Annotated in this window: 122 protein-coding genes and 1 tRNA gene (2 of these 123 cut by a window edge); 55 read left to right on the top strand and 68 right to left on the bottom strand. The window is 49.7% G+C overall.

Translation table 11 applies throughout. The features are described 5' to 3' along the window. Positions 1-678, top strand: the 3' portion of a protein-coding gene (hisF, locus tag AACQ84_RS08340) for an imidazole glycerol phosphate synthase subunit HisF (RefSeq protein WP_012307249.1). It extends 105 nt beyond the left edge of the window; only the last 678 of its 783 coding nucleotides appear in the window; its start codon lies beyond the left edge, outside the window; it ends in the stop codon at positions 676-678. On the opposite strand, the gene AACQ84_RS08335 is transcribed toward hisF, so the two are convergent. Continuing rightward, positions 668-1,840, bottom strand: a complete 1,173-nt coding sequence (locus tag AACQ84_RS08335) for an S-layer homology domain-containing protein (RefSeq protein ID WP_012307247.1) — start codon at positions 1,838-1,840, stop codon at positions 668-670. The genes hisF and AACQ84_RS08335 overlap by 11 nt on opposite strands. 228 nt (positions 1,841-2,068) lie before the next feature. On the opposite strand from AACQ84_RS08335, the gene AACQ84_RS08330 reads away from it, so the two are divergent. Continuing rightward, complete coding sequence (locus AACQ84_RS08330; RefSeq protein WP_012307245.1) at positions 2,069-2,986, top strand: LysR family transcriptional regulator; 918 nt, start codon at positions 2,069-2,071, stop codon at positions 2,984-2,986. Positions 2,987-3,093: 107 nt separating this feature from the next. Here the strand turns inward: AACQ84_RS08330 and apcB are convergent, their stop codons facing one another. Continuing rightward, positions 3,094-3,603, bottom strand: coding sequence for an allophycocyanin subunit beta (apcB, locus tag AACQ84_RS08325; RefSeq protein ID WP_012307244.1), 510 nt, complete (start codon positions 3,601-3,603; stop codon positions 3,094-3,096). A 572-nt stretch (positions 3,604-4,175) separates the two neighbouring features. On the opposite strand from apcB, the gene glnA reads away from it, so the two are divergent. Next, positions 4,176-5,597 carry a type I glutamate--ammonia ligase gene (gene glnA / locus AACQ84_RS08320; RefSeq protein ID WP_012307243.1) on the top strand — a complete coding sequence of 474 codons (1,422 nt, stop codon included), beginning with the start codon at positions 4,176-4,178 and terminating at the stop codon, positions 5,595-5,597. A gap of 119 nt (positions 5,598-5,716) precedes the next feature. Here glnA and AACQ84_RS08315 read toward each other — a convergent pair whose 3' ends face one another. Further along, positions 5,717-6,004 (bottom strand): RNA recognition motif domain-containing protein, encoded by a 288-nt coding sequence (locus AACQ84_RS08315; RefSeq protein ID WP_012307242.1) that lies wholly within the window; start codon positions 6,002-6,004, stop codon positions 5,717-5,719. 265 nt (positions 6,005-6,269) lie between these two features. Here AACQ84_RS08315 and AACQ84_RS08310 point away from each other — a divergent pair, with 265 nt between their 5' ends. Continuing rightward, the gene (locus tag AACQ84_RS08310) at positions 6,270-7,172 is read left to right on the top strand and encodes a histone deacetylase family protein (protein WP_012307241.1); all 903 of its coding nucleotides are present in this window, start codon (positions 6,270-6,272) and stop codon (positions 7,170-7,172) included. Here the strand turns inward: AACQ84_RS08310 and urtE are convergent. Beyond that, on the bottom strand, positions 7,169-7,894 hold the full coding sequence (urtE, locus tag AACQ84_RS08305) for an urea ABC transporter ATP-binding subunit UrtE (RefSeq protein ID WP_012307240.1): 726 nt from the start codon (positions 7,892-7,894) through the stop codon (positions 7,169-7,171). The genes AACQ84_RS08310 and urtE overlap by 4 nt on opposite strands. A 116-nt stretch (positions 7,895-8,010) precedes the next feature. Then, entirely contained in the window at positions 8,011-8,628 is a 618-nt protein-coding gene (locus AACQ84_RS08300) for a peptidylprolyl isomerase (RefSeq protein WP_083764449.1), read from the bottom strand. Between the two features lie 105 nt (positions 8,629-8,733). On the opposite strand from AACQ84_RS08300, the gene AACQ84_RS08295 reads away from it, so the two are divergent. Then, entirely contained in the window at positions 8,734-8,973 is a 240-nt protein-coding gene (locus AACQ84_RS08295) for a hypothetical protein (protein ID WP_012307238.1), read from the top strand. Beyond that, the gene (locus AACQ84_RS08290; protein WP_012307237.1) at positions 8,966-9,511 is read left to right on the top strand and encodes a hypothetical protein; all 546 of its coding nucleotides are present in this window, start codon (positions 8,966-8,968) and stop codon (positions 9,509-9,511) included. The genes AACQ84_RS08295 and AACQ84_RS08290 overlap by 8 nt, the downstream gene beginning before the upstream one ends. On the opposite strand, the gene crtD is transcribed toward AACQ84_RS08290, so the two are convergent. Continuing rightward, positions 9,508-11,007, bottom strand: a complete 1,500-nt coding sequence (gene crtD, locus AACQ84_RS08285; RefSeq protein ID WP_012307236.1) for a C-3',4' desaturase CrtD — start codon at positions 11,005-11,007, stop codon at positions 9,508-9,510. The genes AACQ84_RS08290 and crtD overlap by 4 nt on opposite strands. Before the next feature lie 169 nt (positions 11,008-11,176). Here crtD and ffh point away from each other — a divergent pair, with 169 nt between their 5' ends. The 7 genes from ffh to ilvA all read left to right on the top strand — a co-directional run bounded on the left by ffh (position 11,177) and on the right by ilvA (position 18,601). Then, positions 11,177-12,613, top strand: a complete 1,437-nt coding sequence (ffh, locus tag AACQ84_RS08280; protein WP_012307235.1) for a signal recognition particle protein — start codon at positions 11,177-11,179, stop codon at positions 12,611-12,613. A gap of 52 nt (positions 12,614-12,665) precedes the next feature. Next, positions 12,666-13,040, top strand: a complete 375-nt coding sequence (locus AACQ84_RS08275) for a group I truncated hemoglobin (protein WP_012307234.1) — start codon at positions 12,666-12,668, stop codon at positions 13,038-13,040. Positions 13,041-13,119: 79 nt separating this feature from the next. Further along, on the top strand, positions 13,120-13,938 hold the full coding sequence (locus AACQ84_RS08270) for a DNA adenine methylase (protein WP_012307233.1): 819 nt from the start codon (positions 13,120-13,122) through the stop codon (positions 13,936-13,938). A 122-nt stretch (positions 13,939-14,060) separates the two neighbouring features. Beyond that, positions 14,061-15,242, top strand: coding sequence for a HEAT repeat domain-containing protein (locus tag AACQ84_RS08265; protein WP_012307232.1), 1,182 nt, complete (start codon positions 14,061-14,063; stop codon positions 15,240-15,242). Between the two features lie 75 nt (positions 15,243-15,317). Then, the gene (locus AACQ84_RS08260) at positions 15,318-16,382 is read left to right on the top strand and encodes an anthranilate phosphoribosyltransferase family protein (protein ID WP_012307231.1); all 1,065 of its coding nucleotides are present in this window, start codon (positions 15,318-15,320) and stop codon (positions 16,380-16,382) included. 302 nt (positions 16,383-16,684) lie between these two features. After that, positions 16,685-17,008: a hypothetical protein gene (locus AACQ84_RS08255; RefSeq protein ID WP_012307230.1), complete on the top strand. Its 324-nt coding sequence runs from the start codon at positions 16,685-16,687 to the stop codon at positions 17,006-17,008. 81 nt (positions 17,009-17,089) lie between these two features. After that, positions 17,090-18,601, top strand: a complete 1,512-nt coding sequence (gene ilvA / locus AACQ84_RS08250) for a threonine ammonia-lyase, biosynthetic (RefSeq protein WP_012307229.1) — start codon at positions 17,090-17,092, stop codon at positions 18,599-18,601. A 9-nt stretch (positions 18,602-18,610) separates the two neighbouring features. On the opposite strand, the gene AACQ84_RS08245 is transcribed toward ilvA, so the two are convergent. Beyond that, the gene (locus AACQ84_RS08245) at positions 18,611-19,801 is read right to left on the bottom strand and encodes a glycosyltransferase family 4 protein (RefSeq protein ID WP_012307228.1); all 1,191 of its coding nucleotides are present in this window, start codon (positions 19,799-19,801) and stop codon (positions 18,611-18,613) included. A gap of 497 nt (positions 19,802-20,298) precedes the next feature. Here AACQ84_RS08245 and trxA point away from each other — a divergent pair, with 497 nt between their 5' ends. Further along, entirely contained in the window at positions 20,299-20,622 is a 324-nt protein-coding gene (trxA, locus tag AACQ84_RS08240) for a thioredoxin (RefSeq protein WP_012307227.1), read from the top strand. Positions 20,623-20,709: 87 nt separating this feature from the next. Here the strand turns inward: trxA and AACQ84_RS08235 are convergent, their stop codons facing one another. From AACQ84_RS08235 to AACQ84_RS08225, 3 genes are all read right to left on the bottom strand, one after another. Next, complete coding sequence (locus AACQ84_RS08235) at positions 20,710-21,168, bottom strand: hypothetical protein (RefSeq protein ID WP_012307226.1); 459 nt, start codon at positions 21,166-21,168, stop codon at positions 20,710-20,712. Positions 21,169-21,252: 84 nt separating this feature from the next. Next, on the bottom strand, positions 21,253-21,726 hold the full coding sequence (locus tag AACQ84_RS08230; protein WP_030006998.1) for a hypothetical protein: 474 nt from the start codon (positions 21,724-21,726) through the stop codon (positions 21,253-21,255). Between the two features lie 64 nt (positions 21,727-21,790). Continuing rightward, positions 21,791-22,396 carry a GNAT family N-acetyltransferase gene (locus tag AACQ84_RS08225; RefSeq protein WP_041443511.1) on the bottom strand — a complete coding sequence of 202 codons (606 nt, stop codon included), beginning with the start codon at positions 22,394-22,396 and terminating at the stop codon, positions 21,791-21,793. A gap of 269 nt (positions 22,397-22,665) precedes the next feature. Here AACQ84_RS08225 and AACQ84_RS08220 point away from each other — a divergent pair, with 269 nt between their 5' ends. Beyond that, positions 22,666-22,842, top strand: coding sequence for a hypothetical protein (locus AACQ84_RS08220; protein WP_156785471.1), 177 nt, complete (start codon positions 22,666-22,668; stop codon positions 22,840-22,842). Positions 22,843-22,903: 61 nt separating this feature from the next. Here the strand turns inward: AACQ84_RS08220 and hemC are convergent, their stop codons facing one another. From hemC to mraY, 4 genes are all read right to left on the bottom strand, one after another. Continuing rightward, positions 22,904-23,869 (bottom strand): hydroxymethylbilane synthase, encoded by a 966-nt coding sequence (gene hemC / locus AACQ84_RS08215; protein WP_012307223.1) that lies wholly within the window; start codon positions 23,867-23,869, stop codon positions 22,904-22,906. A gap of 146 nt (positions 23,870-24,015) precedes the next feature. Continuing rightward, on the bottom strand, positions 24,016-25,197 hold the full coding sequence (tyrS, locus tag AACQ84_RS08210) for a tyrosine--tRNA ligase (protein ID WP_315862050.1): 1,182 nt from the start codon (positions 25,195-25,197) through the stop codon (positions 24,016-24,018). A gap of 93 nt (positions 25,198-25,290) precedes the next feature. Beyond that, on the bottom strand, positions 25,291-27,096 hold the full coding sequence (gene mrdA / locus AACQ84_RS08205; RefSeq protein WP_012307221.1) for a penicillin-binding protein 2: 1,806 nt from the start codon (positions 27,094-27,096) through the stop codon (positions 25,291-25,293). 56 nt (positions 27,097-27,152) lie between these two features. Continuing rightward, complete coding sequence (gene mraY, locus AACQ84_RS08200) at positions 27,153-28,250, bottom strand: phospho-N-acetylmuramoyl-pentapeptide-transferase (protein WP_012307220.1); 1,098 nt, start codon at positions 28,248-28,250, stop codon at positions 27,153-27,155. Between the two features lie 124 nt (positions 28,251-28,374). Between mraY and AACQ84_RS08195 the strand changes: the two genes are divergently transcribed. Next, positions 28,375-29,226: an alpha/beta fold hydrolase gene (locus tag AACQ84_RS08195; protein ID WP_071819468.1), complete on the top strand. Its 852-nt coding sequence runs from the start codon at positions 28,375-28,377 to the stop codon at positions 29,224-29,226. A gap of 123 nt (positions 29,227-29,349) precedes the next feature. Then, positions 29,350-29,808 (top strand): photosystem II protein PsbQ, encoded by a 459-nt coding sequence (gene psbQ / locus AACQ84_RS08190; protein ID WP_012307218.1) that lies wholly within the window; start codon positions 29,350-29,352, stop codon positions 29,806-29,808. An 87-nt stretch (positions 29,809-29,895) separates the two neighbouring features. Here psbQ and AACQ84_RS08185 read toward each other — a convergent pair whose 3' ends face one another. The 9 genes from AACQ84_RS08185 to AACQ84_RS08145 all read right to left on the bottom strand — a co-directional run bounded on the left by AACQ84_RS08185 (position 29,896) and on the right by AACQ84_RS08145 (position 38,808). Next, entirely contained in the window at positions 29,896-30,420 is a 525-nt protein-coding gene (locus AACQ84_RS08185) for a pilus assembly FimT family protein (protein ID WP_012307217.1), read from the bottom strand. Positions 30,421-30,607: 187 nt separating this feature from the next. Beyond that, positions 30,608-33,076 carry a prepilin-type N-terminal cleavage/methylation domain-containing protein gene (locus tag AACQ84_RS08180; RefSeq protein ID WP_012307216.1) on the bottom strand — a complete coding sequence of 823 codons (2,469 nt, stop codon included), beginning with the start codon at positions 33,074-33,076 and terminating at the stop codon, positions 30,608-30,610. Positions 33,077-33,186: 110 nt separating this feature from the next. After that, on the bottom strand, positions 33,187-33,729 hold the full coding sequence (locus AACQ84_RS08175; protein WP_012307215.1) for a pilus assembly FimT family protein: 543 nt from the start codon (positions 33,727-33,729) through the stop codon (positions 33,187-33,189). A gap of 18 nt (positions 33,730-33,747) precedes the next feature. Then, positions 33,748-34,257, bottom strand: a complete 510-nt coding sequence (locus AACQ84_RS08170; protein WP_012307214.1) for a type IV pilus modification PilV family protein — start codon at positions 34,255-34,257, stop codon at positions 33,748-33,750. After that, the gene (locus AACQ84_RS08165; protein ID WP_012307213.1) at positions 34,250-35,872 is read right to left on the bottom strand and encodes a hypothetical protein; all 1,623 of its coding nucleotides are present in this window, start codon (positions 35,870-35,872) and stop codon (positions 34,250-34,252) included. Before AACQ84_RS08165 ends, AACQ84_RS08170 begins: the two co-directional genes overlap by 8 nt. 154 nt (positions 35,873-36,026) lie before the next feature. Next, positions 36,027-36,902: a peptide chain release factor N(5)-glutamine methyltransferase gene (prmC, locus tag AACQ84_RS08160; protein ID WP_012307212.1), complete on the bottom strand. Its 876-nt coding sequence runs from the start codon at positions 36,900-36,902 to the stop codon at positions 36,027-36,029. A gap of 21 nt (positions 36,903-36,923) precedes the next feature. Then, a complete protein-coding gene (locus AACQ84_RS08155) occupies positions 36,924-37,766 on the bottom strand; it encodes a Tic22 family protein (protein WP_099238604.1) in 843 nt (280 codons plus the stop codon). A 408-nt stretch (positions 37,767-38,174) separates the two neighbouring features. Next, a tRNA-Pro gene (locus AACQ84_RS08150) sits at positions 38,175-38,248 on the bottom strand. Positions 38,249-38,301: 53 nt separating this feature from the next. Then, positions 38,302-38,808, bottom strand: a complete 507-nt coding sequence (locus AACQ84_RS08145) for a GNAT family N-acetyltransferase (RefSeq protein WP_030007011.1) — start codon at positions 38,806-38,808, stop codon at positions 38,302-38,304. Positions 38,809-39,043: 235 nt separating this feature from the next. On the opposite strand from AACQ84_RS08145, the gene AACQ84_RS08140 reads away from it, so the two are divergent. From AACQ84_RS08140 to AACQ84_RS08130, 3 genes are all read left to right on the top strand, one after another. After that, complete coding sequence (locus tag AACQ84_RS08140) at positions 39,044-39,766, top strand: hypothetical protein (protein WP_012307209.1); 723 nt, start codon at positions 39,044-39,046, stop codon at positions 39,764-39,766. 86 nt (positions 39,767-39,852) lie between these two features. Continuing rightward, positions 39,853-40,740 carry an alpha/beta fold hydrolase gene (locus AACQ84_RS08135; RefSeq protein WP_041443509.1) on the top strand — a complete coding sequence of 296 codons (888 nt, stop codon included), beginning with the start codon at positions 39,853-39,855 and terminating at the stop codon, positions 40,738-40,740. 84 nt (positions 40,741-40,824) lie between these two features. After that, entirely contained in the window at positions 40,825-41,139 is a 315-nt protein-coding gene (locus AACQ84_RS08130; RefSeq protein WP_012307207.1) for a DUF6679 family protein, read from the top strand. Here AACQ84_RS08130 and AACQ84_RS08125 read toward each other — a convergent pair. The 3 genes from AACQ84_RS08125 to AACQ84_RS08115 form a co-directional block, all read right to left on the bottom strand. Continuing rightward, complete coding sequence (locus tag AACQ84_RS08125) at positions 41,136-42,788, bottom strand: MBL fold metallo-hydrolase (protein WP_041443507.1); 1,653 nt, start codon at positions 42,786-42,788, stop codon at positions 41,136-41,138. The genes AACQ84_RS08130 and AACQ84_RS08125 overlap by 4 nt on opposite strands. 130 nt (positions 42,789-42,918) lie before the next feature. Then, positions 42,919-43,041: a membrane protein gene (locus AACQ84_RS08120; RefSeq protein WP_041443506.1), complete on the bottom strand. Its 123-nt coding sequence runs from the start codon at positions 43,039-43,041 to the stop codon at positions 42,919-42,921. Positions 43,042-43,195: 154 nt separating this feature from the next. Then, the gene (locus AACQ84_RS08115) at positions 43,196-43,774 is read right to left on the bottom strand and encodes a DUF1997 domain-containing protein (RefSeq protein WP_012307204.1); all 579 of its coding nucleotides are present in this window, start codon (positions 43,772-43,774) and stop codon (positions 43,196-43,198) included. A gap of 254 nt (positions 43,775-44,028) precedes the next feature. On the opposite strand from AACQ84_RS08115, the gene psaC reads away from it, so the two are divergent. Next, positions 44,029-44,274 carry a photosystem I iron-sulfur center protein PsaC gene (gene psaC, locus AACQ84_RS08110; protein ID WP_012307203.1) on the top strand — a complete coding sequence of 82 codons (246 nt, stop codon included), beginning with the start codon at positions 44,029-44,031 and terminating at the stop codon, positions 44,272-44,274. 236 nt (positions 44,275-44,510) lie between these two features. On the opposite strand, the gene AACQ84_RS08105 is transcribed toward psaC, so the two are convergent. Further along, positions 44,511-45,065 carry a hypothetical protein gene (locus tag AACQ84_RS08105; RefSeq protein ID WP_012307202.1) on the bottom strand — a complete coding sequence of 185 codons (555 nt, stop codon included), beginning with the start codon at positions 45,063-45,065 and terminating at the stop codon, positions 44,511-44,513. 472 nt (positions 45,066-45,537) lie between these two features. Continuing rightward, complete coding sequence (locus tag AACQ84_RS08100; RefSeq protein WP_012307201.1) at positions 45,538-45,942, bottom strand: universal stress protein; 405 nt, start codon at positions 45,940-45,942, stop codon at positions 45,538-45,540. A 158-nt stretch (positions 45,943-46,100) separates the two neighbouring features. On the opposite strand from AACQ84_RS08100, the gene AACQ84_RS08095 reads away from it, so the two are divergent. After that, positions 46,101-47,297 carry a phosphoglycerate kinase gene (locus tag AACQ84_RS08095; protein WP_012307199.1) on the top strand — a complete coding sequence of 399 codons (1,197 nt, stop codon included), beginning with the start codon at positions 46,101-46,103 and terminating at the stop codon, positions 47,295-47,297. 83 nt (positions 47,298-47,380) lie between these two features. On the opposite strand, the gene AACQ84_RS08090 is transcribed toward AACQ84_RS08095, so the two are convergent. From AACQ84_RS08090 to AACQ84_RS08070, 5 genes are all read right to left on the bottom strand, one after another. Next, positions 47,381-48,442 (bottom strand): D-alanine--D-alanine ligase family protein, encoded by a 1,062-nt coding sequence (locus AACQ84_RS08090; RefSeq protein WP_012307198.1) that lies wholly within the window; start codon positions 48,440-48,442, stop codon positions 47,381-47,383. Positions 48,443-48,471: 29 nt separating this feature from the next. Then, the gene (locus AACQ84_RS08085; protein ID WP_012307197.1) at positions 48,472-49,797 is read right to left on the bottom strand and encodes a (Fe-S)-binding protein; all 1,326 of its coding nucleotides are present in this window, start codon (positions 49,795-49,797) and stop codon (positions 48,472-48,474) included. 136 nt (positions 49,798-49,933) lie between these two features. Then, the gene (locus AACQ84_RS08080; RefSeq protein WP_012307196.1) at positions 49,934-50,398 is read right to left on the bottom strand and encodes a hypothetical protein; all 465 of its coding nucleotides are present in this window, start codon (positions 50,396-50,398) and stop codon (positions 49,934-49,936) included. A gap of 143 nt (positions 50,399-50,541) precedes the next feature. Then, positions 50,542-50,838, bottom strand: coding sequence for a hypothetical protein (locus AACQ84_RS08075; RefSeq protein ID WP_234991406.1), 297 nt, complete (start codon positions 50,836-50,838; stop codon positions 50,542-50,544). 104 nt (positions 50,839-50,942) lie between these two features. After that, positions 50,943-51,686, bottom strand: a complete 744-nt coding sequence (locus AACQ84_RS08070) for a hypothetical protein (RefSeq protein ID WP_012307194.1) — start codon at positions 51,684-51,686, stop codon at positions 50,943-50,945. Between the two features lie 188 nt (positions 51,687-51,874). Here AACQ84_RS08070 and nfi point away from each other — a divergent pair, with 188 nt between their 5' ends. Continuing rightward, positions 51,875-52,555 (top strand): deoxyribonuclease V, encoded by a 681-nt coding sequence (gene nfi, locus AACQ84_RS08065; protein ID WP_012307193.1) that lies wholly within the window; start codon positions 51,875-51,877, stop codon positions 52,553-52,555. A 50-nt stretch (positions 52,556-52,605) separates the two neighbouring features. Here nfi and AACQ84_RS08060 read toward each other — a convergent pair whose 3' ends face one another. Together AACQ84_RS08060 and lipA are read right to left on the bottom strand one after the other, a co-directional pair. Beyond that, complete coding sequence (locus tag AACQ84_RS08060) at positions 52,606-53,118, bottom strand: hypothetical protein (RefSeq protein ID WP_012307192.1); 513 nt, start codon at positions 53,116-53,118, stop codon at positions 52,606-52,608. A gap of 130 nt (positions 53,119-53,248) precedes the next feature. Then, positions 53,249-54,151 (bottom strand): lipoyl synthase, encoded by a 903-nt coding sequence (gene lipA / locus AACQ84_RS08055; protein WP_012307191.1) that lies wholly within the window; start codon positions 54,149-54,151, stop codon positions 53,249-53,251. Between the two features lie 318 nt (positions 54,152-54,469). Between lipA and AACQ84_RS08050 the strand changes: the two genes are divergently transcribed. The 4 genes from AACQ84_RS08050 (at position 54,470) to AACQ84_RS08035 (ending at position 57,847) form a co-directional block, all read left to right on the top strand. Then, a complete protein-coding gene (locus AACQ84_RS08050; protein WP_049761728.1) occupies positions 54,470-54,979 on the top strand; it encodes a response regulator in 510 nt (169 codons plus the stop codon). Between the two features lie 69 nt (positions 54,980-55,048). Continuing rightward, positions 55,049-55,249 carry a hypothetical protein gene (locus AACQ84_RS08045; RefSeq protein WP_041443504.1) on the top strand — a complete coding sequence of 67 codons (201 nt, stop codon included), beginning with the start codon at positions 55,049-55,051 and terminating at the stop codon, positions 55,247-55,249. A gap of 60 nt (positions 55,250-55,309) precedes the next feature. Continuing rightward, the gene (locus AACQ84_RS08040; RefSeq protein ID WP_234991407.1) at positions 55,310-56,527 is read left to right on the top strand and encodes an AI-2E family transporter; all 1,218 of its coding nucleotides are present in this window, start codon (positions 55,310-55,312) and stop codon (positions 56,525-56,527) included. 57 nt (positions 56,528-56,584) lie between these two features. Then, the gene (locus tag AACQ84_RS08035) at positions 56,585-57,847 is read left to right on the top strand and encodes an efflux RND transporter periplasmic adaptor subunit (protein WP_012307188.1); all 1,263 of its coding nucleotides are present in this window, start codon (positions 56,585-56,587) and stop codon (positions 57,845-57,847) included. 11 nt (positions 57,848-57,858) lie between these two features. On the opposite strand, the gene AACQ84_RS08030 is transcribed toward AACQ84_RS08035, so the two are convergent. Beyond that, complete coding sequence (locus AACQ84_RS08030; protein WP_012307187.1) at positions 57,859-58,359, bottom strand: HNH endonuclease; 501 nt, start codon at positions 58,357-58,359, stop codon at positions 57,859-57,861. Between the two features lie 147 nt (positions 58,360-58,506). Between AACQ84_RS08030 and thyD the strand changes: the two genes are divergently transcribed. The 4 genes from thyD to AACQ84_RS08010 all read left to right on the top strand — a co-directional run bounded on the left by thyD (position 58,507) and on the right by AACQ84_RS08010 (position 61,317). Next, positions 58,507-59,430 (top strand): thylakoid membrane protein ThyD, encoded by a 924-nt coding sequence (gene thyD / locus AACQ84_RS08025; RefSeq protein WP_012307186.1) that lies wholly within the window; start codon positions 58,507-58,509, stop codon positions 59,428-59,430. Positions 59,431-59,518: 88 nt separating this feature from the next. After that, positions 59,519-59,803 (top strand): DUF2470 domain-containing protein, encoded by a 285-nt coding sequence (locus AACQ84_RS08020; RefSeq protein WP_012307185.1) that lies wholly within the window; start codon positions 59,519-59,521, stop codon positions 59,801-59,803. 274 nt (positions 59,804-60,077) lie between these two features. Next, a complete protein-coding gene (locus AACQ84_RS08015; protein ID WP_223209913.1) occupies positions 60,078-60,311 on the top strand; it encodes a hypothetical protein in 234 nt (77 codons plus the stop codon). Between the two features lie 136 nt (positions 60,312-60,447). Then, positions 60,448-61,317, top strand: a complete 870-nt coding sequence (locus AACQ84_RS08010; RefSeq protein ID WP_012307183.1) for a M48 family metallopeptidase — start codon at positions 60,448-60,450, stop codon at positions 61,315-61,317. Between the two features lie 135 nt (positions 61,318-61,452). Here AACQ84_RS08010 and AACQ84_RS08005 read toward each other — a convergent pair whose 3' ends face one another. Next, the gene (locus tag AACQ84_RS08005) at positions 61,453-61,935 is read right to left on the bottom strand and encodes a DUF4168 domain-containing protein (RefSeq protein ID WP_012307182.1); all 483 of its coding nucleotides are present in this window, start codon (positions 61,933-61,935) and stop codon (positions 61,453-61,455) included. 120 nt (positions 61,936-62,055) lie between these two features. Then, complete coding sequence (holA, locus tag AACQ84_RS08000; RefSeq protein ID WP_012307181.1) at positions 62,056-63,036, bottom strand: DNA polymerase III subunit delta; 981 nt, start codon at positions 63,034-63,036, stop codon at positions 62,056-62,058. Positions 63,037-63,104: 68 nt separating this feature from the next. On the opposite strand from holA, the gene AACQ84_RS07995 reads away from it, so the two are divergent. Both AACQ84_RS07995 and gatC read left to right on the top strand, forming a co-directional pair. Further along, a complete protein-coding gene (locus AACQ84_RS07995) occupies positions 63,105-63,626 on the top strand; it encodes a photosystem I assembly protein Ycf3 (protein ID WP_012307180.1) in 522 nt (173 codons plus the stop codon). A 52-nt stretch (positions 63,627-63,678) separates the two neighbouring features. Continuing rightward, positions 63,679-63,972, top strand: a complete 294-nt coding sequence (gene gatC / locus AACQ84_RS07990; RefSeq protein WP_012307179.1) for an Asp-tRNA(Asn)/Glu-tRNA(Gln) amidotransferase subunit GatC — start codon at positions 63,679-63,681, stop codon at positions 63,970-63,972. 50 nt (positions 63,973-64,022) lie between these two features. Here the strand turns inward: gatC and AACQ84_RS07985 are convergent, their stop codons facing one another. Next, complete coding sequence (locus AACQ84_RS07985) at positions 64,023-64,370, bottom strand: type II toxin-antitoxin system HicB family antitoxin (protein ID WP_012307178.1); 348 nt, start codon at positions 64,368-64,370, stop codon at positions 64,023-64,025. Beyond that, a complete protein-coding gene (locus tag AACQ84_RS07980) occupies positions 64,367-64,621 on the bottom strand; it encodes a type II toxin-antitoxin system HicA family toxin (protein ID WP_030007036.1) in 255 nt (84 codons plus the stop codon). The genes AACQ84_RS07985 and AACQ84_RS07980 overlap by 4 nt, the downstream gene beginning before the upstream one ends. A gap of 232 nt (positions 64,622-64,853) precedes the next feature. On the opposite strand from AACQ84_RS07980, the gene queF reads away from it, so the two are divergent. The 5 genes from queF to psbC all read left to right on the top strand — a co-directional run bounded on the left by queF (position 64,854) and on the right by psbC (position 69,460). Beyond that, positions 64,854-65,255 (top strand): preQ(1) synthase, encoded by a 402-nt coding sequence (gene queF / locus AACQ84_RS07975; protein WP_012307177.1) that lies wholly within the window; start codon positions 64,854-64,856, stop codon positions 65,253-65,255. Next, complete coding sequence (lgt, locus tag AACQ84_RS07970; protein WP_041443863.1) at positions 65,255-66,127, top strand: prolipoprotein diacylglyceryl transferase; 873 nt, start codon at positions 65,255-65,257, stop codon at positions 66,125-66,127. Before queF ends, lgt begins: the two co-directional genes overlap by 1 nt. Positions 66,128-66,163: 36 nt before the next feature. Then, positions 66,164-66,721 (top strand): bifunctional adenosylcobinamide kinase/adenosylcobinamide-phosphate guanylyltransferase, encoded by a 558-nt coding sequence (gene cobU / locus AACQ84_RS07965; protein WP_012307175.1) that lies wholly within the window; start codon positions 66,164-66,166, stop codon positions 66,719-66,721. Positions 66,722-67,035: 314 nt separating this feature from the next. Then, entirely contained in the window at positions 67,036-68,094 is a 1,059-nt protein-coding gene (gene psbD, locus AACQ84_RS07960; RefSeq protein ID WP_012307174.1) for a photosystem II D2 protein (photosystem q(a) protein), read from the top strand. After that, positions 68,078-69,460 (top strand): photosystem II reaction center protein CP43, encoded by a 1,383-nt coding sequence (psbC, locus tag AACQ84_RS07955; protein WP_030008145.1) that lies wholly within the window; start codon positions 68,078-68,080, stop codon positions 69,458-69,460. Before psbD ends, psbC begins: the two co-directional genes overlap by 17 nt. 100 nt (positions 69,461-69,560) lie before the next feature. Here the strand turns inward: psbC and AACQ84_RS07950 are convergent, their stop codons facing one another. The 7 genes from AACQ84_RS07950 to AACQ84_RS07920 are packed head-to-tail and all read right to left on the bottom strand — an operon-like array spanning position 69,561 to position 75,311. Further along, positions 69,561-70,424 carry an NAD(P)-dependent oxidoreductase gene (locus AACQ84_RS07950; RefSeq protein WP_012307172.1) on the bottom strand — a complete coding sequence of 288 codons (864 nt, stop codon included), beginning with the start codon at positions 70,422-70,424 and terminating at the stop codon, positions 69,561-69,563. A gap of 37 nt (positions 70,425-70,461) precedes the next feature. Next, complete coding sequence (locus tag AACQ84_RS07945) at positions 70,462-71,898, bottom strand: hypothetical protein (RefSeq protein ID WP_200807218.1); 1,437 nt, start codon at positions 71,896-71,898, stop codon at positions 70,462-70,464. Positions 71,899-71,955: 57 nt separating this feature from the next. Further along, positions 71,956-72,660: a class I SAM-dependent methyltransferase gene (locus AACQ84_RS07940; RefSeq protein ID WP_012307170.1), complete on the bottom strand. Its 705-nt coding sequence runs from the start codon at positions 72,658-72,660 to the stop codon at positions 71,956-71,958. A 53-nt stretch (positions 72,661-72,713) separates the two neighbouring features. Then, positions 72,714-73,424 (bottom strand): lipoate--protein ligase family protein, encoded by a 711-nt coding sequence (locus AACQ84_RS07935; protein WP_041443503.1) that lies wholly within the window; start codon positions 73,422-73,424, stop codon positions 72,714-72,716. Next, positions 73,424-74,452: a mannose-1-phosphate guanylyltransferase gene (locus AACQ84_RS07930; protein WP_012307168.1), complete on the bottom strand. Its 1,029-nt coding sequence runs from the start codon at positions 74,450-74,452 to the stop codon at positions 73,424-73,426. Before AACQ84_RS07930 ends, AACQ84_RS07935 begins: the two co-directional genes overlap by 1 nt. A gap of 13 nt (positions 74,453-74,465) precedes the next feature. After that, the gene (locus tag AACQ84_RS07925) at positions 74,466-74,672 is read right to left on the bottom strand and encodes a hypothetical protein (protein WP_012307167.1); all 207 of its coding nucleotides are present in this window, start codon (positions 74,670-74,672) and stop codon (positions 74,466-74,468) included. Between the two features lie 39 nt (positions 74,673-74,711). Continuing rightward, complete coding sequence (locus AACQ84_RS07920) at positions 74,712-75,311, bottom strand: tRNA-(ms[2]io[6]A)-hydroxylase (protein ID WP_012307166.1); 600 nt, start codon at positions 75,309-75,311, stop codon at positions 74,712-74,714. A gap of 151 nt (positions 75,312-75,462) precedes the next feature. Here AACQ84_RS07920 and AACQ84_RS07915 point away from each other — a divergent pair, with 151 nt between their 5' ends. Then, positions 75,463-75,708 carry a hypothetical protein gene (locus tag AACQ84_RS07915; RefSeq protein ID WP_012307165.1) on the top strand — a complete coding sequence of 82 codons (246 nt, stop codon included), beginning with the start codon at positions 75,463-75,465 and terminating at the stop codon, positions 75,706-75,708. Between the two features lie 11 nt (positions 75,709-75,719). Then, positions 75,720-76,568, top strand: a complete 849-nt coding sequence (locus AACQ84_RS07910) for an alpha/beta fold hydrolase (RefSeq protein WP_012307164.1) — start codon at positions 75,720-75,722, stop codon at positions 76,566-76,568. 145 nt (positions 76,569-76,713) lie between these two features. Here AACQ84_RS07910 and gcvP read toward each other — a convergent pair whose 3' ends face one another. Beyond that, positions 76,714-79,608: an aminomethyl-transferring glycine dehydrogenase gene (gene gcvP, locus AACQ84_RS07905; protein WP_041443860.1), complete on the bottom strand. Its 2,895-nt coding sequence runs from the start codon at positions 79,606-79,608 to the stop codon at positions 76,714-76,716. A 227-nt stretch (positions 79,609-79,835) separates the two neighbouring features. Between gcvP and AACQ84_RS07900 the strand changes: the two genes are divergently transcribed. The 4 genes from AACQ84_RS07900 (at position 79,836) to purQ (ending at position 83,114) form a co-directional block, all read left to right on the top strand. Beyond that, positions 79,836-80,975 carry a hybrid sensor histidine kinase/response regulator gene (locus AACQ84_RS07900; RefSeq protein WP_012307162.1) on the top strand — a complete coding sequence of 380 codons (1,140 nt, stop codon included), beginning with the start codon at positions 79,836-79,838 and terminating at the stop codon, positions 80,973-80,975. 22 nt (positions 80,976-80,997) lie between these two features. Next, positions 80,998-82,017: a permease gene (locus AACQ84_RS07895; RefSeq protein WP_012307161.1), complete on the top strand. Its 1,020-nt coding sequence runs from the start codon at positions 80,998-81,000 to the stop codon at positions 82,015-82,017. 92 nt (positions 82,018-82,109) lie between these two features. After that, positions 82,110-82,364, top strand: a complete 255-nt coding sequence (gene purS, locus AACQ84_RS07890; RefSeq protein WP_012307160.1) for a phosphoribosylformylglycinamidine synthase subunit PurS — start codon at positions 82,110-82,112, stop codon at positions 82,362-82,364. 57 nt (positions 82,365-82,421) lie between these two features. Then, positions 82,422-83,114, top strand: a complete 693-nt coding sequence (gene purQ, locus AACQ84_RS07885; protein ID WP_012307159.1) for a phosphoribosylformylglycinamidine synthase subunit PurQ — start codon at positions 82,422-82,424, stop codon at positions 83,112-83,114. Positions 83,115-83,183: 69 nt separating this feature from the next. On the opposite strand, the gene AACQ84_RS07880 is transcribed toward purQ, so the two are convergent. Beyond that, positions 83,184-83,840, bottom strand: coding sequence for a hypothetical protein (locus AACQ84_RS07880; RefSeq protein ID WP_012307158.1), 657 nt, complete (start codon positions 83,838-83,840; stop codon positions 83,184-83,186). Between the two features lie 697 nt (positions 83,841-84,537). Here AACQ84_RS07880 and AACQ84_RS07875 point away from each other — a divergent pair. Continuing rightward, a complete protein-coding gene (locus AACQ84_RS07875) occupies positions 84,538-86,811 on the top strand; it encodes a ribonuclease R family protein (RefSeq protein WP_012307157.1) in 2,274 nt (757 codons plus the stop codon). An 85-nt stretch (positions 86,812-86,896) separates the two neighbouring features. Here the strand turns inward: AACQ84_RS07875 and AACQ84_RS07870 are convergent, their stop codons facing one another. The 4 genes from AACQ84_RS07870 to AACQ84_RS07855 are packed head-to-tail and all read right to left on the bottom strand — an operon-like array spanning position 86,897 to position 89,236. Beyond that, a complete protein-coding gene (locus AACQ84_RS07870; protein ID WP_143589344.1) occupies positions 86,897-87,586 on the bottom strand; it encodes a hypothetical protein in 690 nt (229 codons plus the stop codon). A 43-nt stretch (positions 87,587-87,629) separates the two neighbouring features. Continuing rightward, positions 87,630-88,043, bottom strand: coding sequence for a DUF1824 family protein (locus AACQ84_RS07865; RefSeq protein WP_012307155.1), 414 nt, complete (start codon positions 88,041-88,043; stop codon positions 87,630-87,632). Positions 88,044-88,092: 49 nt separating this feature from the next. After that, the gene (locus AACQ84_RS07860) at positions 88,093-88,761 is read right to left on the bottom strand and encodes a hypothetical protein (RefSeq protein ID WP_012307154.1); all 669 of its coding nucleotides are present in this window, start codon (positions 88,759-88,761) and stop codon (positions 88,093-88,095) included. Between the two features lie 22 nt (positions 88,762-88,783). Beyond that, positions 88,784-89,236: a tetratricopeptide repeat protein gene (locus AACQ84_RS07855; RefSeq protein ID WP_012307153.1), complete on the bottom strand. Its 453-nt coding sequence runs from the start codon at positions 89,234-89,236 to the stop codon at positions 88,784-88,786. A gap of 118 nt (positions 89,237-89,354) precedes the next feature. Here AACQ84_RS07855 and AACQ84_RS07850 point away from each other — a divergent pair, with 118 nt between their 5' ends. Then, positions 89,355-91,868, top strand: a complete 2,514-nt coding sequence (locus AACQ84_RS07850) for an O-antigen ligase family protein (RefSeq protein WP_041443858.1) — start codon at positions 89,355-89,357, stop codon at positions 91,866-91,868. Here the strand turns inward: AACQ84_RS07850 and AACQ84_RS07845 are convergent. Beyond that, positions 91,865-93,379 (bottom strand): site-2 protease family protein, encoded by a 1,515-nt coding sequence (locus tag AACQ84_RS07845; RefSeq protein WP_041443501.1) that lies wholly within the window; start codon positions 93,377-93,379, stop codon positions 91,865-91,867. The genes AACQ84_RS07850 and AACQ84_RS07845 overlap by 4 nt on opposite strands. A gap of 161 nt (positions 93,380-93,540) precedes the next feature. On the opposite strand from AACQ84_RS07845, the gene AACQ84_RS07840 reads away from it, so the two are divergent. The 6 genes from AACQ84_RS07840 (at position 93,541) to glgA (ending at position 98,782) form a co-directional block, all read left to right on the top strand. Then, entirely contained in the window at positions 93,541-94,206 is a 666-nt protein-coding gene (locus AACQ84_RS07840; protein ID WP_012307150.1) for a hypothetical protein, read from the top strand. Next, on the top strand, positions 94,193-94,378 hold the full coding sequence (locus AACQ84_RS07835) for a hypothetical protein (protein WP_143589346.1): 186 nt from the start codon (positions 94,193-94,195) through the stop codon (positions 94,376-94,378). Before AACQ84_RS07840 ends, AACQ84_RS07835 begins: the two co-directional genes overlap by 14 nt. 12 nt (positions 94,379-94,390) lie before the next feature. Beyond that, entirely contained in the window at positions 94,391-95,047 is a 657-nt protein-coding gene (gene clpP / locus AACQ84_RS07830; RefSeq protein ID WP_030008130.1) for an ATP-dependent Clp endopeptidase proteolytic subunit ClpP, read from the top strand. 41 nt (positions 95,048-95,088) lie between these two features. After that, positions 95,089-96,420 (top strand): ATP-dependent protease ATP-binding subunit ClpX, encoded by a 1,332-nt coding sequence (clpX, locus tag AACQ84_RS07825; protein WP_012307148.1) that lies wholly within the window; start codon positions 95,089-95,091, stop codon positions 96,418-96,420. A 5-nt stretch (positions 96,421-96,425) separates the two neighbouring features. Further along, positions 96,426-97,274, top strand: coding sequence for an alpha/beta fold hydrolase (locus tag AACQ84_RS07820; protein ID WP_012307147.1), 849 nt, complete (start codon positions 96,426-96,428; stop codon positions 97,272-97,274). Between the two features lie 71 nt (positions 97,275-97,345). Next, entirely contained in the window at positions 97,346-98,782 is a 1,437-nt protein-coding gene (gene glgA, locus AACQ84_RS07815; protein WP_012307146.1) for a glycogen synthase GlgA, read from the top strand. Here glgA and menD read toward each other — a convergent pair. Beyond that, a complete protein-coding gene (gene menD, locus AACQ84_RS07810; RefSeq protein WP_012307145.1) occupies positions 98,779-100,518 on the bottom strand; it encodes a 2-succinyl-5-enolpyruvyl-6-hydroxy-3-cyclohexene-1-carboxylic-acid synthase in 1,740 nt (579 codons plus the stop codon). The two genes, glgA and menD, sit on opposite strands and share 4 nt — an antisense overlap. A 71-nt stretch (positions 100,519-100,589) precedes the next feature. Here menD and AACQ84_RS07805 point away from each other — a divergent pair, with 71 nt between their 5' ends. Beyond that, the gene (locus AACQ84_RS07805; protein WP_012307144.1) at positions 100,590-101,153 is read left to right on the top strand and encodes a Uma2 family endonuclease; all 564 of its coding nucleotides are present in this window, start codon (positions 100,590-100,592) and stop codon (positions 101,151-101,153) included. On the opposite strand, the gene AACQ84_RS07800 is transcribed toward AACQ84_RS07805, so the two are convergent. Beyond that, positions 101,150-101,557 (bottom strand): hypothetical protein, encoded by a 408-nt coding sequence (locus AACQ84_RS07800; RefSeq protein WP_012307143.1) that lies wholly within the window; start codon positions 101,555-101,557, stop codon positions 101,150-101,152. The genes AACQ84_RS07805 and AACQ84_RS07800 overlap by 4 nt on opposite strands. A gap of 306 nt (positions 101,558-101,863) precedes the next feature. Between AACQ84_RS07800 and AACQ84_RS07795 the strand changes: the two genes are divergently transcribed. Next, a complete protein-coding gene (locus tag AACQ84_RS07795) occupies positions 101,864-102,694 on the top strand; it encodes an HAD family hydrolase (protein WP_099237296.1) in 831 nt (276 codons plus the stop codon). Here AACQ84_RS07795 and mreD read toward each other — a convergent pair. From mreD to AACQ84_RS07765, 6 genes are all read right to left on the bottom strand, one after another. Next, positions 102,667-103,209 (bottom strand): rod shape-determining protein MreD, encoded by a 543-nt coding sequence (mreD, locus tag AACQ84_RS07790; RefSeq protein WP_071819467.1) that lies wholly within the window; start codon positions 103,207-103,209, stop codon positions 102,667-102,669. The two genes, AACQ84_RS07795 and mreD, sit on opposite strands and share 28 nt — an antisense overlap. Continuing rightward, positions 103,190-103,990 carry a rod shape-determining protein MreC gene (mreC, locus tag AACQ84_RS07785; protein WP_012307140.1) on the bottom strand — a complete coding sequence of 267 codons (801 nt, stop codon included), beginning with the start codon at positions 103,988-103,990 and terminating at the stop codon, positions 103,190-103,192. Before mreC ends, mreD begins: the two co-directional genes overlap by 20 nt. 32 nt (positions 103,991-104,022) lie before the next feature. Further along, positions 104,023-105,072: a rod shape-determining protein gene (locus AACQ84_RS07780; RefSeq protein WP_012307139.1), complete on the bottom strand. Its 1,050-nt coding sequence runs from the start codon at positions 105,070-105,072 to the stop codon at positions 104,023-104,025. A 236-nt stretch (positions 105,073-105,308) separates the two neighbouring features. Beyond that, the gene (locus AACQ84_RS07775; protein WP_012307138.1) at positions 105,309-105,578 is read right to left on the bottom strand and encodes a TIGR02450 family Trp-rich protein; all 270 of its coding nucleotides are present in this window, start codon (positions 105,576-105,578) and stop codon (positions 105,309-105,311) included. Between the two features lie 51 nt (positions 105,579-105,629). Continuing rightward, entirely contained in the window at positions 105,630-106,505 is an 876-nt protein-coding gene (locus tag AACQ84_RS07770; RefSeq protein WP_012307137.1) for an ABC transporter permease, read from the bottom strand. Further along, positions 106,495-106,953, bottom strand: coding sequence for a hypothetical protein (locus AACQ84_RS07765; RefSeq protein ID WP_012307136.1), 459 nt, complete (start codon positions 106,951-106,953; stop codon positions 106,495-106,497). Before AACQ84_RS07765 ends, AACQ84_RS07770 begins: the two co-directional genes overlap by 11 nt. Before the next feature lie 153 nt (positions 106,954-107,106). On the opposite strand from AACQ84_RS07765, the gene obgE reads away from it, so the two are divergent. Beyond that, complete coding sequence (obgE, locus tag AACQ84_RS07760) at positions 107,107-108,171, top strand: GTPase ObgE (protein ID WP_012307135.1); 1,065 nt, start codon at positions 107,107-107,109, stop codon at positions 108,169-108,171. Here obgE and AACQ84_RS07755 read toward each other — a convergent pair. The 6 genes from AACQ84_RS07755 to AACQ84_RS07730 form a co-directional block, all read right to left on the bottom strand. Next, positions 108,134-108,712 (bottom strand): putative colanic acid biosynthesis acetyltransferase, encoded by a 579-nt coding sequence (locus AACQ84_RS07755; RefSeq protein WP_012307134.1) that lies wholly within the window; start codon positions 108,710-108,712, stop codon positions 108,134-108,136. The genes obgE and AACQ84_RS07755 overlap by 38 nt on opposite strands. Positions 108,713-108,810: 98 nt before the next feature. Beyond that, positions 108,811-109,221, bottom strand: coding sequence for a hypothetical protein (locus AACQ84_RS07750; protein ID WP_012307133.1), 411 nt, complete (start codon positions 109,219-109,221; stop codon positions 108,811-108,813). 4 nt (positions 109,222-109,225) lie between these two features. Continuing rightward, a complete protein-coding gene (locus tag AACQ84_RS07745) occupies positions 109,226-109,717 on the bottom strand; it encodes a YdcF family protein (RefSeq protein WP_083764445.1) in 492 nt (163 codons plus the stop codon). Between the two features lie 12 nt (positions 109,718-109,729). Beyond that, positions 109,730-109,855, bottom strand: a complete 126-nt coding sequence (locus tag AACQ84_RS07740) for a hypothetical protein (RefSeq protein ID WP_254903503.1) — start codon at positions 109,853-109,855, stop codon at positions 109,730-109,732. Positions 109,856-109,971: 116 nt separating this feature from the next. After that, a complete protein-coding gene (locus AACQ84_RS07735; RefSeq protein WP_012307131.1) occupies positions 109,972-111,153 on the bottom strand; it encodes a glycosyltransferase in 1,182 nt (393 codons plus the stop codon). After that, on the bottom strand, positions 111,150-111,298 hold the final stretch of the coding sequence (locus tag AACQ84_RS07730) for a glycosyltransferase family 4 protein (RefSeq protein WP_012307130.1). Its footprint extends 1,060 nt past the window's final position; 149 of the gene's 1,209 nt are visible here — the last part of the coding sequence; its start codon lies beyond the right edge, outside the window — the gene reads right to left on this strand; it ends in the stop codon at positions 111,150-111,152. Before AACQ84_RS07730 ends, AACQ84_RS07735 begins: the two co-directional genes overlap by 4 nt.

The raw sequence follows: 111,298 nt of genomic DNA, 5'->3' as shown, positions 1-111,298 counted from the left end.
GCGAAGGTTTATAACGATGCGGGGGCTGACGAATTGGTTTTCCTCGACATTACCGCCACCCACGAAGACCGCGACACCATTATCGATGTGGTCTACCAAACCGCAGAACAGGTCTTTATTCCCCTCACCGTCGGCGGTGGCATCAGTACCACGGCCCAGATTAGAAACCTCCTGCGGGCCGGGGCCGATAAAGTCAGTATCAATTCTTCGGCGGTGCGGAACCCGGATTTTATCAATGAAGCAGCCGAACGGTTTGGCAATCAGTGCATTGTGGTGGCGATTGACGCCCGACGTCGGCCAGATCCGGCAAATCCGGGTTGGGATGTTTATGTGCGGGGAGGCCGCGAAAATACCGGCATTGATGCCCTGGGCTGGGCGAAGGAAATGGCCCAACGGGGCGCTGGGGAACTGCTCGTCACGAGTATGGATGCTGATGGTACCCAAGCGGGTTACGACCTCGAACTGACCAAGGCGATCGCCAATGCCGTCGAAATTCCGGTCATTGCCTCCGGGGGAGCGGGCAACACCCAGCATATTTACGAAGCCCTGACGACGGGGAAAGCAGAGGCCGCCCTTTTAGCCTCGTTGCTCCACTATGGTCAACTGACCGTCGCCGAAATCAAGACCTACCTCCAACAGCATCAAGTGCCCGTGCGCCCAACCCAAATTACTCAGTAAGGGGCAGTAATCGTTGGCCGTAAACCAAGGCTTGGTGGCAATAAACGAGTCCTTCGGCTCGGCTGGCGATCGCCTGAGGTTTGAGCATTAATTTTTCCTGGGGGAGCACACCAATTTTCGCTTGGAGAGCTGTCGCCACCGCTGCCTGGGCATAGGGGGGAATTTCTTCCTGATCTGCGTAGTGTTCTGTTAGGGCGATGTCCCCTGGTGGTAAACGCAGGCCCTGGGCGATCGCCACGAGGAGATGGACGCGCCGTAAGGGTTGCTGGGGTTGGAAAGTATGGTCAGGAAAACCAGAGAAAAAACAGCCTTGATATCCCTGTTGAATGGCCTCGGCGGCAGGCAAATGGGACGGCACATCGAAAAATTGTTTCCGGGGCCGTCGGGGACTAGGGTGAAATATGGCCTGGATCCACAGGGCAAACTGGGCGCGATTGAGGGGCTGATCGGGGAAAAATTGGCCCTGGGCTGAACCGTGAATGTAACCAAGATTGGCGATCGCCTGGATAAAGGGCTTGGCCCAGTGGTTTTGCACATCGGTAAAAGTCGGCAGATAGGGCAGCGGATCGACCAACCCAGGCGCAGCCAAAACGGGTAATTCCCTCTGTAAAACCAAGGCTTGGTGCAAAAAAGCAGCCATTTCTCCCCAGGTGATTCGCTGGAGGGGTCGCAGATCAACTTGGGGCTGGGTCACGACCAAATGGTGTTGGGTTGCAGCGGCGATCGCCCCCATCACCGTCGAAGGAATCTGGACATAGTCTCGAAAAGCCCGTAATACCGCTGGATTCCCTGGACTCAACCCTAAACCCCGTACCAACGCTTCTAGCACTTCAAACCGTTTCAGCACAGCTTGGGGGCGAAAGGTGTTATCGGGATAACCCGTCAAAAATCCCATGGAGACCGCTTGGGCGATCGCCGCTTGGTCTTGGCGCGCAACATCTGGGAATTCCGGCACAAAAGTGCCCCAAGGTCGTGGCAGATCAAAGCATTGGGCTAGCACCCTGGCAAACTCAGTCCGGGTCAGTGGTCGAGCCGGATCAAACCCAGACCCAAACCAAGCTCCTAAACCTTTAATGGTGGCAAGCTGATTACTAAACGGCATGGCCCAATGGTCAAGGGAGGGAACCAGGGGATCAGGATTTGAGTGATTCATATTGGGCATAGCTAGGGATGCAACCGAGGCAAATCACTCGGCCACGGATTGAACACAGGCGCAAATTGTCCCCATGATAGATTCTTCCGCAGGACTTGCCAGATTTTTGTCAGATTATTGAGTTCTGGCCCTTTTCCTTTCTTGAGGTTTGTAACATCCGGAACAAAAAGCCCCAAAATCAATGCAGTAAACTCATTGGGCACATGACAGGAAAACATTTAACCAAGGGGATGACCCATGCGCCTGGAGCAATTGCAAGCATTTTTGGCGATCGCCGCCACCGGAAATTTTGGTCAAGCAGCCCAGCAATGTGGCGTCACCCAATCCACCGTCAGTCGCCAAATTCAAAGCCTTGAGGCCGCCGTCGGGATGCCCCTTTTTCACCGCAGTGCCCAGGTTAAACTCACCCTGGCGGGGGAACGGTTTCTGCCCTACGCCCGCAAAATTTGTAGCAGTTGGGACAATGCCCGTGCCGAAATCAACGATCTCCTCGCGGGTAATCAATCGGAACTCTGCGTCGCTGCCATTCACTCCGTCTGTGCCTACCATCTGCCGCCCGTACTCCAACAATTTTGTCGGATGTACCCCCAAACCCAACTGCGAGTCACTGCCCTCGGTAGCGATCGCGCCCTAAAAGTGCTGCGGGATAGCCTTGTGGATGTGGCCATTGTCATGAATAATCGCTTTCTCACCGCCAGCCCCGATATGGTCGTGATGCCCCTCTACAAGGAAAGCGTTGAAGTCCTCCTCAGCAGACATCATCCCCTCGCCCAAAAGGAGAAATTAAGCTGGATCGATATCGCGAGCTACCCCCAAGTGGTCTTTAAGGACGGCTACGGTATGCAACGCTACGTGCAAGATCAGCTCGCCAACCACGGCCTCGCCCCCACGGCCACCGTTGAACTCAATAGCCTCGATGCCTTCCGTGGCCTGGTACGCCAGGGTGATATGATTGCCCTCTTGCCCCAATCTGCTCTCGTCGAAGCCCGTACTGATTCTGCCCTCGTGGTCAAACCTCTGCCCGATGCCATGGATATGCGGGAAGTTGTCCTCGTCACGACTAGCGATCGCCTAGAGATTCCCCCAATTCAATATTTTTGTAGTCTCATTACCCAACTTCTTTCCCAACCGCGCCTCGATACCCTCAGTGCCTAGGTCTCGGTTTAGAAAAAGACCCATAAAAAAATTGCCCCGACCAGGGTCAGAGCAAGGAACTGAGGTGACAGCCCACCATTGGTGTAAGTTAGTTGCCGTCAACTAATTTAGAGATCCACTTCGCTCAGTTCACGGGTCATGTGGTCAAACGGTTCATCAATAAAAGCCGTATTCGCAATGCCAGCCGCCGCCGCCATTTCCTTAATCGCATCCTTGAGGAATTGAATTCCCCGAACCGTCGGTGCAATGGGCACCCCTAGGGAATTATAGGTTTCTCTCAAACCCTGTAGGACCCGCTCGTTGAGAACGTCCATATCCCCAGCAATTAAGGCATAGGTGCCATAGCGGAGGTAGTAGTCCATATCCCGCAAGCAAGCAGAAAAGCGACGGGTCGTATAGGCATTGCCCCCAGCTAAGAGCAGTTCAGGGACCGCTTCAAAGAGACTATTGGCCGCGGCCTTGACGATCTCCGCAGATTGACTATTGATCATCGCCGCAACGGTGATTCGGTCATTCCCCGAAGCAAAGTAGTCTTTGAGGCTCTCGATGGCATCACGGTCAAAGTAACGCCCGGTGGTATCGTAATTTCTGATCAGACTTGTAACAGCGTCCCGCATTAAATTTTCTCCGAACAGCAGTTTTATTAAGCGCGTTTAGAAAAGGATCATCCCAGGGGGATGAGAAGCTTCGTTTTATATTGACATACTCCCATGACTGAAGTACATGGTTTTTCCTTCGGGTAAAGACCCCAGGACGAGCCTGTTTTACGTCGCCCAAAGGAGTGGAGGATGTCTTCTCTCGTAATTTTATACGGCATTTATAATCCCAGGTTTCGGGCCGTATTGATTACATTTCTTTAAAAAAAATAATAAAACTGCTCTAAATCTGAGATCTAAAAGACGATTTTTGTTTTTCCCAAGCTGTACCGAGGCTGTGGCCATCCATGCCAGATGGGGCGACTTTCTGTAAATATTTTGGTGAAATTTTGGCGATCGCCTGACCCAGAGCTTTAAATCTAACCTACCCTGACAGTAAACAGTTCCTGGGCCGCAACCAGTGGAGATGTGACCCAGACTACAACGAACTGCCATAACTCTTTCTAGGATCAAGCGAACTGTGTCGGCGTGAATCCCATCGCTTGCCGGATCCTAGCAGTGAAGATTAAGAATTGTTTGTGAGGCACCCCACCATGACCCAGACAGCAACCGATGTTTTACGGCTGATCCAAGAGGAAAATATTCAAATTATTGACCTCAAGTTTGTTGATCTGCCAGGCATTTGGCAACATTGCTCGTTTTACCAAGATCAACTGGACGAAGCTTCCTTTGTTGATGGGGTGCCCTTTGACGGTTCAAGCATTCGAGGCTGGAAAGCGATTAACGAATCTGATATGGCGATGGTGCCTGATCCCACAACCGCTTGGATCGATCCATTTTGTAAAGAAAAAACCCTCAGCCTCATTTGTTCCATCAAAGAACCCCGCACAGGGGAGTGGTACAGCCGTGATCCCCGCAGCATTGCCCAAAAAGCCGTGGATTACCTCGCTGCCTCCGGCATTGGCGATACCGCCTATTTTGGCCCCGAAGCAGAATTTTTCGTGTTTGATGATGTGCGCTTTGACCAGACGGAGAATAAAGGGTTTTATTACGTTGACAGCGTCGAGGGTCGCTGGAATTCAGGCCGCAAAGAACCGGGGGGCAATCTCGCCCACAAACCGGGCTACAAACAAGGGTATTTCCCCGTACCACCAACGGATACCCTCCAGGATATGCGCACAGAAATGCTACTGACCATGGCGAAATGCGGCGTTCCCATCGAAAAGCACCACCACGAAGTTGCCACCGGGGGCCAAAATGAATTGGGGTTTCGCTTTGCAACGCTCCTCAAGGCCGCAGATTATTTGATGACCTATAAATATGTGATCAAAAATGTCGCCCGTAAGTATGGCCGCACCGTGACATTTATGCCGAAACCACTGTTTAACGACAACGGCTCCGGGATGCACACCCACCAATCTCTCTGGAAAGAAGGTCAACCACTATTTTGGGGCGATCGCTACGCCAATCTCAGTCAACTGGCACTCCATTACATTGGTGGCATCCTCAAACACGCCCCAGCCCTGCTCGCTTTTTCTAATCCCAGTACCAACTCATACAAACGTCTTGTTCCCGGCTTCGAGGCCCCGGTGAATTTAGCCTATTCCCAAGGAAATCGTTCGGCGTCGGTGCGCATTCCCCTGTCTGGGCCAAACCCCAAAGCCAAACGCCTTGAATTCCGTTGCCCTGATGCCACGGCCAACCCCTATCTAGCCTTTGCGGCGATGCTCTGTGCGGGTATTGATGGCATTAAAAACGCCATTGATCCAGGTGATCCCCTAGATGTCGATATCTACGATTTGACCCCAGAGGAACTGAGCAAAATTCCTTCAACCCCCGCTTCCCTAGAAGCTGCCCTCGAAGCCCTCCAACAGGATCACGACTTTTTAACAGCAGGCGGTGTCTTTACGACAGATTTCATTGAGAATTGGATTGAGTACAAATTAGACGCCGAAGTGAATCCCCTCCGGTTACGGCCCCATCCCTACGAATTTGCCCTTTATTACGATTGCTAAACGGCAACCTAGCTCCATAAAAAATCCCACTGCCGATGGTAGTGGGAAACAAATTAATTTATTTGTGACGACAGCTAGACTAAATGGCTGTGTCGAGTAGTAATGCTACGAAAAATGCTTTAGTAGCGGCTACGGCCACCCCCACGGGAAGCCGGACGACGGTCTTCACGGGGTTTTGCTTTGTTAACCTTGAGGTCACGACCCATCCATTCAGCACCATCTAGGGCTTCAATGGCCGCATTTTCTTCGTCTTCGCTAGACATTTCCACAAAGGCGAATCCTCTCGGTCTGCCAGTTTCCCGGTCAGTGGGAACTTGGACACGGTTTACCTTGCCATATTCGGCGAAGGTTTCTTTTAGGTCCTCATCAGTAACCTGATAGGACAAATTTCCAATGTAAATCGACATAATTAACGAATATTCTTCCGAATCGGAGAATCGTAGAGGGCAGAGATTCGGAAAGCTACGCAGTCAGGAAAACTTTAGACAATCTTACTTAACTGGATCAAATCCTTATCTTGTTACGTCTGATTATAGCTGCTCGATTTGATTTTTAATCAGATGTTTCAATTTTTGAGGGTCTTGGGCAGGGAAAAGTTAATCCTACGACTCTTACTGCAAAAATTCTTTACAATCCTGGGAGGATAAGTTGCTGATTTGGGGGGGGCATTGTATGGGGTTTCCGGTTGTTTATCATCCTGATTATGTGACGCCGATTCCGGAGGAGCATCGTTTCCCGATGCCGAAGTTCCGATTATTGCATGGGTTGCTGTTGGAGGATGGGGTGATTCAACCGGAGCAAGTTTACCAACCGCAATTGCCAGATCGAGCCTGGCTAGAACTTGTCCATGAGCCGGACTATGTGACGGCCTATTGCCAGGGAACCTTGACCCCAAAGGCCCAACGGCGCATTGGTTTGCCCTGGAGTGCGGGGGTCGTCCAACGGACTTTGACGGCGGTGGGAGGAACGATTTTGACGGCACAGTTGGCCCTAGAGCATGGGTTGGCCTGTAATACGGCGGGGGGAACACACCATGCTTTTCCGGGCTATGGGTCAGGATTTTGTATTTTGAATGATTTGGCGATCGCCACCCGGACAATTCAGCAACGGGGCTTGGCGCAGCGGATTTTAATCGTTGATCTCGATGTGCATCAGGGGGACGGCACGGCGTTTATTTTCCAAGATGACCCGACGGTATTTACCTTTTCGATGCACTGCGAGGTGAATTTTCCCAGCCAAAAGCAGCGCAGTGATTTAGACCTCGGCCTACCGGAAGGATTGGACGACGATGGCTACCTGCAAATTTTGGCGCACCATCTAGAAGATCTTTTGAGTCAGGTGAAGCCGGATTTGGTGTTTTACGATGCGGGGGTGGACACCCATGTGGGCGATCGCCTCGGCAAATTAGCGATGACGAACACGGGTCTGTATCGACGGGAGCGGCTGGTGCTGAGTACCTGCTTGGCGGCGGGTTATCCCGTGGCCTGTGTGATTGGTGGGGGCTATGCAAAAAATATCCATGACCTTGTATATCGCCATTCCCTGCTCCATCGGGCAGCGCGGGATGTTTATTAAACGGCCAAAAATTCCTGGATTACAGCCTGGCTGAGTTCATGGGTACTCCCAGAAGCAACAATGCCCCCTTTCTGCATTGCGTAGTAACGGTCAGCTTGGCGCACAAAGTGTAAATGTTGTTCCACTAACAGCACAGAAATTCCTGTTTCCGCAATAATTTGTTTCACAGCCGCTTCGATTTCTAAAATGATCGACGGCTGAATTCCTTCGGTGGGTTCATCTAGGATTAGTAACTTTGGTCGGCCCATTAAAGCGCGGGCGATCGCCAACTGCTGCTGCTGACCCCCACTCAAATCGCCCCCCATCCGGTGCAGCATCTCCTTGAGCATTGGGAATAAATTCAAAATTTCTGAGGGAATATTGCTCTTATTGCGACGGCCCTTGGGTAAAGCTTCTAGGCCGAGGAGGAGATTTTCCCTAACCGTAACCCGGGGAATAATTTCTCGTCCTTGGGGAACATAGCCAATCCCAGACCGGGCACGGCGATCCGTCGCGAGGGAATTAATTTCCTGGCCCATAAAACGCAGTTTTCCGGTGCGGGGCGGCAACAATCCCATAATTGTTTTCAGAAGCGTTGTTTTGCCGACGCCATTGCGACCAATTAGACAAACCATCTCCCCTTGGGGCACATTCAAATCCACATTCCGCAAAATGTGACTTTCACCGTAATAGACATTGAGATCAGAAACATTCAGAACTGGGGCATCGTTAGCTTGGGTCATGGTTTCAGGAAAACAAAAAGGGGGAATATTGGTTCCCTAATCATAGACAGGAATTCTCCCCCCATTTCGTAACAAAAACAGCAGTATTTTTTTAAATGCGTCCCGTGCTGCCAGATTTAGAGCTCACCACAATCGGCGATCGCAATTTCCTGTTTCGGGGCACCACTACCAGAACCTTGGGCTTCCATAGCTTTGACTACATCCATCCCTTCGATAACCTTACCGAAGACCACGTGCTTACCGTTGAGCCAAGGGGTTAAGGTCGTGGTGATGAAGAATTGGGAGCCATTGGTATTGGGGCCACGGTTCGCCATACTCAGCAAACCTGGGACATTGTGGCGCAGTTCAAAGCTTTCGTCTTCAAAAGTATCTCCATAAATGGATTCACCGCCGGTGCCGTTACCGTTGGTAAAGTCTCCCCCTTGGCACATGAATTCAGGGATCACCCGGTGGAATTTAGAGCCTTTGAAATGGAGGGGTTTGCCCCGTTTGCCGATGCCTTTTTCACCAGTGCAGAGGGCGCGGAAATTTTCAGCGGTTTTGGGGGCAACGTCGGCCCGTAGTTCAAAAACAATGCGTCCGGCACTTTCGCCGCCGATGGTGATGTCAAAAAAAACTTTGGGGTTGGGCTGTTCGCTCACGATTACTTGTCCTAAAAAATGTCGTCTCTTTAACCAAATGGTACTGCAAGGGTGGTCAGGGGCGATCGCCCGTAAAGAAATCAAGAAGTACATTCTTCATCCACAACGTTATTGGCAGTTGACATATGGCAACAGCAGAGCTAGATTGAGTATTACTATTCCAATCAAAATACAGATGACCAGTAACATGGGACGTCAATGGGCAAGCTACACCACAACAAAGAAATCGCGGCCGCCATACAAGAAGCATTAGAGCAAGGTTGGACATTCAAAAAATCTAGTGGTTCTGCCCATGCTTTTGGGGTTTTGCTTTGTCCAGAACATAATCGTTTGGGTTGTAAAAAATCAGTTCTGTCTACACCCCGCAATCCTGAAAATCATGCTAAGCAAATCAGAAAAGCCATTAAACAATGTTCCCATTCAGAAAACAATGAATAATTATGAATTTTCGTTGGTTTTAGCAAATGTTCGCGACTTTGATGAACAGCTTGTTGATCGCATTTTTGAAGCAGGCTGCGACGATGCCTCATTATTAACTCGTAATGGTGTGGTTTATTTGGATTTTGATCGTGAAGCAACTTCTTTTACTGAAGCCGTTTGGTCGGCGATTCGTCAAGTTGAAAGTATTGCTCAACCTAAGATTCGTGTCGATAGTATTCAGCCAGATGATTTAGTGACAGTGTCTGAAATAGCGCGTCGTATCCAAAAAAGTCGTGAATATGTACGTTTGCTCATTAATGGTGAAAGAGGTACAGGCAATTTTCCGTTACCTATTTCTGGAATGAGTCAAAAATCAATGATCTGGAGTTGGTCAAGGGTTTCTCAATGGCTATTTAAACAAGGTTTAGTTTCAGAAGAACAAGTGGCGATCGCCCAAGAAATTGCAGATATTAATCAATATCTCTTTCATCGAGATCATTGGCGAGAATTTAATCAACGAATGAAAAAAATTGAAGCTCATCTATTGGCTGTTTAGCTGACCTGTTCAATTTGGCGTACAGCGGTCAGGGCAGAATAACTTACCCCAGCTGTACCTTCTCCCGGATGGACAGAATCTCCCACGAGCCAAACATTTTTAAACGGTGTTCTGGTGGCGAATCCAAAGGGCGCAAAGGTAGAAATTCGCTGTCCCACGCCACCAACAAAGCCTTTGTGTCGAGCCGTATAGAAAGCAAAGGTGCGCGGCGTTCCGGCTTCTTGAACAATGATATTTTCTGGGGAAAGGTCAAAATAGCGATTTAATTTGGCGATCGCCTCCTGGGTGTAACGCTCTTTCAGTTCGGCGTAATCTTTCCCAAACCAAGGATCAGGATCGACAAAAGAGGAGGCGATAATCGTCCGGTGACCCTCTGGGGCGCGACCATCATTCGGCTTACTCACCGAAACAAAGAGGGAATTATTTTCGCCAATTGCTTGGTCATAATCATAGAGAAATTGCAGGTGAGGTGGACAATTCTTGGGAATTGCCGCTTCCTTAACCCCTAAGTAAACAACAAAGGCTCCCGATGGATCTGGCAAATTTTCAATGCGTTTTTGATAGATTTTTTTAAAAATTGATTTGGGCGGATGCTCTGAAATTTTAATTAAATCTTGAACCGTGGTGTTCGCGACTACATGATCAAAAGCTTGTGTAACAATTTCATTTTGACGCTGATCAAAGACTGTTAATTGAGGCTTGCTTTGACCCAAGTTAATTTCCTTAATGCGGTGGCGAGTGAGTAATTTCCCCCCATGTTTTTCGAGGGCTTCGATCAGGCGATCGCTCAAGGCTTGCATACTACCCTGGAGATGAAATAAACCTTGGGGCGTTTGGGAAACGGCGAGGGCCGTCGCACCGTAGAGTAGTGCAGTTTCGGAACTATCAACTTGGGAGTACAGCTTTAACTGCAAATCCAAAAAAGTTTTTAATCTTTGATCTGCGGCAACATTACATAATTTCAACGCGTCTAAAACCGTCATCAAAGCAAAGGGAACTGTGATCAACGTATTTAAACGAAATGCCTTGATTAACTGCAAAATATCCCAAGGATTACGGGGTGGCACCACCGGATCGCGGCCTTGAAATTGCCAACTCGCCGCAAATAAAATTTTTAATAAATGCCAAAAATTTTTGCTCGTGGGAAACTGTTTGAGTCGTTCAGCTTCCCACTTTTCCGCATCACGCCAAACGTTGATGGGTTCTGTTTCGCCCGGTAAAAACACCGCACAAGCCGGATCACAAACCGTTGCTTCGGGTAAAGCGACGCCCAATTCTTGAAAAATACGCTGGTGAATCCCTCCTACTTCTAAGCCCGCCACCTGGGTCGCCCCTACATCGAAGGTAAAACCCCGACGCTTAAAAGTGGACGCACAGCCCCCGGCGATCGCCGCCTGTTCATAAACCGTGACATCGTAGCCCCGTTTCGCCAACAAAGCCCCCGCCGTTAAACCGCCAATGCCCGCCCCAATGACCGCAATCTTGCTCTTACTCATCCCGAAACATCCGTTACAATTCTTTACCTTTCCCTATTGTCCAAAATTTTGCCTTTCTTGACAAAAAGGTGATCGCCCCTGATAAAGAGAGATTGCCGAACCTGCTACAGTCCGCAACTTGGTAAAGTATTTAGACAGTCACTAAACAGCCCACCCAGAGAAAAGACCTATGTTTGACGCCCTAGCCGAACGCCTAGAAGATGCCTGGAAATCCCTCCGGGGCCAGGACAAAATCAGCGAATCTAACATCAAAGAAGCCTTAAAGGAAGTTCGTCGCGCCCTCCTCGAAGCCGACGTTAACCTCCAGGTGGTCAAGGGCTTTATTTCTGATGTGGAAAAAGCGGCAGTCGGTGCAGAAGTTATTTCTGGCGTTAATCCAGGGCAACAGTTCATCAAAATTGTCTACGACGAACTCGTCAAAATCATGGGGGAAAGCAACGTTCCCCTCGCCGAAGCAGAAAATAAGCCCTCCGTAATTCTCATGGCCGGGTTGCAGGGGACGGGGAAAACCACTGCCACCGCCAAACTTTCCCTCTATCTCCGCAAGCAAAATAAAACCGCCCTGATGGTCGCAACCGACGTTTACCGTCCAGCGGCGATCGATCAGCTGAAAACCCTCGGTGAACAAATTGACGTGCCCGTGTTCGACCTGGGCAGTGACGCTAATCCCGTTGACATTGCCAAACAAGGGGTTGAAAAAGCCAAAGAACTCGGTGTTGATGTCGTCCTCGTGGATACGGCGGGTCGCTTGCAGATCGATGCCGACATGATGGCCGAACTCAAGCAAATTAAAGAAAGCATCAATCCCGACGATACATTGCTAGTCGTTGACTCGATGACGGGCCAAGAGGCTGCTAGTTTAACCCGCACTTTCCACGAAGAAATTGGCGTTACCGGGGCCATTCTCACCAAGATGGATGGGGATACCAGAGGTGGTGCGGCCCTATCTGTGCGAATGATCTCTGGCCAACCGATCAAATTTATTGGGGTTGGTGAAAAAGTAGAAGCCCTAGAACCATTCTATCCAGACCGTTTAGCGTCCCGTATCCTTAACATGGGCGATGTGCTGACCCTCGTCGAAAAGGCCCAGGAAGCCGTTGATCTGTCCGACGTCGAGGAAATGCAGGCCAAGTTACTCGAAGCCCGCTTTGACTTTGATGACTTTCTCAAGCAGATGCGCCTGTTAAAAAATATGGGCTCCCTGGGCGGCATGCTGAAGCTCATCCCTGGCATGGGCAACAAGATTGATAAAAATATGCTCGAACAGGGGGAAGTGCAACTGAAGCGCGTGGAGACCATGATCAACTCCATGACCAAAGAGGAGCGCAAAAATCCGGATGTATTAGCCCAAACGCCCAAGCGTCGTACCCGTATTGCCAAGGGCTCTGGGTTATCAGAAAAAGATGTCTCAAAACTCATTGCTGACTTTACCCGGATGCGGAAAATGATGCAGCAGATGGGTCAAGGGGGAGGTTTACCCGGCATGGGAGGACTCGGTGATCTGTTCGGTGGGGGGATGCCTGGGATGGGGGGACGTCCCGGTCGTGGTGGCGCACCGAAGAAAAAGAAAAAGGTGAAAAAGAAAAAAGGTTTTGCTGACCTCTAGGTTTTCGTTGCTACGATGAATGAAATGGTGCCAAATAAACGGAGATTCGTCCATGGCTAGTTTGTATGAAAAGTTAGGCGGCGCAGCGGCAGTTGATCTGGCGGTGGAGAAATTCTACGGTAAGGTTCTGGCCGATGAACGAGTTAATCGTTTTTTTGTCAATACTGACATGGCCAAACAGAAGCAACACCAAAAGGATTTTATGACCTATGCTTTTGGGGGCACGGATCGATTTCCGGGTCGTTCGATGCGGGCTGCCCATCAGGACTTAGTTGAAAATGCGGGTCTAACGGATGTCCATTTCGATGCGATCGCCGAAAATCTAGTATTGACCCTCCAGGAATTAAATGTGTCCCAAGATTTAATCGATGAAGTCGTCACCATTGTGGGTTCAGTGCAGCACCGCAATGATGTTTTAAACCGTTAGTCGTTAGTATCGATCGACCATTGCACAGTGAAATCAGACGATGGATGGGGAACAATGACCAAAAAGCCCCATCTTTTTTATGGCTATGATTAATTCAGAGCAGTTAAAACCGCCCCTAAAGTGGGCTGGGGGTAAGCGTTGGTTAGTCCCTAAATTACGGTTAATTTGGCAAGACTACCAAGACTATCAATTAATTGAGCCGTTCTGTGGTGGCTTGGCGATCGCCTTGGGTTTGGTTCCGCAAAAAGCAATTTTAAATGACGTTAATTTCCATTTGATTAATTTTTATCAGCAACTCAAAAAAGGTTTAAAAAGTAGTATTTTAATGGCAAATGATGCTGACTTATATTATCAATGCCGAGACCGTTTTAATGAATTAATTGAAAATAATCAGAGCGAGACCCAAGAAGCCGCTATTTTATTTTATTATTTAAACCGGACTGGGTTTAATGGCTTGTGTCGATTCAATTCCCAGGGAAAATTTAATGTCCCTTTCGGGCGATATCGTTCGATTAACTATAGGGATGATTTTTTTGCCTACAAAAAGTTATTTCAAGCTTGGCAGTTTCAATGGGGAGATTTTGAGAAAATTCCAGTTGCTGACCATAGTTTTATTTATGCTGATCCGCCCTATGATGTTGAGTTTCGTCAGTATGCCGCCGGGGGGTTTAGTTGGGCCGATCAAGAGCGATTAGCCACCTGGCTAGCAGCACAAACCGCGCCAACAATTGCCTCTAATCAAGCCACGCCCAGAATTTTAGATCTGTATCAAAGTTTGGGCTTCACCGTGACGACCTTAAGCGCCCCACGACGCATTGCCTGCAACGGCGATCGCACTCCGGCTAAAGAGATGCTCGCCTTCCGTAATTTGGCAGCAGAAGATTTGTTGAATACATAGGGTTTATGTAATTTATGCAACCATTTCAGGCACCCTGTAAATTGTGATACCAGTTTTCCGGCGAGAGGAACTTACCTTGAAGGTCTGTCAACTTTTTATGTCTTGGTAAGGGGAGTGAATTCATGGGGCGAAGAAATACAGCACTGTCTGATGTTGCCCAACAGCCAACACTCCAGGAATTTTTGCAGTTATGTACAACGGCGGATCTTCGCCAGGAACCCACCGCCCAAGCCTGGGCCTTTCAGTTACTCCGGGAAGGGACATTTCAAGAACGCTGGCGACTGGTTAAGGTTTTTGCAAAATTAGGCTCAACGGCGATCGCCCCTCTCCTGAGCATCGCTGAAGATCACACCGCCGAAACAGAATTACGTTGGTTTGCGATTCGCATCTTAGGACAGTACCAAGATCCTGAGGCGATCGCCCGTCTGATCTTGCTCATTGACCATTGTTCAGAAGAATTCCTCCTCGAAGAAATCATGAGAACGTTGGTGCAGCTAGAAGGAAAGGCCGTGGATTATTTAGTGCCGCTGTTGGCCAAGCCAGAAAGTCGTAGCCTCGCCGTAAACGCCCTTTGTAAATTACGCTATCCGCAAATTATTGATCCCCTGCTGACGGTCATTGATGATCCAGATCCGCAAATCCGTTCCTTAGCCATTGAAACTCTTAGTCAATTTCGCCAACCAGAAATTTTTACCGCCCTGTTGTCTGCCCTCACAGATACGGCGGCCCCAGTGCGTCGGGAAGCAGTTAAGGGTTTGGGCTTTTGGGGCCAGTCCGTTGATCCGGTTTTGTTGTGCGAAAAAGTCCAGCCGTTGCTCTACGATTTCAACCTGGAGGTTTGTGCCCAAGCCGGGTTTACCCTCAGTCGTTTCCCGATTCCCCAAGCTGCCGAGGCGATCGCCACCGTGCTGCAGTCTCCCCATACGCCCGAACCATTGCAATGTAACTTGATCCAAGCCCTCGGCTGGTTAGCCATCCCAGAAAGTTTAACCCGACTCGAACCCTTGCTTTACCATGGGGCTGACACAGTAGTTTTAGAAATCCTCAAGGCATTTGGCCGAATCACCGAACCTAACCTGCGGGGGCAGGGAACAACAATTTTGCTGCAGTTTTGGCAAAAGGTTTCCCAGCCCCAACCTTTGGCAGTTCAACAAGCATTCATTTATGCCCTCGGCCAGCTCCAGGATCCCCGCGCCCAGGCTTTACTAACTGCCTTTAGCCAAAGCCTCGAAAAACCGATCCAACTCCATGCGATCGCCGCCCTGAAAAAAATTGGCATCGCCGCAAGTTCCGAAGTTAGCTGATTTTTAGAAGCTAATCAGTTAAGCTAATTATTTCTTAATCTGAGAACATCCATTCCCCACCCACAGCAAGGCCCCATGAGTACCGAATTTCGTGAGCTACTGAAGAAAGTTGGCAGCGGTAAACACACCAGCAAAAGTTTGACCCGTGCCGAAGCGGCGATCGCCCTAGACATGATGCTCGATGGTACCGCGACTCCCGCCCAAATCGGGGCCTTCCTCATTTCCCAACGGATTAAACGACCCACCGGGGTAGAACTGGCAGGGATGCTCGATGCCTATGACCGCCGCAGCCAAAAATTAGACCCCCTCCCCAACGGAGAAAAAGTATTTATCCTAGGGATTCCCTACGATGGCCGCACAAAAACAGCCCCCATTGCACCAATCACGGCTTTGATCCTTAAAACCGCTGGGGTGCCCGTGCTCATGCACGGTGGCGATCGCCTGCCGACGAAATATGGCCTCCCCCTCGGAGAAATTTGGCAAGCCCTGGGCCTCGATTTCCAAGCCCTCAGTTTTGTGCAACTACAAAGCTACTTCCAGCGCACCCACTTTGCCTGCTGCTATACGCCGACGCTCCTGCCCGCTAGCCAAACCCTGATTTCCTACCGTGAAGAATTAGGCAAACGCCCGTCCCTGGCAACCCTCGAATTGGTCTGGTCGCCCTCTGGCGATCGCCAAGCCCACACCATCGCGGGTTATGTACACCCCCCCACCGAAGCGATTATTCGCGATACTTTTACCGAGCGGGGCAATCCTCCCTACACCCTGATCAAGGGCTTAGAGGGTAGTGGCGATCTACGGATTTCCCAGACCACCATTGTGGTCACCAATCAAACCGAATCCGCCGATGGATTTGTCTATCTCAAACCCAATCCCTATGACTATGGTTTAGGGGGTGAAGACATTCACTTAGAAAGCCCGGAGCAATACTATCAAGATCTCGCCGCGCTTCTCCAGGGACAGCCTTCACCGCTAACCGATTCTGCTGTGTGGAATGGGGGCTTTTATTTGTGGCATTGTGGGCAAGTCAAAGATCTCCAAAGTGGTTTAGATTTAGCCCAAACCTGGGTCAAAACCGGAAAATTACAAGCAACCCTCACGGCCCTCAAGGCTGATTTAGGGGCAAGAATCGCCTCCTAAAATTTCAACAATCACACCGATGAATGCCATCTAATATTTTTATTGTTCACAATCTTAAAAATTTGTAAAAACAACATTTTCCGTCTAGACTAAAGGGGAGATACCGGAATAATACTTTTTCGTTAATAAAAGAACTGGGCTTGTTTTTTGTGGCGGCCCATCGTTACATATGTGAATGTGAGAAATTTCGCCTGGCGTTTTTCTCAACCATTGATACCAAAAGCCAGTCTTGTTTTTTGGTGCATTTAGTAAAGGGTAATGTGATCTTGTAATATTCGTTGACATTAGGGAGGCAGAGTCAGATGATGACAAACCATGCTGTACAACGGTTGGTGGAATTGGCCGAAGGCATTTACATCGAAACTGCGATCCCTAGGGAAAGTCATCCTGCGCTGCGGTCTGGCTTTGCGGGTTATCCCAGTAATCCCCGTTGGAATGTCCGCAAATATCAGGCTTGGAAACAAGGCAAACAATGGCGACAAGCTTTAGATAATGGGCAACTGGTGGTTGAAGAGCAGCACCTAGTCCCCGTGGTACAACCGGAATGCCAAGCCCCACCTCTCCCCAAGAAAACAACGCGAGATTGGCGATCGCCCCTCAAGAAATTAACCTTTTCGTTGAACTAGGCTTTCGTGGATTGACGGGATGGGGTTACAGTAAAATCCTCACACTTTATCTGTCCTAAAATTCCCGTTGGCGATCGCCCTATGCATTGCGATTATTTGATCCAAATTTTAAATGCCCGCGTTTACGACGTAGCCCAAGAAACTCCCCTCGAAGTGGCCCCCAATCTTTCGCGCCGCCTGCACAACCATGTGCTATTGAAGCGGGAGGATATGCAGTCGGTCTTTTCTTTTAAGCTGCGGGGCGCGTACAACAAGATGGCGCACCTAACCCCAGAGCGATTGCAATGTGGCGTGATCGCTGCCTCCGCCGGAAACCATGCCCAGGGGGTGGCCCTTGCCGCGACAAAGTTGGGCACGAGGGCAGTGATTGTAATGCCTGTGGTGACGCCCCAGGTCAAGATCAATGCCGTTAAAGCCAGGGGTGGCGAGGTGATCCTGCATGGAAATGCCTATGATGATGCCTACGCCCACGCCCGCAAACTCTCGGAGGAACAGGGCTTAACGCTCATTCATCCCTTTGATGATCCCTATGTCATCGCTGGCCAGGGCACCATCGGCATGGAGATTTTACGCCAGTGCCAACAGCCCATCCACGCGATTTTTGTGGCGATTGGCGGCGGCGGATTAATTGCAGGCATTGCGGCCTATGTGAAGCGGGTGCGGCCGGAGATCAAAATTATTGGCGTCGAACCTGTGGATGCCGATGCTATGAAACAATCCCTTGCAACAGGGGAACGGGTGCAGTTATCCCAAGTGGGGTTGTTTGCCGATGGGGTGGCGGTGCGCTATGTCGGGGAAGAAACATTTCGCCTGTGCCAGGAATATGTCGATGAAATTATTCTGGTATCCACCGATGATACCTGTGCAGCCATTAAAGATGTATTTGAGGACACCCGCTCTATTTTGGAGCCGGCTGGGGCATTGGCGATCGCCGGGATGAAAGCCTATGTGGAGCGGGAAGGCATTCAGGACGAAACCTTAGTAGCCGTTGCCTGTGGGGCCAATATGAACTTTGATCGCCTGCGGTTTGTGGCCGAGCGAGCCGAATTAGGGGAAGGGCGAGAAGCAATTTTTGCCGTGACGATCCCGGAGCAACCGGGCAGTTTACGAAAGTTTTGCCGTTGCATGGGCGATCGCAATTTAACGGAATTCAACTATCGCATTGCCGATGAACAGGAAGCCCATATTTTTGTGGGGGTACAAATTGCTGACCGCAGTGAAATTAAGACCCTCGCCGAAACCTTCGAAGCGAATGGCTTTAAAACCCTCAATCTCACCGATGACGAACTGACGAAATTACACCTGCGTCACATGGTCGGTGGCCGCAGTCCCAAGGCAACCCATGAGTTGTTCTATCGCTTTGAGTTTCCTGAATATCCAGGGGCGTTGATGAAATTTGTCGATACCATGAGCCCCCATTGGAATATCAGTGGGTTCCACTATCGCAATAATGGTGCTGATTATGGACGGATTGCGATCGCCGTCCAGGTGCCCCCGGCAGAAATGGACGATTGGCAAACGTTCCTCGACCAACTCGGTTATCGTTACTGGGACGAAAATCAAAATCCCGCCTACAAGCTCTTTTTGGGCTAAGGTTTTGTCCTACTCCCAAAGCACGGCGGCCCGCTCTTGAACCACACGTTGGTAAACCTGCTCCGTGGCGATCGCCAATTTTGCCCAATTAAAACGCCGGGGCAGATCCGCGTAGGCATTTTCTACGAGGATTTTGGCATATTCTGGGTGTTGTAAGACCTCCAAAATTCCCCAGGCGAGGGAACTGGCCACATTCGCGTAGGTGACAATGCCCGTTTCGCCGTGGGTGACCACCTCCGGTAAGCCTCCCGTATTGGATACCACCACGGGAACTTTCGCCGCAAAACTTTCGAGGACAACAATCCCAAACGGCTCATACAAACTAGGGAACACGGCACAATCGGCGATGGTTTGGAACTTATCCAAATCCTCGTCGGACATAAATCCCGTGAAATTACACTGTTCCCAGATGCCTAAATTCCAAGCCTGTTCCTTCAGGCGATCGCCATTGCCGCCCCCAATAATCACAAACCGGACTTTCCCCCGCATCACCTCCAAAATCCGAGGCGCCGCACTCAGGAGCACATTAATTCCTTTTTCGTAGGTTAAACGTCCCACATAATAGACAATCCGATGGTCATCGGGGGCAAACTGACGGCGAAAAGACTGACGGTCAAAACTAACCGCATGTTGTTTTTTTTCTGGCCGAATCCCATTAAAAATCACATCCATTTTCGGCCAGGGAGTTTGCAAGGCCCGCTCCAGCTCGTGGCGCATATATTGACTACAAACGATCACCCGCCAGGCCTCGTGGGACAGCATTTTTTCCTTGCGGGCGATGTAGCGGTGGGTATCGGTGTGAATACCATTGTGGCGACCATATTCCGTGGCGTGAATGGTGGCCAATAGGGGAATTTTAAACTGGTGTTTGAGGGCGATCGCCGCATCAGCGACTAACCAATCATGGCTATGGATCAATGCACAGGAGCCTGTTTTTTCTAAAAAAGCAGCACCATAGGCCAGCATTTCCCGGTTCATTGCCCCCACCCACTGGAAAAAATCAGGGTGATCCGGCACAACAACCCGATGCACATGGATGCCCTCGACAATTTCATAGACTGGCGCTAACCCTGTGGCCAAGGTCAACATATGCACTTCATGGCCCAGGCGGACAATTTCTGGATACAGTTCCCCCACATGGCGAGCAATTCCACCCACAACCCGGGGGGGAAACTCCCAACTGAGTACTAAGATGCGCATTATTCCATCTCCCTCACCGCTTGCAAAAATACCCTTTCTTTCCCCATTCATTTAATCCCTTAAAGAAATTTCACAGCTCGCCGAGTGGGTCTGAACAAACGCTCTTTTTTCCTTTACAATAGAGGTGGGCAAAAACTTTTGCGATAAAGAATGAAAGTTTTTGTTCACTCCTCACACCATACTTCGTCCGAATCGCCATAGTATTCGGGCGTTTTTTTTGTCAGTAATTTAACCAGATTGTTGCGCTCAAAGTTGCCGACTCTCCCTGGGATCAATCACATTTCTTGGTAGGGTTTGCTGCTGTCATATTCCCCTAAGCGATGGAGCATAGAAAAAGCTCGCTATATCCTAGCATTGGTTTTCCTTCAGTTTTCAAGAAAGCATCAAACGCAAAATTTTCTATCATTTTGCCTAAAGTTCCAGATGGGTCGGAGCCTTTATGCTAGAATCCCTAGGTATCCTTAGAAAAATCTTGTATAAATTAGGAATTTAGAGGCATGTCAAAAACTGCCGCAGTCACAGACGCAACCTTTCAAGAAGAAGTCCTCGAAAGTGACGTCCCTGTACTCGTCGACTTCTGGGCTCCTTGGTGTGGTCCCTGTCGTATGGTTGCTCCCGTCGTGGAGGAGATCGCCGAACAATACCAAGATCAAATCAAGGTGTTTAAGCTCAATACTGACGAAAACCCTGGTGTCGCCAGCGAATATGGTATTCGGAGCATCCCGACCTTGATGATTTTCAAAGGGGGCAAAAAGGTCAGCATGGTAGTCGGTGCTGTGCCCAAAACAACCCTCGCTGCTGCGATTGATAAAGAACTTTAAAAAAATTCTCTTAATAACTTCAACGCACTACGAGCCACCAACGGCATCATTTAACATCCGGCTTTTGCACTCAGCCCTAGCGTATTCCTAGGGTTTTTTAGTGTCTGGCTGAGTGGCGATCGCCTTGAGTTTTTGATAAGCATCGGAATTTGCTAACTCCGGTGGTGGCGAAAAGGTGGCAATGCCGAAACTTGGGGACGGTAGTGCTGAAGCGATAGAGGCTTCGGGGCGAGATTGTGCAGGCGGAGTGGGGGCGACTTTGGTCGGCAGTTCGGCACAAATCAGGCTTTCAAATTCTCGATTGAACTGGACTTGGGGCTTTTCCCAGCGTTGCCAAACCCGGAGGATTGCCGTGACCGAAATTTTTTTATAGCGCCCCCGATATAGGGCTTCGAGGACAGCTAGACGAACCCAGGCGACGGGACTATGGGCACACCATTGCTCAATGGTGGCTGCAGCGGTCTGACCATTGAGTTCAAAGCCATAATATTCTAAGAGGGCAATCGTTTCGGCGATCGCCTGCTGTTCTGGGATGCTCTCCCCCATAGCAACTGTTCTCCTCTTGGTGACTGGTTTCTATCATCCCCTAAAGGTGAGGTTTACAACAATCTAAAGGTGAACATTTTGCCGTCAAATTTCTGAGCGGTTAACACGGTTACGCACTTTAGCAATAGTTTGGGGCAGTACCCCGACCAACTCAGCAAAGACATCATCGGACAGTTGGGCGGCCGTGTCGAGGTCAAACCAATTTTCAAACTGATTTAAAATAATTTGGGCCCGCTGTTCTGGCACGGGTTTGTCGGTGATTTGCTTCAGGAGTCGGACCCACTGCCGCCGAATGAGGTAGGCTTTTTCCCGCTCAGTACCGGGCGCTGGCACCAACAGGGACAGGGCACCCACGGGGATTACCGATTCTACATCTTGATCAAAAACGCCACCAATGATCGCCCCTGGGCCAGCAAAATCGCCGTGGTAGGCTTTGCGCAAAATCAGTCCATTTTTACGGCGGGGGTTTACCATCAAAAGTTCTCCCTGCTTCAATTGGGCCAAAATTTCAAGATGGTCTATGGGAGAATTTGTCGTTGAGGGGGGAGTAGAGCCCATGGCAAAGGATAAAGAACGGTGGCGATCGCCACATCAGCGGCGGTGAACTAAGAAACAAAAAGACTTAGGGAGATAAACTCTTTTGAACAAAGAGACGGCGCGGCCGACGCAGGAGCCAAGCACTTAGGGGACGTTCTGCATATTTAATATCATACCCACAACTGAGATAGAGTTGTTTGGCAGCTTCATTATTTTCCAAGACATGGAGGGCCACACTGCCGTAGTGCCAGTAACGCACTTGGGTTTCACAACGGGCCAAAAGTTTTCGGGCAATGCCCAAGCGACGGTATTGGGGATTTACTGCCAAATTAGAAATATAGGGGGCTTTGGCGGGGGCGATCGCCAGCGCATTTAAATAACGTACAGAGATCTCCACTGTGCCGACAATTTCCTGGGCTGTCGCCGTTTGCATTGCTGCCACAAAACAAGCGTGGTGCTCTTTGGTCTGTTTGAGACGATGGTGTAAATCTTCATAGACCCCCAGGCGCAGGAGAGGCGTCAGCCAGCCCCAAGTGCCTTGATAGTGATGGAAACTATGGGTCAAGACCGTTGCCAGGGCGCGGGCATCCTCCAGAGTAGCAGGCCGAATACTCAGGGTACTCTGGCTGAGGGCCACATCGACTGAGGATAGTTGCGGGATATTCCAAACAGAAGAAAGACGAGGATTCACCAAGCCTCCGGAAACAAGGGTAAAATTTTTCTAGAAAAACTTGAAACCACAAACCATTGTGCCAATTTTATGAATGGCTTGTCGAGGGATAGATTTTGCCAATCATCTGCAAGGCTCTAAATTTGTGGGCCACCATTCTGATCATGATGCCCACCGACAATCGGTAAACAAGTCTTGAATGAAGGGCGTTTGAGTAACTGAAAGCAAGCCGATGTCATCTTCAATGAACGTTTGAAAGCGGCACTGCATATTGTGAGGGAATCTTTACCATGGGACGAAAATCTAAACTAAAAAAACAGCGTAAAGCGATCGCCCAAAATCCATCCGCTGCCAAGTCTCCATCACCCAAGGGGGATATCGAGACCCTGAATCAGCTTGGCTACGGCGAACACAATCGACTGCGATCGCCAGAAATTCCCGCCGATCGACCAGAACCCCAGTTATAAAGCTGTAATAAAAATCCCCCCTCGCCTGGAGGAGGGGGCAATTGATCACTCAACTACGGAATTAGGCGCGGTTCGCCTCATTAATTTCAGCCAAAATCTTGTCTGCTCCCTGGGCGATCGCCTTTTGGGCTAATTCAATGCCCAATTTCTCGGCATCGGCACGGCTACCACTGACCTCATCGCGGATTAAGGTTTGGCCATCAAGGCTCGCAACCATCCCCACTAAGGTTAGGCGATCACCTTCAATGGTTGTGTTGACCCCAATCGGTACTTGGCAGCCCCCCTCTAACTGACGCAGGAAAGAGCGTTCTGCATAACAGCGATCGCGGCTCTCGGCGTGTTCGAGTACAGGCCGTAACAGACCCAAAATCTCTTCATCCCCATCCCGGCATTCGATACCCAAGGCCCCTTGGCCCACGGCATGGAGGGAAATATCGCTGGAAATAATCTGGTGGATGCGATCGCCAAAATCAAGCCGTTGCAGACCCGCCGCCGCCAAAATAATCGCATCATACTCACCCCGGTCTAACTTCGCTAGGCGCGTATTCACATTGCCGCGAATATCTTTAAATTCCAAATGGGGGAAGTGGTGCCGCAGTTGAGCCAGACGCCGTAGCGAAGAAGTGCCAATCACCGAACCGCTTGGGAGGGTTTCTAGCTTTTTATCCCGATGCTTTTCGTTAACCACCAGGGCATCCGCCGGGTCAACCCGTTCCGTGACACAGCCGAGCATCAACCCCTCAGGCAAATTCGTGGGCAAATCCTTCAGGGAATGCACCGCAAAATCTGTCTCTCCCTTGAGCATGCCGTCTTCGAGTTCTTGGGTAAATAGCCCCTTATCGCCAATTTTCGAGAGGGCCACATCCAGCACCTTATCCCCTTGGGTTTCCATGGTTTGGACTTCAAAGGTGATCTCTGGGTAAGCCTTTTGGAGCTCATCCCGTACCCAATAGGTTTGGACTAAAGCAAGTTGGCTTTTGCGGGAGCCAATCCGCACAGTGCGTTTCGAAGGGGTCTCAGCGGTCATATCAATTCGGATTTATAAAAATGATCTTAAAATTTTGACTCAAACTAGGGTATCGCGTTGTCCGTCCCTAATCGCAGAATTTTTTCTGAGAACAACCGGAAATGTTACAACTGTTCACGAAATCCCCAAAAATCAGAGTCCCAATCCTAGGGCACGAGGCGGACAAATTTCTTTTTCCCCACCCGGAGCACCTTATCTACTAATTGCTCCGGCTTCTCAAAGGCGAGATTCATGTCCGTGATCCGCTCATCATCGAGGCGAACTGCACCTCCTTTAATTTGGCGACGACCATCCCCACCGCTGGAACACAGGCCAGAAGCCCCCAAAATATAAAACAGAGGCGAGGGGAATTCCACTGCGCCCAGGGAAAATTCGGGAATATTGGCGGCGGCGACATCCTGTACAGCTTTCTCCGCATCTACCGCCGCTTCAGCCCCATGGAACTGAGTAACAATGTCCCGGGCCAGGAGTTTCTGCTGGTCACGGGGGTTTGTCGGCAAGGTTTGCAGGTCTTGTTTAGTGAGCAGTTCAAAATAGTCCTTCAGCAAGCTATCGGGGGTATTCTGTAACTTTTGGTACATGGTGTGGTGATTGTCCTTGAGGCCCACATAGTTATTGAGACTTTTGGACATTTTTTCTTTGCCATCGGTACCGATCAAGATAGGCAGCAATAGGCCGAATTGGGGCTTTTTCCCAAAGTGTCTTTGCAGATCCCGCCCCACGGCAATATTAAATTTTTGGTCAGTGCCCCCAAGTTCTACATCTGCATCCACGGCCACCGAGTCATAGCCCTGCATTAGGGGATAAAGAAATTCATGGATATAAATCGGGTTTTCGCTTTGGTAACGTTTGGCAAAGCCTTCTTTAGCCAGCATTTGCTGCACCGTCATTGTCGCCAGCAGTGCTTGGATCTTGGCTAAATCTAAATCCTTGAGCCATTCGGAGTTATAGCGAATTTCGAGGCGGCCTGGGGTCTCAAAATCGAGGATTGGTCGCAGTTGCTCTAGGTAAGTTTCGGCATTTTGTTGCACGTCGGCGGCACTGAGCTGTTTGCGCACTTCTGATTTGCCGGTGGGGTCGCCAATCTGGGCGGTAAAGTCACCAATAATCACCACTGCGGTGTGGCCAGCGTCTTGGAATGCACGCAGTTTACGGAACGGAATACTATGGCCGAGGTGGAGATCTGAACCCGTCGGATCAACGCCTAATTTGACCCTCAAGGGGCGATCGCCTGTCTGGAGAACCTGGGCTAAATTTTCTTCAGGATTATCCGGAAAAATTTCGCTGGTGCCACGGGTTAGCCACTCAAGATTCGCAGACATATTCACAGGGGATTTTGTTAACTCAATTGTGGAAATTTAAACCTGCCTATTGTGCCATATTCTGCTGAGATTATTGAATGCAGCCAAGCGATAAGCTGCCTATTCTGGGGTTGCGGTTGTGGCTTCAGGATTTTCGGCCTTTTCCTTCAATTCAAAATAAGCCGCCATCACATCGCGCACCATCGGCCCAGCCACAGAGCCACCACCACCACCAGAATGTTCTGCAAAGGCGACGACAACGATCTCTGCCTCGTCATAGGGAGCAAAGGCACCGAACCAAGCATGGTTTTCCCGGGGGGGAGCTTCAGCCGTGCCACTTTTTCCCGCTGCCGTTGGAATCCCAGGAATATTGAGCACTGTACCAGTACCGTTAGTGACCACGGCCCGCAAGCCTTGACGAATAGTTTCTAGGGTACTGGGGGCCATTTTGAGGGACGTTTTCACCGGAGTATCGGTTTGGACGAGGTGGGGTTGCACTAAATAGCCGCCATTCGCTGTTACCGCAAACATCTGGGCCACCTGTAGGGGGGTCGCCAACGTTAAGCCTTGACCGATGGACATATTTACAGTGTCTCCCACATTCCAGGGGCGCTCGAGGCGCTCTTGGGTCCAATCATCATCCGGAATTAGACCGCTGGTTTCTTCGTTGAGTTCAATGCCAGTGGGTGAACCAAAGCCAAAGCGGCGCGACCAATCAATCAGGGTTTCACCGCCAACACCCCGCCCCACCTGGCCAAAAAAGGTGTTACTACTCCAGGCCATCGCTTTCACGTAGCCAGCGGCCCCAAAACCAGCCCGGTTCCACTCATAGAAACGAACCCCAGCAGCGGCGAGGTAAGGACTGGTGCTCAACACTGTGTTGGCTGGATATTTGCCGGATTCCATCCCGGCGGCGGCGGTCACAACTTTAAAAGTCGATGCTGGCGGAAACCCACGAATGGCACGGTTAATAAAGGGATCGCCCTGGGCAGTGACGGCGGCCCATTTTTCGGGGGAAATGCGATCAGAAAAAATATTCGGATCAAAGTTAGGGTAACTCGCCATCGCCAAGACATCACCATTGCGCGGATCGAGGGCGACGATCGCCCCTTTGCGTCGTCCCAAAACCCTCTGGGCAACCTTTTGAAGTTCAGCGTCTAGGGTAAGACGGAGGTCTTCCCCGGCCTGGGCTGGTTTTTCTCCCAGGATTTTCACAAACCGGCCATCGCGGTCCACTTGAATTTCTTGGCCGCCCCATTCCCCACGCAGACGGGATTCTAGGGACGCTTCTAGACCTAATTTACCGATGTAATCCTGGAGGCGATAGCCTTCTGCTTGGCGGGTCTCAAATTCTTCGGGGGTTAATTCTCTCGTGTAACCGAGGACATGGGAGGCCGTATCTCCTTCGGGATAGTAACGCACCGGTTCGATGATCACCTCTACCCCGGCGAGGGTCTGGTGATGTTCTTCGATGGCGGTGACTTGGGCAAGGGTCAAATTGCGGGCGATCGCCAAGGGTTCAGTGGCGTAGATATCTTGGGATTCTAGGCGCTTTTCAATTTCGGCGGGGGCGATGCCTACCAACTGGGAGAGCAATTGTTTCGTTTTTGGCCAATCGGGTCTCGTGCGGGCTACGGGCCACACATAGACGGCATGGGCAAGTTTTGTGGTGGCCAGCACCTTGCCATGGCGGTCAAACATATTACCCCGGATCGGTGGTTTGGGGGCAATGCGGACGCTATTATTCCGGGCCGTTTGTCGCAGTTCATCTCCCTTAACGAGTTGCAAAAAAGCCAAGCGGGAACCAATGCCGCCCAGGAGTGCCAAGCTAACGGCAAACATAATTCCCCAGGGACGAACACCCCGGCCAACGGTGCGACCCGATTCTTTGCGTGAGGCTTTTGCAAGGGGAGAGATGAGGGTCATGGGTGCCTAGGAAAAAAGGAAAATTGATTCTAATTTTAGCGTGCGCATTAGGCTTTTTAGGTCAAGATAAAACTGAGTAGGACTAAGCCCAGGTTGATCAGATAAAAAGCGCCAACAATCTGGGTTTCAGGCCAGCCACTGAGTTCTAGGTGATGGTGAATGGGGGCCATTTTGAGGAGTCGTTTCCCTTGACCGGTTTCGTCTTTGGTGGCTTTGTAATAAGTGACTTGGGCAATGACAGAGACGGCTTCAATACAAAAAATGCCACTGATAATCAGCAGCCCCCAAATGTTGCCGCTCAGGATTCCCGCTGCGGCCAAACCTCCCCCCAGGGCGAGGGAACCGGTATCCCCCATGAAAACTTTTGCGGGATTGCGGTTGTGGTAAATAAAACCGAGACAAGCCCCACTCAAGCAAGCACAAAGTAAGCTCAGGCCAGGATGTGCGGGCAAAGCGAGGGCACCCACGCCCAGGAAGGCGATCGCCCCTGTGCCCCCGGCCAGCCCATCGACACCATCGGTGAGGTTCGTGGCATTACTTTCGGCGACCATGGCGAAACCAGCCAAAGCCCAAAAGAAAACACCGAGGGGTAAACTCAGTCCCGCAAAAAAGGTAATTGTCGTCAGTTCCGGAGCAGTGAGGGCAAGCCAAATACAAAACACCACGGCGATCGCAATTTGCAGGATCAGTTTCATCCGGGGGGAAATGCCTTTATTGGACTTGAGACGCAGCACTTGCCAATCGTCCACCCAACCAATCACCCCGTAGGCGAGGGTCACGAGGGCCACGGCGATCGCCTCTGGATCGAACCCTGCAAAGATCACCCCAGCCGCCAGACCAACGGGCAGGAAAATAAGACCGCCCATGGTAGGGGTACCCGCTTTTTTGAGGTGGGCCTGGGGGCCTTCTTCGCGAATAATTTGGCCGGTTTTAAGCCGCCGCAACAGGGGCACGATCCACATCCCAAAAATTCCCGCCACGATCGCCGAGACCAAGACCGGAACCCACAGGGGCAAAATGTTGCTAGGGTTCAGTTGGGGCTGATGGCTAATCAACACAGCGAGGCCCACGAGCAGGACGCTCAAGAGACCCAGCAGTTGGGTGCCGGAAGGTTTTTGGAAAAATAAAGGCAGTGAAGAAGATTTGCTTTCCACGGGGTTATTTGGCGTTGATCAAACTCCCCAAAAAGATAGCATCTCCCTGGCTCTATCTCGCCTCATCTAGGGGACTTTGTTTTAGTCGAGGAGTATGCCACAGTGAAATTTTTACTTCACTGTTATGGGGGCCAATCAAACCATGGCGATCGCCACAGAAAAAATTACCGTCGGCAACCTCACTTGGTTCTACCGCGAGACCGAAAAACAAGACAATGGCCGCCTGCCGATCCTCTTTCTCCATGGACTGCCTGCCCACAGTTACGGTTGGCGCGGTGTGCTGGAACGTTTAGGGGCCGCAAATTTTCACTGTATTGCCCCGGATTGGCCTGGATCTGGTTTTTCGAGCTACCCCAGCAGTCGGGAGTTTTCCTACCGAGCCGAGGTGTTCCAAGGGGCATTAAAGGATTTTCTCGCCGCTTTAAAAATTGAGCGTTGTCACATTGTCACCCAGGGATTTCTCGGCCATGTGGGGGTTTTATTTGCCCTCAATGAACCGGAATTGTGCGATCGCCTGGTAATTCTCAATAGCCCAATCCTGCCGGGGAGTAAACTGCCCTGGGTGATGCAGCAGTGGGGGCTACCTCTCGCTGGGGAGATGCTCACTCAGGATCCGCTGTTGGTAGACCGCACCCTCGAAAAAGGCAGTGGCTTCGTGATTGGTGATAGCGACCTCGCCACCTACCGCAAACCCTACAAAACCAGTTCTGCCGTGGGTCGTGCCCTGATGACGACGGTGCGTCGCTTTGAGTTAGCCAAAGTTTTGCCAGACTTGGGCGATCGCCTCAAAAATCGGCCTGCGCCGACCTTGTTTCTTTGGGGGACTCAAGATCCTTGGTTAGACAATGACCAGATCGAAAACTGGGTCAAAACAGAAACCGCCCACCGTTGGGAAGCCCTGCCTGAAGCGAAACATTATCCCCAGGAGCATTTTCCGGAGGCGATCGCCCCTGTACTAAGTGAATTTCTCGGCTAGGGAACCAGGGGAGCCATAAAAAAATATGAATGGCGCTAGTCGAAAACCTGATCTCAGTCCCATTTGTGAGATGATGTTGGCAATTGAAAACCTGATAACGTCATTAAGCTTTAATACATAACCATGATGCTACGTTTGCGGTCAGTTTTGTCCTTGCTGTTAGTGGTCATCACCACTTTTCTCGTTAGCTGCTCTGGCCCCGCGGCCAAAGTACCTGATACCTACACCCCTGATCGGCTTGCCCAAATTCAACTTTATGCCACCCCAGTCGATCAGGCGCGCCAAGGGATGGAAACTCTTGGTCAATTTGTCCAGGAAAATAACTGGATTGATACCCGCACCTATATCCACGGGCCTCTGGGGTTCCTACGTCGTGACCTCACCTACTTAGCAAATACCTTGCTGCCGAGTGATCAAAAAGCGGCGAAGAACTTCATTGATGAAATCTTTGCCCACCTAGAACGCCTTGATGTCGCGGCCCAAAACAAAAATGAGGCAGCCACATCGACGGAATATAACAATGCCATTGCTGATTTTGATGCTTTCTTGGATTTGATCCCAAGTGATTCTGAAGCAAGCTAATTGCAGTTTCTAGATTTTAAAAATTCCTTTGTGAAAGTAATGAGGCGGTCAGGCGATCGCCTTTTTTATTGGCAGTTTTCACGTATCTCAACCTACATTTGTTTTCTGGCAATAGTCGGCACTGACTGTATTGAGATCTTGATCTGTATAAATCCCGGTTCTCGTCATACCGATAAAACTTGAAACGACTAAACAACGTTTATAATTTGTATTTTCACTATAAAGTACAATTGTTCGCTTTCGGTTAAATCGTCCCTGATAGTCAATCGAAATTTGATCTGTTTGATTATACTGAATTACAACGTTCTTTAAACGACGAGGGCCATCAATTGAACAAGTCGAAGAAATGGTCGGGTTTTTGGTTTGCTTGGCTGGCAATTGGATTGTACAGTCTGTACTTTTTTTAATTGCTTCTCTCTGGGAACTTTGAATCACCCCACGTAAGATATTTGCCGCTTCATTGACCCTGCCCCTTTCTACAAACGCCAAAAAGCTAGGGACAGAAATTCCGGCAAGAATTCCAACAATCACTAACCCTGCTAATAATTCAAATAAGGTGAAGCCATAATTTAGATTTATATTTTTTCTGCTGATAAAGTTTGCTATCTTCATTGGCAGATGAACTCCCTAGACTTGACTTAAGTCAATCATACAATCAAATTTTGTTAGTCGTTCGTATAGGGTATGGGAATCTAATTCAGCCTCTCAAAAAAATAATCATTTTATTTTCATTTTGAGCAAGTGGCATCTATAGGCTTTAATGGATACATCATTTTAAAGCCAAATATATATCAACTACCTAGTAGACAATGCAAGACTTTGGCGTTGTTGTGACTATACTTTGAGGCGTTAGAGAATCCCCACTAATATTTCTAGCAACGACTGTATAACATCTTTGTTTATTCGTAGAAGAAGTGGTGAAGATATGAGTTGCTTGTTTATCTGTAAAGATGGGATTACCATTAAAGCGCACAATTGAGGTTGAGTTTTCGATGTCACTACGGTTTACTGTAGGATTACAAGTCTGATTTTTGTTGTTGCTTTCACAAGTAAAGACATAATAACGACCTGCCGAGAGTGAGAAATCCCAGGTAATGTTAACGGTGTACTCGGTTACATTATTACTAGCATTAGCTGATGTAAGACTTGCAGTTACATTGGTAGGGGCATTGTTAGAGACAGTGCCTGTCGCAGTACAAGCTCTCAGGTCTCCTCGTGTTGGTGTCTGGCCAAAGGTTGTAAAAGTATTCCAACTGGTACTAGACAAGTTATTAGAAACATTGAGAGTGCTACCATTATGCCAACCAGTAAGAGAAGAGCCAAGGGTTGTGGTAAACCCAGCACCTGTCCAAATGCTTTGTACTGTCGAAGCAGTTTTGCCCACTAAATCTGGAACCACACAACCAGTCCCAGTAATTGTGACAGATGAGCTACAGATTAAATCAGTCCCAGCCGCAATACTTTGAGCATTTACTACATCAGTAGTACTTAAGAATTTCTCTTCGATTAGGTTTCCTGCAGGAAAACCAGCACCTGTCCATCTGGTTCTGGCTGTACTCAAACTGATTTTTGCTGGATCGGCGACTCCTGTACGCTCCATAATCGGTACAGTACAGACTTGATCATCCACTTTGATGAGAGTGCCGCAGTCTATTTCGTATTCACCATCAGCATTTAGGGTTTCGGTCATAACATCTCCCGAAATAGGATCTCTAAATTCAAAACCCGCAATATTGGCTCCACTGGCAACCTCAGTAGAATCAAAAGTATCAGCATAAAAACCTGCACTGCTCCAGTTACTTTGAGCTGTGCTCACATTTTGACCGACTAAGAGGTCAGGATCAATTGTGCAGGTTGCAGCAGGCTTAACTTCGATATCAGCATCACAAAATTCAATTGTCCCAGGAGCAATACTCTGCCAAGTTAGGTTCGTATTAGCTGGGCCAGTGTAGGTTAGGGTTCCAGTAAATTGGGCGCTACTCCAAAGGGTTGCACGATTATCAGAGTTTGTTCCCCGGAACTCAGGAACAGTACATTTCGGTTCACCAATGGTGACTGGAGCAGAACAGAATATTGTTTCTCCTGCGGTGGGAGACTGGTAATCAACAGTAAAGTTTATGATGCCCGCACGGACTTCCTTATCGATATTTGTAAAACCTGCAGCTGTTAGTTCAGCAATTGCCAGAAGTTCAAGCTTACCAGTGACATCCGGAACAGTACAGGTTTCTTCCGTCACCTTAATAGAGGCTGTACAGATAACTTCTGTGCCATTATTTTGGAAGGGTTGAGGAGAAAGAGCTTGGCTTTCGATGGTTCGGTTTATAGTGCTTAGATCGGTGCTTGAATCGATTTCAAAGCCGTTAGCCGTAAAACTCCCAGTAAAATCACTACTATTCCAGTTGCTGTAAGCTGAACTAATCGTTGTAGAGCCATTATCATAGTTCGGCACTGTGCAAATGTCATCGTCATCACCTGCGTCCATCGTTGTGTTGCTACAGTCCTGAACGCTATTGGCAGGAAGCCCTTGGATCGCAATCTCATCATCAGTTCCAATGAGATTCAAATTATTTATAAAACCAGCAGTATCCCATAGATCTTGGGCTTCAGTTTTTGTTTTCCCAACTAAATCGGGAATAATGCATCTTTGGGGAGGCGGTGCATTTCGGGTCACAAATTTTGTCGCAACAATTAGAAAGTCTTCTTCAGAAAGACTGGCTTTATCCTCAACATTAAGGCGACCATAAAGGGCAAGATCCGCAGTCCGGAAAGCACTGTTGATACAAACCACAAATCCTGTATTTGGAATCGCGATAAGATTATCATCACCTGAACAGCCAGTACCAGAAAGACTACTAATGTCGCTAGCAATACCGTCTACCAGTACTTCGGCTGGACTGTCGCCTTCTTTCCTACGAATAACTCCGGGCCCTGACCAAACATCACTAGAAGCAACTGGATCGTAGTAATATTCAACAACACTATTATCTGCTTTGATAATTTGTAATCGAGTATCAGCGGGACTATCCTCATTTCCTCTCACACTACTTGCTTCACGAACATCATCGGCGATAAAGTCTAGGGCGCGGTTTAGTTCAATCCGACGTACTGACTGTAGTTCAGAGACTTGATTTTTCTTACTGACAAAAACGATGGCATAGCCTGCTGCACTCACCACAATGGAACTCATGGCGATCGCCAAAAGAATTTCCACAAGCGTAAAGCCGCGATGTTTTAAAGATTTGTAGCGTGCAAACTTACCGACTTTCATGGTTTAGGAGACTCAAAAGGAAAGAAAATGATGATTGCAAAATAGTTTTTATGGGTAAAATCTAAAACTAATCGGAATAGCTTTATTTAGATTGTAATAGAGTTTTCATTTTATACTTGACCTGTAATACATTTAGTTGCGTCAGTGGATGTGTCACTTGTTCCAGATGTATTATAGGTGCCGACACGAATTAATCCCAAAGCCCGCGAGATAACCAAACAGCGTTCATAGTTTCCATTTCCACGAAAGACAAATACTTCTTGACCATCATTAAAGTTATCCTCTACTGGCACACCCTTAAAATCTAATTCGATGACATTAGCAGGGTCGTTATTAGCAAGGGTATGACGATAGGTTACTCGAGACATTACTCTGGGGCCAGTAACTAAGCATCCTCCGGTAATATTGACAGTCTGACCGGATGGGCTAAAAGTAAGATTACAAGTATTGCTTTTTTTAATAACTTCTCGCTGTGCCTCTTGAAGAGCGCCTCGAGTACGATTAAGCGCTTCATTCACTCGACCACGATTGACGAGTCCCAAGAAACTAGGGGCTGAAATTGAAGCTAGAATCCCCACAATCAACATCCCTGTAAGGAGTTCAATTAGCGTAAAGCCTTTTTCAGCGGGAACAATGCATGGTTGATTAATCATTAAGTTATTCGTTTTTCCTCATCTAATCCAAGGACATTCAGTAGATGCTTCCGGAGTGATTTCTGCCTGTAGCTCCGCAATGACAACACCGTTGGGATTATCTGTATCTCTGACAGAGTAACTTAAGCGAAGGACATTCCATTCGGGATAGCTTTCTTCTCGGCGTAACTCATAGCTTTTATTGAGAAGAGTAACGGGAGAATCTACTGGAGGCAAAGTGCTAGCAAAAGAATTAATAAAGGCAGTGGAGAAGCTTTGACGACAGAGTTGAATTAACTGGCTATTAATATTTTCAGGATTTGCAGAAGTGGATAAAAATCGCAATTCTTCGAGATCGGCGCGGATAACATTAGTGGCTTCACTAATTCTGCGTGCTCGAACTTTAAACACTGTACCGATCACGATCGCCTGAGTTGCAATTAGAGTAAAGATCAGTGCGATTAAAATTCCTGCAAGGACTTCAATGAAAGTAAATCCTCGGTCTTGTCGCCGATTTAGATACAACAGTAGCGACCAGAAATTAGCCATTGGGTAAACGTCTCCAATTGATAAAAGGTCGGAGAATAGGCGGATTGGGATTGCTGCCTTCTGGTATTGGCGCTTCCCCAAGAATGGCTTCCACTTCTACAAGGTCATCAGCAGTCAATTCTTGCTTAACAATAATTTGGTTAGAACTTGACCCACAAGGGAGAGTGGCACCATCAAGTAGGGTAAGTTCACTGTTAGAAACTTGCTTTACCCAAACTGTGCCATAAATGGTTGCTTCCGCTCCACCACCACCATTTACACCATAGGTGTAGTCAGGCCCCAAAACAAAGTAGCTCGACTCTGGAGTCCCGTTCATACAAAGGTAATAGTCGGGAGTTGCAAATGACCCAGCGGGTGTTCCCGTATTTCCTTTGCCATAGAGCTGGAAAAAGGATTTGTTCTGGGCTGCATTGACAGTATTCATTTCTAAGTGGCGGATGGAAGCACTCCCGCCAATATTGACACTCCCATTTGCATGAAAAATAACCATTTGCTGACGGGTTTGTCCTGAAACTGTTTTTGTTCCCGTCCGCACCGTAATGCGTCCGTTGCCCCCTAGATTAATACTCACAGGACTTTTTGAGCCATCAGGGGCAGTACCGATATTGTAGTGATAAACTTCAGTCGGAACGCCATTGATAGTTCGCAGAATATGTTTATCTCCTGAGCGAGGGAACGTCAAATCAAGGCCATTACCATTGATAGCGGCAAGCTCATTACGATCTGCTAGAGCCGGAAGAGGAGGCACACTTGGAAAGGGAAGACCTGGGGCAGGAATCACTTCTCCCGGACCAACGATGGCATCTTCTAAGTCTTCGATGACTCCATCGGCAAAAATGTCACAGCCTGAGCCAGTAATGCCGCTAATCATAATATCTCCTTCTACTTTTTGATTTCCGGCTAGATAAGGAGAAAAAGTCCAGAGTCCAGGAACACCTTGAATAGAAGGCTGGTTTTTGAGAATTGGAATTTCTACATAAACAGAACTGACTGCAGTGCCTAGTTCATTATCACCAGTATCATCTTCACTGTCGGTATTTACTCGTCCCTTCACTTGGAGAAGACCGCGCCCAATAAGAATGCCTGCATCAATATCTGATTCTTCATCTTTGGAGACACCAACATATTCATAACTAACTACTTGAAATTGCCCTTCTTCTGGTCGATTTTCATCGACATTTACCCATACATCGTCAATATATCGTTCTAGTTCATCAATAGACTCATCAATAGCAGTTTCTGTTAGACACTGATCAACAATCACTGGATTGGTACTGGCATTAAGAACTAATGTTTCCCAAGTTTGACCATTCTGCCAACTGTAGGAAGTGAGGCTATCATCTGATGGATATTGGGAAAAAACACGGTTTGCAGTGAGAAAATTATAGACCCGGTTAATCCCCGTTTCTGCTGCCGCTAAACCAGAAGATGTTTCACGCTGGGCGATCGCCGTAGTTTGATCATCCTGACTTCGGAAAATCATTGTTGCCCCAACAATAAGCATGAATAGTCCGATCCCAAACACTAATGGCAAAACAAAGCCATCCTCATTAATCTGAGAGTTAAGTCTCCGTCGCCGTATTCTTAACCATGCTTGGAAGAGAAAAAACTTCATAGCGCGCACCTAATCCTGATGCAACCCATAGTACCGACTATTATTATCTTATCTAAAATGAGTATTCCCGTCCTAGAGTAAATATCTAGCCCAAATTAAAATTAAGTTTTCCTAAAGCAAGCTATCGTGACTCTGATCACGATGAAACTAATATTTACTTGCGCTGAGCAGATACGTAGCGATCGCCCCCAGCAAAGTCATGAATGATCTGAATTTGAGTGTAATGACCATTGTCTGCGAGTAATTGCGCCACCGTTTCCCCCTGGCCACGCATCAGTTCAACGAGCCAAATGCCACCAGAAATAAGATAGTCCGGCGCTTCATTTACCAAAATTCGTAGGTCCGCTAACCCATCCATGCCCCCATCAAGGGCGCTATGGGGTTCATGGCGATAAACCTCTGGTTGTAAATCCGGCAGCAGGGCAGCGGGAATATAGGGGGGATTCGAGACCATACCCGTCACCTGTCCCCGTAGGTGTTGCAGCGGTTCCCACCAATTGCCATGGTAAAACTGAATTCGATCTTGTGATCCGTAGGCGATCGCATTTTTTCGGGCGACCTCAAGGGCGGCGGCACTCTGATCAACGGCATGAATCTTTCCGTTGGGAAAACTGTCGGCCAAACCCAAGGCGATCGCCCCACTGCCCGTTCCTAGATCGATCCAATGACCTGCGTGTAAATCACGATGACTCGCCTGGGCCAGATCAATTAAATATTCCGTTTCGGGTCGAGGGATCAAGACCGCAGGAGAAACAACTAGCTCAAAATTGCGCCAGGGCGTTTTCCCGACGAGATATTGCACCGGGATTTTCTCTTGGCAGCGCCGTTCCCAGAGTCGTGAAAGTTCAACCAAAGACACCTGACTCTGCACAGCTTCCCGAATCCCCAGCCACAAACTCAACCGATCCACAGTGGTCAGCCCCTGGAGAAACCAATCCACTTCCTCAACAGAAATATCGGTGGCGATCGCCTGGGTTTTGGCCCACTGTCGCCACCGTACTAAATCCTGAGCCGCAATAATCTCACTCAAGAATCAACCGTTCCCAATACCCTATTGTTGTTGCCGTTGCTGCTCAATGACAGCTTGGATCAACTGGGCCGATTCCGTCGAGGGAATTAGGGTCATCGACTCCAAAAATTCCTGCTCCTCTGCGGGTAGATCCTCATCGAGCAGTTTTGCGATAAATACCTCAAGGGGCATTACATTAATACTCAGCTCTTCATCTTCCGGGAAAGCATCTAATTGCTCAAGAATCGGCTGCACTTCAAAGAAAACAGGGATCTCACCGTTGCCATTGTTGTCATCCCCTGCCAGAGTTGGGAAAGAAACAATATCTTGTCCGTTGGCATCCTTTTCCTGAATCGAGAGGAAAAATAAAGGCACACCGGGGAAGTTTTCCTGTTGCGTCACTTGGGCCGCCGCATTTAACTGCGCCATGGTCGGCAAAAACTTAAAGGTCAAATCTTCTGCTTCATCGCTTTGGGCAAACTGGTAGATCTTATCTAAACCGATGGGAAGAACATTAGCCTCTTGCCACAGGGCCGCTTGAGCTTCTAGTTCAGCGACAATTTGGGGATCGGCATTGGGTTTTGCCCGTTCCGCATCGAGGAGTCTTTTCGATTCTGTTTGGCGGGCCGCCACGAGGTTTTCAGCATCCGAAAGACTCACAAAAACGCCCGTAACCCCCGACTCGCCACCATTCTGGTCGGTGACTGTCGCAAAAATGGGCTGCCCTTCGTCGTTGATCAGCATATACATCGGAATTGGCCGGAGCTTTTCGACGACGGCTGCCTCAGGGAGCGCCAACACACTGCCATTAACACCTAAGATTGTTCCGGCGATTACCGTGCCCATCAGTAGGGCTTTTTGACCCAAACGAACCAGACTTTTCATAAATAAAACCTCAAACAAAATAACTGCAAGATTAGAAAAATTAATCCTAAAAAAATAAGCCGTCAAAATACTTTGGTTTACGTCTTAGAAATCCCCATTAAAAAAGCGGCAGTCTACGCCATGATCTAGATGAACTGGGGTCTCCCATGGATGACGGATGTTGCAGTTTATCAATGTATTCTAGAGACGTGACTCCGTAAATTGGAGTTCCATTTCGTAAATGTTTATACTCAAGTTCCATTGCAGATAGAAAAGTATCGGCATAGGCTGGCCAACGACTTCGACTCTAACACAAAAAATTCAATTATTCTGGGGCGATCTAGGCTTTTGATTGAAGTGTCTTGGCTGACCTGGGATGGTCAAATTAATGGCGGCGATCGCCACCAGAAAGTTTTAAAACTTAAAAAATCGGGATGACAGGATTTGAACCTGCGGCATCCTGCTCCCAAAGCAGGCGCGCTACCAAGCTGCGCTACATCCCGGTGAAATACCTTAGCTAGTATAACTTAGCTGCAGGCGGTTTGCGAAATCATTTTTAGCTTGGATACCAAAACATCCCTTTAATCCCTTCTGGATCAAGGATAAAACCCAACCGCCGATAAAACTCCACCACCTGGGGATCAGCAAAAAGCGTAATATTGCTAATATCTGACTCTCGCAGTTTTTTGATAATGAACTGCATCAGGCCTTTACCTAAACCCTGGCTCTGGAACTGGGGATGAATCACCACATCCCACACCGTCGCATTGAAGGCACAGTCAGAGGTGGCCCGGGCAAACCCAATGAGACGCCGCCGTTTACTATTGCGCACTTCCCAGACGGTGACCACCAGAAAGCTATGTTGGATCGCTTTGCGGACTTTACGAATCGGGCGTCTGGCCCAACCGACTTGATCACAGAGTTCTTCTAGTTCGTAGAGATCTAGGTCGCGATCTAGGCTAAAGAAAATACGCGGTTGGCCAGCAGACTCAAGTTGTGAATCACTGATCTGGACATTTGGAACATCAACGGTGGGATTAAATAGTCGTTTTAGGAAACCCATGCTCATTTTATGGGGGCGATCGCCTCGGATGAAGTCGCAGGACATGACAAATAAATATTCTTGATAATCTTACAAGATCTTTTGCGAAGGCTGACTGTGGGCTGCCGGGGCACTAGGGAGCAGAAAGAGCAAAATTCCTGGAGTACACTGTAGAAAATAAGGGTTATTCGGAGATCACAAACGCATCATCGTCTTTATCGTTGAGTATCTTTAGCCCCACTGCCCCCCATTAACTATGGCCGCCACCCTCAAATCTTCTAATTTAGATCTACTGAAACGTTTCAACCGTTCATTTCCCGAATTTTACGAACAATTCGTCAGTAGCGAAGCGCAATTTCAAAATCTCCAGTTAGCCTACCAGCTCTACCGGGCCAAGAAGCCGATTGTTGAGATTAATCCCGAAGGCAACCGGAGCATCTTCCAGTTTGCCTACCGAAACCAATCTTTTCTTTTAAGTGATATTTTCGGCATTCTCTTAGCCTACGGTTTGAAGATCCATAGCCTCAGTTTGTATGGGCAGATCCAAGCGCCGATGCTCGTTTTTATTAAAATTAGTCTTGATCGCAATAATCAGCCCCTCGCCCCAAATACCGCCGGAAACGTCTGTCGAGCGGTGCGGGAAGCCCTGGCTGGGCGCTTTGAAGTAGAGGAAATGTTGGCCGTCGAGTTTGATTTTGCAGAGGGGCTCGCCGAGGTGCATACGGAATTTTACATTGACCCTGTTTTCCATCTGCCGACTTTAATCATCGAAGCTAAGGGGCAGGAAGGTTTGTTATACCGGGCCATGTATGCGATTTGGCAGGAAGATTTGTTAGTGATTAATGCGAATTTGGTGTCTTGGCGCGGCAATGCAAGGCTGATTTTGTATCTTTTTGGCCCCAATGAAAGTGCGATTCCTGAGTATTTAGGTCAACGGATTGCGAGTAATGTGCGCGATCGCCTGTTGCACCTTTCATGATGTCCCTAGACAGGGCAACCTGGGAGAACGCTCTTGGGTAAAATATAAAAATGATCGAAATGTGAGCCCATTGGTAACAAGACTTTATGGCAACAACGGTAATTCGCAATGTGCTCCATGCCTATGACTTTACCCCCAGCGATCGCCCCGCAGATCCTGCCGGAGAAGAGACCGAATATCCCACTCTTGTTTTTATCCATGGTTGGCTCCTGAGTCGCGCCTATTGGCAGCCCCTCATTGATCTTTTAAAACAAGATTATGCCTGTCTCGCCTACGACCTCCGAGGTTTTGGGGAATCTGCCGCGAAGACCCAAGGCGATCGCTACCCAGACCAAGGCTACACTCTCCAAGATTACGGCACCGATCTCCAACATTTACTCGACACCCTCAACCTCAAAAACGTTTGGCTTGTGGGTCATTCCCTAGGGGGGAGTATTGCTCTGTGGGGGGCCGCCATTTGTCCCGAACGGGTGCGGGGAATTATCTGTATCAATGCTGGGGGGGGCATTTATCTCAAAGAAGACTTTGAAAAGTTTCGCAATGCTGGCCAGAACCTCGTCAAAAACCGTTGGCCCTTCCTGAAACATTTACCGTTATTGGACTTATTTTTTGCCCGGTTAATGGTGCATCGTCCCCTCTCAAGACAATGGGGAAAACAGAGAATTCATGACTTTCTCCAGGCCGATGCCACTGCCGCCCTCGGCGCTCTCCTCGAAACAACCACCGAACAAGAAGTGCATTACCTACCGCAGTTGGTGGCGCAATTAGGCCAACCGGTTTACTTTTTGGCAGGACAGCAAGATCCCGTCATGGAACTGAAGTATGTGCGCCATTTAGCCAGCTTTCATCCTAGTTTTGGTTGTATGGGCAATAATGTCCGAGAAATTGATCACTGCGGTCATTTAGCGATGGTTGAACAAGTCGTCTCGGTAGAAGAAAATATCCGCAAAATTTTAAATCAATATCACCCCTAAAAAGACTGTAAAAGTGCAGGGAGATTGTCTACAATGCTTAGTAGAGAAATGTTACTGTGCTCTGCCCAAACCTTGGAGAAGCTTATGCTACACCGCAAGATTAACCAAATCTGCAACGACGAAAAAGAAGTTTGTATATTCTTGCGGGATCAACAGCGCTGGATTGAAAATGCAACCATTACAGCGTTTGAGGGAGAAATTCTCACAATCCGTTATGAAACGGAAGAAGATGATGAAATTTCCTCCTGGGAAGAATTAGTGCGCCTAGAAAGCGTCGGTGCCATTACCCAAAAACTCGCCTCGGTGCCGAAGATGGACGTGGAACTGGCGATCGCCGAAGATTGCCCAGAAGCGGAGCAAATTTTCCCCCATTTCCCCGATTCCAAAAACCAAGACTAAATTTCTTCCGACAGATCTGGAGCCTGGGTGATCGCCTGAAACTCTGGACAATACCCCTCTGGTGTCACCTTAAAGCGATACAGGGGGGATTTTGGTTGTTGGCAGCGCAATCCTTTTTGGAAACGGCAGTTGAGGCAACAATCTAAGTTGTTAAATCGTTGGGCATCGACATTATGGTGCAGCAGTTCCCGTTCGTTAATGCCCCGCAGTACGAGTTCTTCCCCTTGCCAGCGCGCTTCCACCAGGCCTGTATCCGCAAAGGTTTGCCAACGGGGATCATCGTTGAGGTTATTGGGCAAACTGATAGTGATCCAAGCCCCCACTTCATTGATTTCCCCTTCGTATTCCGTGCTGTGGGGGCCTGCTGGTTGGATAAAAGTGGCCCCAATGGGAAGCTCAACTAACTTGCCAGCGGCGGGACAATGGAGTTGGTAGCGGCTTTGGAGTTCTTCGAGGGCGGTGAGATCTTCTAGGTCTTGGGAAGATCCATGGAAAAAGACAACGTGTTGGGGCCGCAAGTTATGGATTAACTGGGTGGTATTGCGACCATCGCTGTGTTCGGCGAGGAGATAGGTTTCGATTTGGACGTGTTTTTTAGGGGCGATCGCCGCGAGGGGAGGCGCTTCAATGTCTAACCAAACCCCTGGATGTTCCGGTAACAGGAGTAAACAAGAACATTCCTCTGCCTCACAATATTTGGCGAAATCATTGGTGTAATCGGTGATGATCACATGGTTGCCCTGGTGTAGATCTGGATATTCACCAGGGGCGAGGCGGTGCATCCGGGGGTAAACCCGGTCGTCCCAAAAGAGGGCCTGGTGACGGGCGAAATTTTGCACTGGATTTGGCAGTTCGGGCAAAATCTCTAGATACAAATCACAACCACGGGCCACTTGGCCTTCCACCCAAATATCGACTTTTTTGCCCGTAAATTGGTGATGCGATCGCAGTAATTTGAGGATTTCTTGGCCGAGGCCGAGGCGCGGTACTGGCAAAATTACCGATTGACCAGCGTCTAGGGCGTCGAGAATCCGTTGGGTCAGGTACTTTTCCTGTTGACGGCGATGGGGGTGACGCATGGTGCCATAGCTACCCTCGATGATCAACACATCGGGCTGGAGACCCCGCAGGGCCTCGATAGACAAACCATTCACCAACTGAAAATGGGAAACGGAAAAATCCCCCGTATAAAATACCGTGTAATCTCGCTCTGGGGTATGGAGCGTAAACAAGGCCGCCGCCGCCCCTGGTAAATGTCCAGCAGGGAAAAGTTGCAGGGTTAAATTTTTCGCAATTTCTACGGGCGATCGCCAGGGCAGCACTTGACCCAACTCAGCGGGAACTTTTGTCCCAGGCCAATTGAGGGGCAACAATGCTTGGGTCGCGGCACTGAGGTAAATGGGGACTGCTGGAAAATGGCGATGTAGAGCGAGAATTCCCTCAGCGTGATCCCGGTGGGCATGGCTGCAAAAAACAGCATCGGGCATTTTGTCCCGGGCCAGAAAATGCTCAAAATCCTTGACACCACAGTCGAGGAGCAGTTGATAAGGCCCCAATGTCAGAAGCAGACAAACACCTTCTGCTTGTTGGCCAGTGGCGTAGGGCAGGCAGGATAATTGAGGCAAATCAGGCGCGACGACAGGGGGCATTGGGCACAAAAAATTCTAGAATCCCAAGGAGGCGATCGCCGCAGGAGATCCTAGAGTATCTCAACGAACAATAAAAGACATGGTTAAGGGAACTTGTGGCGAAACTCCCAAAAAAATGTGGATAGGGGCATTAGTGGGCAGAACCATTGCCATGGTAATCATCGGAATCATAAAAACCATTTTGGGTACCGAAAAAGAGACAAGCCACGGTAAAGACACCAGTCAAAGCCAATAAAAGTAATTTGATATCCATAGGATTAGGGTAACTGTACATTCAATTTCATCATAGCGATTTTTCCAGAGAGCGGAAATTAACTTTTGTGGCGGCAAAATCTGCTATTTTATAGGAAATTTTTGGATTTTACGGAATTTTGACCCATGGCACCAGGCTGTATCCTTCGGGAAATTTACGGGTGAGTTTCGAGGCGATCGCCACAGGCAGAATTTTCGCGGGTACCGTTGGCCCAAACTTGGTAGTCACGCACTAACTGGTCAAGGAGTTGCCCCTTGATGCGTTGGAGAATTTCCCGCAAAAGGCGATCGCCCGTTTTTTTCACCAGTGCTTTGGGGGTAAACCAGAGGGGCGGCGGCAATTCGAGTTTAACCTGGAGATCCGCTTCACCTTCGAGTAACCATTGCTCCTGTTCATCGGCGATGGGTTGTAACCGACCAGTCACATCGAGTTTAAAGCCCTTCATAAAGGGTTCTAGACCCCGCAACTGGTAGTCCAAACTTTTGATATGGACTTGGTAGTGGCGATCGCACCAAATTTTCAAGGTCACAATGGGCTGAAATTTGTACAGATCTAAAAAGCCAATGGGCCGCATTTTGAGTTGGTATTGATCCGGGGCAATTTTTTCGGTGCGTTCTGGATCGGCGATCGCCCCCACCAGACAATCAATGTCTTGGAGATACTCTTGAATCGGACGGGGTGCCTCTGGTACGGAGAGGGCAACAACTTCGAGAGCTTGGAAGCGGATGGCCATAGTAAAGTTTTGTTCCTAAAATTTTGTAGTCAACATCGAATCAATAGAAACCCTGGTTTTGCCCCCAAAAAGCACCCCAGAAAATTTCAAAAAACGCTCAAAATTGCCTAGAGACGCCGGTTTTTTAGGGATATGTAACGCAACGTAAACTTATATCACCTTTTCGCCAAGGGACTTCTAGCCCTGCGGTAAACTAACCCATAATCCAGAATGCTGACATAATCAAACCACATTCTTGTAGGAGTTAACACTCAATGTCTCATAGCGTTAAAATTTACGACACTTGCATTGGCTGCACCCAGTGCGTCCGTGCCTGTCCCCTTGATGTCCTAGAGATGGTTCCTTGGGATGGCTGCAAAGCGGGTCAGATCGCATCTTCTCCTAGAACAGAAGATTGCGTTGGTTGTAAGCGGTGTGAAACTGCTTGCCCCACCGACTTTCTCAGTATCCGGGTTTACCTCGGTGCCGAGACAACTCGTAGTATGGGTCTGGCCTACTAAATTCGCCCATTTAACACAAGCCTTTTTGTATTGGGTTATATTAAAACACTATCCCATTAACGTTTTCAACCATTCTGGTCATTTCCGGAGAGGCATTTTAGTCCTCTCTTTTTTTTATTGTCCGCTACATTATATTTGTTTCGCCATTAGAATGCGGCGATCCGCGTGGGTGGCGATCGCCATGGGTCAGACTTGTTCAGGATTAAGTCCTATTTTTCAAAACAATCAAGAGTAAATTAACCAATCCAGTTAATTTCTGTGGGATCAGTCTCCTTGGCCGTGTTTAGGGTCTCTTTAGAGAGTGGGGGTTGAGTCGCTTTCGCGTTGGGCTGCTGGGCGAGAGATGTTTTGGGATGATGGGTGGTCTGCCAAAATCGGCGATCGCCAACATGTTGATTTAGGATACGACGCAGGAAAAAATTCAAGGTTTTCTGGGGAATATAACCTTTCAACACCGCTAAACTGCCGAATAACATATGGTTTAGCCGTTGCTCATCAAGAATTAGAGCGAGCTGCTCAGTGGTCAGTAAATCCGCTTCAAGTAAATAATCACCAAGCCGTTTGCTATCAATTAAGATCAACTCTTGTTTAGCATACTTTGCAAAAAAATCAGCCGTGGGTTGACGAATCCAGCCCCGCAAAGTCAAAATTTCACCAAATTTTAAATCACTATAAATTTGCTGATCAAAAAGAGCCGTTTGTAATTGGGCTTCAGAAATTAAGCCTGCATCTTCAAGGACTTCGCCGATCAACTGAATTTTCGGACCATTGTTGGTAGATGCTGCATTCATAAGCGCTATTTCAACCTACTGTGACGATGCAAGAACAATACTTTACAGACCCAGTGATACTCATTGCCGTTAAAGGATTGCTCTTTTATTTTTTATTTTCCCCATAGAAATATAACTAGACATCTATTGTTTTAATTGGGACGCTACAGTACCTATTTTGTTCAATCTTAATGCAATCATAAGTGATGAATGTTAATTTCGACTCCTACTTTCGCCATAGACAAGATGATCAATTTTTTATCTGCGAAAATTGTCGCAATTTTGATCTGTATTTAATCATTCTCTGCTCAGAGACAGAAGCACTGGAATAAATATAAATACTTAATGATTTTTTGAGTCTTGCTTCATTAAAAATCAAAATTCTGACATTGCCATGGGCGAAAAGGCTGAACAGCAAAAGGTGATCGCCTCCGCCCTGTAGAAAAAAAGAGCAGTGATCTCAAGCTGGATATTTAACTGGCAGAGCAAATCCCTAGGGGATAATCAAGACCGGACAAGGAGAAAGATTCGTAACTTTGCTCGTGACACTTTCGGCGACTCCTTCTTGGGTTAAGCCCATACCCCGACAGCCCATCACAATTAGATCAGCTTCAATTTCATCGGCCACATCACAAATAGTAAAAGATGGCATCCCTTCCCGTTCAATAATCTCCGCTTCGATCCCCGCTTGGGCAAAGAGATCATGGGCTCCCTGGAGGAGCTTGGCCACCGCTTCTTCGGAATTCATCACCCCCTGGCGTTCCTCTGGCTCTGTCGGTTCGACCACGGAGAGCAGGACTAAACGACTTTGGAAAGATTTCACAAGCTGAATCACTGTCTCCGCCGCTTCACGGGCTTCACGACTTTTATCAACGGGAAAAAGAATAGTTTTAAACATGGTAGCTCTACCTCCTAGACACAGGCTCCGGTAAAATCTGCATGGAGATATTTTTCTGGATTTGGAACTTCTAGTTCAATTTTCTCGGAAAAATGGTCTTCTTCTGATGACAAGATGACAGAACTTTATAAAAAGCAAGCATTTGGAGGATCCTAATTGTGGCTAAGAAATCAGTTGCAAATTTAACAGAGGCAGATTTAAGCGGTAAGCGCGTGTTTGTCCGGGTTGATTTTAATGTACCCCTCAATGAGAGTGGTGTAATCACTGACGATACCCGGATTCGGGCAGCACTCCCCACCATCAAATATTTGACTGAGAAAGGTGCCAAGGTAATTCTTGGGAGCCACATGGGTCGTCCGAAGGGTCAGGTGGTTGATTCGATGCGCTTAACGCCTGTGGCCGCTCGTTTGTCTGAATTGTTGGGCCAATCTGTCACCAAGTGTGATGATTGCGTTGGAGATGCTGTGAACCAGGCGATCGCCAACCTCGGCAATGGTCAAGTGGCGTTACTAGAAAACCTCCGCTTTAACCCCGGCGAGGAAAAGAATGATCCCGAATTTGCCAAGCAACTCGCGGCCAATGCAGACATCTATGTCAACGATGCGTTCGGGACGGCTCACCGTGCCCATGGTTCCACCGAAGGCGTAACCCACCACGTTGATACTTCCGTTGCGGGTCTTTTGATCGAAAAAGAACTCCAGTTCCTCAAGGGCGCCATCGAAGCCCCCAAACGTCCCCTCGTGGCGATTGTTGGCGGTTCTAAAGTATCCAGCAAAATTGGCGTCATCGAAACCCTCCTCGAAAAGTGCGACAAGCTCTTGATCGGCGGCGGGATGATCTTTACGTTCTATAAAGCTCAAGGGAAATCCGTCGGTGGTTCCCTCGTCGAAGACGACAAAATTGATTTGGCAAAGAGCTTAATGGAAAAGGCCCAGGGGAAAATTTTGCTGCCCACTGACGTGATTGTCGCAGACAAGTTTGCCCCCGATGCTGAAGCTAAAACTGTCAGCGTTGACGCAATTCCCGACGGCTGGATGGGTCTCGACATTGGTGCTGATTCTGTGAAGGTCTTCCAAGAAGCTCTTGATGGCTGTGGTACAGCGATCTGGAATGGCCCAATGGGGGTATTCGAGTTCGATAAATTTGCCGTGGGTACCGAGGCGATCGCCAAGACCCTTGCTGGTGCGACTGAAACTGGTACGGTCACGATTATTGGGGGTGGAGACTCCGTTGCGGCCGTCGAAAAAGTTGGTGTTGCAGACAAAATGAGTCACATTTCCACAGGTGGTGGTGCCAGCCTCGAACTGCTCGAAGGAAAAGAGCTTCCCGGTATTGTTGCCCTCGATGATGCCTAAACTTTTAACCGTTCTTTTGCTCTAACAAATACCCCCCTAGCTCAATTTAGGGGGGCTTTTTTACAAAGAATTTTCCGAGAATGTTAAGCCTGTGGGACATCCTCCAGGGCAAATTGCACCAGGCGATCCACCAATTGAGGGAAGGGAACGCCGCTCTGTTGCCACAATTGCGGGTACATACTCAGGGCTGTAAACCCAGGCAGGGTATTAATTTCGTTAATTAACACCGTCTGGGTCGCTTCCACATAGAAAAAATCCACCCGGGCAATGCCACGGCAGTCGAGGGCTTGGAACGCTTTAATGGCGAGTTCTTGAATTTGTTGGGCGATCGCCCCTGGGATCTCAGCAGGAATGTGCATACTAGATTTCCCGTCGGTGTACTTCGTTTCGTAGTCGTAGAAATCACTGTCAAAGCGAATTTCCCCCACCACCGAAGCTTTGGGCTGATCATTTCCTAGGACGGCACATTCTACTTCCCGGGCTGTTACCCCAGCTTCAACAATAAGCCGACGGTCATATTCCGCCGCGAGATCCAGCGCTTTTTCCAGTTCGTCACGGGTGCGCACTTTACTAATCCCCACGGAAGACCCCAGATTTGCGGGTTTGACGAACATCGGGTAATCAAGCTGGGCTTCAATTTTGTCGCAGACCTTTGGGAAAACACAGGGGCCAGACCACACTTCAGAACGCAACACGCCCACATAATCCACCTGGGCCAAACCCGCCTGGGCAAAAACCATTTTCATCGCCAGCTTATCCATGCCTGCCGCCGAACCGAGCACTTTACTCCCCACAAAGGGCTTTTCCATGAGGGTCAGCAGGCCTTGGAGGGTGCCATCTTCACCGTTGGGCCCGTGGACAATGGGAAACCACGCATCAATGCTGGGGGCCGCTGGGGGAAATTGCCAACGACTGGCCGGATCAACGGTTTCTACGGGGAGGGCTTTTCCGGCAGTGAGTACCTGTTGGGAAATCTCTGGGTCGTGCCAAATACCATTACGGTCAATGTAAAACGGGAGGAGTTCGTATTTGTCTGGGTTATCTTCCTGGGCAAAGGCTTTGGCGATCGCCGCCGCTGAAACGATGGAAACATCATGCTCCCCAGATTTCCCGCCAAACAATAAACCAACCCGTTGCCGTGCCATCACGTTCTCCACCATAGATATCGGGATCATTATAGGGGCAAGGGGACGCCGCGAATGGCAAAATCGAGCAGTTCCATCGGATGCCACAGGGGAATGGTTTGTCCTTGCTGCTGGAGCTGGTTTTGGATTTGTAGACTACAGCCTGGATTCGCCGAGGCGATCGCCTTCGCCCCAGTATTTAGTAAATTTCTGGCTTTCCGTTCCCCCAGTTCGGCGGCAATTTTCGGTTGAAGGAGGTTAAATACCCCAGCACTGCCGCAACAAAGATTATGTTCAGCGGGTTCCCGGAGCTGCATATTGGGAATTTGTCGGAGTAGATCGCGCGGTTGGGCGGCAATTTTTTGGCCATGGAGCAGGTGGCAAGCATCCTGATAAACCAGAGGAAAAGCTTCGGATGTTAAAGGATTTAAAGGGGTCGTTAAACCCACCGTTGCGAGAAATTCCTGAGCATCACGCACTTTAGCCGCAAAATCCTGGGCTTTTTGGGCATATCCTGGGTCATCTTGCAAAATTTGCCCATATTCCTTAAGGGTGTGGCCACAACCGGCGGCATTGATAATGATGTAATCGAGGTCTTGATCGGCAAAACTATCAATCATTTGACGGGCGAGTTCTTGGGCTTGCACCGTTTGTCCTTGGTGGGCCGGAAGCGCCGCACAACATCCCTGACCCTGGGGAATCACCACTTCACAGCCATTGGCCGTCAATACTCGCGCCGTTGCTTCATTCACCGGAGAAAAGAACAACCGTTGGACACAGCCCAGCACCATGCCAACACGGTACCGTTTTTCCCCCTGGGCTGGAATCAGGGTGGGTAATACTTTTTTGCTGGCCTGGAGATTAACTTTCGGCAGAATCAACTCCATCGCCGCCAGTCGAGGAATTAGTTTGAGAATCCCCAGTTTCCGAACGAGCCATTGCAGACCCGAATTTTGATAAACCCACAACAATGGCAGCAGCAGTTTTAGGCGCAAAGGATAGGGGAACAAATTAAAAATCAGCCACCGAAACAGGCGATCGCCGAGGCTTCTGGTGTAGTTGCGCTCAATTTGCGCCCGCATCGAGGCCAGCAGTTCGTCATAACGGACTCCCGACGGACAAGCCGAAGTACAGGCCAAACACCCTAGGCAACTATCGAAATGTTGCACCGTCGCGCTGTTAATTTCTGCCTCCCCTTTGGCGATCGCATCCATCAGGTAAATACGGCCCCGGGGAGAATCCATCTCCGAGCCGAGCACCCGATAGCTCGGACAGGTATCCAAACAAAAGCCACAATGCACGCAACTGTCGATCACTCCCTGTTCTGGGGGAAGCTGCGGGTCAAAACCACCTAATTTTGTGTCAGAAAGGGTCATTGCTCGTCCAAAAACTGCCTCAGATCACTATAAAAGTTTGCGGCTCCGAGAAAAAACCTCCCAGGATAGGGAGGCGGAAAATCAACATAATTCGTAACGTCTAAAGGCTTAATGGGTAATCCTTTAAGATGAAAACTTAACGGTTTCGGGGGAAAACGTAGCCAACCCCTAGGGTAAGGCCCACATCTGCATCATCGGAAAACCCAACATTAAGCCCCACATTTCCGACAAAATCCCGTGAGAAACGGTAGTCAAAGCCACCCGTGGCCAAAAAGTCCGTGTCGCCAGAATCTGTGACAATGCCGCCGCCAACATAAGGCTTGACGCGTCCCCGACCCCCAAAGTCATAGGTAATTGGGAGCGTGACAGAGGTATCGCCCCCGAAATTGACACCAGGGCGGAAGGATAAATTGTTCAGAATCGCGATTTTACTAATGACCGTGACCCCATCATCGGCAACACTACGATCGGGATCTGTTAAACCGATATTTCCAGCAACACCAATGTAACTGTATTGATTTGTGGGAGTGATTTGGGCCTGGGCTGCACCGGCAGTGAGCATAACGCTACCTAGGCTAAGTAAAGCAATTATTTTTTTCATGGTTGAGCACTCCTCAAAACGCTTGAAACTTGCCTAAAAAAGTCTCGCTTAGGAGACAGAAATCAAGGGTTTGCCAAGTTTCTTTACATCTCCATTGTAGGATTTCCATTCAGGAATTGGGTTTCTAGTGGAGAAGGACGGCTCTATTCGGGGGTAACGCTGTCCCGTTGCCAGGCACCATAGCGTCCGGCGTAGAAGGAAAGAATCGCTTCAATTTGTTGGCGATCGCCTTGGGGAAGATCCGCCGGATAACGTAGATGCATTTCCCCAATTTGACTATGGAAATAATTAAATTTTGGCGATCGCCGCAACTCTAATTCCACCTGTACTTGGGGCACCTGTTGCAGATGGGCTGCCACCTCCCGATAAATAGCCAGGGGTAAATCTTCCTGCCGCAAACATTCTGTGATCAGTTCTGTTACAGTGCCCGGAGTTGTCACAATCGCTATCCTTTTTCACGTCAAACTTTAGGAGCATTGTACCGTTTTGTCCGCTCCCCCTGGGGCAATATTTCAATGGTGGTTGGCTTGTGTTTTGAACGAGCTTAACTTTCTTCTAAGGTCGGCACAGTGCGTTCTCCAGGATTACTCGCCACCGAAGTTTCATTGAGTTTTTTCTGAATCGTCATGCCATACTGCTCCAGGGTAACCACGGGAACGCCCCGATTAAAGGCGATCGCCTTGACGAGTACCTGGCCATTGGCGACGTAGTCTCCCACCTTCACATAACGGCTAAAACGCTCATCGGGGGATTCCACCATCACATAATCAATACCATTGATCTGTACGACCCCTGTCACTTTGGTGTTATTTGCGGCAGTGGGTTCTGGTAGGGATGGAAGAATGGGGCTAAAGTCTAGAGGTGGTGGCGGTGGGGCGATCGCCACGCTCCCAGGAGCTGTACCAGGGGTGGTTTGTCCAGGAGTGCCAGCGTCATTGGCTGTGCCAGGGGCACCCGGTTGTGCACCAGAAGTAGTTGGTGTCGGAGCTGGGGGAGGTGCTAAAGTCACTTGGGGCGCAAGGGAAAGATCCGCAAAGGGATCGGGGCGGCCTTCTGTGGTAGCCCGACGGCGAGCATCAGGGTCAGTGGATGGGATCAGCACAGAAGACAATGTTTCTGTTGTCGGGGGGGCAAACAATTCAGCGTCTGGCTCCGGAGCGGGAGTCGGTGCTGTGGTTTGGGGGGTTTCCGGGGTCGGTTCATCACCGCCACCACCGGGCAATAAAGAGCAACTCCCGAGCGTTAAACCCACGGCAACAAGGGGCAACAACAGAAATACTTGACGCATGGCGGAAACCTCGACACAAAATGCTGGGGTAGGGTGTGGATGAAAATGAAGTTTTAAAAAGTTGCTTCCAGTGTAGAGGAAAGTGCCAGATTGATTCTCAATTAATTGGTGAAATTTAACGGTTACTTGTTAATTGTGCCAAAACTTTTCCCGTAAACCCCTCGAAATGCAGATGAGGAATTATATAAATGCTTGTTTTACACCACAGTCATCCTTGGGATGTTTCTCCTGGGGTGGCCCGGGAGATTCAAACGTCTCTAGGGCAATGGATCGTGCTTCAAGATGACTTACCAACAAACGTCAAAACCATTGCGGGGGTGGATGTGGGCTTTGAGGCGCGCTTCTCAATCACACGGGCGGCGGTGGTGGTTTTGTCCTTTCCCGATCTAGAGATCCTCGAAACGGCGATCGCCCGCTGTCCCACTTCTTTTCCCTATGTACCGGGATTGTTATCTTTTCGGGAAGTGCCCGCCATCTTGGAGGCATTAGAAAAAATTACGCATTTACCAGATTTATTGTTCTGTGACGGCCAAGGTTACGCCCATCCACGCCGTTTAGGGCTAGCCTCTCACTTGGGGGTCTTGTTAGATTTACCGACGATTGGGGTGGCAAAATCTCGCTACATCGGTACCCACCAAGAGGTGCCCCTCGAAAAAGGGCAGTGGGTGCCTTTACAGGATCACGATGAAACTATTGGTGCAGTGCTCCGGAGTCGGACGAAGGTGCGCCCCCTTTATATTTCTGTGGGTCATCGGATCAGTTTAGCCACGGCCCTTGATTTTGTTCTCGCCTGTACACCGAAATACCGTCTGCCAGAACCAACGCGCTTGGCGGATAAATTGGCTTCTCGAAAACCTAATTTCCCATAAAAATACCGCCTGGTGGCGGCATCGTTTTACTTAAAAAGTCAATTGATTGTTTAGGCGATCGCACAGGCACGACGGTAGCACCACCGCAGCAAAGTGATCCCCAACATGAATTTCGCGGCCTCTAAGACCCAATACAAACTGTGCCACACTGACATCTGTAAAGGCATCGTTGCCGTGCCATTGAATCCGGTCATTTCTAGGCCAAAGCCAGCCAACTGAGGCGTAATCAAATAGGTATAAAGCAAAGCAATATTTAACAGGATACTGGCAATGACGAGGGCATTTAAGGCTTGGCGATCGCCAAAAAGATGTTCAAATTTAAACCCAAAAAAGATCGTTAAGATCCCAGCGGCACAGACCACCTCCAAACGGTTAAACACCCCAAACAAAACATATCCGGTGCTGATAAAGCCGCTGTCAGCCATCATCCCGGTCATTGAAAACACAGGAATGATCACAAAATCGAGGAGGAAAGAGGCACTCAACCAAAACCCCAAGATTATCATGACAATAGCCGATAAGTTGAGGGAAAAAAGTTGCTTTTTGAGGGCGTAGTTGAACATGGTTTCTTCTCCCGAAACTGGGCCTTACTTTTTTAAGCTTAAAAGCTTAGGGAACTCCATCGGTAGCATTGCCCCAAAACGACATAATCTAGTAATACTCTTTCATAAATCGCAATACTCAAGGGCGCTCTTAGATCGATTTGCCAGCATGGTAGGAACTACGCACCAGAGGCCCTGAACGCACATGGGAAAAGCCCATTTCTTTGGCGATCGCCCCTAGGTGTTCAAATTCCGCTGGTGTCCAATATTTCTGGACGGGTAAATGGGCGAGGGAGGGGCGCATATATTGGCCTAGGGTGAGGCGATCGCAGCCCACGGCCAGCAAATCTTGTAACGCCTGGATAATTTCTGTTTTCGTTTCTCCATGGCCGAGCATTAAGCCTGATTTCGTCGGTATCTCAGGATTGTACGCTTTTACCAATTCCAAAACCCGGAGCGATCGCTCATACTTTGCCCCCCGACGCACAGGACCCTGGAGCCTTTCTACTGTTTCAATGTTGTGGTTATAACAAGCTGGTTGCGCTGCCACAACTGTTTTTACCCGTTCCTCCTGGGCCACCTCTGCCCCTTTCCCACTCCAAAAATCCGGAGTCAGGACTTCAATTTGTGTCCCTGGATTTTCCGCCCGGATCGCTTCCATCACAGCCACAAACCAGCCTGCTCCCCCATCGGCAAGATCGTCCCGCGCCACCGATGTCAACACCACATAACTCAGTCCCAACAGTCGCACTGACTCCGCCACTTTTTGGGGTTCCTCCGGGTCAAGAGGGAGGGGAATTTGGCCTTTATCAACCTGACAGAAGGCACAGGCCCTGGTGCAAACTTGCCCCATCAATAAAAAGGTTGCAGTTCTATTGGCGTAGCACTCACCTCGATTCGGACATTTCCCTTCCTCACAGATGGTATGAATGCCCCGTTGTTTAATGATGCGCTGGACTGTCGAGATCTCACTCGCTTTACCAAGGGGAGCTTTGACCCAACTAGGCATGGGCAAAATCGGGGCGCTGGAGGAGTGAGACGCAGAAGAAGCCATAATTTTTATAAAAACGCTGTTGAGGGAAGTTCTGGGATTTTTAGAATTAGTTTACTGAAAATCAAGTTAACCCAACATCCCTAGGCACGAGGCTAATCGAGTGATTAAAATCACGGTGGCTTCAGGCCGATGAGTATGTCAAACTGAGGAAAACTCAATCGCTTAACTTTTAGATGATCGTAAATCTTGGTCGAAGCTTTTAAAATTTTTACCAAGCTCACGCCATCATAGAGACGACCCAGCCAGCTATTTTATGTTGTGAAGGAGTATGTTGTGACCCACAAAATCCTAGTGATTGACGACAGCAAAGTGATCCGTATGCGGGTTAAGGATATGCTGCCAGAGGGGAATTTTGAAGTCATTGAGGCCAAGAATGGACTTGAGGGTTTCAATCTCATCAATACAGAACATCCCAATCTGATCATGTTGGATTTTCTGCTGCCGAAGATGAGTGGCTGGGAAGTATACCAAGAAATTCAAAAACGCCCGGAACTAAAGGCGATTCCTTTAGTGCTGATGTCTGGCCGCAAGGAGGAAGTGACCGAAAAGCTGCCGGAACCCTTTGAGTTGTTTTCCTTCATCGAAAAGCCCTTTGACCAGAAGCAACTGATCAATGCCATCAAAGATGCAATGGCGAAGGCGAGAAAGCAGGCTCAAACAATCCCAGAGGCTCCCCTTTCTTCCCTCAGTACGAGCACAACCGGGAATCCCATGGCGGCAGAAATCGTGGCGTTGCAAGCGAAGGTAAATGCCCTCCAAGGGGAAATCGATCTGCTCAGAAAACAAATGGGGCAGTTGGTTAGTTTTGTGAAACAAAAGCTGAAGTAGGATCGCTAAACTTAACCAATATCCTTGGCAAATAGCCATTGGCGATAACATCAAAGGACAATAATTTCGATGGGTGCACAGCTTTCTTCTTTAGTTAAGGTGTTGGTGATTTCGGCGGTGGGAGCGGCGTTAATCAAGTATGGTTTGCCCTATGGTTTTGGCTTGGGGGCGATCGCCCCATCTAATGGTGCTGCTTTGGCGGCAATCTTACTCCCGGCAATTGTGATGGCAGGGCTATTGTGGTGGCGGAGTATGTCCCAGACTTCCTAAAAGGGCAAGGGTTAGCCAAAACTAAGACATAATCAAAACAACAGCACTAACTTGAGGCGTGTGAGTAACGTGGATTTTCGGAAATGGAGCGGCTTCATTGTTCTTCTAAGTTCCCTTTACATTCTCTGGCAAATTAAAGCGTTTTTACTGTTGTTACTCACGGCGGTGATCCTAGCTAATGCTCTCAATGTGCTGGTAGTCAAGCTGCAAACCTGGGGCGATCGCCTCGCGGACCGTTTCAACCAACCACTCCTGCGAATGGGGCGTTCTTTTGCGGTATTTACCGCCCTGTTTATCGTGGCGTTGATCCTGTGGCTCGCTTTAACCATTGTCATTCCACCCTTTATTGGTCAGTTTCAGATTTTGTTTAGCAAGCTTAATACGGGCTTCTATGAAATTGATGAGTGGTTAGATTCACAAATTCTCAAAATTGAAGAAAACTTTGGCTTGCCGATTAGTGAACAGTTGCCAAATCTTGATGAGATAATTCCCCAAATCTCCACCCTGCTCAATGAACTGCTCAATCGCGGCTGGAGCCTCTTTTCTGACTCCCTCAAGGTGCTTTTAAATGTCTTACTACTCACGGTTTTAACCTTGATGTTTCTGGCAGATCCCCAACCCTATCGCCAGGGATTTATTCGGTTGTTTCCTTCTTTTTATCGCCGACGAGCAGACGAAATCCTCACCCTCTGCGACGCTGACCTCAAGGGCTGGGTATCGGGCATTATGTTCAATATGTTGTGTATTGGTGTGTTGAGTTATGTGGGCCTTTTGACTTTGGGATTGTCATTGGCCTTACCCCAGGCGATTTTGGCAGGTTTGCTCACTTTTATTCCTAACATTGGTCCAGCTTTGAGCGTAATTCCTCCGATCCTTATTGCTTTGTTAGAAGCCCCTTGGAAAATTTGGGCCGTCTTGATCTTGTATTTTTTGATTCAGCAAGTAGAGGGTAATGTTTTGACCCCCTGGGTGATGGCCCGGCAAGTATCCCTGCTCCCTGCCGTCACGCTTTTGGCCCAGGTTTTGTTTGCTGTGACATTGCAGTTGGGTTTTTTTGGGCTGTTTTTGGCGTTACCCCTGGCGGTTATCGGCCAAGTAATCGTTCGGGAAGTATTAGTTAAAGATATTTTGGATCCTTGGCAGGCGAGGGAAGAAGGCCAAGTGCTGGCGATGGTCTCCGGAATTGTGGGTATTGAAACTAGCCAATCCGTGGCGCCAGAACCGGAAGCAAAAACGCCTGAATTGCCGACGGATCATCCGCCGGAGTCCCCCAGTTAAGGGAAACTTTGTGTACCCTTGTTAGGAGTGATTTTATTCTGGTTGAGGAATTGATGTATGGGTGCGTCCCGGAGTGATTGGCGATCGCCAGTGGTCTTAGGTCTAGTTGTCAGCTGTGCCGTGAGCCTTAGTGGTTGTGGTGGGCCACCGCCCCAAGCCCAAACTCCCCAGGGAGTACCGGTAAAATTTGAAACCTTAGATTCAGATCTGCTCGCCACTACCACTGAATACGTGGGGGTTTTAGAAGCGGATAATCTCGTGACCCTCAAGCCAGAAGTAGACGGTATTATTCAAGCCATTCAAATCCAAGAGGGGGATACTGTCACGGCAGGAACGCCCATTTTGACCCTCAAGTCAGAACGCAGTCAGGCTTCTTTGCAACAGGCGATCGCTGGGGTAGAAGCAGCCCGGGCCGCCCAAGCAAATGCCGAAGCCCAACTCAGTGCTGTCAATGCGGAAAAACTAGAGACCCAAGCCGACTTAAAACTCCGGGAACAGGATCTCCAACGGATTAAAAGCCTAGTGGATACCGGGGCTTTACCCCAGCGGGATCTCGACCAGAGCCAACGGGATCTAGAGGTGGCCAAGGCGCGGCTAAATACCATCAATCAACGGATCAAGGCTGCCCAAGCAAGTGTAAATCAAGCCAAAGCCACCCTCCGCCAATCAAGCAATACGGTGGCGATCGCCAATGAAGATCTCCGGGAAACCCAAGTGACAGCCCCCGTTGCGGGCACCATCGGCGACTTAACCGTGCAACAAGGAGACTACCTCGAACAGGGAGCCACCATTGCCACCATTGCCCAAAATACACGCCTAAGTCTTAACTTTTTTGTGCCCATCGAGCAGGCCCCCGATCTGCGTCTCTCCCTCCCCGTCGAGCTGATCGACTACCGCACCCTCGAAACCGTGGGTCGGGGTCAAGTAAGTTTTATTTCCCCAGAAGTAGACTTTACCTCCCAAACCATCTTGGCGAAGGCCAGCTTCGATAATCCTGACAATCGCCTTTTCACAGGGCAACTGGTCAAGGCCAAACTGATTCTGAGTCAGCAAACCGGGGTTTCGGTGCCTGTCACGGCTGTATCCCGCATTGGCGCAGAAACTTTTGTCTTTGTCACTGCCCCCAATCCCGACGCCCAAGGGGAAAACGATCCCCCCCTGATTGCCGTCCAAAAATCCGTCACGTTAGGCGCCATTGAAGGCGATCGCTATCAAGTGTTAGAAGGATTAACCACCGGGGAACAGGTGATTACCACGGGCATTCTCAATTTGACTGACGGCACCCCTGTCTTCCCCCAAACCGAAGAAGTCTTCCAGTAAAGCGTGGGGATTTAGTTAATGCCGATCACATATTTGCGCCATTCGTGGTTGAGATCATCCCGGGTGTATTTCAAAAGCTCGAAATAAAGGCTACTGTGGGGTTTGCGCGGCTGGATCAGTAACTCCATTTCCGCTTCTTTGGGGGTGCGATTGCCCTTACGAACATTGCAACGCATACAGGCAGTGACGAGGTTTTCCCAACTGTCTACGCCGCCCCGCGATCGCGGAATAATGTGGTCGAGGGTCAGTTGCTCGCCACGCTTACGGCAATATTGGCAGGTGTGGCGATCGCGTTCCAGAATATTTTTGCGAGTGAGGGGAATCTCGCGGTAGGGCACTTTAATATAGTGACGCAGGCGAATGACAGTGGGGAGAGGAAAATTCTGGTAAATGACGCGGCCATTGTGTTCTAGGCTTTCGGCCTTGTCTTTGAGCAACAGCACCACTGCCCGACGCCAACTGGTAATGTTGAGCGGCTCATAAGAGGCATTTAGCACCAATACCTTGGCCATATTCTCCCCGTAATCTTTGTAAAAAAAGACGCTAGACTCAATATTTCCGCCTATGCTAGCACAGCTCTCAAAGACAGGGGGCGTTGTCGCCACTGGGGCCATTACGCCACAATTTGTGTATATCCTTGATGATTTAAACTTTTTTCAATGAAAATTGCGATTACCGGTGCAACAGGTCTTGTGGGGCAACGTTCGGTTGAGCGTTTGTACCCTGCCCATGAGCTTTTAGTCTTGACCCGCAGTGAGGCCAAAGCCCAAGGCATCTTTCCGGCTTCTGTCTATCCAAAGCTCAAGATTGTGGCCTATACCCCCACGGAGTCAGGCCCCTGGCAGGACTGTATCTCTGGCTGTGATGCGGTGGTGAATCTGGCTGGGGCTCCCATTGCGGAACAACGGTGGACACCAAGCTATAAGCAGGAAATTCACCATAGTCGCCAGGGGGGGACAGAAAAGATCGTCGAGGCGATCGCCAAAGCCAATCAAAAACCCCAGGTACTCATTAATCCCTCCGCCGTCGGCTATTACGGCACCAGTGAAACCGCCATCTACACTGAAACAAGCCCTCCCGGTAACGACTTTCTCGCAGACGTTTGTCAAGCATGGGAAACTGCGGCCCTAGAAGCCCAAAACCACGGCACTCGTACCGTCATTCTCCGGTTTGGGATTGTCCTCGCCAAAGAAGGAGGAGCCCTCGCCAAGATGATTCTCGCTTTTAATACCTTTGTCGGCGGCCCCCTCGGCACAGGTAAACAATGGGTTTCTTGGATTCACCGCGATGATCTCGTTAGCTTGATTGAAATGGCCCTTACCCAAGCCGATTGGCAAGGCACCTACAACGGCACTGCCCCCAATCCAGTCACCATGGAAACCCTCGCCCAGACCCTAGGATCTGTAATGAAACGTCCTGCTTGGCTCCCAGTACCGGGCTTTGTTTTAGAATTACTCCTCAGCGATGGTGCGAAAGTCGTATTAGAAGGGCAAAAAGTGCTACCCAAACGAACCGAAGAGGCTGGCTTCCAGTTTAAATTTCCGGATCTCAAAGCTGCCCTGGTTGATTTACTGGCTAGTTAATTCCCCGACAGCCGAATGGTTTAGCCAGACTTGTGAGAGTCAGCAGCCTATTATTTTGATAAAGATTTATCGTATTTTTTTACAAACCATGTCTGAAATTATTACCTCCGCCGTGAGCGATCGCATTTGTAACCACATGAACAAAGACCATGGCGACGCGGTTCTCCTGTACGCGAAACATTTTGGCCAGTGTCATCGCGCAGAAGCCGCAAAAATGTTGTCCCTGGATGAAACGGGGATGGCCCTTGAAGTGACCGACACCACCGGCACAGAAGCGGTACGCATCCCTTTTCCAAAAACTTTAGCCAATGCTAAGGAGGCCCACACTGTGTTAGTGGAAATGATGCAAGCAGCCCAAGGCAATCCCACCTAAACAAACTCCCAGCAACTTACACCATAATTTGTCTAAAGCCGTCTATCCTAGGCGTTCTGTGGGGATGGGCGGCTTTTTGGCGGCCTAGCATATCTCAAAATTTTATAAAAATTTAAGAATCATGTCCTTTATAGTATGCATTCCGTTTAATTGGCTACTCTAAAGTCAGCTCAACGCGCCATATCCTAAAGAAAACGAGTGCTTGTGCCTAAGGATCTCCTGACTTATGAAAGCGACCCCTAGATTTTTTCCTTCACTGTGTATCACCGTTACGATGAGCTTTTTGGCACCGATGGTGGTTTGCGGTTTACTTTTGACCCTCTGTGCGGCGGTGGGGATTTTCCCTGGGGTAACTGTTGAATTGTTAACGGATGCCTTTGGGAATGTGCTAAAAGTTTTTGGCAATGGGCGCATTTGGGAAGGGGTCTTAGTCATTGCGATTGCCTGTGGTTTTGTCGGCGGTATGTTTGAAACCTTTAACTTTTACTATTACCAAAACATGAATTAAGGAACTAAAGTCCTGGGGCCGACCGTCTGAGAACATAACGGAAAATTGCGATTGGTTACTATAGAAAAGAACAAGCCTTCGGTTTGTTAGCCAATCTACCTTCCCTACTCAAAACAGCCACAGGAACACAAGCATCATGTTGCATCGTCGAAAAAACCGCTGGATGTATGGCCTATTAGCCTGCATTGTCGCGATCAGCGTCAACCTTGCGACACCCACCGTTAGCCAGGCGGGTTTTTTTGAAAATCTTTTGCGGGGCGTTTTAATCTGGGGGGTGCAGAGTTATCAAATTTCCAATCTCTCGGATGCCCAGGAACAGGACTTTGGTCAACAAATTCACAATGAACTGACCCGTTCCGGCCAGGTTAAACTCTATCAAAACCAGCGGGTTGTGAGCTACATCAACGAAATTGGCCAACGTTTAGCGCGCCAAAGCACACGCCCAAATTTAAATTACAAATTCTTTGTCGTCGAAGATGACAGCGTGAATGCCTTTGCCACCATGGGAGGCTACAACTACATCAACACAGGGCTAATTAAAACCGCCGCTAATGAGGCAGAGCTTGCTAGTGTGATTGGCCATGAAATTGGTCACATTGCGGCGAAACATTCCCTAGAACAGATGAGAATGCAGGCCCGGAACCAGGGGATTTTGGCGGCGACGGGCTTGGATAGTAATCAGATTGTCCAATTGGGGGTGGCGATCGCCGTTGATTATCCCAACAGTCGCAGTGACGAAACGGAAGCGGATGATCTTGGGTTTAATATGTTGACCCGGGTCGGCTATGCCCCAGAGGCGATGGCTTCATTTATGAAAAAGTTGATGGCAGCCAACAGTGGTGGTGGTCGTCCCCCTGAATTTTTGAGTACCCACCCAGCCACCAATGATCGAATTGTGCGACTCCAAAATAAAGCCGCCCGTTATTCGGGGAATCCCCAAGGTTCGCTCTATGCGGAGGGGTTAAATCAGCAACGTTATCGGAGTCGTCTGTCGCCCCTGCTCTAAATGGTTGGTTTTAACTCAGTTTTTAGGCGATCGCTTTCCTTGGCGATCGCCTTTTGTGTGTTGTACCTATGGGCAAAAAAATCCCCCATGGTGCTGGGGGAAGGGAATTTTGTTCGATATATGCGGACGAGTTAGTTAACGGCCGCCTTGTTTTTGTTTGAGAATATCGAACATGGCGTCTTGAATTTGTTCCTGGAGAGTCGGATTATTGGGCAACTGATTACTAATGCGATTAAAGGTGCTGCGGGGCATAATGTCGTCAATGAGGTTGGGCAAAACATTGTTGCAGTAGTTACGCACTTTCCCAATGGCGGCACGGTTATTGAGACGGTTAATACTCTGGGGCTGATCGCAGCGAATTTCCCAGTCCGGTTTGCGGCCAATGAGATTTTCGACTTCCAACAAGAGATTATCCATGCTGTTATTGCCGTAGATCGCCAGATAGGCTTCGGCATAGCGATTAATGTCTGCGGTGCTCGGTTGTTGGGCGATCGCCTGATTTTGCCAGCCAAGAATTTCCGGTTTGAGGGTTAATTGGGGCGCTAGCCCCAAGCCCAGGGCGCTGAGGGTAAGGCAACTGCCCAGCAAATAATCTTGGAAGCGACGGGGTAAAAGCATAATGACCGATGGGGAATAAAAATCAGCGATGGCAAATTTTAAACGTATTTAATATTAAAGAATAGGTTTTAGGGAGGGAAGTTCCAGGGGGCAACTTTTTTCTGCCATGGTTGCAAGGGTTTAGCGGAAATGCTGACAGAGTTCGAGAATTTTAGTCGGGAGAATTTCCTCGGCGATCGCCCCTTGTTTCAGTCCGGCTTCGAGTTCTAACAAAATCGGTAGGGTTTTTAGCAGTTGCTGACCCCGCAACCGGGAAATTTCTTTTTTCAGAAAATATAATCGTTTGGGATTCTTGAGATCTGCTAGTTTGGCGATCGCCTGATCGTCCCGTTCCCCAGCTTCGATCATTACCTTAATAATTGTCCACATCCGGAATTGACCGATCAACGTCGCCACAATCCGCAGGGCAGGCTCATTTTGCGCCAACAGTTCCCCCACCAATTGAATCGCTAAACCACCATTGCCTTCCCGGATCGCCTCACAGAGTTGCAAACTATTTTGGTTCGTTGCTGCCACCAGTTGCTGAATTTCTACTTTTGTTAACGGTTGCGTCCGGCTCCCCTGATAAATTTTGAGCTTTTCTAACTCATTCCAGAGCCGTCGCGTATCATTGCCCACCGCTTCACCGAGCAATTCCGTTGCTGGTCGATCTAAATTCACCCCCAATTCCCGCGCTGTTGCTTTAACGCGATCTGCTAGGGCTTCCGTCTGCCACGGGGGAATCGGCGAAAACTCCCATACTTTCGCGTGTTCCTGGATAAATTTTGTCGATTTTAGCCGCTTATCTGGTTTTTTACGGCTCGTCATTAACAGGTGTGAACTTTCGGGAATCACGGGTAATGTCCGGTGCAATTCCTGCAAAAGACTATCCGAGCAAGATTGGCACAACGTCGCTTCATTCAGCCAAATTAACCGTCCTCCCATGCCAAAGGGCGGCGTCATCACCTCATCCAGCGCATCAATAATACTTTCCTCTTTACTGCCGTCGTAGGTCTGAAAATTAAACGATAGCCAAGCTGGATCTAAAACCGATTGCTTAATCTGATCCACCGCTTGGGCGATCGCAAAATCATCCTCTCCCCAGAAAAAATACACCGCCATCGCAATCCGCTAAAATCACAAACAAATCAAGGTAAAGTAAATAGAGCATCCCTCGCAACGTAACCATTATGCCCAGAACACAGCGCAACGATAATTTCATCGACAAAAGCTTTACGGTGATGGCCGATATCATCCTCAAAATTCTGCCCACCAATAACCGTTCCAAAGAAGCCTTTGCCTATTATCGCGATGGGATGTCGGCCCAAGCCGATGGGGAATATTCCGAAGCCCTCGAAAACTACGAAGAAGCCCTAAGACTCGAAGATGACCCCAATGATCGTAGCTATATCCTCTACAATATGGGCCTGATCTACGCCAGCAACGGCGATCACCACAAAGCTTTAGAACTCTACCACGAAGCCATTGATCTCAATCCCCGGATGCCCCAGGCTCTAAATAACATTGCTGTGGTCTATCACTACCAAGGCGAAAAAGCAAAGCAATCTGGCAATGAAGACGAATCAGAAGCGCTCTTTGATAAGGCCGCAGAATATTGGAAGCAGGCGATCCGCATCGCGCCGAACAACTACATCGAAGCGCAAAACTGGCTGAAAACCACCGGTCGCTCGGAAATGGACGTCTTTTTCTAAATTAGTTAGTGATCGAAACTTTAAAGTAAGCATTCACATTGAGAATTTAAACATGATTGATCTTGAACAGGTTCGCAAGGTTGCCCATTTAGCACGTTTGGAATTGACGCCGGAAGAGGAACAGCGTCTACCCTCCCAACTCAGCGCGATTTTAGACTATGTCGAACAACTCAGTGAACTGGACACGGACAATGTAGAACCGACTACTAGGGCGATTGATGTGAGTAATATCACCCGTACCGATGAGCAAAAAACCTTTGGCGATTGCCAACTTTTACTTGATAATGCCCCAGACCGCGAAGATGATTATTTCCGAGTCCCCAAGATCCTTGGCGAAAGCGAATAATTAAAATTTATGTTTTTGCTCAATTCCCCTGTCAGGTGATGGGGGAATTTTTATTGGGCATAATCAGTAGATTGCACCGCTTCCTGCAGAACTTCGGTAATCCACTTATTGATGCTGGTATTTTTGCTGGCCGTCAAAATTGCGATTTCACGGTGTAGCTCTGGTGAAACTCGTAGGTTAAAGCGTCCTGAATATTCTTTGATGGGGCTAATGCCTTTTTCTTTACAAACTTCGAGAAATACTGCGAGGGAATTTTTAAATTCCTGGCGGAGTTCTTCGGGATTGCTGCCATAGAAATCTGCGCCACCATTTAACCCCAAGATTTCACCGCGAAATAAGTCAAGTTCTGGGTCATATTCAATTTTTGCTCGATAACCATCAAGAATCATCATGTTCATGGCTTTACTCCGTGGGATTCTAACCATTTCCGAATACTGGCAACGGCTCCTTTATCAGTTGTAGGGGAAGGGTGAGGTCGATGAAAAACCCGCACTTCACCAAAGAGAATCACCGCAACTCGTGAGCCACTCCTCTCAGAAATGTCTGCTCCTAGTTCCAGAAAGAGTGCTTCGATGTCAGACCAGGCAATGTTGCCACTGATGGGCCTTTGGAAAATAAGCGCTAGGGTTTTACTGTTTTTACGCTTCATTGTTTAGTCAAACACCTTGATGGTACTACAAAAAAGTACCAAAATATGATGCCAGAACATAGCACAACAGTAATTTCATCGTAAGGAGTGTCGCAGTTAAAATATATGCCTGGTTATTTTGACTGGGGGTCTTGGCTAAGTGATTTCAAAGAAATTGCCTAGAGGCCCAAGACTTCAGCAAAGATTTGTACAATACAATACGGTTTCTTTAAAAAATATTAAGGTTTTATCCATGGGCCAGACCACAGAAGCACAGTCCCTAAAGTACGGGGAGCGCGAAATTGAAAACGGTGAGCTGATTACCTTCCCGAATCCCCGCCCCGGACGTCGCTATACCATTAACATCACCCTGCCGGAATACACTTGTAAATGTCCTTTTTCTGGCTATCCGGACTTCGCAACGATTTACATTACCTATGTACCGGATCAGAAAGTGGTGGAGTTAAAAGCGATCAAGCTTTACATCAACAGTTACCGCGATCGCTATATTTCCCACGAAGAAGCAGTTAATCAAATTCTCGATGACCTGGTCGCGGCCTGTGATCCCCTCGAAATGACGATCAAAGGAGACTACCAGCCCCGTGGTAATGTGCATACTGTCATTGAAGTTACCCACACCAAAGAACAAGCATGATGATCTTCGCTTGGCAGTTCCAATCCCCTGGCCCCATTTTGTTTGAGGTGGGTAATTTTGCAATCCGTTGGTATGGTCTTTTAATCGCGATCGCCGTGTTGATCGGGGTGAATCTCTCTCAATTTTTGGCAAAGCGACGGGGGATTAAACCGGAGTTACTAGCCGATTACGTCATTTGGGGAATTATTGGGGCGATTCCCTGCGCGCGACTGTATTATGTGCTATTTCAATGGCGCAGCTACGCCGATCGTCCCCAGGATATTATTGCGATCTGGCAAGGGGGTATCGCGATCCACGGGGCGATCCTTGGCGGTGTAATTGCGGCCTTAATTTTTTGTCGCTTGAATCGCCTGTCTTTTTGGCAACTGGGGGATTTAATTGCGCCTGCTTTGATTTTGGGGCAAGCCATTGGTCGCTGGGGAAATTTTTTCAATTCGGAAGCCTTTGGGGCACCAACCGATTTACCTTGGAAGCTTTATATTCCCCTCCAAAATCGCCCTTTAAACCTTGTGGAATATGAATATTTTCACCCGACTTTCCTCTATGAATCTGTCTGGAATCTTGGGGTTTTTGCATTACTCCTCTATTTATTTTTCTGGGGTTTGCGCCATGGCGATCGCCTCAAAACAGGCACAATTTTTCTTGCCTACTGGATTGCCTACAGTGCTGGTCGCGTCTGGATCGAAGGCTTGCGCACTGACAGCTTGATGCTTGGTGGGATTCGCGTTGCCCAATTGGTCAGTTTGACAGGAATGGCCCTCGGTATTTTGGGATTAGTCTGGTTATATGTCCTGAAACGACGCTTACCCGATGTGCGATCGCCGCGGGAATTGCGAGGGGCAGAAGCTATCCCAGAAAATTCCGAGACTTAAACCGTTACCATTGCTCCTCTAGTGACAACATCATCCATGGGCCAAACCATCCTCGTTACGGGCGCTGTCCGCTCCGGCAAAAGTGAATGGGCCGAACACCTTGCACTCCAGTCCCAACGCCCCGTCACCTATATTGCGACGGCCACTGAAAATCCTGACGATCCCGAATGGATGGCCCGGATCCAACACCACCGCGATCGCCGCCCGAAAAATTGGGGATTTATGGGTGAGTCAGTCCATCTAACCGAAGCGATGCGACGTATCCCCGAAGACCACTGCATCCTTGTAGATTCCCTCGGTCTGTGGGTGGCCAATCATTTAGAAACAGAGCCTGCTCCTTGGTACCAGCTCACCACAGCATTTTTGGAGGCGATTAAAAGTTCCCCACGGATGCTAATTCTCGTCGCCGAAGAAACGGGTTGGGGCCTCGTCCCCACTTACCCATTAGGACGCTTATTTCGCGATCGCCTGGGCCGTTTAATCCGCGAAGTGGGCCTCGTTTCCGATCAAGTCTATTTATTGGTGGGTGGCCATGCCTTGGATATCAAAACCCTAGGACATCCCTTGCCTCCGGTAAAAATGCCCCTCAGCTGAAGTCAATTGTATCTTTTTGTAACAAAAACTCTGCTAGATATTAAGAAAAGTGTTTACACTCAGGTTATGAAATCCTTCAGAAGGCTATATGCCTATGGAGTATGTGTTATTTTAAGAAACGTTAACCATCTGAAATAGCCTATATTTCATAAGGTTGACCCGCTTACATGATTCTCGGAAACTCCCCTGACCATAGGATTTATACCTATTGGCTTTTGCTCATTTGACAGGGAGAATCCATAACAAGGAAACTAGCGTAAGCCATTTAATATCCAACCCTTGTTCATTCATATAGACAAGAGGAATTAAAAACTATGACTATTGCAGTCGGACGCGCGCCCCAGGAACGAGGCTGGTTTGATGTCCTCGATGACTGGTTGAAGCGAGATCGATTTGTCTTCGTCGGTTGGTCCGGTATCCTCCTGTTCCCCTGCGCCTTCATGGCTCTCGGTGGCTGGTTGACTGGTACCACCTTCGTTACTTCTTGGTACACCCACGGATTAGCCTCTTCTTATCTCGAAGGGTGTAACTTCCTGACTGTTGCTGTATCCAGCCCTGCTGACAGCCTCGGTCACTCCCTCCTTTTCCTCTGGGGCCCCGAAGCCAACTGGAACTTTGCCCGTTGGTGCCAACTCGGTGGACTCTGGAGCTTTGTTGCCCTCCACGGTGCTTTTGGTCTGATCGGCTTCATGCTGCGTCAGTTTGAAATTGCCCGTCTGGTGGGTATCCGCCCCTACAATGCGATCGCCTTCTCTGGCCCCATCGCGGTATTCGTCAGTGTATTCCTGATGTACCCCTTGGGTCAGTCTAGCTGGTTCTTTGCCCCCAGCTTTGGTGTCGCTGGTATCTTCCGTTTCATTCTGTTCTTACAAGGTTTCCACAACTGGACGCTCAACCCCTTCCACATGATGGGTGTTGCGGGGATTCTCGGTGGAGCGCTGCTCTGTGCGATCCACGGGGCAACGGTAGAGAACACCCTGTTTGAAGACAGTGACCAAGCAAATACCTTCCGCGCTTTTGAGCCGACCCAGGCAGAAGAAACCTACTCGATGGTGACCGCGAACCGTTTCTGGTCTCAGATTTTCGGGATTGCGTTTTCCAACAAGCGTTGGTTGCACTTCTTCATGCTGTTTGTGCCGGTGACTGGGTTGTGGATGAGTTCTGTGGGGATTGTGGGTTTGGCATTAAACCTGCGTGCCTATGACTTTGTATCCCAGGAAATCCGCGCGGCGGAAGACCCCGAATTTGAAACGTTCTACACGAAGAATATTCTGTTGAACGAAGGTATGCGTGCATGGATGGCACCGCAAGACCAAATTCACGAACAATTTGTATTCCCTGAGGAGGTATTACCCCGTGGTAACGCTCTCTAATGCGCCCATTTCCGGTGGTCGTGATATCGAATCGACCGGCTTTGCGTGGTGGGCTGGTAATGCCCGCCTGATCAATCTCTCCGGTAAGCTCTTGGGTGCCCACGTTGCCCATGCTGGCCTTATCGTATTCTGGACTGGTGCGATGACTTTATTTGAAGTCGCTCACTTTGTCGCAGAGAAGCCCATGCACGAGCAGGGTTTCATCCTGATGCCTCACCTCGCAACCCTTGGTTGGGGTGTCGGCCCTGGTGGTGAAGTTATTGATACTTTCCCCTACTTTGTCGTTGGTGTATTACACCTGATCTCTTCTGCGGTTCTCGGTCTGGGTGGTATCTACCATGCTGTCCGTGGCCCTGAAACCCTCGAAGAATATTCCAGCTTCTTTGGTTATGACTGGAAAGACAAGAACCAAATGACCAACATCATTGGTTATCACCTCATCCTCCTGGGTTGTGGTGCGCTGTTGCTTGTCTTTAAAGCGATGTTCTTTGGTGGTGTGTACGACACCTGGGCCCCTGGTGGTGGCGACGTGCGTATCATCAGTAATCCAACTTTGAACCCGGCAGTAATCTTTGGTTATCTGTTCAAAGCACCCTTCGGTGGCGAAGGCTGGATGATCGGTGTCAACAACATGGAAGATATTATCGGTGGCCACATCTATGTGGGTCTGATTTGTATCTTTGGTGGTATCTGGCACATTCTCACCAAACCTTTCGGTTGGGCCCGTCGTGCGCTCGTTTGGTCTGGTGAAGCTTATCTTTCCTACAGTCTCGGTGCGCTGTCTTTGATGGCCTTCATCGCGACTTGCTTTGTGTGGTTCAACAATACTGCTTACCCCAGTGAATTTTATGGCCCGACTAACGCTGAAGCGTCCCAGTCCCAGGCTTTGATCTTCTTGGCTCGTGACCAATCTATGGGTGCGAACGTTGGTTCTGCCCAAGGTCCCACTGGTCTTGGTAAGTACTTGATGCGTTCTCCTACCGGTGAAATTATCCTCGGTGGTGAAACCATGCGCTTCTGGGATTTCCGTGGTCCTTGGTTGGAGCCCCTCCGTGGCCCCAATGGTCTTGACCTCGACAAAATCCGCAATGACATTCAGCCTTGGCAGCTTCGTCGTGCGGCTGAATACATGACCCACGCCCCTAATGCTTCCATTAACTCTGTTGGTGGGATTATTACGGAGCCTAACTCCTTCAACTTTGTGAACCTTCGTCAGTGGTTGGCTGGTTCTCACTTTGTTCTTTCCTTCTTCTTCCTCGTTGGTCACCTGTGGCATGCTGGTCGTGCACGGGCGGCTGAGGCTGGTTTCGAGAAAGGGATTGACCGTGAGACTGAGCCCGTACTGAACATGAACGAACTCGACTAAGAATCTGTTGAGGCGTCAGTTTAGTTACTGAGTTTCATGAATAAAAACTCCTGCCCTAGGGTAGGAGTTTTTTGCTTGGGGCATACCAGCTTTAGAAGAATCAATACGAGCGGAACATGGCTTGGGTGCCTTGTTCGAGGGCATCAGCTAACTGGGCGGTGTCTTTAAATTTTTGGGTTGCTAAAGTTACACCGGGTAATTCCAAGTCTGAGAGACTTTCATTGACTAGGCGGAGGTCTTTGATGATGTGTTTGACCATAAAGCCCGGTCGAAAATCCCTGGCGGTAATTTTGTGACCGAGGTTGGCGATCGCCCAGGAACCAGCCGCCCCAGTCTGACAAACTTCGATCATTAAATCTGGGTCAAGGCCTTGGGATTGAGCCAACTGAATCGCTTCACAGAGGGCCACCATGTGGATTGCACAGAGGACTTGGTTGCACATTTTCACAGCCTGGCCACTACCTATCTCCCCGCAGTAGTAAATATTTTTTCCCATGGCTTCCAGGCATGGTTTGACCTCGTCAAAATCCGGGCGATCGCCTCCGACCATAATCGTCAAGGTGCCATTTTCTGCGCCAACATCTCCGCCACTGATGGGGGCATCGAGGAACCGGAAATTTTTTGTTTTGAGGGTTTTGGCAATTTCCTGGGCCGCCGGTTTTCCAATGGTGCTGAAATCAATGATTAGGGCATTGGGTTTTGCGTCGTGGATTACCCCTTCTTCTCCTAAGAGAACCGATTTCACGTCGGGGACATCGCTCACACAACTAAAAATGTAATCTGCATCCTGTACCGCAGTGGCGATCGCCGGCGCAACAGACAAACCAGCGGCAGCGACCCTAGCTAAGTGGGGACTGGCAGCGGAACGGTTCCACACAGTGACTTGATAACCTTTTTTCTGGAGGCTGAGGCTCATTGGTGCCCCCATGACCCCCATACCGAGAAATGCAATTTTTTTCGTCATCGTTTCAGTATCAATGATGATCAAGATCGCCTCTAGGTTACTCCGGGAACAACTGAATTTCCGGAGACTCTAGATCATCTGTGCCCTGTTCAAGGGGATCTGTCTCTGGGGAAATATCCGACTCTGGCACAGTGGGGCGTGGCTCAACCTCTGGCTCAGGAGCACTTTCAGCGGTTGCTGGGGGAGACGATGTTTCTGGTTCTACTTCTGATTCCGGTGCGGTTGGTTGCGGGTCTTCAACTTCTGGAGTGTTTGTGGTGGGAGCGACTTCTTCATCAATCTCTGGCGGAAGATCGGGTTGCTTAACTTCCAAAGATGACTCAGATTGATTCGGGCTTGCCTCCTCAACGGTCGCAGCGGGTTCTTTTTCGGTTGGCATTGCCTCAGGGAGATCAGGAGAAGGGCTGGATTCTGCTTCTGGTACTACCTCTTCTTCTAAGGTTGGCAAGGTTTCTGCTGGTGGCGTCGCTTCATCAACTTCCGGAACAACGGTTGGTGCTGGCTCTAATGTTTCTTCTGGGGCAGCCGTTTCGACTTCGGGCGCAAGAGGTTTGGTGGTGACGAGGCGTTTCGCGGTTCTGAGGGAGAGTTTATTTTGGACGAGCTTGGCGAGGGTGTCGTTGAGCTTCGGATCGTATTTAATAACGCGGACAGGGCTATTGTAGGTATTTTCTAGCAGTTCCCCTTGGTCATCGATAAATTCTAGCTTGAGCCAGTTTTCGCCTTTCTTGAAGCCTTCGAGGTAAATGGGATGCCAGTCATCGAGAATAAAGCTCTCACCATTGATGGTGATCCGGATACGCCAGTCATTCACATCATCACTATTGTCGGCCTGGGCAATGAAGTGCAGTGGGGCATTGGTCAGATAAAAATCCAACATGATCGGCTCAGCACCATAGGTTCCCTGGGGGCGGCTATAGGTGAGGAGGGGCTGTTGGAAATCAGGAATATTGTTATTACTTTTGGTGAAGATATTAAAAGTAGTTTCGGCGTAGGCACCTTCGTTTTTAAAGCTTTCGTGCCAAGGACGGGAAGCAAAGGCGCGGATCAGGTGGCTACCGGGACTGAGGTTTTCGAGGGTGACGGGTTTGCTGGTGTCGTAGACGGCAATGTAGGGCTGGTCATCGACAAAGAGGTGAATGTGCGGCCCCATGCCTAGTTCTTCGTCCTTGAAAATGGGTAGGTCATTGACCTGGAGTTGGACGTCGATGGTGGTGCTGTTAAAGGTTTCGTCGGGACGGGGACTGAGAATTTTGACCTGGGGTTGGTACTGGTCTAATTCTTGGCGCAGTTCGGTAATTAGGCTGGGCGTCGCCACTTCTGTGAGGGCTTGGGTGGTGACGGGCGTCGGTTCGCGATTGAGATCACTGGCGAGGCGGGCATCGAGGCGATCGCCACAACTCCACAGGCCCAATGCCAAAATAACGAGGAGAATAATCCGCTTAAACATTTCCCACAGTCCTTGATAAGCCACGCTTTTTATCTTCTCACTGACCTGACAAACCGCCAACATCCAATCAGAAGAATGGCTTTACCAGCGAATTTTGTAGAGATGGAACAGTTCGCCCGATTGTTCTTTGACGATTTTTGCGCCGGATTTTTTGATCAGGGCTTGCCAGTTGCTTAGGTCTTCGAGGAATACTTCCGCGCCCAGGTAGGTTTCCAGGATTGACCAGTCTTCGGCCATATCTTGGCTTGGGTCAATCACATCAAAGACAAAAAAGCCCCCTGGTTTGAGGACGCGCCGGACTTGTTCTAACACGGTTTCCCAATATTCCAAGGGATAGTAACAGCTAAATCCGGTGGCGATCGCCAAATCGAAAAAACTGTCCTGGTAGCTTTCGAGGTGATGGGCGGGTTTGTTTGAGATGCCTTTAAACAGTTTGGAATTAAGCTGGGGGGCGCGGGATTGGAGGATTTCTGTGGCAATTTTGCTGATGTCTTGGCCGTAAAAATAGGCATTCCAGTCGCGCCAAGGATAGATCAAAAAGCTGATCCCACAACCGAGATCAAGGCAAGCTTGGTTTTTTTTCGGTTGGGCTAGTTCCCAAAATTTCGAGGTGACACGGTTCTGGAGTTTGCCGGATTGCCAGTCGAGGAAAATAGGCAGGGCTTGTACTTCGTCGGGAAGATCGGGCCTTTGGTTTTGGTATTCTGCGTCGAAACGTTTGGCGATCGCCTCCGTGAGGGTAAACCAATTTAATTCGCGGTTGTCGGTGGGTAACTGGGAAAACATGGGCCGCCCCGAAGTTTAGAAAATTCAAACCATTCCATTGTACAAGTCTCAATCTACAGGGAATCCGTCATCGCAAGTTGGGGGATAAAGTCAGTTTCAACAAGGCGGAGATTAAGGCTGAGTTGTAGTTGCTGGCAGAGGGTATTGATCATGTTTTGGATGTCATCGGCCACAAACGTAAGACCGGGGATTAGAGGCTCGCCAAAAACTTTTTCATATAGTTCTGGATCGGAATTTAGACGAATCGAACCGTGCTGCAAAATTGCCCCTTGGCGACGCAATTGCGCTGATCCAATCAGTTTATAACCAGATTCCGTTACCAAATCTGCCTTGGTATGGGTGCGAAAACAGCTATCAAAATGCCCGTAATTTCGTTGCTGGTGGCCATAACTTAAAGGAATTCCCAATTCCCCAAACCCAGCGATGAGAAATTGGCAGAGGGTTTCGTAGTTTGTTTGGCGATCGCCTTTTAACCCAGACGTAATAATCGCGTAGGTGAGGTCTCCCTGATGAAGCACTGCTCGTCCACCGCTCGGACGCCGCACCAGATCGATTTTTTTGCCTTGGTAGGTCAAATCATTCCAAAAATCAGGATATTTTCGTTGGTGGTAGCCCAGGGAAATCGCCACCGGTTCCCAGGTATAAAATCGCAGTACGGAGGGGATTTTGCCCTGGAGATGCTGATCCAAAAGCCACGCATCAATCGCCATTTGGGTTTCCCCAGACGCTTCGATGGGCGGAATATAGTGCCAAACTCCAGTCATTACAAAAGATTTTTCGGGAGATAGCCGAGGATTTTTTTAATGTCCTGGGTGCGGTGCTTATCCACAATCAGGGTCACATCTCCCTGGCGCACCACCACCACGTCTGCAACTCCTAGAGTTACCACTGTTTCGTCGGGGTTGTCACTGTAGACAATCGCCCGTTCCGTCTCAAAGGCATGGTGATTCCCCACACACACATTGGTCACCGCATCGGGGGGCAACAATCTTTCGAGCGATCGCCAATCCCCCAGATCATCCCAACCGAATTCTGCGGGCAATACATAGGCGTGCTCGGTTTTTTCCATTAGAGCGTAGTCGATACTAATTTTCGGCAAGCTATTGTAAGCGTCGATCCCTTCATTTTGGAGCGGTTCCAGAATTTCCGGGGCGTAGCTGGCGAGTTCCTGGAGGACGGTGCGGATCGAAAAGAGAAAAATCCCGCTATTCCAGCTAAATTTGCCCGTTTCTAAAAAGGATTTTGCCACAGCCGTACCGGGTTTTTCGTAGAACTGATTCACCTTAAAAATGCCCGTTTCAACCGCTTCCCCCTGCTCGATGTAGCCGTAACCCGTGGCGGGATAGTCCGGTTTGATGCCGATGGTGGCGATCGCCAATTTATCTTTGACAAAATTCGCCGCCTGGTCGAGGGTTGCCCGGAATCTATCTGGGTCGCCAATCCAATGATCCGCGGGGAAAAAAGCAACGACCGTATCCTCTGGGTAGTATTGCGCCAACTCTAAACAAGTCCAGGCGATCGCCGCGGCCGTATCCCGCCGTTCCGGTTCTACCAAAATATTACGCTGGGGCAGTTGGGGCAGTTGTTCCCGCACCAGATCCGCAATTTGCGCCGCCGTAATCACCCAGAGATCTGTCCAATTGTCCTGGGAAACTAAACGATTTGCTGTCGCTTGCAGCAAACTCACCCCAGACCCATCGAGGCTGAGGAACTGTTTCGGGCGGTCTTGACGACTGAGGGGCCAAAAACGTTCGCCCTTGCCACCAGCCAAAATTACGGGAATGAAAGTCATAGGTTGGGAGTGCTTAATTACGGTAGGCCTTCGCCGAAGCGCGAATCCAGGTTACAGCAGCAATGGTAAAGGGGATCAAGAAAAATAAAAAGCCAAACCAGAGGGAATTTGCCCGCACAAAGGGCTGGCTGATCATTAGGGCAATGATGAGGCCACAGTACACCAGCCCCGCCACGGGCAAGCCCAAAACCAGCAAAATAAATTTTGTATCCCGATCCATCCTGCAAAATTCCCTTGGTAAATGCCGTTGCCGTTGATTCTAGCTATGGATCCGGGGTTCCGGGTGGAGGGTCGAGAGAATTTCACTTTCGGCGATCGCCAATTCCTCTAGCCGTTGATTCACCAAATCTTGATCGTAATAGGTCGTTGCCAATACCCAATAAGCCCCATAATGCCGCGCTTCCGAGGCCATTAACCCCCGATAAAATTTTGCCAAATCCGGCTCCGGGCAATGTTCCCCCAACAGGCCTAAACGTTCGTGGGAGCGGGCTTCGATTAACGCCGAAATTAACAACGAATCCAACAGCCGTTCCGGTTCCTGGGGCCGGATCAATTTGCGCAACTGGCCGCCATAGGGGGGCGCATTCAACGGCGCGAGGGGAATATTTTTCCGTTCTAGCCACTGGTTCACCAGCTCGAAATGCTCTAATTCTTCCTTGGCGATCGCCGTTAATGCTTTCACTAGTTCCACCGCCGAGGGATACCGGAACATCATATTCAGCGCGACCCCTGCCGCTTTCCGTTCACAGTGGGAGTGATCCAGCAAAATCGTATCCAAATTATTGAGGGCGAGTTCGATCCATTCCGGGCGGGTTGGCTCCTGAAGAAACTTGATCCGGGGTAAAGTCGCAGCAGTCATAGATTTGGGGAGATGGCGGACAACTCAACAGTATATAGTTTCCCCAAGCCCGATGCAGAATAGCCGCTATCGAGAGCAAGTTTCCTGCGAGAACGGCCACAACTCTTTATAATTTTTGGAGCAAAATTTACCGTAGCAAAGGCGATCGCCCATGAATTTTAATGTCAGAAAAAACAAATTGACTTGGTACATCACCGCCCAGATTGGAGTTTTGATGTTTCCCTTTGGCCTCTGTCTCCTGGGGGAATCGATTACCCGTCGCATTAATGGGGAACCCTGGTTTTGGTGGGGCACTGTGAGCCTAATTGTTGTCAATGCTGGCCTAGGACTGATGATCGAAAGTGGTCTGATCGGTGGCTTTCCCCGCAATAACAGCGACGACAAAGCAGAATCTTAGACTTTTTTACCATGACTTTTATTCCCCCAAAGAAACATACTGCGGCAATTAACGGCCTCCCCTTGAGCTATTACGAATGGCATCAGGGTGGTGAACCCGTTGTACTCCTCCATGGCCTTGCGGATCATGGTTTGGTGTGGGCCAGCTTGGGGGAAAGTCTGGGGAAAAAATACCATGTGGTTGCCCTGGATCTGCGGGGTCATGGGGACAGTGGCAAACCGGAAACGGGTTATACTTTCGCCGATTACAACGCTGATCTAGGCGGCATTTGTCAGCATTTCGGTTGGTCGCAGGTGAATCTCCTCGGCCACAGTTGGGGGGCAAAAATTGCTACTGTTTGGGCAACCCAAAATCCTGAGAAAGTGAAAAGCTTGATTCTCGCTGATCCGTTTTTTATGGGACAACTGCCCCTCTGGTGGCGCTACACCTTCCCCATTGGCTACCGGGTGCTGCCTTTTTTAAAACTGTTGGGTCAGTTCGAGAGCTATCACCAGGCCGAGGCGATCGCCAAAAAACTGAAGCAATATCGCGGCTGGAACGAGTGGCAACAGGCGATTTGTCGGGAAAGCTTTCTGGAAAATCCCGACGGCACCTGGACAAGCAAATTCGTGAAACGCGCCTGCGATGAAATTTTCCTCGATATTCTCCGGGTTAAGGGCCTCACACAACCCCTAGGGATGCCGAGCCTGTTTGTGCAGCCAGAGGGAGGGTTAAATCGCCTCGAATTTCAGCTCAAGCCCTACCGTCAATATTTAACGAATCTCCAATGGCAAAAAGTCCCCGGCAACCACTGGGCCCACATGGTTGAACCGGAAGCCTTTAATCAGGCGATCGCCAATTTTCTCACTAGAAGTTTATAGATATCTCACACCAGACCATCGTGATCTTTTCGGCGATGAAAATATGATGTGTCATTAATTTTGGGAGTAAATATCCAATCCAAAAGGCGATCGCTCCCTAATCATGGCAGGGGTTCACAGCGTCAACCCCGACTAACAGGAGCAACTAACTTTCCTTGTATGCCTCCATCCCCTCACAGGAGCAGACCAAATTTCTGTCCCCATAGGCATTATCAATCCGGCCCACCGTTGCCCAGAACTTATGCCGTTTCAACCAAGGGGCAGGATAGGCCGCCACCTCACGGGAATAGGGATGACTCCATTCACCACAGATGACGGATTCTGCGGTGTGGGGCGCATTTTTCACCGGATTATCTTCCTTAGAAATTTTGCCCGCTTCAATCAGGCGAATTTCCTCCCGAATCGCAATCATCGCCTCACAGAAACGGTCTAACTCCTCTAAAGATTCACTTTCAGTGGGTTCGATCATCATCGTCCCCGCCACGGGCCAAGAGATTGTCGGCGCATGGAAACCATAATCCATCAAACGTTTTGCCACATCCTCCACCGTAATGTCTGCCGATTTCCGCAGATCCCGCAGGTCGATAATGCATTCATGGGCCACGCAACCATTCGTCCCTTTAAACAACACCGGATAATGGTCATCCAAGCGTTTGGCGATGTAGTTGGCACTGAGGATTGCCGCTTTTGTCGCCTTCGTTAAACCGGCTGTTCCCATCATGGCGATGTACATCCAAGAGATCGGCAGAATACTCGCACTCCCGAACGGCGCTGCCGAAATTAAGCCAATATTGTCGGTATTCCCGTCTAAATTGGTCTTGGGCAAATAGGGGACGAGATGGGCGGCGACACCAATCGGGCCAACCCCAGGCCCCCCGCCCCCATGGGGAATACAGAAGGTTTTATGTAAATTCAGGTGACAAACATCCGCACCGAAATCCCCCGGACGACAAATGCCCACCATCGCATTCATGTTTGCGCCATCGAGGTACACCTGGCCGCCGTTGTCATGGATCACTTGGCAGATGTCTTTGATACCTACCTCAAAAACCCCGTGGGTCGAGGGATAGGTGACCATTAACGCGGCGAGATTCTCTTTATATTGTTCGGCTTTAGCTTTGAGATCCTCTAGTTCAATATCCCCTTGGCTACCGCAACATTTAATCGGGATCACCTTAAAACCACACATCACTGCACTGGCCGGGTTTGTGCCGTGGGCGGATTCGGGAATCAGACAAATATTCCGCTGGCGATCGCCGTTTTTGATGTGGTACTGGCGGATCACCTGTAACCCTGCATATTCCCCTTGGGAGCCAGCATTGGGTTGGAGGGAAACCCCCGCAAAACCCGTAATTTCAGCGAGCCAATGTTCTAACTGGTCACACATTTGCTGATAGCCTTTGGTTTGACTACGGGGCGCAAAGGGATGCATCTTGCCAAAACTTGCCCAAGTGACCGGCATCATTTCCGCTGTGGCATTGAGTTTCATCGTACAGGAACCCAACGGAATCATCGAGGTGGTCAGCGATAAATCTTTGCTCTGGAGGTGGTGAATATAGCGTAGCAACTCCGTTTCGGAACGATAGCGATTGAATACGGGATCCGTTAAAAAGTCACTGGTACGGCGGAGCGTTTCAGGCAAATTTAACGCAAAATTCTGGGCGAGCTGGGCGTAGGTAAAGGGAATTTCGGCATCGCTAAAAATTGCCCAAATGGTTTCAATCTCACTGACGACCGTGGTTTCATCGCAACTGATGCCGATATTACCATCCGCAAAGTAGCGGAAATTATAGCCCTGTGCCTCGGCGCGTTGACGAATGGCTTGCGCTTGCTCTGCTGTAGTTTGAACTTTAAGCGTGTCAAAAATTGGATCCTGATTGGACGCAAAACCGAGTTTATCTAAGCCGGTCGCCAAGGTTTGCGTGTGTTGCTGCACTTGGGTGGCGATCGCCTTCAACCCAGCCGCACCGTGGTAGACCCCATAGATCGAAGCCATTACCGCGAGGAGCACCTGGGCCGTACAAATATTACTGGTCGCCTTGTCCCGTCGGATGTGCTGTTCACGGGTTTGCAATGCCAGCCGTAACGCCGGTTGACCCTGACTATCTTTAGAAACGCCGACGATGCGCCCCGGAATTTGCCGTTGATATTTTTCTTTCGTCGCAAAATAAGCCGCGTGAGGCCCACCATAACCGAGGGGAACCCCAAACCGTTGACTCGTTCCCACCGCAATGTCTGCGCCCATTTCTCCCGGTGGCGTGAGGACACATAAACTCAATAAATCCGCTGCCACCGTGGCGATCGCCTTTTGATCATGAGCTTTTTGAATAAACGCCCGATAATCAAAAATTGCCCCATCCGTCGCCGGATATTGCAACAACACCCCAAACACAGCATCAGTCATCTCAAAGGTGCGATGATCACCAACGATCACCTGAATGTCTAAGGGAATCGCCCGTGTCCGCACCACCTCAATCGTTTGCGGATGGCACAATTCCGACACAAAAAACGTATTCGCCTGCTTCTTTTTACAGAGTCCATAGCTCATCGCCATCGCCTCCGCCGCCGCTGTCCCCTCATCCAACAACGACGCATTGGCAATCTCCAGCCCCGTCAACTCGATCACCATCGTCTGGAAATTGAGTAGGGCTTCCAATCTCCCTTGGGCAATCTCCGCCTGGTAGGGCGTGTAGGCGGTATACCAACCCGGATTTTCCAAAATGTTGCGCTGAATCACGGGCGGGGTCACACAGTCGTAATAGCCCATGCCGATGAAATTTTTGTAAACCTGATTTTGGTTGGCGATCGCCGCAAGCGTCTGTAACGCCTCTTGTTCCCCCTTCGCGGCGGGTAAATTCATTGCTAATTTTTGGCGAATCTTGGCGGGAACCGCTTGATCAATCAAGGTCTCCAACGCGTCATACCCTAAAAATGCCAGCATTTTTGCCATTGCCCCATCACTAAGACCAATGTGACGGCGAGCAAAAGAATGATCCTCAGAAGCATGAGAAAGCGGCGGCAACTGTTGCAAATTAACCATGAAATCACCAGAAAAAAGCAGGCTTAAGCACTTATCATAATAGGAAAAAATCACCCCCCACGGGCTGCTGATGTGGTTCCCAAATCCAGGATTTCCCATCACAACAGCCCCTAACCCCGGCGTAAGGTAGCCCAGCCAATGCCCCTAACGTCTCTCCAGGCGGGACTGTGAGCTCTCTGCCATACCCTTTTTTCCCTCAACGCTCATCAGAGGAGGTTCTAGATTTTGTGGCGACCATTTTAGTCATCGAAGATGAACTCAATGTCTTAAGTATTTTGCGGGACATTCTAACCGCCGAAGGGTTTGCTGTAATCACAGCGACCGATGGGCAAATCGGCTTAGAAACGGCCTATGCGCAGCTCCCCGATCTCATTATTTGCGATGTAAATTTACCGCGATTAGACGGGTACGGTGTCCTCAAGGCGCTCCATAGCAACTCAACCACCACCACTATTCCGTTTATTTTTCTGTCAGCCCGTGCTTCCCGTTCTGCCCAACGCCAAGGGATGGATCTAGGGGCCGATGACTACATTCCCAAGCCTTTTACCCGTCAGGAACTGCTCAATGCGATCCGGGGACGCCTCAGTCGCCGTCAGGGTCTCGCCCAACATTCAGCGCAACAGTTAGAGCAACTGCGGCGCAATTTAACCATGGCCCTTCCCCATGAGCTGCGCACTCCCCTCCAGGGCATCATGACCTCAGCGGAGTTGCTGGGGGAATGTTGGGAAACCCTAGACCGCCAAGAAATCCGAGAAATTAGTGAGAGCATTCGTATTTCAGCCAGTCGCCTCCATAATTTAATCCAAAAGTTCTTGCTATACACCAAGCTCGATTTAGCCACCCACGATCCCGATGATTTTCACCTCTGGTATAGCCCTGTCACTGAGAAAAGTGACACGCTCATCACTACTTTGGCCCGACAAATTGCCAAACAATACCAGCGACCAGAGGACTTGAAGCTGGAGTTATGTGCGGCAAAGGTTGCAATCTCAGAGAAGTGGCTTGTTACCCTGGTGCAGGAAATTGTCGATAATGCGTTTAAATTTTCGGAGCACACTTCCCAAACCAAGAAACGCATTCTGCTGAAAAGTCGAATCAATGGCAATGTATGGCAGTTAGCGATCAAAGACCACGGTCGTGGCATGAGCCCAGAGCAGATTCGGGCCTTGGGGGCCTATATGCAGTTTGACCGTCAACAGTATGAGCAGCAGGGGTCTGGTCTCGGATTGGCGATCGCCGAACGGATCGCAAAAATTTATAATGGGACGGTGACGATTAAGAGTACTGTAGGGACAGGAACCACGGTGATTGTCACATTTCCGACTGCGACTTCGGAACAAATTCCGACAGAAAACCGCCTCAGTTAGTGCCCGCTGTTATTTTTTCTCCATGAGTCAATTACACAATGCCTTTACCCTGTTTGTCAGCCTGTTGGTGGAGGCGATGCCCTTTCTGCTACTGGGGGTAATCCTTTCGAGTGTGCTGTTGGTGTGTGTAGATGAACGCCAACTGATCCAGCGTTTACCGAAAAATCCAGTTTTAGGGGCTTTTATGGGCAGTTGCATCGGGTTTTTGTTTCCGGTGTGTGAATGTGGCAATGTGCCCGTGGCCCGTCGCTTTATGCTCCAGGGGATTCCCACTTCCGTGGCGGTAGGTTTTTTGTTGTCGGCCCCCACCCTGAATCCGGTGGTAATTTGGTCGACTTGGATCGCCTTTCGGGGCCAACCGGAAATCGTCCTCTATCGGGTGCTGGGTTCCTTGGCGATCGCCACCATCGTCGGGACAGTGTTTAGCGTCGAATCAGATCCCAAAAAGCTGCTCCAACCGAAACTGGCCCAACGCTTAAAATTTGTCCAGCAGGTCAACGAAAACCAGGCCCAGGCAGCAAATACCAGCCCTCTGCTCCAATCGGGGACATTTTTCCTTGGTTCCCAGCAGACAGTCCCCCTCGAAACAGTGGCGACCAAAATGCCAGCACCAGCGACGACCCAAGATCGGAGCTTTAAAACCCTCTTTGGGGCCTTGATTAACAATATTTCTGTGGAATTGCGGGAACTGGGGGCGGTATTAATTTTCGGCAGCGCGATCGCCGCGTTGATCCAAGTCTTTGTGCCCAGGGAAGTCGTCTTGAGCCTCGGCCAAGGGACGATTACCTCCATTGTGGCGATGATGCTGTTGGCGGCGATTGTTTCCATCTGTTCGACGGTGGATTCTTTCTTTGCCCTGTCCTTTGCTTCCACCTTCACGACGGGTTCCCTGCTGGCCTTTTTGATTTTCGGGCCAATGATCGATATCAAAGCAGTCGGCCTGATGCTCTCAATTTTTAAACCCCGCTTTATCCTGTATTTTTTCCTCTTGGCGGGTCAGCTCACCTTTCTTTTTGCCCTCGGCTATAGCTATTTCCTTTAGGGGGCCAGGGAATTTTTGCGGGGAGACGCGTTTCAGTTTTCCAGAAGTCCGCCGCAACGTACAATAAAGACCGTCTTCACAGTTTGAGTTCTATGCAGTACCACGCACAAGTTTATGTTACTCTCCGTCCCTCTGTTCTTGATCCGGCTGGTGCCGCTGTCGAATCAGGTCTAAGTCAATTGGGCCATGGGGGCGTCTCTGGGGTACGCATTGGGAAATATATCGAATTAAATCTTGCCGCCGCTGACGAAGCAGAAGCCAAGGCGAAAGTAGATCAAATGTGTGATCAACTGCTTACCAACCCAGTCATTGAAAATTATCGCTTCGACCTTACCCCCCTGAAATAACGATAAATTTCCGCCCGATCTTCCCTTGCAATCTTTCAATTAATTGGTAACGACACGATGAAATTTGGTGTAATTGTTTTCCCTGGCTCAAACTGTGACCGTGACATGGCAATGGTGACGGAAGGGATTTTTGGGCAGCCGACACGGATGGTCTGGCACCAGGAAACAGATATTACGGACATCGATGTGATTGCGGTGCCTGGGGGCTTTAGCTACGGGGATTATCTCCGCTGTGGGGCGATCGCCCGCTTTTCTCCGGTGATGCAGAGCGTCATTGACCATGCTAATCAAGGGAAATATGTGCTGGGGGTTTGTAATGGCTTCCAGGTTTTGACAGAAGTGGGTCTGCTGCCTGGGGCCTTGGTGCGAAACCGGGATCTGCATTTTATTTGCGATCGCCAATATCTCCGGGTTGAAAACAATGATCGGGTGTGGACAAGGGGTTATCGCCAAAACCAGGTGATCAATATTCCCATCGCCCATGGGGAAGGACGCTACCATGCCGACCCCGACACCCTCAAGGTGATCGAAGATCAGGGTCAGATTTTATTCCGTTATTGCGATACCCAGGGGAATGTGAATGAGGCCGCCAACCCCAACGGGTCTCTCAATAACATCGCCGGCATTACTAACCAAGCCGGAAATGTTTTAGGGATGATGCCCCACCCAGAACGGGCCGCCGATAACAGCCTTGGTTTAGTCGACGGCAAAGGCTTATTTGAAGGGTTGTTAAACCTCGTTGCCGGATAGTTTTGGGATTGACCGATCTAAACGACCATTGAGTTACTTAAAAGGCATCTAATCGCCCCGGCCCGAAATTTAAGAGGGCGTCGGTTGAGATTCCAGGTAGCGCAAAAATTCGAGCAACTCATCATCGGATAGTAATTGGCGCGATCGCTTCCCATAGGTTTCGAGCAAATAGGTGCGTCCCTGCTCACTCGACCAGCCCAAACGCTTGAGTTCCACGTCACTGCGGGCAATAATCTCAGAAAAATCCAACGCGTCTGTCGAGCTGCCTGCTGACTCTAAGTCGAGGGTTGCGTCTGGTATCGCTTGGGGCTGCTCTAGGGGGATTTGAGGCGTCTGGTCTACGATATTAGCCGGAGATGGCAAGGGCAAATCATTTTGATGACTCGGTATTGGTGCCGGAGTGGTCGGGGCTGTAACCGTTGGTGGGGCGATCGCCGGGGCGGGTTTTGCAGGGACTACCGGAGTTGATGTAGGGGATTGATCCAGCCTAGTTTGTTTCGCCGGGGCCGGAGCCGGAATTGCCCCAGACCCCAACAGATTTAAAGCCCGGATTCTCGCTTGATCCTCCGCCTGTTCCACAGAGGGAGCGGCAGCCAAACCACTGGCGAGTTTTTTGCCTTCCAGTTCCACCACAACCCGCACAATGAACTGACCATGTTCAATGGCTGCCAGTTCACTGATTAAGCCCCCGTAGGGATAACGCTGCCGAAAAATCTCTGGTGTCATGGAACGCAATAGGAAAAGTTTAACTCAATTTATTAGTTGAGTGCAATTGTACCCTTATTCTTCCTAATTCAGAGCACTTTGGTGGTGAATTCCCCGGAAGCGATGGAGAGAATTCCCTTGACAGGGTACAATATCGAAAAAGCATTGTGACAAGATAGTCAACACATACGTCTAGTGGCTTGGTCATTTAGATTTTGCCCTTGCCCCAGCCACGATTGTATCGGACGATCCTCCTTTAATCACATTGCTTGTTTCTATGCTGGGTTTGCTTAGCCACAGGCAGTCCCTGCTCTCTTCCTGAAACACGTCTTTTTGGGTCAGTTTCAGAACCAAGTCCCCGCCATAGCCGTTTCCTAAACGTAATGACCTCTAGAAGGGTTGGTGTGGGAGCTCCCCTGTTCGATGTTTGCTCAAGTTTTTCGACTGTGTACTTGCGAACTTGTCATTTCCTGAGGTGTTATCGGCCTCGCCCCCATTAGGCTTTGTTTCTTTTGTGAAACGGGCCATCCTTTCGGAAAGGGCATTGTTTTGATCAGTCAACCTTGGGGTTCCTGGGGAATTTGTGGCGTTTCCCATCAGAAATACAGGTCTGTTGACTGTCTAGGTTTAATGATAGCGACAAACAACAGGCTAATGATGCTTTTCTGGTGGACTGTTGTCGTTTCACTTTACTTTCTAACGAAAAGGATAGTTTTGCATGGATTTTTCAATCGCCACACTGCTGTCTTTCTTTACAGATGACAAATTGGTTGCCGGTAAATTCCTCGAAAAGAAATTAGAGTGTCGCTCTGAGGAAGATACAGAACAACTCCAGATTATTCTTGATGCCCTGGAGCGCTCGAATATTTTGGTGAAGGAACGGGGCAAATATCGCCGGGTGCCGGAAGCGGATGTGGTCGAGGCAAAGCTACGGTGTTCGAGTAAGGGTTTCTGTTTTGCGATCCAGGATTCTGAGGATGCTGATGATATTTACATTCGTGAAAGTTATCTCAGCAATGCTTGGAATGGCGATCGCGTTTTGGTCAAGATTATTAAAGAAGGAACGCGGCGGCGATCGCCAGAGGGAGTAGTCCGTTTAATTTTAGAACGGGCCAATCCTTCCCTCCTAGCGCGGGTGGTCCAAAAAGATGAAGGCTTCCGAGCAGTGCCCCTCGACGATCGCCTCCTGTTTGAACTTGAACTCCAGGACGAAACAGATCGGCTCCAGCAGGCCATTGATCACCTCGTCCATGTTTCGGTGGTGCAATATCCCATCGCCCAGTACCTCCCCCAGGGGTCTGTCACCAAGGTGTTGGGGAGTGATGCCGAGGCCGCCGCTGACACCGATATTGTCTGTTGTAAACATGATTTACTGCGCCAATTTCCCGAGGAGGTTTTGGCTGCCGTTAAGGACATTCCCACAAAACTAACAAAAAAAATGCTCGCCAAGCGGCGGGATTTTCGCGACCAATTGACCATCACCATCGAGGATGAAATTCACCTCACCCCAGAAAACCAAGCCTTCATTGAAAATGCATTTACACTGCAAAAAACCGAGGCTGGACAGTGGCAACTGGGCATCCACTTAGCGGACGTGGCAGAATTTGTCCCGGCCCAGGGAGTCCTGGATCGGTGGGCGAAAAAACATGGTACGGCGGTGTTTCTCGGTCAAATGACCATTCCACTATTTCCACCAGAATTTAAGGAAAAGGTGGAGCTTCGTCCTGGGGGCGATCGCCTGACGATGTCCATTCTCCTCACCTTTGATGATCAGGGGAACGTGGCAGAATTTGAAATTACCCCCAGTGTGATCCGCGTTGACCAGAGCCTAAGTTACCAAAAGATTCAGCACCTCCTCAGTAGTGGGGAAACCGCAGAGGCTGAACTGGCCGATGTCGCAACTCTGCTGAATGATTTAATTTTTAACCTCAGTCCTTTAGTTAAAGCCCAGCGCCTGCAACGGGGCGGTTTCCAGATTTCTCTACCCGAAGTAACTTCTGCTTTTAAAGATGAAGGGCGTTTCGGGACGATGATTGTTTCACCGAGCTTGCCGGTGCGGTCTCTCTTGGCAGAGGTGATGATCCTAGCGGGTCGAGCCGTAGCCCAACATATGCTGGCCCTAGAACTACCAGCCATCTATTGCTACCAAGCGAATCCTGATTTTGAGAGCCTTGAAAATCTCATTAAGTTGGGCAACAATCTAAACCTCAAGCTCAAGCTCGAATCGGAAGAAGAGCTGTTACCCCACGATTATCAGCACTTTATCCAAGAGTTCAGCCAGACGGACATGACAAAGATCCTGAACTATCTACTTCAGGAAACCCTCGATGTTCCCCGCTATGGTGCCCATCCCCACCCCCATTTTGGCTTGGCCTACCGGGACGGTTACAGTCGCGTGTGTGCGCCGGGACAACGCTATGGTGACTTGGTGATGCAGCGCATTTTAAAACTCATTTTCTCTGAGGGGCGCGATCGCCGTTCGAGTCGCGTCAAGGTCGGGGTTAACCTCGGCAGCAGCACTTGTCATAACCAGGTGAACTGGAAAGTGCTACCAACGCCGATCCAAACGGAATTAGAAGAAACCATTGCCAGCCTAATTTTGCAACTCAACGATCAAGAAAAGGTGGCCGATGACGCCGAAAAAGATCTCCAGGGACTCCAAAAGGCTGAAAAGATGAAGGCCCACACGGGGCACACTTTTAAGGGATTGATCACCGGGGTGCAGTCCTATGGTTTCTTTGTGGAAATCGAGGATCTGCTCGTGGAAGGTCTTGTCCATGTCAGCTCCCTCAAGGATGACTGGTACGAATATCGCGCCCGACACAGTTGTCTAGTGGGTCGGAAAAATCGTACTGCCTATCGCCTCGGCAATACCGTCGATGTGGAAGTGAAGAGTGTCGATTATTATCGGCAACAGATTGACCTGGCGATCGCCAAAAATACCAATTCAGACCCAGATGGCGCGGCTGCGGAAAATTGGGAAGAAGAATAATCACCCGTCTATGACTCAGCTGATGGGGGAAGCGTTGCATGCTTCCCTCTTTTTTTGTGACGATACGGCCCCCGGTGGCCTAGGCCTAGGGCATCCACTCCAGGAAAAAACCCACCTTACTTTCCTTTGCCGCACTCGAATTATGTTTTTGAATTTCCGTCGCCGCCCGCCAGTGGGATGTGAAGGCATAGCCGGCTCCTAGGGTCGTGATCCCCATTTCCTCTGGGGTCGCTAAGTTAACAAACTGTTGACTCAGGCTAATGGTCGAGGCCCCAGAGCGCGACAAATTAAGCTGCAACTTGGCGCCCACCTCTAGGCCTTCTCGTTCGTAATCTGGGCCAGAAAAGGATTGATAGCCGAGACTAGGGGCAATATTAAAGCGGTTGCCGAGGGGAAGTAAATAATAGTTGGCACGGGCGGCCACCTGGGTGCGATCGCCACTAAACAGGGTATGACCTTCGGCACTGAGGGTCAGGGGAAAATCGGGCTTTACAAAAATATCTTCAACGCCGACACTGATGCCCCCTTGGCGATCATTGCTGGGAAATTGGGCATACCCAAGCCGCCAGCGGGTCTGAAAACTCGGTTCGTGGCGAATGCTATGGAGCACATCGGGGATCCCTTCTTCGCTCCACCGTTGCAGTACGGGGCTATTGTCAAAGGTTTCTGGGGGCAAATCAAGTTGCTCTGGGGTGAGGTTTTGGGCTAGACCTAGAGGGGCAAAGGCGATCGCCAAACTACTGGCCAGCACAACGTTCTGTAATCCGTTTCTCAAGGTTAATGCTCCCCACCACAACAAATATTTTTCCTATCCTAGACTATCCCGCAAACAGATCGAGGGGGAAATGGCCATAGGTCCCAGCGAGTTCCGGTTCAGGGGATTGCAGCGCCACCAAAACGCCCCGATACTGCCCCACATAGTCATCGAGGTAATGGCTCATTTTTTGAGTATTAAATTTTAAATACACCGGGCGATCGCCCCATTCGCCTGGATCAATGGCGATCGCCGAATCGTAGCCTAAACCCCGGAGATACTGTTGCACCGTTGCAGTCGCCACAGCAACGTTATCCGCACAGATGCCGATATTTTCCCAGTTCGCCGCCTGACAAGCCAAGCGCAGCTTTTGCCGGAGTGTTTCTCGTTCGGCTTCTGATTCTTGGACAGGGGTGGTCACACAACTTTTTTGCTGCAAAAAGGCGATCGCCGCCGCCAACTCTGGGGAAATACTCATCGCTTACGTCACAAAATAGACTCGATTTAGCCTAGCAGACTCCCTGGGGCTAGATCCATTCCTCATCCTCGTCGAGATCTACCCTAGGGGAGGCTTCCTCTTCGGAAGTGTAGGGGGGCGTCAAAATTCGATAGTCGGCGTCATAGACAGTACCCGTGTCATCCTGGGTCTTGGCAGATTTTGCAGGCGATTTGGGCGTCGGTGGCTTTGGCATTGCCGCCTCTGGGCCGGGACTAGGACGGGGACGCTGGGGTTTGGGTTGGGGGCGAATTTGTGGTTCTTCTTCACCCGTTGGGGGGGGCTGGGGACGGGTCGGCTGTTTGGGGGGTGATTCGATGTCCCAGGTTTCTTCGTCCTGGGTTTCTAGTTCTTTATCGGTCCAATCATAGTTAGCGCGGCTCCGTTCCCAATCTGAACGACCGGTGCGGCGATCGGGCTGGCGGGGAGGGCGTTGTTTCAGGCGTTCGAGGCGAGGATTTGGGCGATCGCCTCGGCTATTGGAACTCGGATTTGTCCCCTTTAAAAAAAGCTGCAAGAGCAAACTCAGAAGCAACCCAAGCAAGACCGCTGCGATAAACCAAATGCTGAGGGGCAACTGCCAAGGAATCGTGCGGTTAAATAAAACGAGACCCAGCGCCTGACTATTTTGCAGTAGCAGAACAGTCCCTCCCCCCAGGAAGAGGAGCAATAGGAATAACAGTGGCGACCTAGACTCCATAAACAAGCAAAAAGGCGATCGCCTAGGGCGTTTCCGGATTTTCGGTGGGAGACTGGGCCGGAGTTGTCTTGCCAGTGCGTGCCAAAGCCTCGTCCACTTGGGCTAAGAGATCCTTAAGCACCTGTTCATCCGGATATAACTCCACCAACCGTTGCAAATGGGGACGTGCCCCTGCTAAATCCCCCAGGGCTAAACGGGCCTGCACCAAACCTTGCAGCGCATTTGTATTGTCTGGCTCCCGTTCTAAAACCGCCAAAAATCCGGCTTCTTGTTGTTTGAGTTGAGCTTCTTGATCCGCCTGGGGATTCCGAGCCACTTCGGTTGTCGGTTGTCGCACGCTATCAATGATACCCCCGATCACTGGCACCATCGCAGTTCCCGCAAAGGAGCCCGCACCAATAATCAGGATCACTTTTGTCCAAAATTTCTGTTTCTTTTGTTTGCCTGTGGTGGCCTTATCAGAGAAAAGAGGCATGGGTTGAGGGGGATGACTTAAAAATCCTATCTATTTTAGCCCATGGCCATGGGAGTTCTAGAAAATGGGATTTAATGGGAAAGGCTGCCATTTCCCGAAGTTTTTTAACCCTTGTTCTATGTCTGCTTCTAAGTCTCCAGCCCCTTTATTGGCCTACTTCACCGCTTTTTTTTACATTCTCTTTAGCCTCATTCCCGATAGCCATAGCATGATGGTGGCCTGGTCATGGGTGTTTGTGTGGCAGGTGGGTCTGTTCTGTCCTTTGTTGTGGTTTTTGGTGCAGCTATGGGATAACCGCCGCCTCTATCTGTTGGGCAACGGGTTTGATCAGGGTCTAATTGCAATTTTAATCAGCTTGGGGATTTCCACCCTGGGGGCAGAATTTCCCCAGCAAGCCCGCTGGCAAGCCTGGGCCTGTTTAGGGTTTATCGCCGCGCTCTACCCCATTAGTCGTTGGCTGAATAGTGTGACTGGTCGTTATCGATTATTTTTGGGACAAGGATATTTAAGTTTGGCCTTCGTTGCTTTTAGTTTGGCGCTGTGGCTGAGTCGGACATTTTTGCCGGAAATTGAGCGGCTCCGGGATTTGGGCGTTGATGGGGCGGTGCAACAGTTTGATTTTTCGCTGCTGGAACTGCGCAACTGGGCTCCCTTGGGTCACCAAAATTATGTGGCCGGTTATCTGATTCTTTGTTTACCAACCCTCCTGGGCTTGGCGATTTTACATCGGGATTGGCGGCGCTGGCTTTGGCTGACGGGGGGGGTGATTGGGGCGGTAGATCTCTATACCACGAGCTCTCGGGGGGGTTGGCTTGGGTTGGCGATCGCCTCGGTGGTGGCCTTCGGGTTTGCTTGGGGGTTTAGTCAGATTCGCAAATTTTACTTAGTGCTGGCGGGAATCATTTCCACAGGGGTTTTAGGGATTTTTGTGCTGACCAATAACCGCCTCTACAATCTCGTGGTGCCGATTTTGCAGGGGGAATTTGGGGAATTAAATTACCGTTGGGTCAATGCCCAGGTGGGTGGGGCCATGGGTCTCGACCATTGGTGGACGGGGGCTGGTTTAGGAAATGCGTTCTTGTTGTATCAAAATTACCGCCCAATCACAGCGGGTCGCCTTTCGGAAATCATTTATCAACTCCACAGTACCCCGGTGCAACTCTGGGCGGAAATGGGCATCTGGGGCTTGGGTTTGTTCTTTGGTTCGATTGTTTTTCTGGGGGTGATCCTCTGGCGACTGCGGGGCCATGTTAAAGGGATGGCACGGGAAGACCGCATTTTGTTGGGCAGTATTTATACCGGGCTAGTCGGCTATTGGGCCTTGAGTTGGACCGATTATCAACTGGATAATGTGGCCATTAGCGGCATCATTACAATTCTGGTGGCCCTGCTCGCGGCGATCGCCCGTCAAGATCAACCCCAAATATCTCTCCCGTTCCAGCCAAACCCAGAAAAATTTTTAGGAAAACCCCGTCTCGTCGCTCTCGGCCTAGTGGGAATTTACGGTGCCGTTGCCATCTGGTTAGCGCCGATCCAAGCCGCCTGGGAGCGATCCAGCACCGGATTTTTAGCATTGCGCCAGGAAACCCCTGATTATGACCGTTTTGTGGAAAATTTGACCGCCGCCCATGACCTCGCTCCCTGGGAACCTTACTATTCCTATCAGTTGGGTTGGAACCTCGGAGAATTAGCTCTCCAGACCACAGACTTAGAACAACGGCAACACTATCTCCAGGAGGCGATCCAATGGTTTGACCAGGGCAACCAAGCATCTCCCTACCGGGAATTTGGCCGCAGCAACGTGGCCTGGCTCCACATCGCCAACAATGAACCCAATCTAGCAACGGCGGATTTTTACCAATCGGCCCAGCTTGTGCCCGCGAAACGAGGCATTTTCTACGGGTTGGGGTTAAGTTTGTTGGCCCAGGACAAAACAGATCTTGCGGTCGAGGCGATCGCCTTAGAAATTCTTCGTGATCCCCCATTTATCACCAGTCCCATTTGGCGAGGCGGGGGCTTGGGAGAGCTTTATCCAGCGGTGGTGGCGCGGGTGATGGGTCACTACGAACAGCTACTGGCGCAATATCCCGATGATCCGTTGTTACATCGCTGTCGGGGTGGCATCGCCTGGTGGATTGGGGATTTTGCCCTGGCCGAAACGGAATTTCGGCAATATTTCGACGCCACGGCCCTCAGTTTACTCCCCGGTCGGGAGGCCCTGGGTCAGGAAACGGCGATCGCCCTGTTGCAAGCCACCTGGGAAAACCCAGAAAAACGCTTAGAACTTCTAGAGGAAGCCTGGGCTAGGGTTTCGCCCCAACAGCCCCTCACCGACCAACAACGGCAAGAATTTTTAGCCACCATGGCCAATAGTCCAGATTTTGCCACTTGGATTCGCGTCGGTGCCCCAGTCCTCCAGTACCGTCGCCAGCGCAGCGGGTTTAATGTGAACAGTCGCCACATTGACGGGGACAATCCCACGGATTTTTGGACGGTGAGCGAAAACCTCGCAATTAACACCTGGTTCGGCGAATTTTTCCCGTCCGTTGTCTATAAACCTCGGTTTGACTTGCAATTACAGCCCCTCAGGGACAGTCTTTATGCAACCCTCAAAACGGAAATTAACCCCTAAAAATTGAGCCAATTACTCAAGCCAGCGGGTAACGGCAAGAAAATTAACGCCACAAAAACCAGGGTAAACATCCCCAACAGGTCGCGGCGATTGTCCAAATCCGTCACATCGTTAAGGGCGGGCTGGTTCGCGATAGGCATCAGCAGGGCGAAAATCGCCAGGAAGAGAAAATTCGGCTGCACAAAGGCGATCGCAATCATACAAATCCTTGTCACCTGGGCAATAATGCTCGCCGTCCGTTGGCCAAAAACGGCATGGGTCATCAAACCACCATCCAATTGACCGATGGGTAGGAGTTGCAAGCTCCCCAACATCAGGGCCACATAACCGGCGATCGCCACCGGGTGTAAATCCAGGGCCATGTCCGGGGTGAACTGACTTCCTAGGGCCAAACGGCTCATCAGTCCCAGGAGGAGAGAAAACCTTGGATTAAACTCATTAAAGGCCAACAGCGTTGATTCCTCTGGCAAGGGTACCACTTGGGACAAGCCCAGGCCCACCCACAAACAAGGCAGGGTCAGGAGCATCCCCACCCAAGAGCCTGCCACCGCAAAATCAAACAAAGCTTGGCGATGGGGAATGGGGGATTTCCGCTGGGTATAGGCCCCCAGGGTACCGATAAAGAAGGGAATCGGGACGAAATAGGGGAGCGTCGTTTTAATTTTGTAATAGGCCGCCGCACCGTAATGGCCCAGTTCATGGCAACCGAGAATTGCGACTAACAGCAGACCATAGGGTAAGCCCTGCCAAAGCATGCTCGGGTTCTGTTGGATCACCTCCGGAGCCACTCCCTGCAATTCCAAACCCATCACGGTGGTGGTAAATAAAGTAATTAACACCAAGGCGATCGCCAAATCCGGGCGCGTTAGGGGTTCCTCTTTGGTTTGGGATTGTTGGGCCGCTTTCCAAGGGTTGGGAACAAGGGCAAAAAACGGTTGCCCCCGCAGACTTTCTTGGAAGACCACAATAAAGCGATCGCCAAAGAGCTGTTCGATATTTTCCCGAATCGTTTGGTAGGCTTCCTGGGGGACCGCCCGCAACTTGCCCCGACAGAGGATCGCCTGGGGATAGTAGTCAATATTCTGGAGATAATAAACCCCCCAGGGAAAACAATCCCGGAGTGCTTTTTCTTCCTTGGTACTGATCGGGCGGAGCTTAGAGCCTTCCTTTTTCAGGGCAGAAGCTTGGTCTAATTTTTCTAAATCTAAGCTTGGGGTCTGGGGTGCAGCGGGTGGCGGGCTGGGGTCAGAAGATTCGTCCGGTTTGGGTTTACCCCAGTCCAACAAACTCCAATACATAAACGGCGAAAGGATCAACAGTGGCAACATCAGCAACAAGGGCATCGGCTGGGTCGCCCCAAAAATTAAAATCCAGACTAGCCAGGCGGAAGCAGGCAACATCATCACCAGCCAGAGTAAGCTTAATGGTGCTTTATTTTCTGGTGGTACAGTGCGGCGGATGAGGGCATAGGTCAACACCCCCATAACGAAGAAAAGCAGCCAAACTTCCATGAACTTTCAATTGAATCCTTACTAGAAAATGTGTGGCACAAGCAAAATGATTGCCCCTGCTTTGTGGCGATCGCCCCTAGAGAGAAAATTGTCGAAACCTCACCCCAATGCAACAATGGTAGCGACTGTTTAACATTTCAACATGAGTAGGGACTCCCCCCGTGCAGACTCCCCCCAAACCGCCCCGCAAACTTTTTGAAGACATCTACGCCTTTGCCCCTAATCGAGAAACCCTCGGTGGCACAGCCTACTTTATCGCAAAAGCCGGTGGTGGTCTGTTGGTTGATTGTCCCCCTTGGCACCCAGAAACCCTCAACTTTTTGCAGGCCCAGGGCGGCGTCAAAACCCTCTACATCACCCAGCGGGCCGCCATCAGTAACCAAGTCGCGAAAATTCAACAGGCCCTCGGTTGTGCGATTGTGATCCAAGAGCAAGAAGCCTACCTGATACCAGAGGCTGACGTGACGCCCTTTCGGGATGATTGGCAGGATGGTGATTTTCGCGGCATTTGGACACCCGGATTTTCCCCTGGTGCTTCCTGTCTCTATTATGGCCAATGGGGAGGCTGTCTGTTCACGGGGCGGCATCTCCTCCCCAACCAAAAGGGTGAAATTCTCGCCCTGCGCACCGCCAAAACTTTCCACTGGGGCCGCCAACTCAAAGGCATCGAAAAGTTAATCGAAATCTTTGAAAATCAGCCTTTGAAATATTTGCTGCCCGCTGCGAATACGGGTTTTCTCCGGGGGACAGGTTATCTAACAGGGGCCTACCCCAAATTACAACAGGCGATCGCCTTGTCCCAGGCCCAACCCCTTGTCCATCTCTAAAGCGGCCGATCTTAGTGAAATCGACCAAGGGGCGATCGCCCTCTGCTGGTGGCTCCCATCTCAGGCAATGCGACTATATAATAAAGGCTATGTGGGAAATCATTGCCCGGCCTCACCCAACGGTCATCAAGGTCTGCCCCTGATTTTTCCTGTTCATCCCCCAAAACATTAGCATCGAGCTTCCATGGTTCAATCAACTACCTCCTATCAACACCTTTCTAGCCAAGCCGTCCCCTACAGCTACTCCATGGGTGGGACGGTGGTGCCGATGGTTGTCGAACAATCTGGCATGGGAGAACGGGCCTTCGATATTTACTCCCGTCTCCTGCGGGAACGGATTGTGTTCCTCGGTACCGCCATTGATGACACCGTTGCTGACTCTGTGGTGGCCCAGTTGCTCTTTTTAGACGCCGAAGATGCCGATAAAGACATCCAACTCTACATCAACTCCCCCGGTGGTTCCGTTTATGCAGGGATGGCGATTTACGACACCATGCAACAGATTCGTCCCAATGTGGTGACCATTTGCTACGGCATCGCTGCCAGTATGGGCGCTTTTCTCCTCTCAGGAGGCACCAAGGGTAAGCGGATGGCCCTGCCCAGTTCTCGGATTATGATTCACCAACCCCTCGGTGGTGCCCAAGGCCAAGCGGTGGATATCGAAATTCAAGCCAAGGAAATCCTCTACATCAAAGATAAATTAAATACGTTGATCGCTGATCATACGGGTCAACCCTTTGATAAGGTGGCAGAAGATACCGAGCGGGACTTCTATATGTCCGCTGAAGAGGCTTGCCAGTATGGTTTGATCGACCAAGTGATCGCCCCGAACGCCGCTTAACCCCATCGCTCACGTTATCCAGAGGCCCTACTCCAAAACCCATGTCTAAATACGACTCCCATCTCAAATGTTCCTTTTGTGGTAAGTCCCAAGAACAGGTTAGAAAGCTCATTGCTGGGCCAGGGGTCTATATTTGTGACGAATGTGTCGAGCTGTGTAACGAAATCCTCGATGAGGAGCTGATGGAAAATGCAGCGGGCATGGGGATGGGGCGATCGCCTGAAAAAAATCCCCCCAAGGCTCCCCCCGAAAAAATCAACTTTGAAGACATTCCCAAACCCAGGGAAATTAAGCATTACCTCGACGAACATGTCATCGGCCAGGACGAAGCAAAAAAAGTCCTTTCCGTGGCTGTCTACAACCATTACAAGCGCCTGAGTTTGATGGAAGACGACGACGCCGATCCCGTCGCCGATGGCATTGAACTCCACAAATCCAATATTCTTTTGATCGGGCCAACGGGATGCGGTAAAACCCTCCTCGCCCAGACCCTCGCGAAGATCCTTGATGTGCCCTTTGCCGTTGCCGATGCCACGACCCTCACCGAGGCGGGCTATGTGGGCGAAGATGTCGAAAATATTTTGCTGCGTCTTCTACAGGTGGCCGATCTCGATGTGGCCGAAGCCCAGCGGGGGATTATCTACATTGACGAAATCGATAAAATTGCCCGCAAAAGTGAAAACCCCTCCATTACCCGTGATGTGTCTGGGGAAGGGGTACAACAGGCCCTGTTGAAAATGCTGGAGGGTACCGTCGCCAATGTGCCGCCCCAGGGAGGCAGAAAGCACCCGTACCAGGACTGCATTCAAATTGATACTCGCAATATTTTATTTATTTGTGGTGGAGCCTTTGTCGGTCTTGATAAGGTGATTGAGCGGCGGGTCGGCAAAAAAAGTATGGGCTTTGTGCGGCCCGGGGAAGAGGGCAGTGCCAAGGAACAACGTACCGCTGAATTACTCCAGCATCTTTCTCCAGAGGATCTCGTTAAGTACGGGATGATTCCAGAGTTTATCGGGCGGATTCCGGTGATTGCGTCCCTCAGTCCCCTCGATGAGGAAGCGCTAGTTGAAATTTTGACCCAACCGAAGAATGCCCTCGTCAAGCAATACAAAAAACTACTGAAGATGGACAGTGTGCAGTTAGAGTTTGAACCCACGGCCATCCGGGCGATCGCCCAGGAAGCTTACCGCCGCAAAACCGGAGCCAGGGCGCTCCGGGGCATTGTCGAAGAATTAATGCTCGATGTGATGTACGAACTGCCTTCCCGTAAGGATGTCAACCGCTGCACGATTACACCGGAAATGGTCGAAAAACGCTCCACAGCTGAGTTGTTACTCCATCCGTCCTCCTTACCCAAACCAGAATCTGCTTAGGGCCAATGGCGATCGCCCAGGTGCGGGGAGTCCCCCACTATTACGAATGGATTTGTTGCGGGGGCCGCGATCTTCCCAAACCAGTGATGTTATTTGTCCACGGTTGGGGCGGGTCGAGCCATTATTGGCGCAGCACTGCCACGGCCTTCAGTGAATCTTTCCACTGTCTGATCTATGACCTGCGGGGCTTTGGTCGTTCTGAGCTCCCCGTCGATTACAGTGGTGACTATGCCCTAGACGATTATGCTCTGGATCTAGAAGTACTGCTGCGGCAGTTAGACATCAACGGCAAAATGATTCTCAATGCCCATTCCATGGGGGCTTCCATCGGGGCAATTTTTGCGGCGCAGTTTCCCCAACGCCTAGACCGGGCCATTTTGAACTGCAACGGGATTTTTGAATATGATGCCCGCGCCTTTGGGACGTTTCAGAAAATTGCTGGCACCATTGTGCGCCTACGGTTTCCGTGGTTGCGTCAGGTACCGGGGCTGGATCGGTTGGCGATCGCCCGTTTTTTGCAGCAACCAATTGCGCCCACAGAACGGCGGCAATTCCTGGAGGATTTTTTGAGCGCTGATAATCGCGCCGCCGCTGGCACCCTGCTAGCTTCGGTGAATGAAATGATGGTGACCCGCTTGCCCCAGGCATTTCGCAATATCCAATGTCCGACCCTGTTCCTCGCCGGGGAAAAAGATCAAATTATTCCGGCGGCCATGGCGAAAAGGGCGATCGCCCTTAACCCAAACTTTCAGTACATTGAAATACCCCAGGTGGGACACTTCCCGATGCTCGAAAATCCCCACCTTTATCAGGCCGAAATCCAGCAATTTCTTAGGGACAAAATTCCCGGATAGTATTTATTCTTGGGATCCCTCAAAGAATGATACGCTCTAACAGAACATCAAAAATTGACGAGAAAATTCTGATGCGTATTTTGTTTGTTTCTGCCGAGGCTGCTCCCATCGCTAAAGCTGGAGGCATGGGAGATGTGGTGGGATCACTGCCTAAAGTTTTACGGCAGTTAGGACATGACGCGAGAATTTTCTTACCCTATTACGGCTTTCTCAACGACAAACTCGACATCCCTGCAGAACCCGTTTGGTGGGGCAGTGCGATGTTCAATACTTTTGCCGTTTATGAAACTGTGTTGCCCAACACCGATGTCCCCCTTTATCTGTTTGGCCATCCCGCCTTTGATGGACGGCATATTTATGGTGGGCAGGATGAATTTTGGCGCTTTACCTTTTTTGCCAATGGGGCCGCTGAATTTATGTGGAACCACTGGAAACCCCAGATCGCCCACTGTCACGACTGGCACACGGGCATGATTCCGGTATGGATGCACCAATCGCCGGATATCAGTACGGTGTTTACGATCCACAACTTAGCCTACCAAGGGCCTTGGCGGGGTTTCCTGGAGCGCAATACTTGGTGTCCCTGGTATATGGATGGTGATAACGTGATGGCTTCGGCGCTGATGTTTGCCGATCAGGTGAACACCGTATCTCCCACCTATGCCCAACAAATCCAAACCAAAGTCTATGGTGAAAAATTAGAGGGTTTGTTGTCTTGGATCAGTGGCAAAAGTCGCGGCATCGTGAATGGTATTGACGTAGAACTTTATAATCCTTCTAACGATCAAGCCCTGGTGAAGCAATTTTCTACGACTAATCTTGAGGATCGGGCCGCCAACAAAGTGATTATCCAAGAAGAAACGGGGCTAGAGGTCAACTCCAAGGCTTTTTTGATGGCGATGGTCACCCGCTTAGTGGAACAAAAGGGCATTGATCTGCTGCTAAATATCCTGGAGCAGTTTATGGCATACACTGACGCCCAGCTCATTATCCTCGGCACTGGCGATCGCCACTACGAAACCCAACTCTGGCAGACTGCCTACCGCTTTAAGGGGCGGATGTCCGTGCAACTGCTCTATAATGATGCCCTCTCCCGCCGGATTTACGCTGGATCCGATGTCTTTTTGATGCCGTCACGCTTTGAGCCCTGTGGCATTAGTCAAATGATGGCGATGCGCTACGGTTCTGTACCGATTGTGCGGCGCACCGGGGGTTTGGTGGATACGGTCTCTTTCCATGATCCGATTCACCAAACCGGGACAGGCTTTAGTTTTGACCGCTACGAACCGCTGGATATGTACACCTGCATGGTGCGGGCTTGGGAAAGTTTCCGCTACAAAAAAGACTGGGCTGAACTACAAAGACGAGGCATGAGCCATGACTTTAGTTGGTACAAATCTGCCGGGGAATATCTCAAGATGTACCGCCAAAGCATTAAAGAAGCTCCGGAATTAACGACCGATGAAGCCGAAAAAATCACCTATTTAGTGAAAAAACACGCCATTTAAAAATGACTTTGAAAACCTTGGAATAAATCTTTCAGCCAAGTCATCGCTTGGTTACGGTTTGTTTTGACTTCCAATAGCCGTACTCCCCTGGGTGGCAAGATAGCACAGGTTTGCATCAGATCAGCTTTGGTTTGGATCGCCTGATATTCAATGCCATATAAATCGCATACTTTAGAAAATTCAACGGTTTGGGGCGTCGCAAAATAATCCTCAAAAATATCTTTTTCTTCGGCGATGGGTAACATTTCAAAGATGCCGCCGCCTTGGTTATTGATCACAATAATCGTCAGGGAGCCAGTAAATTTTGATAATGTCAAAAAGCCATTGATATCGTGGAGGAGAGCGAGATCCCCCGTCAGTAACACAGCAGGCGAATGATTCTCTGCAATGCCCAAAGCCGTTGATAGGGTACCATCAATGCCATTGGCCCCCCGATTGAAGTAGGGCAAAATTTGTTGATCATTCAACTGCCAGAAAAATTCGGCATAGCGCACCACCATGCTATTGGCAAAGAAAATAGCTGTTTCCTCTGGTAACGCTCTGGCTAAACAGTAGGCGATCGCCGCTTCGTTGAGATTTTGTTCTGCCTGGAAAACTGCGGCTAATTTGGCGCGAATTTTTGCATCTTGGGTCTGCCATAGATCCAAGTAGGGCAAACCTTTTTCGTTGTCGGGAAAGATCCCCAAATACTTCATGGTGCGAAGATTAACGGCGAGATATTGGTGGGGACGATGGAGGGGGTCAAAATTATCGGCCCGCTCGCTCAAGATATAGGTTTGAATCTGCTGTGCTTCGAGCCAGGCTCGCAAAATTTTACTGGTGGGTAAAGCGCCAATTTGAATCACAATTTCTGGTTTGAGGGTTTCTGCTAGGTTTTGATCCCGCAAAATAAAATCGTAGGTGATGACTAAACCCTGGGGAAAATAATGGGCATAATTCCGCACGGGGGAGAGGGCTTCGGTTAAAACCGGAAAACTCAAATAACCCGACAACTGGGCGATCGCCTGACAATATACATCGGGATCATCGGGCTGATTCACCCCAGCAATAATTAGCCCCCGGGCATAATTTTTCCAAGCTTCCGTGGGCAAAATATCCGCAGAAAATTCTGCCTTTTCCAGGGGCTGAATCCCGGCAAAAAAATCCGCCTTGAGCACATCTTTGAGGTGCGTCACTGAGCCATCGGCAAGGGGGGCAAGGGGATCCCGAAACGGACAATTGAGATGCACGACTCCTTTCTGGGGAAACTGCGATCGCCGCCAAGCTTGCACCATGGTTTGTCGGGCATAGCGCAACATTTCAACGGTGCCCAGGGGCGTCGCCATTTCACTAAACCACTGGGCAAAATTTCCAAATAACTTGATCTGGTCAATGGTTTGCCCCGAATGACAATCCCGCAATTCCGGGGGGCGATCGCCTGTGAAGATAATCAGAGGCACCGCACTTTGGTAGGCTTCGATCACCGCTGGATAGAAATTGGCCCCCGCTGTCCCCGACGTACAGACCAGCACCGTCGGTAAACCAGAACTTTTCGCTAAACCCAGGGCAAAAAACGCCGCCGAGCGTTCATCTAAAATCGGGATCGTTTTAATCTGGGGGTGACGGGCCAGGGCAACGGTGAGGGGCGTAGAGCGGGATCCAGGACAAATCACTGCCGATTGCAAACCTAGGCGCGCGAGGGTTTCTACCATCACACCCGCCCAGAGACTATTAAGATTACTAAAATCTAGACCCATACCTTCCGTGCTAAACTATGCTCCCAAATCAACCAGGGTACAATTAAAGCACTGATTTTCAGTCTTTTGGCATGATTGCTTTACCCTCTAGTTTTTCCCCCCAGGCATACCTCGAACTTGAGTCCGAAAGCACAATTCGCCATGAGTATCGCCAGGGATTAGTTTATGCGATGGCCAGTGGTAGTGATGACCATAGTCGCATTGCCATTAATTTTTTAACGGCCCTTAATTTGCATCTCCGGGATGGCCCATGCCGATTTTTTGCGGGGGACGTAAAAGTTAATTATCGAGACCAGTTTTTTTATTATCCTGATGCTTTTGTCACTTGCGACCCCAGGGATCAACAAAATCGCTATGTAAAACAATTTCCCAAGTTAATCCTTGAGGTTTTATCTCCAGCCACAGAGAACTTTGACCGCACAGAAAAATTCCAAGATTATCAACGGATTACGACCTTAGAAGAGTATGTTTTGATTTCCCAAACGCAACAGGAAGTAGAGGTCTGGCGGCGATCGCCCCAGGATTGGACGAATCAAATTTACCGGACGATTGATCCGGTCAAGCTCACCAGCATCAACCTTGAAATGCCCATATCAGAACTGTATCGGGGCACCAGTCTCGAAAGCTGCATTTAAGATGCCGTCGGATTTTTGGCGCGGGCTTCGAGATCGTCAAGGGTTTGCAAAACCAACCGCTTTGCTTCTAGTTGCCAGCCCCAGCGTTGAATTTGAATCGCAGCGGGCAGGGCGATCGCCGGAGCGAGGAAATCAAGGGGCTGCTGGAGGGAAATGCCGAACAGTAAACCCAAACCCGCAATGCCCCAAAAAGGTAAAGCGACTGTCTGTCGATTTTCCAACACCATTTTTCCGAAAAATCCCTGGGGCATCTGGGCCAAAAGTTCATCCTTAATTTGCTGCTGTTGTCGAGGATTCAACATAAACGCAAATTTGCGGCGCAACTTTTCAATCTTGCGGGCGTCGGTACTGTATTCTGTCAGTTCATTTTCCGCCATCTGAATCAATTTCTCTAGCTGAGCCATGGTACTTTGGGCCTCTCTCTTTAAAAATCTCTGTTTATTGTGGCATTCCCTGGGATTTTCTTCCCGGCCCCCAAAAGGCGATCGCCATTACTATTCAGCTTCGTTTATCATCAACCCCTAATTTTTTCATCATTCCGACGGTTTTTTCTACCGCTGTTTCGATAAAAATTTGCTATTGTAAAGAAAGTTTAAGTAAGTTATCCAAATTTATAAACAAGTCTACAAATCACCAATAAATGTGTGACGCAGACAACAAAACCACAAAAGTAAATCATGCTAAAGATAGAGCATTGACCGAAAAGCACCATGAGTATCCCAGGCTTGTTCCAGAGAACCGCTGCCCGTTTTCAAACTATGAACTCTCCCACCGCAAGACGTCTCCGTTTGACGCTATTTTGTGACTTCGATGGGCCATTGGTCGATGTTTCGGAGCGATACTATGGTACATACCAAGCCGCTCTCCAGCATACGCAACAGATTTACGCCCAACAGGGCATCGCCATTCCCCTCAAATACCTCGGCAAAGACCAATTTTGGCAAATGAAGCGCCAACGGGTCAGTGATATCGAAATTGCGATGCAGTCCGGACTCCAAGAAGAGCAAATTGCCTTTTTCCTCGACCATGTCCGCACCATCGTCAACGATGAAGCCCTACTCCACCTCGACAAAATGCAGGGGGGCGTGAACTGGTCTCTGGCCTTACTCCATTCCTACGGAGTGAAATTAGTACTGGTGACGCTCCGGGAAGAACAGCAGGTGCGGAAAATGCTCGATCAATATGGCCTAAAACGTCTATTTAGTGGGATTTACGGTAGTGATGATCGCCACACGGCCTATGTGAACAATGTGGATGTGAAAACTGCCCTCCTCAAGGAGGCGATCGCCGAACAGGGAGAACTAAGCGATCAATGGCTCATGGTGGGCGATACCGAAGCAGATATCATCGCCGCAAAAAATATGAATATTCCGGCGATCGCCGTGACCTGTGGCATTCGTGATACGGCTTACCTCAAAACCTATCAGCCCGATCATTATTGCAATGATCTTCTCTCTGTGGCCCATTTTTTGGCGGAGCGCTATGGTCACTCTCCCAAGCCCCAGGGCCATCACTACTGCCTATCGAGCATTCTCACGTAATCCCACCAACGCACCAGAGGCGTACAAAGGAGCGGTGCCCAGAGGCTACTTAAAATTGCCGTTGCGAGGCCGATCCGTTGCAGTTCACCCCAGAGCATCCCTGGGGAACCCAACCCCCACAGCAGATATTGAAATGCCATAATCACTTCTGCAGCTAGGGTCATCACGAAGACCAGTAGCGCCAGAATAATAAAGTCTTCCTGGAGATAGCGTTGTTGTCGCCAGCGGGAAACAAAATAGGCGACCAGCACGAAGCCTGGAAGGTGGGAAGGCAAGGCACTCACCATTAAGCTGTCATGGATCCAAGCAGCGGCGATCGCCCCCAGGAGGGCATAAATCATCTCCCGCTTTACACTCCAAGCAATCACCCACATCAAAAGCCACTGGGGACTGAAACCGAGGATTGTCATCCCAGGAATGCGGAGTAACAAAAGCTGGGTACACAGCAGCAGCGAGCCAACGCTCACCAAACCATTGATCCAGGGCAATGCCCCCCTAGGGAGTTTGCGAAACATCTTGCTCCGGTTGCAGCTCAAAATTTAGGGGCTTCGGCTCAAAAGGGGCCACCAATACCCATTCCAATGACCCTAACGGCACCGTTAACTCCACCGTTGCGATGGGGGCTGGCCCCGCATTAAAATCGATTGCCGCAATGCGACCAATGGGGAGACCCGGGGCGTACAGGGTACTCAGATTTGAGGTGGTGACCATATCCCCTACTTCGACATCCGGCACTTTTTCATAGAAAACCATCTGGGCCTGTTGGGGGTCGTTCTGGCCCCGGAGATAACCCTGAAAACGACTCCGGGACAACATCACACCCACTTGTTGGTTGAGATCACTCACCAAAGCAACGCGACTACTGTGGGGGGTAACTTGTACCACCCTGCCCACGAGTCCACCGATGCCGGTCACGGTGTCCCCGACTTTGATCCCAGCTTGACTCCCCTGGCCGATAATAATCTGCTGCCACCAGGCATCGGCACTGCGACCAATCACCGGGGCGGCGATCGCCTCTGTCTGGAGTGTTTGTCGATAATCCAACAAGTCTTGTAGCTGTTGGTTCTGGGCTTCGAGTTCCTCGACTCGATTTTGCAGTTCCCGCAGCTTACTGTTCTGGAGCAAAATTTCCGTTTCAGCGGCGGTGAGATTGCCTTGACGCCGGAAGAAAAGCCCATAAAATTCCTGAATTGCGCCTCCCTGGGTCTGGCGCAAAAATAAAGCAGCCGAAAGGCCAACCCCAATAAAAATTAAGGTCATCCCATAGCGTTGCCACCAACGGCGGAACATTAACATTCACTCAAGAAAACGATGTAATCCATCCTAGGCTATTCGTAGCGAGTATGGCTCTTAAAGACCCGCTCCATATCCTTATCTTTAAAGTTTTCCAAAACACGACCTGTACCCAAAGCAACACAGCTTTCAGCATTGGCCGCCACGTGGGTAACGATGCCTGTTTCGTGGCTAATCAGGGTATCGAGTCCCTTGAGCAGGGCGCCCCCCCCGGCCAGCATAATTCCCCGGTCAATAATATCAGCCGCCAATTCCGGCGGAATTCGTTCTAGGGTGCGCTTCACAGCTTCAACGATGATCGAAAGCGGTTCAGACATACTTTCACGGATTTCAGGGGCCTTGATGGTGACGGTGCGGGGTAATCCGGAAAGCAAATGTAAGCCACGCACTTCCATGATCGGCTCTTCTTCGTCGGTGGGATAGGCAGACCCCAGTTGAATTTTGATATCCTCGGCGGTGCGCTCCCCAATGACCAAATTGTGGACTTTTTTCATGTAGAGCATAATCGAGTCGCTGAGTTCATCCCCTGCAACCCGTACTGATTCGCTCAGAACAGTGCCCTGTAAACTTAAAACGGCCACTTCTGTGGTGCCGCCACCAATATCAATGATCATGTTACCGGTGGGTTCAGAAACGGGTAGCCCTGCGCCAATGGCAGCGGCAACGGGTTCATCAATGAGATAAACATCGCTGGCCCCGGCTTCTTTGGCTGCTTCTTCGACGGCTCGCCGTTCTACCCCTGTAACCCCACTGGGAATCCCGATCACCATCCGGGGCCGAATCAGGGGATTGCGGTTATCGTGAACCCGCTTAATAAAGTGCTTTAGCATCGCCTCGGCGGTGTCAAAGTCCGCAATTACCCCATCCCGGAGGGGACGAATGGCAATCACATTGTCGGGGGTGCGCCCTAACATGCGCTTGGCTTCTAGGCCGACTGCCAGGACTTCTTGGTTATTTTTGTTGATGGCTACAACAGACGGTTCCTGGAGGACAATCCCTTTACCAGAGACGTATACAAGGGTGTTGGCGGTACCGAGATCGATACCCATGTCCCGTGAAAATGAAAAGCGACTAAATAAACCCACTTGTACGCTGACCCCTTATCTGCTGTGTGTTGAGCTGGTTTTGAACCTTGAACACATTTACATGATTTACATCGATGTATTGTGTCGGCGGATCTTTAGCGAAAAATTATAACTTTTGGATTTTATTATGTTTGTTCACCGGCGTCTAGCGTCTATGGGCAGCTCCCGTGGGGATCAAGAGATCAAGGCGATCGCCTATTTGTCGCCAATTTTACAGGGCATTTTATTCGCCATGACTAATCTTGCCAGAAGGGGACTTCGGGGGGCTGATTCATCTCTTCGAGGGTTTTCCAGCCCGCTTCCCATAGTCGTTGATCCTTGAGTTGTTTGGCATTGATCCAAAATCGGGTGTCAGGGTCACAGGAGGATACTAATTCGGCAAACACCCATTTCCCTTCATTGCGGCGGTTCATCACCTGGAAATGTCGCCAACCGAAAGTCTTTTGGCTGGCGGTCCATTTAGACCCAAGGAGATGGGGAAAGCGTTGTTTTTGTTTCTTCGCCATGGCTGAATTAATGCTCGATCACACCCTGAAATCGGGGTCGTTTATTCTAGCTTAGTGGGACGCGCTTTTCGGATCAAAGGCGTCTCGGAGGCCATCGCCAAGGTAATTTAAACTGAGCACCGTCAAAAAAATCGCTAAGCCTGGAAATAGCGCCATGTGGGGAGCTGTGGTCACGAAATTTTGGGCATCATACAGCATCCGCCCCCAAGTCGGAATATCCGGCGGAAACCCTAAACCAAGGAAACTGAGGGTTGATTCGGTGATAATCGCGTTACTCACGGACAGGGTAGCGGCGACGGCAATGAGACTGACCAGATTCGGCAAAAGATGTGTCCTGAGGGTGCGGAGGGGATTGGCCCCCATGGCCTGGGCAGCGGTCACAAATTCTCGGTTTTTGAGGGTTAAACATTGGGCGCGGACTAACCGGGCGATCGCCATCCAATTCAAGCTACCGCTCACCAGCACCACGAGGAGAAAGGTGCCCCATTCTGCCCCGGCGATCGCCCGGAGGGATTCCCGAAACAGATAGACTACCAGGAGTAATACTGGCAGTTGGGGGAGGGACAAAAATAGATCCGTCAAACGCATCAACAATTGATCGAGCCAGCCACCATAAAAGCCGGCGATCGCCCCAATCACAGTCCCTAAACTAATCGCCACAGCCATCGCAGCCAGCCCGACAGTCAGGGAAACCTTCCCCCCAAACAACACCCGCGCCAATTGATCCTGTCCGAGGTCATCGGTGCCAAAAGGGTGTTCCCAGCTTGGTGCAAGAGCACTTCTGGCGAAGTCAATGCCATCGATGGGGGTCTGGTAAATCAGCGGTAGGCCAAAAACCAACAAGGCGATCGCCCCCAGGACAATCCCCCCAAGTACCGCCAAACGATTGCGGTAAAACCGTTGCCAACTGCGCGTCTTATTCCACATCCTCGTTATCGTAATAGAAAGGACGCACCCGGGACGTGAACCCAGACGCCTTAAATTTTTTCAGTTGGAGGGGTTCCGGCTGATTGGCGGCGACCGATACCGGGATCTGAAACTCACTAATGCCCGGTGGTACTTCTAAAATGGTGCCCACACGACCACGATTCTCAAAGGTCGGCGAACCATTGGCATCATAAATACGCCCAAACACATCCGCATCAACAATATATTTACCCGATGTGTTTTTCGCTTTGCCTTTAATCATGAAACAGTTTGCATCTTCATTGGAGCCGCTGGTCACAATTCCCTGCATCTCTGCGGGACAGCGCTCATAGCTCAAGTCAGACAACTGAATCGGCGTGAGGGCCAAGGCCTGGCTGAAGGGAAATAGCCCCAAACAAAGCCATAAACATCCCGCGAGAAAGCTTACGATGATGCTGCGTCGTTCCATGGATTTCCCTCAATGTCGAAAATTTCCTCTAGCATAACAATTCTATTTTTTTCCCAAGACTTCCGCTAGATTACAGTTCCGATCTGGCGCATCCGATGGCGGAAAAGCAGAGTATAATAATTGATTGCCCAAAATCACCAGATTCTATTTCCCATGCAATTTATTGACCACGCTGAAATTGAAGTTATCGCCGGAAAAGGGGGAGATGGAATCGTTGCCTTTCGTCGCGAAAAATACGTGCCTGCTGGTGGCCCGGCGGGGGGTAATGGCGGCTGGGGAGGTTCAGTGATCTTTCGGGCAGAGGAAAACCTGCAAACCCTCCTCGATTTTCGTTATGCCCGCACCTTTAAAGCCCAGGACGGCGAACGGGGTGGCCCCAATAATTGCACTGGCGCTTCTGGGGAAGACCTGATTGTGGATGTGCCCTGTGGCACGGTAATTTACGACCGGGAAACCGACGAAGAAATTGGTGATTTAGTCTTCCACGGACAAATCTTTTGCGTCGCCAAAGGCGGTAAAGGAGGCCTGGGAAACAAGCATTTTCTCAGCAATAAAAACCGCGCCCCAGAATATGCTCTCCCCGGTTTGGAAGGGGAAATCAAGCAACTGCGCCTAGAGCTGAAATTACTGGCAGAAGTGGGCATTATCGGCCTCCCCAATGCCGGGAAATCGACCCTAATCTCTGCGTTGTCGGCGGCTCGGCCCAAAATCGGCGCTTATCCGTTTACAACTTTAATCCCTAATTTAGGCGTGGTGAAACGGCCAACAGGGGATGGCACGGTATTTGCGGATATTCCAGGCTTAATTGAGGGGGCACACCAAGGGGTAGGCTTGGGCCATGAATTTTTACGTCACATTGAGCGCACGAAGGTTTTGGTGCATTTAGTGGATCTCAATGCAGAAGATCCAATTAAAAATTACGAAACGATCCAGGGAGAACTAGAAGCTTATGGTCGCGGTTTACCAGAACTCCCCCAGATCATTGCCCTCAATAAACTCGATGCAGGCGATCACGAATTTGCAGATTTCATCACGGAGGAATTACGGCGGCTGACCGACGCCAAAATTCTGACCATTTCAGCGGTATCCAGAACTGGTCTAGAACAGTTGCTACAAGAGATTTGGGACGTCTTAGACTACCTCAAAGAGATCAGCCGAAATGAAGCACCCGAAACCTCAGTCATGGATCTTGAAAGTCTTCACATTGCAGATGAATGATGCGGGGCTTTAAGGCGATCGCCGGATTACCACCATAGATAGTCATCGGGTCGAGCGATCGCAAGGCAACACTCCCTAAACAAAGCACCGCCCCTTCGCCGATGGTGACACCAGGAGCAATACTACTGCGGGCCCCCAGCCAACTGCCCTGTTCAATGCGAATAGAACCGGTGACTAGCTTAAAGTTCGGGTCGCTCCAATCGTGATTACCAGTGCAGAGATAGACATCCTGGGAAATACAAACATGGTCAGCAAGGGTAATTGGTGCCAAGTTATCAAACCAAGTATTTTCGCCAATCCAGCAATGATCGCCGATGGTCAGTCGCCAAGGAAATTTAACGCGCACGCCGGGTTTAAGCCTCACCCCTTGACCAATGGTGGCGCCAAAGCGTCTCAATACCCAAACTTTAAAAGAGGATAGGGGAATCAATCGAGTTCGCACCACAGGATCACCGATAAAAAACCACAAGAGTTGCCTTAGAAAGGAAGCGCCGGGAGTATAGTCTCCGGTGGTATAGCGGTCGAGATGGATAAAACTCACAACAGCAATCTTTAAATTGAGCAAATTGAGCGAAAATTCAAAGGCAGGGATGGTGATAATGTCTTAATGGCCGAAGACAAAAAAGGCGATCGCCTTTTTTACTCTCCATATTCCTGAAGAAAACTGAGAAAATCGGTTAGGGCTGCTCCGGTTTCTCGGCCAGGGGTAAGTTGATACCGTGTTTGGAGAATAAAGCCTCGATTTTGGATTCGAGCACGGCGAGCCGCTCGTTCTCTTTCTTGATTTGCTCGATCTCGTTCTCGATTTGCTTCGTCCTCTGCTCGTGCTCTCTCGTTCTTTGCTCGATTTCCAGAGTGCCACTCAAGGCCGAGATTAACCAGGAGAGATGCTGTCCCCAGCGCGAACGCCAGGAAACTCCACTGGAGGATGGTGAGGGGGAAGAGTTGGATTGGGATTGTGTCGGTGTCGGCATAGAACCTCAGGAGGGCAGCAACGGCATAGAGAAAGGTGGTGAGGGCACGGGGCAGTAGCGCCAGAAAGCCTATCATGGTTTCATTTTAACCTTTCTGACTTGGTGAAATATGTACAGCTGCTTGAAGGAAATGCTGCTCCCAACTGGGGATGTAGGCTGACTCCGGTACGGCCGGTGATGATCCAGAGGATTGCTCGCCCGATATCACGGGAGACATGCCAGAGGGTTTCGTTAGGTTGGTTGGAGGGAATGGGGATGGGGGTGGTGATAATGCCGCGACTGCCGAAAACAAAGAAGGCGATCGCCTGGGCACGACGCATATGAAAATCAGAGGTGATTAGGTAAACGTGCTGGATATGGCGATCACTAAAGTCTTTGACGAGGGTGGTGAAATTGGTGACGGTATCGATGGCGCGGTGATCGATGTGGAGACGGTTCTCAGGAATGGCAGCTTGTTGAAAAATGGCTGTGGCCTGGGGGGTCGGAATACTGGAGGACACCCAAATGCCGAGGGTTGGGTGCTGTTGGGCAAAGGAGGCGGTGAAGGCTTCCCGTCTAGAGTCTCCGCCCAGGGTCAGGATGGCTTAGGGGGTCGGTGCGTGGAGTTGGGCGAGAATGAGGCGGGTAGGAATAAACCCAATGAGAAAAATGAGGATCGTGATAGTAAAGATTACCCACAGTTTGCGGTAGGTTTTTGGGCGGAGAGGCATTGCAATTTAGCTGATAAAGATAACCAGTATGCCGCGCTGGTTTAGCTTTTGTGCTAGATACTTAGTAGCAGTCTAAACCATTTCATTTATCCATTGGGCGAATACTCTACGGGAGTCTACTGTGAAGAATCGCCTTGGTTCAAGATCGACTGGTAAACACCAATAAGTTTAATCGCAATTTTATCCCAAGTGTAATGTTCAGAGATAAATTGGCGGGCATGATCGCCCATTACTACAGCATCTTCTGGATTAGCCAAACACCAATATATGGCCTGGGCTATTTGCTCTTGGTCAACGGAAACAATTTTGGCGACATTGGCAGCCTCAGGAAAGTTACAAGCATTGGTAAACACACAGGGTAAACCGCTAGCCATGCCTTCTAAGATGGACATGCTAAAGCCTTCGGAGTAAGAGGGAGCAACGTAAACACTGGCGGTAGCGAGGGCAGAATATTTAATATCGCCACTGAGCATTCCAGTAAAGGTAACAGCTTCGAGACAGTGGGCATTGGCAAAGTATTGTTGTGCAGTCGGGAGAAAACCAATACTATCTGGGCCAGCAATTACCAGATGAGCGTCAGGAACCTTTTGGTGAATAGCAGCAAACGCAGAGGCTAACAAATCTAATCCTTTTTTAGGATCAATACGCCCTAAAAATAAGATAAGTTTCTGATTTCGGAGATGGGGATATGTTTGATAGAAGGCAGCAGATGATGGAGGAGACGAGAAATCACTCCAATGAATGCCATTGGGCACGAGCCAAACGGTCGCATCAGGACATAATGTTGCGATATTTTCTGATTCGCAACGGGCAATACTATGAATTGCCTGGGCTTTTCGCAGGTTTCTTCGCTCGATCAAGGAATAATACAGATTTTTTTTCCATGGTTTGTATTGCAGTGCCCAGGGTTCTAACATGCCATGGGGCGTCGTGAGGTAAGGAATCCCATGATATCGGCAAATCCAGTGGCAAAGAGAAATGAGAGGAGAAAAAATCGTATGAGTGTGGATTAAATCGTAGCGTGAAGCATTCTGAAATAGCCAGTGAAGCAGCCGATAGCTCATGATCAGATCATTTTTGAACCAGGCTGGAAAGTATTGAAGTCGATAGGTCTCCTTCTCAAGCCAGATCTCCGTTGGCACATCTAAACAGTGAGCAACGTCGGCATGGGTCGTGATCAGGTCAAGGCAAGTGCCAGACCGACCCAGAGCATCGGCAAGGTCACTCACACTCTTGGACGTGCCGCCATAGGTAACGCTAAGATACGGAGAAATGAAAAGAATGCGGGGAGAATTCATTTCGCAACTTTTCCTCGGTTACGTTGCTTCAGCGAGTGATGTTGAGTTTGATTCAATGCTGTGTCAGCCGCCTGAAGCATTCCCTTCGCAAAGTATTCTGGACGGTAGGTTGAGGCGATCGCCCGACTGGCATTTCCCCATTGCA

The sequence above is a fragment of the Picosynechococcus sp. PCC 7002 genome (assembly GCF_963860125.1).
Taxonomy (GTDB): domain Bacteria; phylum Cyanobacteriota; class Cyanobacteriia; order Cyanobacteriales; family MRBY01; genus MRBY01.
This window is presented reverse-complemented; position numbering and strand designations above follow the sequence as displayed.

Bases quoted from the DNA above. Each gene is read 5' to 3' on its own strand.
- AACQ84_RS08170 (WP_012307214.1), bottom strand. From the start codon at position 34,257: ATGGCTAATTTCTGGTCGCTACTGTTGTATCTAAATCGGCGACAAGAC.
- purQ (WP_012307159.1), top strand. From the start codon at position 82,422: ATGAAATTTGGTGTAATTGTTTTCCCTGGCTCAAACTGTGACCGTGAC.
- AACQ84_RS08185 (WP_012307217.1), bottom strand. From the start codon at position 30,420: ATGAAGATAGCAAACTTTATCAGCAGAAAAAATATAAATCTAAATTAT.
- AACQ84_RS08335 (WP_012307247.1), bottom strand. From the start codon at position 1,840: ATGCCCAATATGAATCACTCAAATCCTGATCCCCTGGTTCCCTCCCTT.
- AACQ84_RS07910 (WP_012307164.1), top strand. From the start codon at position 75,720: ATGACTTTTATTCCCCCAAAGAAACATACTGCGGCAATTAACGGCCTC.
- gcvP (WP_041443860.1), bottom strand. From the start codon at position 79,608: ATGGTTAATTTGCAACAGTTGCCGCCGCTTTCTCATGCTTCTGAGGAT.
- AACQ84_RS07930 (WP_012307168.1), bottom strand. From the start codon at position 74,452: ATGACTTTCATTCCCGTAATTTTGGCTGGTGGCAAGGGCGAACGTTTT.
- AACQ84_RS07805 (WP_012307144.1), top strand. From the start codon at position 100,590: ATGATTGCTTTACCCTCTAGTTTTTCCCCCCAGGCATACCTCGAACTT.
- AACQ84_RS08155 (WP_099238604.1), bottom strand. From the start codon at position 37,766: ATGAAAAGTCTGGTTCGTTTGGGTCAAAAAGCCCTACTGATGGGCACG.
- AACQ84_RS08050 (WP_049761728.1), top strand. From the start codon at position 54,470: ATGCGGGTTAAGGATATGCTGCCAGAGGGGAATTTTGAAGTCATTGAG.
- psaC (WP_012307203.1), top strand. From the start codon at position 44,029: ATGTCTCATAGCGTTAAAATTTACGACACTTGCATTGGCTGCACCCAG.
- AACQ84_RS08035 (WP_012307188.1), top strand. From the start codon at position 56,585: ATGGGTGCGTCCCGGAGTGATTGGCGATCGCCAGTGGTCTTAGGTCTA.
- AACQ84_RS07860 (WP_012307154.1), bottom strand. From the start codon at position 88,761: ATGGAGTCTAGGTCGCCACTGTTATTCCTATTGCTCCTCTTCCTGGGG.
- AACQ84_RS08145 (WP_030007011.1), bottom strand. From the start codon at position 38,808: ATGGGTTTCCTAAAACGACTATTTAATCCCACCGTTGATGTTCCAAAT.
- AACQ84_RS07820 (WP_012307147.1), top strand. From the start codon at position 96,426: ATGGCGATCGCCCAGGTGCGGGGAGTCCCCCACTATTACGAATGGATT.
- apcB (WP_012307244.1), bottom strand. From the start codon at position 3,603: ATGCGGGACGCTGTTACAAGTCTGATCAGAAATTACGATACCACCGGG.
- hemC (WP_012307223.1), bottom strand. From the start codon at position 23,869: ATGACCGCTGAGACCCCTTCGAAACGCACTGTGCGGATTGGCTCCCGC.
- lgt (WP_041443863.1), top strand. From the start codon at position 65,255: ATGATCTTCGCTTGGCAGTTCCAATCCCCTGGCCCCATTTTGTTTGAG.
- AACQ84_RS07995 (WP_012307180.1), top strand. From the start codon at position 63,105: ATGCCCAGAACACAGCGCAACGATAATTTCATCGACAAAAGCTTTACG.
- holA (WP_012307181.1), bottom strand. From the start codon at position 63,036: ATGGCGGTGTATTTTTTCTGGGGAGAGGATGATTTTGCGATCGCCCAA.
- AACQ84_RS08070 (WP_012307194.1), bottom strand. From the start codon at position 51,686: ATGCGTCAAGTATTTCTGTTGTTGCCCCTTGTTGCCGTGGGTTTAACG.
- AACQ84_RS08310 (WP_012307241.1), top strand. From the start codon at position 6,270: ATGGGGTTTCCGGTTGTTTATCATCCTGATTATGTGACGCCGATTCCG.
- AACQ84_RS07855 (WP_012307153.1), bottom strand. From the start codon at position 89,236: ATGCCTCTTTTCTCTGATAAGGCCACCACAGGCAAACAAAAGAAACAG.
- mrdA (WP_012307221.1), bottom strand. From the start codon at position 27,096: ATGACCCTCATCTCTCCCCTTGCAAAAGCCTCACGCAAAGAATCGGGT.
- AACQ84_RS07735 (WP_012307131.1), bottom strand. From the start codon at position 111,153: ATGAATTCTCCCCGCATTCTTTTCATTTCTCCGTATCTTAGCGTTACC.
- AACQ84_RS07865 (WP_012307155.1), bottom strand. From the start codon at position 88,043: ATGAGTATTTCCCCAGAGTTGGCGGCGGCGATCGCCTTTTTGCAGCAA.
- AACQ84_RS08090 (WP_012307198.1), bottom strand. From the start codon at position 48,442: ATGGCACGGCAACGGGTTGGTTTATTGTTTGGCGGGAAATCTGGGGAG.
- AACQ84_RS08120 (WP_041443506.1), bottom strand. From the start codon at position 43,041: ATGGATATCAAATTACTTTTATTGGCTTTGACTGGTGTCTTTACCGTG.
- AACQ84_RS08130 (WP_012307207.1), top strand. From the start codon at position 40,825: ATGCTACACCGCAAGATTAACCAAATCTGCAACGACGAAAAAGAAGTT.
- AACQ84_RS07880 (WP_012307158.1), bottom strand. From the start codon at position 83,840: ATGACACCAGAGATTTTTCGGCAGCGTTATCCCTACGGGGGCTTAATC.
- AACQ84_RS07895 (WP_012307161.1), top strand. From the start codon at position 80,998: ATGAGTCAATTACACAATGCCTTTACCCTGTTTGTCAGCCTGTTGGTG.
- AACQ84_RS08080 (WP_012307196.1), bottom strand. From the start codon at position 50,398: ATGAAAAAAATAATTGCTTTACTTAGCCTAGGTAGCGTTATGCTCACT.
- glgA (WP_012307146.1), top strand. From the start codon at position 97,346: ATGCGTATTTTGTTTGTTTCTGCCGAGGCTGCTCCCATCGCTAAAGCT.
- AACQ84_RS08275 (WP_012307234.1), top strand. From the start codon at position 12,666: ATGGCTAGTTTGTATGAAAAGTTAGGCGGCGCAGCGGCAGTTGATCTG.
- AACQ84_RS07770 (WP_012307137.1), bottom strand. From the start codon at position 106,505: ATGTGGAATAAGACGCGCAGTTGGCAACGGTTTTACCGCAATCGTTTG.
- AACQ84_RS07850 (WP_041443858.1), top strand. From the start codon at position 89,355: ATGTCTGCTTCTAAGTCTCCAGCCCCTTTATTGGCCTACTTCACCGCT.
- AACQ84_RS08060 (WP_012307192.1), bottom strand. From the start codon at position 53,118: ATGTTCAACTACGCCCTCAAAAAGCAACTTTTTTCCCTCAACTTATCG.
- AACQ84_RS07775 (WP_012307138.1), bottom strand. From the start codon at position 105,578: ATGGCGAAGAAACAAAAACAACGCTTTCCCCATCTCCTTGGGTCTAAA.
- AACQ84_RS07800 (WP_012307143.1), bottom strand. From the start codon at position 101,557: ATGGCTCAGCTAGAGAAATTGATTCAGATGGCGGAAAATGAACTGACA.
- AACQ84_RS07845 (WP_041443501.1), bottom strand. From the start codon at position 93,379: ATGGAAGTTTGGCTGCTTTTCTTCGTTATGGGGGTGTTGACCTATGCC.
- psbD (WP_012307174.1), top strand. From the start codon at position 67,036: ATGACTATTGCAGTCGGACGCGCGCCCCAGGAACGAGGCTGGTTTGAT.
- queF (WP_012307177.1), top strand. From the start codon at position 64,854: ATGGGCCAGACCACAGAAGCACAGTCCCTAAAGTACGGGGAGCGCGAA.
- AACQ84_RS08295 (WP_012307238.1), top strand. From the start codon at position 8,734: ATGGGCAAGCTACACCACAACAAAGAAATCGCGGCCGCCATACAAGAA.
- AACQ84_RS08085 (WP_012307197.1), bottom strand. From the start codon at position 49,797: ATGACCCTTTCTGACACAAAATTAGGTGGTTTTGACCCGCAGCTTCCC.
- AACQ84_RS07750 (WP_012307133.1), bottom strand. From the start codon at position 109,221: ATGATAGGCTTTCTGGCGCTACTGCCCCGTGCCCTCACCACCTTTCTC.
- mreD (WP_071819467.1), bottom strand. From the start codon at position 103,209: ATGTTTCGCAAACTCCCTAGGGGGGCATTGCCCTGGATCAATGGTTTG.
- AACQ84_RS07925 (WP_012307167.1), bottom strand. From the start codon at position 74,672: ATGGATCGGGATACAAAATTTATTTTGCTGGTTTTGGGCTTGCCCGTG.
- ffh (WP_012307235.1), top strand. From the start codon at position 11,177: ATGTTTGACGCCCTAGCCGAACGCCTAGAAGATGCCTGGAAATCCCTC.
- clpX (WP_012307148.1), top strand. From the start codon at position 95,089: ATGTCTAAATACGACTCCCATCTCAAATGTTCCTTTTGTGGTAAGTCC.
- obgE (WP_012307135.1), top strand. From the start codon at position 107,107: ATGCAATTTATTGACCACGCTGAAATTGAAGTTATCGCCGGAAAAGGG.
- nfi (WP_012307193.1), top strand. From the start codon at position 51,875: ATGCTTGTTTTACACCACAGTCATCCTTGGGATGTTTCTCCTGGGGTG.
- AACQ84_RS08005 (WP_012307182.1), bottom strand. From the start codon at position 61,935: ATGCTTTTACCCCGTCGCTTCCAAGATTATTTGCTGGGCAGTTGCCTT.
- AACQ84_RS08030 (WP_012307187.1), bottom strand. From the start codon at position 58,359: ATGGCCAAGGTATTGGTGCTAAATGCCTCTTATGAGCCGCTCAACATT.
- AACQ84_RS08180 (WP_012307216.1), bottom strand. From the start codon at position 33,076: ATGAAAGTCGGTAAGTTTGCACGCTACAAATCTTTAAAACATCGCGGC.
- menD (WP_012307145.1), bottom strand. From the start codon at position 100,518: ATGGGTCTAGATTTTAGTAATCTTAATAGTCTCTGGGCGGGTGTGATG.
- AACQ84_RS07875 (WP_012307157.1), top strand. From the start codon at position 84,538: ATGGATTTTTCAATCGCCACACTGCTGTCTTTCTTTACAGATGACAAA.
- AACQ84_RS08195 (WP_071819468.1), top strand. From the start codon at position 28,375: ATGGGGGCCAATCAAACCATGGCGATCGCCACAGAAAAAATTACCGTC.
- AACQ84_RS07935 (WP_041443503.1), bottom strand. From the start codon at position 73,424: ATGACTGGAGTTTGGCACTATATTCCGCCCATCGAAGCGTCTGGGGAA.
- ilvA (WP_012307229.1), top strand. From the start codon at position 17,090: ATGCATTGCGATTATTTGATCCAAATTTTAAATGCCCGCGTTTACGAC.
- AACQ84_RS08235 (WP_012307226.1), bottom strand. From the start codon at position 21,168: ATGGGGGAGAGCATCCCAGAACAGCAGGCGATCGCCGAAACGATTGCC.
- clpP (WP_030008130.1), top strand. From the start codon at position 94,391: ATGGTTCAATCAACTACCTCCTATCAACACCTTTCTAGCCAAGCCGTC.
- AACQ84_RS07740 (WP_254903503.1), bottom strand. From the start codon at position 109,855: ATGCCTCTCCGCCCAAAAACCTACCGCAAACTGTGGGTAATCTTTACT.
- AACQ84_RS08220 (WP_156785471.1), top strand. From the start codon at position 22,666: ATGGGACGAAAATCTAAACTAAAAAAACAGCGTAAAGCGATCGCCCAA.
- cobU (WP_012307175.1), top strand. From the start codon at position 66,164: ATGGGCCAAACCATCCTCGTTACGGGCGCTGTCCGCTCCGGCAAAAGT.
- AACQ84_RS07980 (WP_030007036.1), bottom strand. From the start codon at position 64,621: ATGAAGCGTAAAAACAGTAAAACCCTAGCGCTTATTTTCCAAAGGCCC.
- AACQ84_RS07940 (WP_012307170.1), bottom strand. From the start codon at position 72,660: ATGTTTTCCCAGTTACCCACCGACAACCGCGAATTAAATTGGTTTACC.
- AACQ84_RS07950 (WP_012307172.1), bottom strand. From the start codon at position 70,424: ATGACGAAAAAAATTGCATTTCTCGGTATGGGGGTCATGGGGGCACCA.
- urtE (WP_012307240.1), bottom strand. From the start codon at position 7,894: ATGACCCAAGCTAACGATGCCCCAGTTCTGAATGTTTCTGATCTCAAT.
- AACQ84_RS07795 (WP_099237296.1), top strand. From the start codon at position 101,864: ATGAGTATCCCAGGCTTGTTCCAGAGAACCGCTGCCCGTTTTCAAACT.
- AACQ84_RS08175 (WP_012307215.1), bottom strand. From the start codon at position 33,729: ATGATTAATCAACCATGCATTGTTCCCGCTGAAAAAGGCTTTACGCTA.
- psbQ (WP_012307218.1), top strand. From the start codon at position 29,350: ATGATGCTACGTTTGCGGTCAGTTTTGTCCTTGCTGTTAGTGGTCATC.
- AACQ84_RS08125 (WP_041443507.1), bottom strand. From the start codon at position 42,788: ATGCCCCCTGTCGTCGCGCCTGATTTGCCTCAATTATCCTGCCTGCCC.
- purS (WP_012307160.1), top strand. From the start codon at position 82,110: ATGCAGTACCACGCACAAGTTTATGTTACTCTCCGTCCCTCTGTTCTT.
- AACQ84_RS08330 (WP_012307245.1), top strand. From the start codon at position 2,069: ATGCGCCTGGAGCAATTGCAAGCATTTTTGGCGATCGCCGCCACCGGA.
- AACQ84_RS08270 (WP_012307233.1), top strand. From the start codon at position 13,120: ATGGCTATGATTAATTCAGAGCAGTTAAAACCGCCCCTAAAGTGGGCT.
- AACQ84_RS08115 (WP_012307204.1), bottom strand. From the start codon at position 43,774: ATGGCCATCCGCTTCCAAGCTCTCGAAGTTGTTGCCCTCTCCGTACCA.
- AACQ84_RS08245 (WP_012307228.1), bottom strand. From the start codon at position 19,801: ATGCGCATCTTAGTACTCAGTTGGGAGTTTCCCCCCCGGGTTGTGGGT.
- thyD (WP_012307186.1), top strand. From the start codon at position 58,507: ATGAAAATTGCGATTACCGGTGCAACAGGTCTTGTGGGGCAACGTTCG.
- AACQ84_RS08300 (WP_083764449.1), bottom strand. From the start codon at position 8,628: ATGTACTTCTTGATTTCTTTACGGGCGATCGCCCCTGACCACCCTTGC.
- AACQ84_RS08105 (WP_012307202.1), bottom strand. From the start codon at position 45,065: ATGAATGCAGCATCTACCAACAATGGTCCGAAAATTCAGTTGATCGGC.
- AACQ84_RS07915 (WP_012307165.1), top strand. From the start codon at position 75,463: ATGAATTTTAATGTCAGAAAAAACAAATTGACTTGGTACATCACCGCC.
- AACQ84_RS08230 (WP_030006998.1), bottom strand. From the start codon at position 21,726: ATGGGCTCTACTCCCCCCTCAACGACAAATTCTCCCATAGACCATCTT.
- AACQ84_RS08290 (WP_012307237.1), top strand. From the start codon at position 8,966: ATGAATAATTATGAATTTTCGTTGGTTTTAGCAAATGTTCGCGACTTT.
- gatC (WP_012307179.1), top strand. From the start codon at position 63,679: ATGATTGATCTTGAACAGGTTCGCAAGGTTGCCCATTTAGCACGTTTG.
- AACQ84_RS08315 (WP_012307242.1), bottom strand. From the start codon at position 6,004: ATGTCGATTTACATTGGAAATTTGTCCTATCAGGTTACTGATGAGGAC.
- AACQ84_RS07920 (WP_012307166.1), bottom strand. From the start codon at position 75,311: ATGACTGCTGCGACTTTACCCCGGATCAAGTTTCTTCAGGAGCCAACC.
- lipA (WP_012307191.1), bottom strand. From the start codon at position 54,151: ATGGCTTCTTCTGCGTCTCACTCCTCCAGCGCCCCGATTTTGCCCATG.
- AACQ84_RS08140 (WP_012307209.1), top strand. From the start codon at position 39,044: ATGGCCGCCACCCTCAAATCTTCTAATTTAGATCTACTGAAACGTTTC.
- mreC (WP_012307140.1), bottom strand. From the start codon at position 103,990: ATGTTAATGTTCCGCCGTTGGTGGCAACGCTATGGGATGACCTTAATT.
- AACQ84_RS08135 (WP_041443509.1), top strand. From the start codon at position 39,853: ATGGCAACAACGGTAATTCGCAATGTGCTCCATGCCTATGACTTTACC.
- AACQ84_RS08255 (WP_012307230.1), top strand. From the start codon at position 16,685: ATGATGACAAACCATGCTGTACAACGGTTGGTGGAATTGGCCGAAGGC.
- AACQ84_RS08015 (WP_223209913.1), top strand. From the start codon at position 60,078: ATGAGCTTTTTGGCACCGATGGTGGTTTGCGGTTTACTTTTGACCCTC.
- AACQ84_RS08265 (WP_012307232.1), top strand. From the start codon at position 14,061: ATGGGGCGAAGAAATACAGCACTGTCTGATGTTGCCCAACAGCCAACA.
- AACQ84_RS08100 (WP_012307201.1), bottom strand. From the start codon at position 45,942: ATGTTTAAAACTATTCTTTTTCCCGTTGATAAAAGTCGTGAAGCCCGT.
- trxA (WP_012307227.1), top strand. From the start codon at position 20,299: ATGTCAAAAACTGCCGCAGTCACAGACGCAACCTTTCAAGAAGAAGTC.
- crtD (WP_012307236.1), bottom strand. From the start codon at position 11,007: ATGAGTAAGAGCAAGATTGCGGTCATTGGGGCGGGCATTGGCGGTTTA.
- AACQ84_RS08020 (WP_012307185.1), top strand. From the start codon at position 59,519: ATGTCTGAAATTATTACCTCCGCCGTGAGCGATCGCATTTGTAACCAC.
- AACQ84_RS08045 (WP_041443504.1), top strand. From the start codon at position 55,049: ATGGGTGCACAGCTTTCTTCTTTAGTTAAGGTGTTGGTGATTTCGGCG.
- AACQ84_RS07765 (WP_012307136.1), bottom strand. From the start codon at position 106,953: ATGGAACGACGCAGCATCATCGTAAGCTTTCTCGCGGGATGTTTATGG.
- AACQ84_RS07985 (WP_012307178.1), bottom strand. From the start codon at position 64,370: ATGAACATGATGATTCTTGATGGTTATCGAGCAAAAATTGAATATGAC.
- AACQ84_RS08165 (WP_012307213.1), bottom strand. From the start codon at position 35,872: ATGAAGTTTTTTCTCTTCCAAGCATGGTTAAGAATACGGCGACGGAGA.
- AACQ84_RS08260 (WP_012307231.1), top strand. From the start codon at position 15,318: ATGAGTACCGAATTTCGTGAGCTACTGAAGAAAGTTGGCAGCGGTAAA.
- AACQ84_RS08010 (WP_012307183.1), top strand. From the start codon at position 60,448: ATGTTGCATCGTCGAAAAAACCGCTGGATGTATGGCCTATTAGCCTGC.
- glnA (WP_012307243.1), top strand. From the start codon at position 4,176: ATGACCCAGACAGCAACCGATGTTTTACGGCTGATCCAAGAGGAAAAT.